95 protein-coding genes, 1 pseudogene and 1 riboswitch (1 of these 97 running past the window's edge) are annotated in these 115,343 nt (G+C 45.8%); of the genes and pseudogenes, 69 read left to right on the top strand and 27 right to left on the bottom strand.

Translation table 11 applies throughout. The features are described 5' to 3' along the window. The 3 genes from dinB to mltF all read left to right on the top strand — a co-directional run. Positions 1-213, top strand: the final stretch of a protein-coding gene (dinB, locus tag AC4IE7_RS16050) for a DNA polymerase IV (RefSeq protein WP_490777872.1). 978 nt of this gene lie to the left of the window's left edge; 213 of the gene's 1,191 nt are visible here — the last part of the coding sequence; the start codon falls outside the window, past its left edge; the stop codon is at positions 211-213. A gap of 257 nt (positions 214-470) precedes the next feature. Continuing rightward, positions 471-1,259, top strand: a complete 789-nt coding sequence (locus AC4IE7_RS16045; RefSeq protein ID WP_490777871.1) for a DUF2189 domain-containing protein — start codon at positions 471-473, stop codon at positions 1,257-1,259. 531 nt (positions 1,260-1,790) lie between these two features. Then, complete coding sequence (mltF, locus tag AC4IE7_RS16040; RefSeq protein ID WP_490777870.1) at positions 1,791-3,224, top strand: membrane-bound lytic murein transglycosylase MltF; 1,434 nt, start codon at positions 1,791-1,793, stop codon at positions 3,222-3,224. A 25-nt stretch (positions 3,225-3,249) separates the two neighbouring features. On the opposite strand, the gene AC4IE7_RS16035 is transcribed toward mltF, so the two are convergent. The 3 genes from AC4IE7_RS16035 to tadA are packed head-to-tail and all read right to left on the bottom strand — an operon-like array spanning position 3,250 to position 5,605. After that, a complete protein-coding gene (locus tag AC4IE7_RS16035) occupies positions 3,250-4,038 on the bottom strand; it encodes an inositol monophosphatase family protein (protein WP_490777869.1) in 789 nt (262 codons plus the stop codon). Positions 4,039-4,082: 44 nt separating this feature from the next. After that, the gene (locus AC4IE7_RS16030; protein WP_490777868.1) at positions 4,083-5,123 is read right to left on the bottom strand and encodes a phospholipase A; all 1,041 of its coding nucleotides are present in this window, start codon (positions 5,121-5,123) and stop codon (positions 4,083-4,085) included. Positions 5,124-5,128: 5 nt separating this feature from the next. Then, positions 5,129-5,605, bottom strand: coding sequence for a tRNA adenosine(34) deaminase TadA (tadA, locus tag AC4IE7_RS16025; protein ID WP_490777867.1), 477 nt, complete (start codon positions 5,603-5,605; stop codon positions 5,129-5,131). Between the two features lie 619 nt (positions 5,606-6,224). Here tadA and AC4IE7_RS16020 point away from each other — a divergent pair. The 24 genes from AC4IE7_RS16020 (at position 6,225) to AC4IE7_RS15905 (ending at position 36,093) form a co-directional block, all read left to right on the top strand. Further along, entirely contained in the window at positions 6,225-6,461 is a 237-nt protein-coding gene (locus AC4IE7_RS16020; RefSeq protein WP_490777866.1) for a dodecin family protein, read from the top strand. A 101-nt stretch (positions 6,462-6,562) separates the two neighbouring features. Then, positions 6,563-6,994, top strand: a complete 432-nt coding sequence (gene lysM, locus AC4IE7_RS16015; RefSeq protein ID WP_490777865.1) for a peptidoglycan-binding protein LysM — start codon at positions 6,563-6,565, stop codon at positions 6,992-6,994. A 368-nt stretch (positions 6,995-7,362) separates the two neighbouring features. After that, positions 7,363-8,160 carry a substrate-binding domain-containing protein gene (locus AC4IE7_RS16010; protein WP_490777864.1) on the top strand — a complete coding sequence of 266 codons (798 nt, stop codon included), beginning with the start codon at positions 7,363-7,365 and terminating at the stop codon, positions 8,158-8,160. A 10-nt stretch (positions 8,161-8,170) separates the two neighbouring features. Continuing rightward, positions 8,171-11,023: a putative bifunctional diguanylate cyclase/phosphodiesterase gene (locus AC4IE7_RS16005; protein ID WP_490777863.1), complete on the top strand. Its 2,853-nt coding sequence runs from the start codon at positions 8,171-8,173 to the stop codon at positions 11,021-11,023. Positions 11,024-11,678: 655 nt separating this feature from the next. Next, positions 11,679-13,709 (top strand): PAS domain S-box protein, encoded by a 2,031-nt coding sequence (locus tag AC4IE7_RS16000; RefSeq protein WP_490777862.1) that lies wholly within the window; start codon positions 11,679-11,681, stop codon positions 13,707-13,709. Continuing rightward, a complete protein-coding gene (locus tag AC4IE7_RS15995; protein WP_490777861.1) occupies positions 13,706-16,315 on the top strand; it encodes a bifunctional diguanylate cyclase/phosphodiesterase in 2,610 nt (869 codons plus the stop codon). The genes AC4IE7_RS16000 and AC4IE7_RS15995 overlap by 4 nt, the downstream gene beginning before the upstream one ends. Beyond that, entirely contained in the window at positions 16,303-16,743 is a 441-nt protein-coding gene (locus AC4IE7_RS15990) for a bacteriohemerythrin (protein WP_490777860.1), read from the top strand. Before AC4IE7_RS15995 ends, AC4IE7_RS15990 begins: the two co-directional genes overlap by 13 nt. A 1,635-nt stretch (positions 16,744-18,378) precedes the next feature. After that, a complete protein-coding gene (locus AC4IE7_RS15985; RefSeq protein WP_490777859.1) occupies positions 18,379-19,080 on the top strand; it encodes a hypothetical protein in 702 nt (233 codons plus the stop codon). Positions 19,081-19,218: 138 nt separating this feature from the next. Further along, the gene (locus AC4IE7_RS15980; RefSeq protein WP_490777858.1) at positions 19,219-19,506 is read left to right on the top strand and encodes a pilus assembly protein; all 288 of its coding nucleotides are present in this window, start codon (positions 19,219-19,221) and stop codon (positions 19,504-19,506) included. A gap of 107 nt (positions 19,507-19,613) precedes the next feature. Continuing rightward, the gene (locus AC4IE7_RS15975) at positions 19,614-21,515 is read left to right on the top strand and encodes a pilus assembly protein TadG-related protein (RefSeq protein WP_490777857.1); all 1,902 of its coding nucleotides are present in this window, start codon (positions 19,614-19,616) and stop codon (positions 21,513-21,515) included. 79 nt (positions 21,516-21,594) lie between these two features. After that, a complete protein-coding gene (locus AC4IE7_RS15970) occupies positions 21,595-22,431 on the top strand; it encodes a hypothetical protein (protein ID WP_490777856.1) in 837 nt (278 codons plus the stop codon). Between the two features lie 4 nt (positions 22,432-22,435). Beyond that, positions 22,436-23,149, top strand: a complete 714-nt coding sequence (locus AC4IE7_RS15965) for a hypothetical protein (RefSeq protein WP_490777855.1) — start codon at positions 22,436-22,438, stop codon at positions 23,147-23,149. 212 nt (positions 23,150-23,361) lie between these two features. Next, positions 23,362-24,207 (top strand): Flp pilus assembly protein CpaB, encoded by an 846-nt coding sequence (cpaB, locus tag AC4IE7_RS15960; protein WP_490777854.1) that lies wholly within the window; start codon positions 23,362-23,364, stop codon positions 24,205-24,207. Between the two features lie 27 nt (positions 24,208-24,234). Beyond that, positions 24,235-25,353, top strand: a complete 1,119-nt coding sequence (locus AC4IE7_RS15955; protein WP_490777853.1) for a type II and III secretion system protein family protein — start codon at positions 24,235-24,237, stop codon at positions 25,351-25,353. Positions 25,354-25,356: 3 nt separating this feature from the next. After that, on the top strand, positions 25,357-27,045 hold the full coding sequence (locus AC4IE7_RS15950) for a TadA family conjugal transfer-associated ATPase (protein ID WP_490777852.1): 1,689 nt from the start codon (positions 25,357-25,359) through the stop codon (positions 27,043-27,045). Beyond that, complete coding sequence (locus tag AC4IE7_RS15945; RefSeq protein ID WP_490777851.1) at positions 27,045-27,893, top strand: type II secretion system F family protein; 849 nt, start codon at positions 27,045-27,047, stop codon at positions 27,891-27,893. The genes AC4IE7_RS15950 and AC4IE7_RS15945 overlap by 1 nt, the downstream gene beginning before the upstream one ends. Before the next feature lie 27 nt (positions 27,894-27,920). Then, positions 27,921-28,841, top strand: a complete 921-nt coding sequence (locus AC4IE7_RS15940) for a type II secretion system F family protein (RefSeq protein ID WP_490777850.1) — start codon at positions 27,921-27,923, stop codon at positions 28,839-28,841. A 32-nt stretch (positions 28,842-28,873) separates the two neighbouring features. Beyond that, the gene (locus AC4IE7_RS15935) at positions 28,874-29,419 is read left to right on the top strand and encodes a hypothetical protein (protein ID WP_490777849.1); all 546 of its coding nucleotides are present in this window, start codon (positions 28,874-28,876) and stop codon (positions 29,417-29,419) included. 38 nt (positions 29,420-29,457) lie between these two features. Beyond that, positions 29,458-29,829 carry a DUF192 domain-containing protein gene (locus AC4IE7_RS15930; protein ID WP_490777848.1) on the top strand — a complete coding sequence of 124 codons (372 nt, stop codon included), beginning with the start codon at positions 29,458-29,460 and terminating at the stop codon, positions 29,827-29,829. A 2-nt stretch (positions 29,830-29,831) separates the two neighbouring features. Continuing rightward, entirely contained in the window at positions 29,832-30,305 is a 474-nt protein-coding gene (locus AC4IE7_RS15925) for a tetratricopeptide repeat protein (protein WP_490777847.1), read from the top strand. A 40-nt stretch (positions 30,306-30,345) separates the two neighbouring features. Next, the gene (locus AC4IE7_RS15920; protein WP_490777846.1) at positions 30,346-32,544 is read left to right on the top strand and encodes an AHH domain-containing protein; all 2,199 of its coding nucleotides are present in this window, start codon (positions 30,346-30,348) and stop codon (positions 32,542-32,544) included. 7 nt (positions 32,545-32,551) lie between these two features. Next, complete coding sequence (locus tag AC4IE7_RS15915) at positions 32,552-33,211, top strand: imm11 family protein (RefSeq protein ID WP_490777845.1); 660 nt, start codon at positions 32,552-32,554, stop codon at positions 33,209-33,211. A 202-nt stretch (positions 33,212-33,413) separates the two neighbouring features. Next, the gene (locus AC4IE7_RS15910; RefSeq protein ID WP_490777844.1) at positions 33,414-33,992 is read left to right on the top strand and encodes a hypothetical protein; all 579 of its coding nucleotides are present in this window, start codon (positions 33,414-33,416) and stop codon (positions 33,990-33,992) included. Between the two features lie 376 nt (positions 33,993-34,368). Continuing rightward, entirely contained in the window at positions 34,369-36,093 is a 1,725-nt protein-coding gene (locus AC4IE7_RS15905) for an OmpA family protein (RefSeq protein ID WP_490777843.1), read from the top strand. Between the two features lie 55 nt (positions 36,094-36,148). Here the strand turns inward: AC4IE7_RS15905 and AC4IE7_RS15900 are convergent, their stop codons facing one another. Beyond that, positions 36,149-36,871, bottom strand: a complete 723-nt coding sequence (locus AC4IE7_RS15900) for a hypothetical protein (protein ID WP_490777842.1) — start codon at positions 36,869-36,871, stop codon at positions 36,149-36,151. A gap of 322 nt (positions 36,872-37,193) precedes the next feature. Here AC4IE7_RS15900 and AC4IE7_RS15895 point away from each other — a divergent pair, with 322 nt between their 5' ends. From AC4IE7_RS15895 to AC4IE7_RS15860, 8 genes are all read left to right on the top strand, one after another. Then, positions 37,194-38,288, top strand: a complete 1,095-nt coding sequence (locus AC4IE7_RS15895) for a 6-bladed beta-propeller (protein WP_490777841.1) — start codon at positions 37,194-37,196, stop codon at positions 38,286-38,288. A gap of 504 nt (positions 38,289-38,792) precedes the next feature. Beyond that, positions 38,793-39,419, top strand: coding sequence for a cytochrome c3 family protein (locus AC4IE7_RS15890; protein ID WP_490777840.1), 627 nt, complete (start codon positions 38,793-38,795; stop codon positions 39,417-39,419). Positions 39,420-39,481: 62 nt separating this feature from the next. Beyond that, positions 39,482-40,129 (top strand): c(7)-type cytochrome triheme domain-containing protein, encoded by a 648-nt coding sequence (locus AC4IE7_RS15885; RefSeq protein ID WP_490777839.1) that lies wholly within the window; start codon positions 39,482-39,484, stop codon positions 40,127-40,129. Between the two features lie 50 nt (positions 40,130-40,179). After that, positions 40,180-40,848, top strand: a complete 669-nt coding sequence (locus tag AC4IE7_RS15880) for a c(7)-type cytochrome triheme domain-containing protein (RefSeq protein WP_490777838.1) — start codon at positions 40,180-40,182, stop codon at positions 40,846-40,848. A 232-nt stretch (positions 40,849-41,080) separates the two neighbouring features. Further along, positions 41,081-42,868, top strand: coding sequence for a hypothetical protein (locus tag AC4IE7_RS15875; RefSeq protein ID WP_490777837.1), 1,788 nt, complete (start codon positions 41,081-41,083; stop codon positions 42,866-42,868). Then, entirely contained in the window at positions 42,865-43,872 is a 1,008-nt protein-coding gene (locus AC4IE7_RS15870) for a 6-bladed beta-propeller (RefSeq protein WP_490777836.1), read from the top strand. The genes AC4IE7_RS15875 and AC4IE7_RS15870 overlap by 4 nt, the downstream gene beginning before the upstream one ends. A 1-nt stretch (position 43,873) precedes the next feature. Further along, complete coding sequence (locus AC4IE7_RS15865) at positions 43,874-45,667, top strand: cytochrome c3 family protein (RefSeq protein WP_490777835.1); 1,794 nt, start codon at positions 43,874-43,876, stop codon at positions 45,665-45,667. 73 nt (positions 45,668-45,740) lie between these two features. Continuing rightward, positions 45,741-46,895, top strand: a complete 1,155-nt coding sequence (locus tag AC4IE7_RS15860) for a c-type cytochrome (RefSeq protein WP_490777834.1) — start codon at positions 45,741-45,743, stop codon at positions 46,893-46,895. Between the two features lie 72 nt (positions 46,896-46,967). On the opposite strand, the gene AC4IE7_RS15855 is transcribed toward AC4IE7_RS15860, so the two are convergent. Both AC4IE7_RS15855 and AC4IE7_RS15850 read right to left on the bottom strand, forming a co-directional pair. After that, positions 46,968-47,354, bottom strand: a complete 387-nt coding sequence (locus tag AC4IE7_RS15855) for a hypothetical protein (RefSeq protein ID WP_490777833.1) — start codon at positions 47,352-47,354, stop codon at positions 46,968-46,970. A 107-nt stretch (positions 47,355-47,461) separates the two neighbouring features. Beyond that, a riboswitch (cyclic di-GMP riboswitch) is annotated at positions 47,462-47,550 on the bottom strand. Positions 47,551-47,856: 306 nt separating this feature from the next. Continuing rightward, positions 47,857-48,222, bottom strand: a complete 366-nt coding sequence (locus tag AC4IE7_RS15850; protein ID WP_490777832.1) for a tautomerase family protein — start codon at positions 48,220-48,222, stop codon at positions 47,857-47,859. Positions 48,223-48,584: 362 nt separating this feature from the next. On the opposite strand from AC4IE7_RS15850, the gene AC4IE7_RS15845 reads away from it, so the two are divergent. The 3 genes from AC4IE7_RS15845 to AC4IE7_RS15835 all read left to right on the top strand — a co-directional run bounded on the left by AC4IE7_RS15845 (position 48,585) and on the right by AC4IE7_RS15835 (position 51,709). Next, the gene (locus AC4IE7_RS15845; RefSeq protein WP_490777831.1) at positions 48,585-49,589 is read left to right on the top strand and encodes a C4-dicarboxylate TRAP transporter substrate-binding protein; all 1,005 of its coding nucleotides are present in this window, start codon (positions 48,585-48,587) and stop codon (positions 49,587-49,589) included. An 84-nt stretch (positions 49,590-49,673) separates the two neighbouring features. Next, positions 49,674-50,306, top strand: a complete 633-nt coding sequence (locus AC4IE7_RS15840) for a TRAP transporter small permease subunit (RefSeq protein WP_490777830.1) — start codon at positions 49,674-49,676, stop codon at positions 50,304-50,306. After that, entirely contained in the window at positions 50,303-51,709 is a 1,407-nt protein-coding gene (locus AC4IE7_RS15835; protein ID WP_490777829.1) for a TRAP transporter large permease, read from the top strand. The genes AC4IE7_RS15840 and AC4IE7_RS15835 overlap by 4 nt, the downstream gene beginning before the upstream one ends. A 947-nt stretch (positions 51,710-52,656) precedes the next feature. Here the strand turns inward: AC4IE7_RS15835 and AC4IE7_RS15830 are convergent. Continuing rightward, positions 52,657-52,947, bottom strand: a complete 291-nt coding sequence (locus AC4IE7_RS15830; RefSeq protein WP_490777828.1) for a hypothetical protein — start codon at positions 52,945-52,947, stop codon at positions 52,657-52,659. A gap of 90 nt (positions 52,948-53,037) precedes the next feature. Further along, entirely contained in the window at positions 53,038-53,934 is an 897-nt protein-coding gene (locus AC4IE7_RS15825) for an AraC family transcriptional regulator (protein WP_490777827.1), read from the bottom strand. A 160-nt stretch (positions 53,935-54,094) separates the two neighbouring features. On the opposite strand from AC4IE7_RS15825, the gene AC4IE7_RS15820 reads away from it, so the two are divergent. Both AC4IE7_RS15820 and AC4IE7_RS15815 read left to right on the top strand, forming a co-directional pair. Further along, positions 54,095-54,868: a hypothetical protein gene (locus AC4IE7_RS15820; protein WP_490777826.1), complete on the top strand. Its 774-nt coding sequence runs from the start codon at positions 54,095-54,097 to the stop codon at positions 54,866-54,868. A gap of 188 nt (positions 54,869-55,056) precedes the next feature. Continuing rightward, positions 55,057-55,836 carry a C13 family peptidase gene (locus tag AC4IE7_RS15815; protein WP_490777825.1) on the top strand — a complete coding sequence of 260 codons (780 nt, stop codon included), beginning with the start codon at positions 55,057-55,059 and terminating at the stop codon, positions 55,834-55,836. 181 nt (positions 55,837-56,017) lie between these two features. On the opposite strand, the gene AC4IE7_RS15810 is transcribed toward AC4IE7_RS15815, so the two are convergent. From AC4IE7_RS15810 to AC4IE7_RS15795, 4 genes are all read right to left on the bottom strand, one after another. Then, complete coding sequence (locus AC4IE7_RS15810; protein WP_490777824.1) at positions 56,018-56,971, bottom strand: ketopantoate reductase family protein; 954 nt, start codon at positions 56,969-56,971, stop codon at positions 56,018-56,020. Between the two features lie 12 nt (positions 56,972-56,983). Beyond that, positions 56,984-57,181 (bottom strand): tautomerase family protein, encoded by a 198-nt coding sequence (locus AC4IE7_RS15805; protein ID WP_490777823.1) that lies wholly within the window; start codon positions 57,179-57,181, stop codon positions 56,984-56,986. Positions 57,182-57,344: 163 nt separating this feature from the next. Next, positions 57,345-58,271 carry a catechol 2,3-dioxygenase gene (locus AC4IE7_RS15800; protein WP_490777822.1) on the bottom strand — a complete coding sequence of 309 codons (927 nt, stop codon included), beginning with the start codon at positions 58,269-58,271 and terminating at the stop codon, positions 57,345-57,347. Between the two features lie 59 nt (positions 58,272-58,330). Then, positions 58,331-58,681 (bottom strand): 2Fe-2S iron-sulfur cluster-binding protein, encoded by a 351-nt coding sequence (locus AC4IE7_RS15795; RefSeq protein ID WP_490777821.1) that lies wholly within the window; start codon positions 58,679-58,681, stop codon positions 58,331-58,333. 422 nt (positions 58,682-59,103) lie between these two features. Between AC4IE7_RS15795 and AC4IE7_RS15790 the strand changes: the two genes are divergently transcribed. Continuing rightward, a complete protein-coding gene (locus AC4IE7_RS15790) occupies positions 59,104-60,792 on the top strand; it encodes a sigma 54-interacting transcriptional regulator (protein ID WP_490777820.1) in 1,689 nt (562 codons plus the stop codon). 79 nt (positions 60,793-60,871) lie between these two features. Here the strand turns inward: AC4IE7_RS15790 and AC4IE7_RS15785 are convergent, their stop codons facing one another. Continuing rightward, positions 60,872-61,561, bottom strand: coding sequence for a hypothetical protein (locus AC4IE7_RS15785; RefSeq protein WP_490777819.1), 690 nt, complete (start codon positions 61,559-61,561; stop codon positions 60,872-60,874). Positions 61,562-61,983: 422 nt separating this feature from the next. Continuing rightward, positions 61,984-63,507: an AAA family ATPase gene (locus AC4IE7_RS15780; RefSeq protein ID WP_490777818.1), complete on the bottom strand. Its 1,524-nt coding sequence runs from the start codon at positions 63,505-63,507 to the stop codon at positions 61,984-61,986. Between the two features lie 89 nt (positions 63,508-63,596). Here AC4IE7_RS15780 and AC4IE7_RS15775 point away from each other — a divergent pair, with 89 nt between their 5' ends. From AC4IE7_RS15775 to AC4IE7_RS15735, 9 genes are all read left to right on the top strand, one after another. Continuing rightward, positions 63,597-65,309: an ABC transporter substrate-binding protein gene (locus AC4IE7_RS15775; protein ID WP_490777817.1), complete on the top strand. Its 1,713-nt coding sequence runs from the start codon at positions 63,597-63,599 to the stop codon at positions 65,307-65,309. Positions 65,310-65,333: 24 nt separating this feature from the next. Then, positions 65,334-66,140 (top strand): vWA domain-containing protein, encoded by an 807-nt coding sequence (locus AC4IE7_RS15770; RefSeq protein WP_490777816.1) that lies wholly within the window; start codon positions 65,334-65,336, stop codon positions 66,138-66,140. 38 nt (positions 66,141-66,178) lie between these two features. Continuing rightward, positions 66,179-67,729 carry an OmpA family protein gene (locus AC4IE7_RS15765; RefSeq protein ID WP_490777815.1) on the top strand — a complete coding sequence of 517 codons (1,551 nt, stop codon included), beginning with the start codon at positions 66,179-66,181 and terminating at the stop codon, positions 67,727-67,729. Continuing rightward, positions 67,729-68,562: a hypothetical protein gene (locus AC4IE7_RS15760; protein ID WP_490777814.1), complete on the top strand. Its 834-nt coding sequence runs from the start codon at positions 67,729-67,731 to the stop codon at positions 68,560-68,562. Before AC4IE7_RS15765 ends, AC4IE7_RS15760 begins: the two co-directional genes overlap by 1 nt. 95 nt (positions 68,563-68,657) lie before the next feature. Further along, complete coding sequence (locus tag AC4IE7_RS15755) at positions 68,658-69,860, top strand: toxic anion resistance protein (protein ID WP_490777813.1); 1,203 nt, start codon at positions 68,658-68,660, stop codon at positions 69,858-69,860. A 9-nt stretch (positions 69,861-69,869) separates the two neighbouring features. Continuing rightward, positions 69,870-70,901 carry a putative urea ABC transporter substrate-binding protein gene (locus AC4IE7_RS15750; RefSeq protein WP_490777812.1) on the top strand — a complete coding sequence of 344 codons (1,032 nt, stop codon included), beginning with the start codon at positions 69,870-69,872 and terminating at the stop codon, positions 70,899-70,901. A gap of 28 nt (positions 70,902-70,929) precedes the next feature. Beyond that, a complete protein-coding gene (locus AC4IE7_RS15745; RefSeq protein ID WP_490777811.1) occupies positions 70,930-71,754 on the top strand; it encodes an ABC transporter permease in 825 nt (274 codons plus the stop codon). Positions 71,755-71,764: 10 nt separating this feature from the next. Continuing rightward, positions 71,765-72,679 carry an ABC transporter ATP-binding protein gene (locus AC4IE7_RS15740; protein ID WP_490777810.1) on the top strand — a complete coding sequence of 305 codons (915 nt, stop codon included), beginning with the start codon at positions 71,765-71,767 and terminating at the stop codon, positions 72,677-72,679. After that, positions 72,657-73,247, top strand: coding sequence for a hypothetical protein (locus AC4IE7_RS15735; RefSeq protein WP_490777809.1), 591 nt, complete (start codon positions 72,657-72,659; stop codon positions 73,245-73,247). The genes AC4IE7_RS15740 and AC4IE7_RS15735 overlap by 23 nt, the downstream gene beginning before the upstream one ends. A 67-nt stretch (positions 73,248-73,314) precedes the next feature. On the opposite strand, the gene AC4IE7_RS15730 is transcribed toward AC4IE7_RS15735, so the two are convergent. The 3 genes from AC4IE7_RS15730 to AC4IE7_RS15720 all read right to left on the bottom strand — a co-directional run bounded on the left by AC4IE7_RS15730 (position 73,315) and on the right by AC4IE7_RS15720 (position 75,748). Next, positions 73,315-73,773: a CBS domain-containing protein gene (locus AC4IE7_RS15730; protein ID WP_490777808.1), complete on the bottom strand. Its 459-nt coding sequence runs from the start codon at positions 73,771-73,773 to the stop codon at positions 73,315-73,317. A gap of 76 nt (positions 73,774-73,849) precedes the next feature. Then, a complete protein-coding gene (locus AC4IE7_RS15725; RefSeq protein ID WP_490777807.1) occupies positions 73,850-75,190 on the bottom strand; it encodes an ArsB/NhaD family transporter in 1,341 nt (446 codons plus the stop codon). A 6-nt stretch (positions 75,191-75,196) separates the two neighbouring features. Beyond that, positions 75,197-75,748, bottom strand: a complete 552-nt coding sequence (locus AC4IE7_RS15720; RefSeq protein WP_490777806.1) for a CBS domain-containing protein — start codon at positions 75,746-75,748, stop codon at positions 75,197-75,199. A gap of 390 nt (positions 75,749-76,138) precedes the next feature. Between AC4IE7_RS15720 and AC4IE7_RS15715 the strand changes: the two genes are divergently transcribed. Further along, entirely contained in the window at positions 76,139-77,179 is a 1,041-nt protein-coding gene (locus AC4IE7_RS15715; RefSeq protein ID WP_490777805.1) for a hypothetical protein, read from the top strand. A gap of 124 nt (positions 77,180-77,303) precedes the next feature. On the opposite strand, the gene AC4IE7_RS15710 is transcribed toward AC4IE7_RS15715, so the two are convergent. From AC4IE7_RS15710 to AC4IE7_RS15690, 5 genes are all read right to left on the bottom strand, one after another. Beyond that, positions 77,304-77,603, bottom strand: a complete 300-nt coding sequence (locus AC4IE7_RS15710) for a DUF1488 family protein (protein ID WP_490777804.1) — start codon at positions 77,601-77,603, stop codon at positions 77,304-77,306. A 698-nt stretch (positions 77,604-78,301) separates the two neighbouring features. Then, positions 78,302-78,583, bottom strand: coding sequence for a circadian clock KaiB family protein (locus AC4IE7_RS15705; RefSeq protein WP_490777803.1), 282 nt, complete (start codon positions 78,581-78,583; stop codon positions 78,302-78,304). Positions 78,584-78,585: 2 nt separating this feature from the next. Beyond that, positions 78,586-80,235, bottom strand: a complete 1,650-nt coding sequence (gene kaiC, locus AC4IE7_RS15700) for a circadian clock protein KaiC (protein WP_490777802.1) — start codon at positions 80,233-80,235, stop codon at positions 78,586-78,588. Positions 80,236-80,270: 35 nt separating this feature from the next. Continuing rightward, the gene (locus AC4IE7_RS15695; protein ID WP_490777801.1) at positions 80,271-80,633 is read right to left on the bottom strand and encodes a circadian clock KaiB family protein; all 363 of its coding nucleotides are present in this window, start codon (positions 80,631-80,633) and stop codon (positions 80,271-80,273) included. A gap of 604 nt (positions 80,634-81,237) precedes the next feature. Then, a complete protein-coding gene (locus AC4IE7_RS15690; RefSeq protein ID WP_490777800.1) occupies positions 81,238-81,717 on the bottom strand; it encodes a phospholipase A2 family protein in 480 nt (159 codons plus the stop codon). 280 nt (positions 81,718-81,997) lie between these two features. Here AC4IE7_RS15690 and AC4IE7_RS15685 point away from each other — a divergent pair, with 280 nt between their 5' ends. The 7 genes from AC4IE7_RS15685 to AC4IE7_RS15655 all read left to right on the top strand — a co-directional run bounded on the left by AC4IE7_RS15685 (position 81,998) and on the right by AC4IE7_RS15655 (position 95,602). Beyond that, a complete protein-coding gene (locus AC4IE7_RS15685; protein WP_490777799.1) occupies positions 81,998-82,216 on the top strand; it encodes a hypothetical protein in 219 nt (72 codons plus the stop codon). A gap of 208 nt (positions 82,217-82,424) precedes the next feature. Further along, positions 82,425-83,843: a response regulator gene (locus AC4IE7_RS15680; protein WP_490777798.1), complete on the top strand. Its 1,419-nt coding sequence runs from the start codon at positions 82,425-82,427 to the stop codon at positions 83,841-83,843. Between the two features lie 186 nt (positions 83,844-84,029). After that, positions 84,030-88,079 carry a hybrid sensor histidine kinase/response regulator gene (locus AC4IE7_RS15675; RefSeq protein WP_490777797.1) on the top strand — a complete coding sequence of 1,350 codons (4,050 nt, stop codon included), beginning with the start codon at positions 84,030-84,032 and terminating at the stop codon, positions 88,077-88,079. Next, on the top strand, positions 88,076-89,338 hold the full coding sequence (locus AC4IE7_RS15670; RefSeq protein ID WP_490777796.1) for an urea ABC transporter substrate-binding protein: 1,263 nt from the start codon (positions 88,076-88,078) through the stop codon (positions 89,336-89,338). Before AC4IE7_RS15675 ends, AC4IE7_RS15670 begins: the two co-directional genes overlap by 4 nt. A 15-nt stretch (positions 89,339-89,353) precedes the next feature. Continuing rightward, positions 89,354-91,708 carry a response regulator gene (locus AC4IE7_RS15665; RefSeq protein WP_490777795.1) on the top strand — a complete coding sequence of 785 codons (2,355 nt, stop codon included), beginning with the start codon at positions 89,354-89,356 and terminating at the stop codon, positions 91,706-91,708. Positions 91,709-91,983: 275 nt separating this feature from the next. Further along, entirely contained in the window at positions 91,984-94,005 is a 2,022-nt protein-coding gene (locus tag AC4IE7_RS15660; RefSeq protein ID WP_490777794.1) for a TonB-dependent receptor plug domain-containing protein, read from the top strand. A 427-nt stretch (positions 94,006-94,432) separates the two neighbouring features. Continuing rightward, entirely contained in the window at positions 94,433-95,602 is a 1,170-nt protein-coding gene (locus tag AC4IE7_RS15655) for a KamA family radical SAM protein (RefSeq protein ID WP_490777793.1), read from the top strand. Between the two features lie 372 nt (positions 95,603-95,974). On the opposite strand, the gene AC4IE7_RS15650 is transcribed toward AC4IE7_RS15655, so the two are convergent. The 4 genes from AC4IE7_RS15650 to AC4IE7_RS15635 all read right to left on the bottom strand — a co-directional run bounded on the left by AC4IE7_RS15650 (position 95,975) and on the right by AC4IE7_RS15635 (position 102,896). Beyond that, the gene (locus AC4IE7_RS15650) at positions 95,975-96,097 is read right to left on the bottom strand and encodes a hypothetical protein (RefSeq protein WP_490777792.1); all 123 of its coding nucleotides are present in this window, start codon (positions 96,095-96,097) and stop codon (positions 95,975-95,977) included. A gap of 587 nt (positions 96,098-96,684) precedes the next feature. Next, complete coding sequence (locus AC4IE7_RS15645) at positions 96,685-98,391, bottom strand: hypothetical protein (RefSeq protein WP_490777791.1); 1,707 nt, start codon at positions 98,389-98,391, stop codon at positions 96,685-96,687. 803 nt (positions 98,392-99,194) lie between these two features. Then, positions 99,195-101,822: a DUF5011 domain-containing protein gene (locus AC4IE7_RS15640; RefSeq protein ID WP_490777790.1), complete on the bottom strand. Its 2,628-nt coding sequence runs from the start codon at positions 101,820-101,822 to the stop codon at positions 99,195-99,197. A gap of 504 nt (positions 101,823-102,326) precedes the next feature. Then, the gene (locus AC4IE7_RS15635) at positions 102,327-102,896 is read right to left on the bottom strand and encodes a carboxymuconolactone decarboxylase family protein (RefSeq protein WP_490777789.1); all 570 of its coding nucleotides are present in this window, start codon (positions 102,894-102,896) and stop codon (positions 102,327-102,329) included. Positions 102,897-103,021: 125 nt separating this feature from the next. On the opposite strand from AC4IE7_RS15635, the gene AC4IE7_RS15630 reads away from it, so the two are divergent. The 4 genes from AC4IE7_RS15630 to AC4IE7_RS15615 all read left to right on the top strand — a co-directional run bounded on the left by AC4IE7_RS15630 (position 103,022) and on the right by AC4IE7_RS15615 (position 108,011). Next, a complete protein-coding gene (locus AC4IE7_RS15630; RefSeq protein WP_490777788.1) occupies positions 103,022-103,837 on the top strand; it encodes an AraC family transcriptional regulator in 816 nt (271 codons plus the stop codon). Positions 103,838-103,891: 54 nt separating this feature from the next. Further along, positions 103,892-104,179, top strand: a complete 288-nt coding sequence (locus AC4IE7_RS15625) for a hypothetical protein (protein ID WP_490777787.1) — start codon at positions 103,892-103,894, stop codon at positions 104,177-104,179. Between the two features lie 227 nt (positions 104,180-104,406). Then, positions 104,407-105,585, top strand: a complete 1,179-nt coding sequence (gene opgC, locus AC4IE7_RS15620) for an OpgC domain-containing protein (protein ID WP_490777786.1) — start codon at positions 104,407-104,409, stop codon at positions 105,583-105,585. 461 nt (positions 105,586-106,046) lie between these two features. Then, entirely contained in the window at positions 106,047-108,011 is a 1,965-nt protein-coding gene (locus AC4IE7_RS15615; RefSeq protein WP_490777785.1) for a diguanylate cyclase, read from the top strand. A 492-nt stretch (positions 108,012-108,503) separates the two neighbouring features. Here AC4IE7_RS15615 and AC4IE7_RS15610 read toward each other — a convergent pair whose 3' ends face one another. Continuing rightward, the gene (locus tag AC4IE7_RS15610; RefSeq protein ID WP_490777784.1) at positions 108,504-109,418 is read right to left on the bottom strand and encodes a hypothetical protein; all 915 of its coding nucleotides are present in this window, start codon (positions 109,416-109,418) and stop codon (positions 108,504-108,506) included. Positions 109,419-110,011: 593 nt separating this feature from the next. Between AC4IE7_RS15610 and AC4IE7_RS15605 the strand changes: the two are divergent. The 7 genes and pseudogenes from AC4IE7_RS15605 to AC4IE7_RS15575 form a co-directional block, all read left to right on the top strand. Continuing rightward, positions 110,012-110,194, top strand: a pseudogene (locus AC4IE7_RS15605) (diguanylate cyclase domain-containing protein); the annotation flags it as partial. Between the two features lie 147 nt (positions 110,195-110,341). Next, on the top strand, positions 110,342-110,929 hold the full coding sequence (locus AC4IE7_RS15600) for a HupE/UreJ family protein (protein ID WP_490777783.1): 588 nt from the start codon (positions 110,342-110,344) through the stop codon (positions 110,927-110,929). After that, positions 110,926-111,531, top strand: a complete 606-nt coding sequence (locus AC4IE7_RS15595) for a HupE/UreJ family protein (RefSeq protein WP_490777782.1) — start codon at positions 110,926-110,928, stop codon at positions 111,529-111,531. Before AC4IE7_RS15600 ends, AC4IE7_RS15595 begins: the two co-directional genes overlap by 4 nt. A gap of 33 nt (positions 111,532-111,564) precedes the next feature. Continuing rightward, positions 111,565-112,506, top strand: coding sequence for an HlyD family secretion protein (locus AC4IE7_RS15590; RefSeq protein ID WP_490777781.1), 942 nt, complete (start codon positions 111,565-111,567; stop codon positions 112,504-112,506). Next, on the top strand, positions 112,503-113,435 hold the full coding sequence (locus tag AC4IE7_RS15585) for an ABC transporter ATP-binding protein (protein ID WP_490777780.1): 933 nt from the start codon (positions 112,503-112,505) through the stop codon (positions 113,433-113,435). The genes AC4IE7_RS15590 and AC4IE7_RS15585 overlap by 4 nt, the downstream gene beginning before the upstream one ends. Further along, positions 113,432-114,577: an ABC transporter permease gene (locus AC4IE7_RS15580; protein WP_490777779.1), complete on the top strand. Its 1,146-nt coding sequence runs from the start codon at positions 113,432-113,434 to the stop codon at positions 114,575-114,577. Before AC4IE7_RS15585 ends, AC4IE7_RS15580 begins: the two co-directional genes overlap by 4 nt. A gap of 116 nt (positions 114,578-114,693) precedes the next feature. Further along, positions 114,694-115,343: transglutaminase family protein (locus tag AC4IE7_RS15575; RefSeq protein ID WP_490777778.1), on the top strand; the 650-nt coding region annotated here is incomplete at its 3' end.

Below are 115,343 nucleotides of genomic sequence, written 5' to 3'. Positions count from 1 at the left end.
GAACACCGAACCGGACAAGCGGTACGTCTGATAGGACTCGGCATTACTGGGTGGGATAGTGAAACGAACCCACTCGATCAGGGTGACCTGTTCCACGAACAGGTATCTGAACCTGACCCTAAGCAAGGTCGCCTCTACGAAACAATTGATGAAGTCAGCAACAAGTTTGGAAAGAGATTGATTCGTTTGGGTACTCAGCGACATAAGACTTGAGCTTTTACTCTAACGGGCACACCTTTAACCTTACATATTTTGTTGATTAATTAACAACAACAAAAAGTGGACGTTCTCCATTCAGCAGCTAAACTTGAGAAAAATAATAAAAACAACTTATTAAAATAGAGTTCAATGAGTTGCAATTGAACTGGCAAATTACACTACTAAAAACAACAATCTGGCGTTAGCACACCAATAATTATAGTGGTCTCTTACAGAGATCTATATTAGCGCCTGCTTCTGGAGGATTCAAAATGGAAACCACCGCCTATACAGGTAGTACTAAATGGGATGAACTGGCTGTCAATAAGATCGAGTTTACTGAACCATTCACATGGCTAGCCAAAGGCTGGAAGGATATGCGCGATGCTGGACGTTATAGCCTCACCTACGGTTTAGGAATCGTCTTGATCAGTGGGCTACTGACTTATGCGCTGCTTGCGACAGGCAACCATTTTCTCTTACCTTTCCTTGTTGCAGGATTCTTTCTCATTGCACCATTTTTAGGCATTGGCCTATATCAAATGAGCGCTCATCTGGAAAAGGGAGAACCGCTCAAATCCTGTAACGCAATCGAAGCCTGGAAGAGCAATCATACCCAGATCAGCATGATCACAGCAGGTTTTCTGATCATCACTCAACTCTGGATTGCCTCTAATTTCATACTATTTGCCCTGTTATATGAGGGTATTTCACCCCCCATAGGCAACTTCATCAACAATGTATTCCTTTCAGAAAAAGGGATGATCTTCTCTTTAGCAAGCATCACTGTCGGTTTTTTCTTCGCCTGGTGCGCATTTGTAATCAGCGCCATTACTGTACCTATGCTGATAGATCGCAAGGTTGATGGATTCACAGCAATCCGTTTCAGCATAAAGTCGGTACTGAAGAATATGCCAGCCATGATGCTGTGGGCTTTTCTGATCGTCCTGATCGTGGGCACTGGTCTGATTACATATTATATTGGGTTAATCCTTGCCCTACCCATAATTGGACACGCAAGCTGGCATGCTTATCGCTCTCTGGTTCCAACAACATATTAACCCGGCGACTAAGTATGTTGTCTTCAGCCGATGTTGATTCAAGCGAGCATAAACCACCAATGGCGCTTGTAGTCTGGGCCCTAGGGGAGCCCCGCTACTGGGCCAGGGTGTCTGTTGATAGTCGAGATTGATTCGCTACGCTACGGTGTCAGCGTCACTTCGCACCTTTAGAAACCCCGGGTTCCAAAGGCATCATCTTATTCGAGTCAGCCCCGTTTGGCCGTTCCTGCACCTCTCCTTGTAGCCAGCCATATAGCTGTCAAGAACAGCACCACATCACACTGGAGCACCCCAGATTGATATTTGCTGACTATAAATCCAATTAATTGCCTAAAATCAATGCCAGTGCAATCAAATTAGGCTACCAAGAGAGGCCAGCCCCAACAGAAGTGGGCACATCTTAGATAAAGTGGCTAAACTTAAGCAAAATATGGACGCTTTGCTTTAATGCCACAAATAAGTTCTACTTCAAGGGAGCCTGACTCCAATTTCATTGTCATAACAAAAAGTAATAGACGACTACTGATTTAGATGCATTTCACTACATTTTCCAAACCTGCCACTTACTGCCTATTGGCCGTGGCCATGCTGATAAGCAGTTGCAGCATCCCTCCCCCATTGGTAGAGCGTATCAAAGACTCAGGTGAACTGAGAGTGGTTACTCGCAACAGCGGCACAACGCTCTATGAAGGCTCTGAGGGGCTGACAGGTCTTGAGTATGATCTGGTGCAACTGTTTGCAGAAGAGTTAGGTGTCAAACCCCATTTCATAATTCCCGAACGCTTTGATGACCTCCTGCCAACGGTGTCAAATGGTGATGCCCACCTTGCAGCTGCAGGATTGACAGTTACCCCGAAAAGACAATCCAGAATCCGTTTTGGCCCCTCATATCAGGAGATTACCCAGCAAGTTATCTATCGAGCAGGCACTCACCGCCCACGTAAAATCGAAGATCTATTGGATAAGAAGTTACATATACTGGCAGGCAGCAGTCATGAAGAGGAGCTGCTACGCCTGAAGAAGACCTATCCAGTGCTGAAGTGGGTCAGCCATGATGATCTGGAAAGTGCTGAGTTGATGCAGATGGTGGAGGATAAAGAAATTGATTTCACCATTGCAGACTCTAATGAGTTCGCTGTAACACGACGCTTCATGCCTCATATCAAGGTGGGGTTCGATCTCACCAAGCCGCAACAACTCGCCTGGGCAATGGCCCATGCCGAAGATGCCAGCCTGTACCAAGCCATGGAGACATTTTTCGACCGTATCCGCGAAGATGGCACACTCTCCCAGTTGATTGAACGTCACTACGGTCACATTGGTCGTCTAAACTTTGTCGAGCTGCGAACTTTTGTCCGACATCTTGATAATCGACTACCAAAATATCAGACATTCTTCGAAGAAGCCGCTGCAATCACCGACATGGACTGGCGACTATTGGCAGCAATTGGCTATCAGGAATCCCACTGGAACCCAAAGGCCAAGTCCCCTACTGGTGTGAGGGGCATCATGATGCTGACTCTGGCTACTGCCAAGCAGATGAAAATCGAGAGCCGCCTCGATCCCAAGCAAAGCATAATTGGTGGTGCGAAGTATCTTCAATTTATCAAAAAAAGACTGCCAGAACGCATTCCAGACCCTGACCGCCTATGGCTTACTCTGGCTGGTTATAACGTTGGTTTTGGTCATATCGAGGATGCTCGCATTCTCACCGAGCAACTTGATGGCGATCCAGACAAATGGGTGGAAGTAAAAAAACACCTACCCAAACTGAGCCTGAAGAAGTGGTATAAACATTTGAAACGAGGCTATGCCCGTGGCAAAGAACCCGTTAATTATGTTGATAACATTCGGGCCTATTACGAGCTGTTGAAGTGGCAATTACGGCAAAGAGAAGCTGCCAAAAAATCCAACAACGAAGATGATTCTAATCACGTTTTATCCATCACCCCAGATGCGTTGTAACAATAAACGTGAGCCAGTTACAGATTCACGAATGATCCCTTAACCATTCACTCCATAGCAGTAATAATTCTTCAGAAACAGCGGCCAATGCTGGTTGCTTAAGCAGTGTAATCGCTGATTCAGGCATCAGGCACCTGCCTCCAGCCTCACTGAAAATCAATCGACCCGCAGCATAGTCCCAGAGTGACTGCCCACCATGATGATAGATCTGCGCTCGACCAGCTGCAAGCCAACACCAATCGAGGGCAACAGAGCCAATACTTCTTTGAGAACGGAATGGTGGCTTTGACACCAAAGCCATAGCAAGTTCAGGCTGCAATCTCTTAAAATCGACCAATGCAATAGAATCATTTAACGACTGCTGCCGGTTGCTCAATTGCAGAGGTGTACCGTTTAGCCAGGCTCCTCTCCCTGCTTCAGCAGAAAAACACTCCTCGCGTACAGGATCGTAGACGACACCCAGTACAACTCGTCCCGATTTGACCAGTCCCAGGGAGATACTGAACAGCGGGAATCCAGCAGCAAAGTTAGCTGTACCATCCAGTGGATCGAGGATCCACAGACCGGTGTCACTGTTGGAGAGAAGAGACTCCTGCCGCTCAGGCGTCATCTCCTCACCCAGTAGCGGAATATCAGGCCAATATTGCTGTAGCGACTGACTGAGCGATTGCTGACAACCAAGATCAGCCGCAGTGAGTAGACTGCCGTCAGTCTTCTCTTCTGCACTGACATTTAGAAATCTCGGCAAGATCTCTTCAACAGCGGCTTGTTTAACCAACGAGGTAACGTTACTAAGTTGAGGTAGTTCAATCATTGACTTCGCACCCAGATTGATAGCCTGCGTAATTGTAAAACAGTCTAAAGCCAATCTGTCAATTGCAGTCCAAATCCCAAACGATGACTTTTGGCGTTATAATCGATCAGACTCTCACCATAACCGTGGAAATACTGCAGATAGCCCCGCCAACGACCATACAACGGAAAACTCCAGTCGAGCTGGACGGTATCTCTGTTCTCTCCATCGAACAGGTTCCTTAGCAGAAGACTGAAGGTTTGATTCTGTTTTTTGTAGAGCCCTTGAATCTCATACCGACCTAGGAAGTCATCAATATCGGGATTATCGTCATTATCCTCAGGGATTCGATACCAGGGCTTGAAACCAACGAGGAGATTATTTTTCTCAATGAGAAAGTTTGCATAGATACGATTCCAGCTTCGCGAAAGAAAGCCACCCTGACCGTTAGACTGGTGAACAACTCCAAATTGGGTCAGGGCGTTACGCCAACCATGTATCTCCCACTCCCTGGGCCAAATATCAGGCACAACCACAAACAGTTCCGGTTCATGGTTGGTCTCCCTGAAAGGTGATGAAATATCCTGGTTATAGGCCTGCCAGTATGAGAGATTGGTATAAGCGGCATAGAGATCGACATCGGTGCCGAACAGACCTTCAATTACCGGCATTTTGTAACTAAGCTGAAATTTTATCTCCCAACGGTCGAAATCCGACTCAGGTATATTATATATATCGGCATTCGGTTCAGCATTGTATGAAGCCAGCAGTACATAGTTCTGTTTATGCGGCGACAGAACAAATGGATTACCCCGCGTTGCCCGTTCTGCGTCCAATCTGTTAGCAACCAGAGACTCAGATGTCATCTCTTGCTGCAACTCAGTAGGCGGAGTTAACTGCTCATCGGTAGATTGCACCACCGGATCTGTATCACATTCAGCCCTCAAGTCAGCAACTGACAGAGTTGGCGCTGCCGACTCCAGCTGTTTTAAAAGACAACGTTGGTAATCATTCAATGATTCGGCAGCCAGAGGTAGATGAACAAATAGAGTGCCGCAAACAAAAAAACGCAGCAGAGGTTTGAATACAACAGATACAGCTGGCATGAAAACTAATCTCTCACTTTGGATTTAGCACGTTTACGTCTGAAAAAGTCCTGCAATAGCTTTGCACTGCGCTCCTTTAACAAACCACCATCAACCTCGACACGGTGATTAAATCTATCATCTGTGGGTAATAAGTCGAATACACTGCCTGCTGCCCCACCTTTAGGGTCTGGTGCTGCGTAGACCACCCTCTTTACACGAGCATGGACAATTGCACCAGCGCACATCGGACAAGGCTCGAGGGTAACATACAAAGTAGTGCCTGGTAGACGGTAGTTGCACTCATGAACGGCAGCATCACGCAGAGCAACTATTTCAGCATGCGCTGTTGGATCGTGACTACTGATCGGTTGATTCCACCCTTCACCAAGTACACGACCCTGCCTGACCAGCAGCGCACCTACAGGGACCTCACCCTGCTGCTCAGCCCTTTCAGCCAATATCAGGGCATGTTGCATGAAATTTTCGTCTTGTGTTGACATTAAAAATGATCTTTAACTGAATCCACTTGATTAATTTCGGCAAGATATCCAGCTCTGACACAGGACTGCACAAGCCAATAGCTCTCGATAGAACAAATCATACCATTATTAATATTAATCATATAGTTAAGGAGCACTAATTTGGTATATGCCGGCCAGATTATCGATCAAAACAGGCCGATTCAAGACGCAGATCACATGTAACAGCACGTTAATGCGAAGAGCAGTTGTCCATTTTGGCGACAAGATGTCAGCTACTGAGTTTTCAGCGGCTCTCCATTTCTGTTTTTAAAGATCATTACAGAGATTTGCAATACCACTCTAAATAATCCTGTAGTGATAGGGTTTCCTATGCGATCGATGAATGAAAATTTTTGTGACTTTTACTGAATTACTCTATTTGGAATCATCCAATTGACCTATGCTACTGACGGATCAGAACAATAAATAGTGATCAGAATACGATTTCGCAGCTTGCGTAGAGTTACAAATCCTCTGATCTCACAGATCCAATAGAGCTGTCATACTGTTTGTGACTCATTGCATTATGCGGATAAGACGGATATTGACCTGCTCAGATGGGCCAACCCCTCATCCTCATGCGACGAGCAATATCACTATGGCACTAAATATTCCAACAGGAGATAGAGATATGTCAGTCGCAAAAGTCACAGAAATTACTGCTACATCCAATAAGAGTTTTGATGATGCTGTAACCAAAGGTATCAAGCGTGCAAATAAAACCCTAAAGGGGATAAAAGGGGCCTGGGTCAAGGACCAAAAGCTATCCGTTAGTGACGGTAAAATCACTGAATACCGTGTCACCATGAAGGTAACGTTTGTGTTAAAAGATTAGCAGAGACAACCCACCAGAATAGTTACAACTATGACTATACCTTAGAGCAGTGCTTTTCAACTGCATCAATATGTTTATAAATAAATGATAGGAGAGCAAGAATGGGGCTATTTGATTTTGCATCAAATTTCGGAAAAAAACTGTTTGGCAAAGATGATGATCCTGCTGAAAAGATCAAACAGCAGATCGAAGCGGATAATCCAGGAATCAAGGATCTAGATGTCCGCTATGAGGACGGCAAGGTAGTATTATCAGGAGACGCAGAGAGTGCCGAAGCGCTGGAAAAGAGTGTCTTGATCGCAGGCAATGTCAAAGGCGTCAGCGAAGTAACTGCCGATGCAGTCAACGCACCAGAGCAACTGGCCAAGGTGGAGTACTACACCATTGAAAGTGGCGATACGCTATCAGCAATAGCAAAGCGATTCCTTGGTAAGGGGTCCGACTACCCGAAAATCTTTGAGGCAAATCGTGAAGTCATCAAAGATCCCAATCTCATCTACCCCGGCCAGAAGATCCGCATCCCACTCGACTGATCTGAATTTATCTAAATAATATTTTTTCCGGAAGCGCTTAAGTAAACAAAACCTGATTACTCTCCTTCCTGTATCCAATACCCCCTCTCCATAGCAGAGAGGGGTTAAGTATTTACCCTGGAAGTATCTGCCAAATAAACAAAAACATATTAAGAATTAAATGACTAATCATGTGCAATATGAGGCCCATCTCGACTATACTATTTGAATTCCCTTCTTGAAGGGAGTACCTCGCTTATCGCGTCGATGTACGCCGCTTTAGTATTTATCTAACCACGACAAAGCAAGGTGAAATAGGGTTCAATACCTATGGATAACTTAATTCACACAAGGATAGAGTAACGCTAAAGAGACAGGTTTAGCAGCAAATGATAAAAAAGGTCACAACTACCATTTCCTTACTAGGAATATTGAGTTTTGCAGCTTATTTTATCAACTCACTTCTATTTACCCCTCCCCAACCGCCCTACAAAAAGGAACTCCTTGTATACTGTGGTACCACTCTGATCAAGCCCATGTCTGAGATAGCTTCGATCTTAGAGGAGCGTGAAGGAATCAAGATATCGATCATCAAAGGCGGCTCAGGCAATCTACTTAAATCTATCAGATTCAACCGCATCGGTGACCTCTACCTACCCGGCTCAGAGTCATATATAAAACAGGCCAATGATGAGGGTCTTATCAGTGAATCGATCCATGTAGGATACAATAAAGCTGCATTGATGGTGCGCAAGGGTAATCCAAAAAAGGTAAAACCTGATTTGAGTGAACTACTACGTCCTGACCTCTATGTCGTTTTAGGGAATGCTGATAGTGGCAGCATCGGGAAAGAGACTAAAAAAATCCTCTCTTCGGCCGGTTTATTAGAGAATGTCATGCTCAACGTGAGAGAGTTGACCACTGACTCAAAACGACTTACCGATGTCATTAATAATAGCGAGGCTGACCTGGTCATAAATTGGTTCGCACCGTCCACTTGGCCTGAAAACTCGAATTTTATTGATACACTCCCCATTGACGAACAGTATGCAAACAAAAAAAGATTAGTATTAGGTTTACTAAGTACCGCAAAATATCCAAAGATAGCACGACTATTTTTGGATTACGCCTCCTCCAAAGATGGAATAGACATATTTAACCGTTATGGACTCTATAGCGTTGATTAAAAGCAGTACCATGCAGCAACTAACTGAACACCCAATCCAACGACAAATCATTGGTCTTGCGTTATCGATACTGATAATCGTTATCACCTTAGTGACTGTACATACAGGTTTAGAACTAAAAACAAGCAAATTAGAACAACAACGAGACAATCAGAAAGCAAGACAGGATATTGGTCTATCAATATACCAAAGACTTTTTTCAGCTAAGGCACATATCTTCAAGCTGAGTATGTTACGAAACAAGCTGGATCTGGAAATAGTAAGAAAACATTTTGATGCTAATCTGCTTACTATAAACAAAGGACTGGCAATATTACACAATGGAGGTGTTTTTAAAGATGAGATTGCAACCAACATACCTGGTAGCAACAATATGAATCTTGTAGCCATCTACAAAAAACCGGAGAGAGGCGGTTATGTTCTTGAAGTCCTTGAGCTTAGTCCTGCCCTACATGAATTAGATAAACAGGCACAACTTTTGTTTCAATTGATCGAGCAGAGAATAGCTCAAGAAGAAGCTCTATCTGTAAACCTGCAAACTCGGATTGATAATCTGATGAAGACTATCAATACCGTTCTTCAGCGAACACACGAAAACGCTGCACGGATACTCTTTGAAAGTCAAAACAGACTCTTAACATTAACACAACAACTGCATGATGCTAAAAGCATTCATGATAGCTTGCGTATCCCAGTAGTACTTATTGCATTGAGTTTAGCTGCCTACCTGCTCCTCATCACTCTGACGAGAGTCGGTAAAGTTATAGAGAATCGCAAGCGTGCAGAAGACCAGCTGCAACTACTGCTTGATACCACTGTTGAGGGAATTTTCGGAATAGACATCAAAGGATTGACCACTTTTGTCAATCCTTCAGCTTCTCGCATGTTAGGGTATCTACCTCAAGAGTTAATCGGACAGAACAATCATAAGTTGATTCATCACACTCAACATGATGGAACACCACACGATCAATCTGAATGTAAAATTCTTAAGGTACTTAATGGTAATGCATCGAATACGATCGATGATGAGGTTTTCTGGCGCAAGGATGGTACATCGTTTCCTGTTGAATATTCCAGTATTCCAATTTATAGAGATGGCCATCCTATTGGTGCAGTTGTTAACTTCAGTGATATTAGTGAACGCAAACATGCTGAGAAACGTATTCGCACACTCCTGCAAGCTGTCGAACAAAGTCCTGTGTCGGTGGTAATGACTGATACTGCTGGCAACATTGAATATGTAAACAGCGCCTTTGAATCAGTAACCGGCTATAGTGCGGAGGAGGTCATAGGTCAGAATCCTAGAATATTAAAGTCGGACAGCAGCCCTGATTCTCTGTTCAAAGAACTCTGGGAATCGATAATATCCGGTCATGCCTGGAAGGGTGAACTACAAAACCGCAAAAAGAGTGGCCAGTTATACTGGGAACGCGCCTACATAGCACCAGTGGTTGATGAGACCGGATTGACCAGCCACTATCTTGCTGTAAAAGAGGATATTACCCTGCAGAAGCAGCAAGAAGAAAAAATCATTCACCAGGCAAATTATGACAGTCTTACACAACTACCAAACCGTTTCCTTACTCTAGACAGACTTTCACAAATTATCAAAGAGGCTCAACGTAACCAACTGCATGCTGCTGTACTGTTTCTTGATCTTGATGATTTCAAAAAAATTAATGATTCAATGAGTCATGAGATAGGCGATAAGCTACTTATCAATGCTGCTAAACGACTTCAGGAGTTAGTTCGCATCGACGATACCGTAAGTAGACTGGGTGGAGATGAGTTCATCATTTTATTGGGTAACTTACATAATGAGAGCGAGGTGATTCCAGTTGCGGAAAAGCTACTCAATTGCTTCAGAAAACCATTTCTTCTGGATGGACGAGAATTGATTCTTACAGCAAGTATCGGCATTGCCATCTATCCAAACGATGGTGATCACCCTGCAGAACTTCTGCGCAATGCAGATATTGCCATGTATGAATCCAAAGATCAGGGACGCAACGCCTTCAACTTCTTTAATCACAATATGAATCTTGGTGTTTCAAGACGCCTGCAACTCGAAGAGCAACTACACGGGGCACTTGAACGAGGAGAATTCCAGCTCTATTACCAACCCATTCTCGATATCTCCAGCTGTGAAGTAGTTGCAGCTGAAACATTACTGCGCTGGAACAGCACTGTTTTAGGCAACATCACGCCTGATGAATTTATCCCTATAACAGAACAGACTGGACAGATAGTCTCAATTGGCATGTATGTAATGCAGGAAGCGCTGAAGATGGCATCGCACTGGCAGAGACTTCTCAATAGACCATTTAAAATTGCCATCAATATATCACCGCGCCAGTTTAGAGATCCAAATTTGTTACATCAGATAAAAGATATCTTAACCACAACCAAGATACCCAGTGAATCCGTCGAACTGGAATTAACAGAAGGCGTACTGATGAGTGGTCATACTTACATCGATGACACCCTGGAAGGGTTAAATGAATTAGGCGTCACCCTAACCATGGATGATTTCGGTACCGGCTACTCATCCCTAAGTTATCTACGCAGCTATCCATTCGATACCTTAAAAATCGATCGCAGTTTCATCAACGACATAACAACGGACCCAGCTGACAGAGAACTGGTAAATGCCACGATCGCTATGGCCCATGGCCTGGGATTATCCGTGGTCGCTGAAGGGGTAGAAACTAAAGCGCAATTGGATCATTTAAGAGAGCAAGGGTGCGAAATGGCTCAAGGTTTTCTTTTCAGCAAACCCATACCAGCAGACAAGATGACCAATTTACTTAAAAATAATCAGGAGAAAATCTACAACCCGGACAAACCTTATCTAGCTTAAAATAAACAACGATTAGAATATCTCACTCAAACATACCACCCACTACTGCAACTCTCTGCAATAGATAAATGGTGCGTTTATTGCAGTGTATATCCTCGAATAGCCCAGTGAACACTCACTCATATTTTCTGGTCAGGCAACCACAACAAAATTAAGTTGTCCCAATCACTCCTAAGCGTCTATATTAAAGCTACGAGCTATAATAATCTTATCACTGCATCAATAACTGACAGCTCTAATTGGCACAAAATAATATAGTGACGACTACGCTATCATCAGGTTGAGAAGGCTAGATGAATGCAAGTATACATCCTAAGCTATATCAACTCGCAAACCTGGGATACACGGAAATACCTCTTTTTGGCGAGGGGGAATCCTATCTCTTGTATTTAGTACTTACACTTCATTACCATACTGATTCAGTCAACTATCAAACCACCTCTACATACCTGCAACAGCTGTATCACAAGCTGGCTCGCGAACTTCAGCCACCCTATCCTGCAAAGCTTCAGAATAGAACTCTCTGTTATCAAGTGCCTACTCAGACAAGACCCTCACAGACTGATCATAGCACCATTACAACTCACTCTATGATCCTGATTAATTACATTATTGCAGCCATCTATTTCAATCAAGGAGAGGGGTCTTTGATAGAATGAAGGAGTATGGTAAACCGAAACTGATACTTCTATCGGGATACATCGAAGTCGACATACCTGCTCTGGTAAGTCAACTGCTCAAGCCATTGCTAGCACCCGATACAGATTTCGTTGAGTCTAAGTTTGACCTGTCCAATGTCGATACCCCCTACGCAGCTCTCACTCAGATAGTTCAATCTGTTATTCGTAAAATCTTAGGCAAAAGAAAGCAGGAACTTAATTCCTGGAGAGGTGCGATACTAAAAGCAGTTGGGCCGAATGGACACCTCATCAACGACCTTGCCCCAGATCTCGAGAGACTCATCGGAGAGCAGCCACCACTTCAGGAGCTAAAACCTCGGGATACTCTCAAACGCTTTACATCAACAATACACAATTTCCTCAAGGTTACTTTCACTCCTGACCATCCGTTTGTACTGTTACTGGTGGATTTACAATGGATCGACACCCCTACCCTAGATCTACTCGAGCATCTGCTTACCGACCCAGATATCAACCACATCCTCATTATCGGTACCATTAGTGAGAATGAGGTCACTCCCAGCCACCCGCTGATGAAATCATTAGATTCAATGCGAAATAGTGGCACTACAATTCAGACCATAGTGAACTCTCCATCGGGAGAAGATCACAGGTTTGAATTAAATAAAGAGTCCCCACGCAGAGAAGAGAAGCCATTGCAACAGTTTGATGCAGCAAAACTTGTGAAAACGATACAAAAAGTTTCACAACAATTAGAGCTTCCAAAACTGATGCAAGCACTAACGACTTATGCGTTGGAAACTTCGACTGCAGACAGGGGCCTTTTGATTGTTTCGCATGATAAAATCAATACTGTAGAAGTGGAGGCTAGTGCAGACGGAAACAACATTAACGTTAAAGCAGTCCAGGCACCGATCGATAGTAATAGCTGTTCTGAAACCATTGTCACGTACGCCATACAGGCCAGACAACAGGTCATTCTCAACGATACATCTCTCCCTGGCGTGTTCAGTAATGATCTCTATTTGCAACAAAAGAGCAAGCGATCTCTGCTTTGTCTCCCCCTCCTCAGCCCAAACAATCCAGCAGGTGTGTTGTACCTGGAAAACACCCAGTCTATTGGCGCTTTCACCCCGGATAGAGTTGCACTGCTGGAGCTACTGGCAGCACAGGCAGCAATCTCATTGGAAAATGCCTCTTTATACAATGACCTCAAGGAGAGCGAAGCTAGATATCGTCAAATCATCGATACCGCAAATGAAGGCGTATGGATTCAGGATGATAACTATGTCACTACATATGCCAATGAACATATGGCACAAATGTTGGGTTATACCGCAGACGATTTGATTGGACAGAAAGCCACCGATTTCATGTTTGAAGAGGACAAAATCGAACACGCTCTTAAAATGAGCGAACGACGAAATAATAAATCTGATGTATATGAACGACGCTTGATTCACAAAGATGGAAGGTCGGTATGGATGCTGATTTCCGCTACACCTATCTTCAAAGATGGCCAGTTCAATGGTTCAGTTGCGATGCTGACTGACATAACCGAACGTATCGAAGTTGAACAGCATCTGGCTACGAGTGAGCAACTCTTCCGTACCCTGATTGAAAACTCTCCTGATCAAATCTCACGATACGATTTGAATCTACGTCGCCTGTATATCAATCCAGCACTTCAAAAGCTGTTTAAGGTACCGCTTGATCAAGCGCTCAACAAGACCTCCATGGTCTCTTCACCACTGCTCGACCCAGAAGCCTATATGGCCGTTATCCATAAAGTCATCGAAACCGAACAGGAGTGTTCCGATGAGATCGCCTTTCACAACCAGCAAGGCGAGATCGAATGGGCAAGCGCACGCTTTGTACCCGAGTTTGATCTAAACGGCAAAGTCGCAACTGTACTGGTCATATCCAATGTCATCACAGAAAAAAACATGCCGAGCAGCAACGACAAGAACACCTTAACTTTCTCCAGAGCCTGGACCGGGTCAACCGGGTACTGCAAACAGAGGGAGATTTCGATCAAGTTATGAACATGGCTCTGGATGAGATTCTCGATATCTTCGAATGTGATCGCGTCCACCTGGTTTATCCCTGTAACCCGGACGCACCAAGTTGGTTTGTGCCGATTGAACGTACCAGGCCCGACTATCCAGCAACCTACCAGCTCGGCCAGAAACAGCCCATGAGTGAGCATGTTGCAAGCACCATGACTCAACTACTTGACTCGAATCAACCAATCAAACTAGGAGCAGATTCACAATACCCGATAACGGATATCATGCGGAAGAGACTCCATATTCGCTCTATCATGACCATGGCCCTCTACCCCATAATTGACCAGCCTTGGCAATTAGTAATGCAACAATGTTCTCATGATCGGAATTGGAACGATCAAGAGCTACGTTTGTTTGAAGAGATAGGCCACCGTCTTTCAGATGCCCTGAACTCTCGACTATCAATCCGTAACTTACGTGAGAGCGAAGAACGCTTTCGCCTAGTCTATGAAAACTCACCGGTACCGATATGGGAAGAGGACTTTTCTGCCGTCAAATCACGCCTTGATGAGCTGAAAGAGATCTGCGGTGACGACCTGGAAAGCTACCTTATTGAGCATCCTCAAGTCATTGCTGAGTGTGCAGCAATGGTACATATTATCAATATCAATAGTGCTGTCATTGAACTCCATGAGGCCAATAGCAAAGAGGAACTATTAGAAGGCTTGCCGAAGACCTTCCTTGCCGAATCCTATAACGCTTTCCGCAGAGAGCTCATCGCCCTTGCAAATGGCCAGACAGAACTGGTTTTTGACAGCGCAGTACAGACCCTGACAGGGAGACGCATTGATATCAGCCTCTCATTTTCGGTCTGTCCCGGTTATGAAAAGAGCCTGACCAAAGTATTTATCTCAACTATTGACATCACTCAGCGCAAGCAGAGCGAGGATCACATGAGGCTGGCCGCCAGTGTTTTCTCAACCAGTCAGGAGGGAATCCTGATCAGTGATGCCAATAACCGTATTATCGATGTCAATCCTGCCTTCAGTCATCTAACAGGTTACAGCCGAGATGAAGCTTTGGGCAAAAACCCCAACTTTCTCAGTGCAAATCAAAATGACTCAGCACTCTATGAAGAGATGTGGCAATCGATCAACAGCAATGGCGAGTGGCAGGGTGAACTCTACAACAAACGTAAATCCGGTGAAATCTTTCCAGAGCAGCTTTCCATCGTCGCGGTGCGTGATAAACATGGAGAACTACAGCACTATGTGGGCGCTTTTTCAGATATCAGCATGATCAAACGACACGAGGCAGATCTCGACCGCATTGCACACTATGACATGCTTACCTCTGTCGCCAACCGGCGCCTGCTCGGGGATCGCCTGGAACAGGCTATTGCCCATGCCAAACGACACACAAAAAATCTTGCCGTCTGCTATCTCGACCTCGACGGCTTCAAACCGATCAACGACCAGTTCGGTCACGAGGCTGGAGATCGTATGCTTATTGAAATCGCACGTCGACTGGAGACGATATCACGTGCCGAGGATACCGTCGCCCGCTTGGGCGGAGATGAATTCGTGCTGTTGTGGAACAATATAGGCAGTCAATCCAATTGCGCTATGGCTCTGAACCGCGTACTGATGAAAGTATCCAGTCCAATGCAGTTAGAGAATCAACCTGTATCAGTCACAGCCAGTATCGGTGTAACCCTCTACCCGGATGATAATGTGGATGCGGATAGCCTGCTACGCCATGCGGACCATGCTATGTATACAGCAAAACAGCTAGGCAAGAACCGCTACCAGATCTTTGACGCACGTCTGGAACGGCACATATCTGCACGGATTGAATTGATGGAAAAAATAGACCACGGATTGGACTGCGGCCAGTTTGAGCTCTATTACCAACCCAAAGTGGACTATACAACCTGTCAGGTGGTCGGTGTTGAAGCACTTCTACGTTGGAACGATCCGGTGCTCGGCTTGGTAGGTCCCAAGGAGTTTCTCTCGCTGATCGAAAACGATGTTCTGGCGTTCCGCATGGGATGCTGGGTGATGAAACAGGCAGTTCGTCAAGCAAAAATCTGGCACGAGCGGGGGATTACCCTGCCGATCAGCATCAATGTCTTCCCTTGCCACCTCAAGCACCACTCCTTTGTCGATGATCTGCGCAGTGCTATTGCATCGAACTGGCCGCAGATGCCGAGAAGTCAACTGATGATAGAGATTGTAGAAACTGACGACTTAGAGGAGCTTGAACCTATCGAACAGGTTATCAGAGAGTGCGTGGCGATGGGAATCAGCTTCTCCCTGGACGACTTTGGCACTGGTTACTCTTCACTTGTCTACCTGCGTCGATTAAGTATCCAAGAGCTGAAGATCGACCAATCTTTTGTGCGCGACATGCTTGAAGACCCTGATGATGAGGCAATCGTCGTCGGTGTAATCAGCCTAGGCCGGGCTTTTGGGCTACGAGTAGTCGCTGAAGGTGTTGAAACCTTAGAGCAGGCCCAGTACCTGACAAATCTCGACTGCCCCATCGTCCAGGGTAATGGGCTGGGAAAACCCATGCCTGCACACACATTAGAGCAATGGTATACAGCATTCACTAAGGAGTTGACAGAATGCCACAAATAGCGGGATTGCAGGCAATTGAGTGGAAGGAGGCGATTACCACTGGCATCGATGTCATCGACAATGAACACCACTACCTTCTAGAAATCCTGCAAGAGATAAATGAAAAACTGTTGGTAGATGACAGCGACCTTTTATTGGAGCAAGCGATCAAAAATCTACTCTGTTACGCTCTAATGCATTTTGAAACCGAAGAAGCGCTGATGCAGCGCTATAGCTATGCGGCAGCCTATCCCGATGAAGCACAGGATCATATTATCCAGCATCGGAAATTTTCTCATCGGATTGTCACTGTGCACGATCAACTGCGAGAGGGACAAAAGATTTCACGTATTGAGATAGTGGGCTTTCTTAATAACTGGCTGCAGGATCACGTCTTCGACAGAGACAAATCGTTATGCATTTTTTTGGTACAAAAAATGGGTAAATGATTATCAAACAACACTCAATATCGATTGGCAAACAAAGATATTCATAACCAAACACAAAATCGTATAGCAAAAACCACCACTGACGGATGCCCTATGGTGATTTTTCGAATTAGAGCTTGTGAATTAAATATTAAATATTAGAATATCGATAGGTAACCCTATTAATATATATCATCTATTCTACTCAGGTGCGCATACCGATTAAGCGGCTTGTGCCGTCGTGCGCTATCGCATCAATTCCTCTGTTGCTTCATTGCCCAGTGTCTATCGTGGTAGCTGCAGAATTGCATCACAACCAGCGTCGTTCTTTTTTCATTACTTTCCAAAAAAGCTGTACTCTGTGGCAAGTATTGATGCAATAAGCCGTTGCAGCTTTAATTTAATAGGCTCTGTCATGAATGATATGGCCGCGCAAAGAAAAACGTAGCGCCCACAACTCCTTTTGTGTTTTCTGGCATGTTTATTGCGTATTTTATGATGGCGTCTCATACCGCCTTTTATGGTTGAAAGTTCTATTGCTGCTTCGGTCACCGCATCTGCGCTTTTTACCGGAGTAAAACGGTTAGCCTACTTGTAACCACCAACAGCTTGCATGATTCAAGTTATATATATTTAATTTTTATATATTTCAACAACATGTGATAGTTTTTTTATTTTGTCAATGCAAGACCCAATCAGGCTAAACCAGCAGATGTTTTTTACTCCAAACAAAGTCCCAGAAAGAAGTAATCACAACCAGACTGGCAAGCCAGACCATTTGCAGGCTGAGCCAACAGATACAAGGAATCAGTTATTTGCCTAACAGAAAAACAAGCTAGAACAAAGAGTATTTAATATAATTTATTACTGTTTATTTTCAGCAGGGAGAGAGTAGATTAGATAGCCTGATTACACGTCATATACCAAAAAACAGATGCATGAATTAGAAGTACCCGTATCTTAAATACTAATAGAAGCAGGGACATATGTATAATTTTGATGCCAAGTACTTAATCAACGCCTTAGCTATTCTCGTGTAATCTTTTTATATATTATTTCATAGTTGATATAAAAATTACTCATTCTGGCGAAGAAAGCATAGCCTCGGCCAGATGAGATAATTCTTTATATATGAAGAATAATTTACATCACTGATTTATGTGATTGAGTTCTCACTCCTAAGATAGTTTTCCTAATCTTCCTCTAAATGTTCAATTTAGCCCAAATTTACAATTGTAAATTACAAACCATTAAAGTTAGTATTCGGGTTAATGACATAGTTCAATTTAAAGATTGTATTTTTTAGGATATGAAGTGAAAAACTAGACGCTAAATATTCAGGTATGTTCATAGCGACTGCTGATACCTTCTGAATAATATATCTATCATGGGTAGTTGCAGGTGATAAAGCGATTCTAGACCATTACTGTGTAGTAAATCTCAACAACACAGTAAATATTAGGATGCAATTTCAAGTAACAGCAGTATCCGTTAAGACTCAAAAGTATCTGTCAGGATCGGAATATACTGAGCATCTTTTGAGCAGACAATACAGACCACCTGAATCAAGTTGTTATTTGATTAGGTATTTACAAAGGATTGAACAACCAAGAAGGATCTTACTGGAAGTCACTGGACTGGATGACAATTGGATAGATGACGCTTTCAAGAAAGATTTTTCATTGGTGCCTTGTTTCACTTACTGTATTTGTTTATACAACCATATGCCAAGCAACTGAAATCAATGTTGCCTTGGAACAGCACGACAGCTATTTAAGACCCGCGAGGTCTTTTTCAGCTGTTCTGGTTGAATACAACAAGCACAACGAACAAACCAAGCACAAAACCAAGCTAACACTTAGCGAATATGGTATGCGATCTGAAGCCCTGAATGCTGAAGATAGTGTACAGCATATGGTTTTCATACAAGATTACGCCTCATCACGTAGGTGGCTGGTAAACACAACTAGAGCTTGTTATAGCGAACTACCTGAAGATAAGGGTACCGATGAAAAAGCCAGTAGTGTTAAACACACCACTTCAACGCCAAGTATTTTATCTATTAGGCCCTGCAATAACAGTAAGGCAAAAAAATTATCTGCAAGAGAAATAAATAATACTGAATTAAGCGTTTGGAAGTGCACAGATCAACAAGGTCTTACTTACATTCAACATTTCAGTACATTGCTAGGCCTTGTTGTTCGTCAAGAAAGCCAAGAAGGGCAAATAGGTGAGCTAGTAAATATTTCCCTGAACAGCCCAGAGCCTCAATACTTCAAGCCATCGGATAAGTGGCGAGAAGTTACTTTGGAAGAATTCATCACTGGAAGAGCTGTGTTGCCTAGCTATGAAGATTAGCCTGTCAATATAGTTTAGAGGGTGAGAATACTAAGGATCAGAGATGATCTAATTACATTATAACGTTTTTAAGAAGAGCCATATCAGTGCATAAGCACAAGATGGGAAAAGTAATCTGTACACTAAGGAGCTATATAAATGTTAGTTAAATCTGGAAAGCAAGTATCTCGTCGTTCTCATTTTGGTCAAGGTATGACTGAGTACATCATTATTGTAGCTGTTATTGCTGTCGCAGCTATTGGAGCCTTCGGCTATTTCGGTCAGATTGTTGAAAATCAAATCTCAGGTTTAGGATCTGAGCTTGGCGGAGGTAGTGGTGCGGATGCTCGTGCTAACTCAACAACACTCGGTGAAACCGCGAAAACACAAGCTGCAGGTTCTGCAAACAGCATGGGTAACTATGATGCTAATGATGCTACAAACTAAAGAGTAGCTTTTACAACAGGTTATTTACCTGTTTGTGCTTATGATAAGGAGGCCTGACTTTACCAATGGATAAGAGGTAAAGTCAGGCCACAAAATGGAAAGTAATTATGCCCAGATTGACACGTAGAAAACAAAAAGGACAGGCACTCCCATTGGGAATTGCGTTACTTGTATCATCTGTCCTCTTTACGATTGTCTTATACAACACAGGACAAACTGCATCTGAAAAATCTCGTCTAACGAATACAGCAGATGCAGCAACATACAGTGGGTTAATCTGGCAAGCTCGCGCATTAAATTTCCAAGCCTATACAAATCGCGCAATGGTCGCGAATCATGTATCTATTGGGCAGATGGTAAGTTTAACTTCCTGGACAAAGTACGCATATATTCTTGCAAGAAATATTGATTATATAGGTCGCTGGTTTCCAATTGTTGCCGGTATTACAGGTGCTGCTAAAGAGTTCACTGAAGGTTTAGATGATGTAATGGTAACAATTGCAGAAGTTTTTATTCCTGTAGTTGATAATGTTAATGCCGTATTGACTCAATCACAAAGAGCAGTCTACCTGGCAAGCTTTGCTGCAACACCTGGCATCGTCAGTGAAGTTGTACAGAAGAATGACAATCGCTACAACGCAACCTCAGCTTATGCATTAGTAGGCATGGGTGAAAATGCAGTTGATTGGAATAACTTTTCGAATAGATATGATGACGACGAAAGTCTGTTAAGAAAAGCAGATGTTGTTAATCGCTCTAAAGACGAATTCACACGCAATCGAAATTTTAGTGGAGGCCGAATCAATCTGGGAGTCGTGAAAGTCTGGTTAAAAAAAGAAGGTGAATCAAGGCTTGTTTCTGAAGATTCCTCTACTTCCACAAACAATTGGCTAAACAATAACAATAGCAGTGAAAGCAATCTTGAATGGGAGTGGAAAGGTAAGGATTCATACTCATTCCATATTAAAGTATTACATTGGGATGGATGGGATCACGATGAAGTTCCGCTAGGCTGGGGTTCGAGATATGTCAATGGAGACTTCGAATGTGACGAAACTGCCAATCAAAGCAGATGGTGGTGGTTCGGCTCAGGTTGTACAAGATATTTGAATGAAAACAGAAGAGGTGAAATGCTTGCGGATACGGAAAACGAAGAACTTGATGTGGATTACGAGGGTATACGTGCATATTATGACCTCTCTGATTTAAGTCAAGAAAACAAAGATCCACGCCTCGCATTACGCATTCAAGTTGAGCTTCCAGAAAATGAAGTCAGAACTGCATCAAAAATTGATGGTATAGGTTCATCCTCTACGCCAAATAGCACATCAGGAAATGGACTCGGTCAAGGTGTGTTTGGAACCGAAGACAGAATGGCTAGCGGTGGTATGGCAGCAATATCAAGTGGTGAGTTATTTTTTCATCCACCAGATGACTATTTGCCATCAAATAGAAGAGGTCGATATGAGATAGCCAGTCTTTTTAGTCCATATTGGGAAGTTCGTTTGACTAAAACCCCTGTACAACGCCGTTTCATGGCATGGGCTTTACGTGATACAGCACTGCTCACTCAGGGCGCATCAGGCATTGTTGATGGTGTAGACAGGTTTATCAGTGATAAAACAGAAGAATTAGAGCGACTATATCAGTTAGTTGCAGAACTGGAAGATCAGATAGATAACACAACTGATAACGCACTTCGCACCCAATTAGAGAACAGACTGAATTCAACTAACTCAGAAATCGTTCAACTTGAATCTATTAACGTAGATACATCTCAAGTAGCAACTGGTCTAAATCAAGGCATGGCTCAAGGTATGACTAGCATATCTAACACGAATATTAGTAGCTACCAACAAATGCTAAATAATTATGCTGGTCAACAAAGTCAATCGATAGCTGATGATTTTCAAAATCAAATCGTTGATCAAGTAACTGATCAAATGCAAGAGTCTTTAGAAAATGCTATGGAAAATGCAGTTGAAAACGCTCTATCTTCAATGCTATGAGCAAATTAAAGTAATTTTAATTTAATCAGATAGCGATTATTTAAAAGCAAATCATTTTGATGTTTCAAAGGGATTAGTTATGAATCATTCACATACTAGTAATATATTCAAACAAAATGGTAATGCTAGCGTTGAAACCATTCTATTCGCAACCGTAATGGTTCCGTTACTCGGCGGTCTACCTTTACTGGGTAAAATATCGGACATAAACAATACTACGACACAAACAAGTCGTTATCTGGCATGGGAACAGACCATAGCTGGCCCGATATACAAAACACCAGATCAATTACAGACAGAAATTAATAATCGCTTTTTTGCCAAGCCTGACTTACTTATTAAAACGAATAGAGAAGCTTTGACTGGTGATGAGTATCAGAATCCAATGTGGACTAGCTATGGTTATGACGAGAACAATGATGTTAATCGTATGGTTGGACAAGGTGGTGTAACACGCCCTCAGATTACAAATCAAAATCCAGACAGTATTGCTGGAACTCTTTCTTCCGGTATAAAAACCATTGGAAGAACCATGTCTTCATTTAGTGGAGGCGATTGGGATATTGAAGGTAAAGGCCTATACACAGCTTCCGTATCCGTAGATATCGCTAGTAATAAATATTTAAATTCTGGTGTTGATTGTAACAATCAAGAAAGTGAAAACATATCGTCATGTATTATTAAATCTAATACTATTTTTGTTGACAGTTGGAATGCTAGAAATGCATCTCAAGCAGCAGATAGAGCACGGACATTTGTACCTGCAGGATCACTTGAAGAAGTAGGTAATGCAATAGCTTATGTGGGTTATATCCCATTTTTCCAAGATATTAGGGGATTACGATCTGATAGTAATGGAGGATTTGGCTATGTAAACGCTAATGTCTTGCCAATGGATCGATACAGTGAAGATTAGTTAGATGATATATTCACTTAATATTTCTAAATATTTATCTATTCCTATAGTCTACATAAGTCTTGTATCTACATGTACTGCATTTGATATCTCAGATGTAGCAGATCCTCCTAACGCTAAAGTTACATATGTTGGTGATGTGATCCAAAACGGGTTACCGCTTCAAATGAAACAATTTTCCGTTGAACAACCAATTTCCGAAGTATTTAACTTTTACAAACAACGTTGGTCTGACATAGGTGCTCGCCAGGATAACGTTCCTGATTTCATAGAAAAGGTTGTGGGTGAATGGCGTATTTTAAGCAAAATTGAAGGCCACTCTAGCGTTGTTGTTCAGGCTAGAATTAGAAAGATTGGTGTAACAGAAGGCTTTATTTCTGTAAGTGATATGTCTGAAAAAAAAGAGGTTAATGAAATCACAACCTCATTTCCCCGACTAACTGATAGTGAGATATTGTCGAGTACAGAATCACAAGATAGTGGCCGAATAGCAACTACTCTTATGATAACAAATAAATATTCTATCGATGAGAATAACAACTACTATCGTTCAAACATGAGTGAAAAGGGTTGGTACTACACAAATGGAGAAATACGTAACAATGTCGCCATGCTTCATTTCACTAAAGAAAATCAGCAATGTGAAATTGCTATTTCTGAAAGAAATGGAAAAACATTAATTTTTTCTAATGTTGTACAATTAAATGAAGACAGTTAACAAATACTTTTTCTCTAAAAATCAGTCTGGACATGTAACAGTTGAGTGGGTTTTGGTTACATTAATCCTAATCCTTATACTATTTGCTCCAATATCTAATGATAATCAATCTGTGATGAGTATGTTAATGGAATCAATTAGAGATTTTGACCGTAACAGGTCTTTGCTTTATTCCTTGCCATAATTGATATATCAAACTACTGAGTAATTTAATGAACACCAATGTAAGTAAAGTTGGCACGCAACAAAAGCGTGTTGGTAGTAAGTTCATCAACAAAAATATTGTCATGTTGATATTATCACTGATAGTAGGTGTTTTCGGTGTCTATCTAGCGAAAGGTTTTATTGAAAACAAAGTAAATTACTACAAAAGCCAACTAGAGAAGACTGAAGAAATGGTATCTGTTGTTGTACCAAATAGAAATATACCCAGGGGTACAATAGTATCAATAAGTGACTTCTCTATACGTGAAATACCAAAAAAATATGCGCATCATAATGTTGTTACAGAATCAACCTTTAACACAGCTGCTGGTCAAAGAGTTAGTTTTGATGTAACCAAAGGTAAATCATTGTTATGGGCACACCTTGAAGGTGGATTAATGCCTACATTTTCTGGAAAACTTGAAGAAGGTAAGCGTGCCCTTGCGTTTACTGTAGACAAAATCAATTCTATTTCTGGTTTTTTGCAACCTAAGGACAAGATTGATTTACTTCTAGAATATAACAACGAGGTATTACCAATTATTCAAAATCTCCTTGTTCTTGCTACTGGCGTAAGAACTCATATAGATAAAACTGGAAGATTATCTGAAGATGCATTCCGTACGATTACTGTCGAGGTAACTCCTGAAATTGCTGAAAAAATTACTTTAGCAAAAAGCGTCGGCAAAATAACAGCAATTTTAAAATCACCACAGGACGAACAATCTTTCAAAGATACGCCTATGACTATCGCTCAATTACTTAACAAACCAAAACCAAAAGTAAGAAAACGAAAGCGTCAGATAGTAAAAAAAGAAGGCATTGAGTTTATAATCGGCGGAACAAGAAATTAAACGATCCTGTATAGAAGGTAATACCAAGTGTTAAAAAGAATTTATGCATTCAATTTTGCAATGCTGTTAATACTATTTTCAAATGTTGTCATAGCTGAAAATATTGATATGTTTGTCGGTGAAATTAAGATCATTGGTAGAGTCAACGTTGATAGAGTAGCTCTTGGACGTGGTGATATATTAAAAGTCGAAATACTAAAAACAAAAGAACTTTTAATTATCGCGGAAAGCGCTGGTAGTACATTTTTAAGATTATGGAATAAGGATGGTAGTTATTTTGAATACAATATAAGAGTAACTAAAGACGATCCTGAGAAAAGAGTGCGCATGGACAGTATGATTCGAATTAAGGTAAAAATGGTTGAATTCAGAAAGAGCGCTCTATCAAAGTTAGGTATTGATTGGTCACAAGCATTTGGTGGACCAACCTTTTCAACTGTCGGTGACTTTGTCACAAACTCATTATACAGACCCGCACAAGCAACAATTGATGGAGCAACATTACCATTAGCTGTTAAACCCTTTTCGTCCTATTTTGGTATTGCATCTACACTGACCTCAACAATCAACTTACTCGCTTCAGATGGCGATGCAGTAGTTTTGTCTGAACCTGTTTTAACATGTGTCAATGGTGGTTCAGCTAAGTTTATATCCGGAGGCGAATACCCGATACCTGTTACAGGAACTAATGGTAGTACCAGTGTTGAATTCAAACAATACGGTATAAAAATGGATATATCACCAAAAGCAAACACAAAAGATCAAATATATACAACAATTAAGGCCGAAGTAAGTGAGATTGATAAATCAACTACAGTACTCGGTGTTCCTGGAATATTAAAAAATGAAACTGAAACTATAGTTAATGTCCAATCAGGTCAAACTATTGTAATTTCAGGCTTACTAAAAGCAAAACAAGGAAGAGGAACCAGTAAAGTTCCTGGGTTGGGAGATATACCTTTAGTTGGTGGATTATTTGGCACAGATGATTTACAGAATGAAATGTCTGAAATGGTCGTATTTTTAACACCTGAAATAGTTGATGTAGAAGATACATATGATGCTCAGGCAAAACGAATGGCTACTATCAGAGAACGTTCAGTTAAAGAGATTACAGAACATCTCGAATTTAGTATTTTGGATTGATTGATGTTTGATATTATATACCAACAGGGAAGAAAACGAAGAGCACGTCATTCAATTAAAGGTGATCGTTGTGTTATTGGTAGTGCACGTCATAGTGATCTTGTGTTGAAACATCGTCACATTACCAAAAAGCATGCAGCAATTTATTCAGAAAATAACCAAGTACATATAGAAGACCTGGGAAGTATGACAGGCACATGGGTTAACCGTGAGCGCATAATCAATTATGGACCACTCAGTGAACATGACGAAATAACAATAGGTGATGTAAGTATAAAAGTAGAGATACAGCAGTTACGTGAGTCAAATATACAGAGTGTAACTTCATCTACGATTAAAACACCTGACTCACAAAAAGAAGTCGATATCATATCTGATATAGATATTAGAGAGCACACCCAAAAGAATGAAGCAATTATTTATTGGACTAAGAACATACATGACCAATTAATTTCTGAAATGGATTTAAGACGTAAAGATGTGCACAGCATGTCTGATGGTCAATTAAGAATAGAAGCTGAAGCACTACTTGATCAAATTCTAAACAGAATAAAAAGTGATCTTCCGTCTGACATTAATATCTCTAAATTACGTGTAGATGTACTCAATGAGGCTGTAGGTTTAGGTCCATTAGAAACATTTCTAGATGATGACACTATCACAGAAATAATGGTTAACAATCATCAAGAAATTTTTGTCGAACGATCTGGAAAATTAGTAAATAGTGGTGAATCTTTTAGTGGTGACCAAGCTGTTCTCTCCGTAATAGAGAGAATTATTACCCCTCTTGGTCGAAGAATTGACGAAAGTAGTCCGATGGTTGACGCTCGCCTCAAAGATGGTTCACGAGTTAATGCAATAATTCCACCACTTGCCATAAAAGGGCCGAGCCTGACAATCAGGAAATTCGCAAAAGAACGACTAACATTTGATGATATTGTTAATTACGGATCTGTTAGTCAAGATATGGTTGACTTTTTAAAAGTATGTGTCGAACAGAGAAAGAATATAATCGTTTCAGGTGGCACAGGTTCAGGTAAAACTACCTTATTAAATGTACTTTCTAACTTTATCCCAAAAAATGAACGCATTATAACTGTTGAAGACGCCGCAGAATTAAAACTTAACCAACCTAACTTGGTCTCTTTAGAGGCAAGGCCTGCTAATTTAGAAGGACGCGGTTCTATTACTATACGTGAATTAGTTAAAAACACTTTACGAATGAGGCCTGATAGAATTGTAGTCGGTGAGTGTCGTGGAGGTGAAGCTCTAGATATGCTTCAAGCTATGAATACAGGCCATGATGGCTCACTAACTACAGCTCACGCTAATACACCAAGAGATGCTCTCTCACGACTTGAGGTTATGGTTTTAATGGCAGGTATGGATCTACCTGTTACAGCAATCCGAGAACAAGTTGCATCAGCAGTACACATTATCGTTCAGCAAACCCGCTACTCATGTGGTTCTAGAAAAATATCAAAAATCACTGAAGTTACTGGTATTGAAGGTAGCACAATACAATTACAGGATATTTTTGAATATAAACAACACGGAGTTGACGAAAACGGAAAAATAAGAGGTGAATTTCAATCAACCGGTTTTATCCCTTCATTCTATGAAGAATTGAAAACTATAGGAATAGAAGTAGATCTTTCTATTTTTGGCAATAGTCTGGATGAATTCAGCTGATGGATATTTATCTGATACTCGCTATTGTATTTGTAAGTGTAAGCCTCGCAATCTGGCAGTTTATGTCTTTTAGTATGCGTGGTTTTGAACGTTATCAATCTACCTTTACAGAAAGGACTGAGAGTAAATTAGAAAATTTATTCTTATTTGTAGATACCAAAAAAGTTTTTTTATTCAATATACTTCTTCTACTTGCACTGCCAGTTGTCACTTATCTTCTTACAGATTCTGTTTTCTACTTATTAATTGCAATTGCAAGTCTACTATTTTTACCAAAATTTCTACTATATCGCCTTGAATCAAAGAGAAAAAACCAGTTTATACAATCTTTACCTGATGCTTTAACACAAATTGCAAGTGGTATGAGTGCAGGACAGACTTTCTCATCCGCCTTGGAAACGATGGTACAAGAAACAAGAGGCCCAATCAGTCAAGAATTTTCTCTGGTAATACGTGAACAAAGGTTAGGCATGTCATTAGCAGAAGCTATGGAGAATTTAGGCGAGAGAGTACAAGCTGAAGAGCTTGATCTGGTTGTCACTGCCACGCAAATATCTAATGAAGTTGGTGGTAATTTATCTGAAATATTCAAGCGACTGTCATCTGCTTTAAGACGAAAACTAGAAATGGAAGGTAAAATTAAAGCACTAACTTCGCAAGGTATTCTTCAAGGTTGGGTTGTCGGTATGTTACCTGTTTTAATCATAATAGCACTCTATTTTGTTGATCGAGATAATATCGCACCAATTTTTTCTAATCTCCTTGGCTGGATATTTTTAGGTATTATCTTTATCAATGAGATTATTGGCGGACTGATGATAAGAAAAATCGTCAGTATTGATATTTAAACTACCAAATTAGAAAGCAGCAACATAATGGATCTACTCATAATTAGCATCATTTTTGGTATTCTCCTAGCGACTCTATTCTGGAATGTCTATAGGTTTTTTGCTGCTGTACCAGATGAAGATCGTTCATACCTCGATCGCCCCCCAGTAGGCTTTAGGTTAACTTGGCCTGTTATAAATGCTTTTGTACACTATTTTGGTCATTTCATCACACAAAACTATCGTATTGTTACATTGCTTAGACTAAGAAAGGCAGGACTTGAGTATATGTTAAGTCCCGACCAGTTCTTTGGTGGAAAAATAGTAGCTGCAATTACTGGCATTATGTTTGTCTACCTCATACTTTTCATGTTAGATACTAATAGCTGGACTTTTTTATTTCTTGGGTTAATTGGCGGCTTTTATTATCCTGAATTATGGTTACGTGAGGCAACAATGCTGCGTAACAAAAGAGTCTTTAGAGACCTCCCCTTCTATCTTGATATTATTATCCTCTCTGTTGAAGCAGGTACAAATTTTACTGGAGGACTCCAGCAAGCAATCACTAAAGCAGCAGATGGACCACTGAGACAGGAATTCAGTCGCGTAATCAGAGATATTCGGTCTGGTAAACCTCGTGCAGAAGCTTTACGTGACATGTCAGATAGAATCGATAATGAGAGTATACGAAGTGTTGTTAGCAGCATCATACAAGCAGAGAAAACAGGTTCAAGTCTAGGCCCAGTTCTTAAAGCACAAGCTGATCAACTAAGAACTGCAAGATTTCAAAAAGCTGAAAAGATGGCGATGGAGGCACCAGTAAAATTACTTGGTCCACTGGTAATGTTTATTTTTCCTAACACGTTTTTAATAATTATTTTCGTAATCATCAGCAGCGCCATTCAAAAAGGCGTACTAACCTGGCCTGTTTTTAAGCCTCTTGTATGGGCATTTAATTGGCCTGGATAATTTTTAATTCACATTGGAGAAGTCGCCTTTCAATGAATATAAAACAACTCATGACCATTTTTGTTATCACAGTAGCAATATCAGCTTGTAATAGCAGTAATGATCAAATTCCACCAAATAGTCAGATTACTGTTTCACCCTCTTCATATACATGGACGGTTACAGAATATCTCGATGATATTGGTCAGTGTATTTACTTTACAGACGTCTATCAGGACACAGTTGTGCAAATCTCTGTTCTCGACAGTAATGAACGCCCAATAGGTGAAGTTGATATATCAATGTATTTGTCACCATCAAATAGCACATCACCAGTTGAATTTGATAATGAATATGTCTTTTACCTTTATGATGATTTTAACGGCAATGGCGTTGTAGATCATCCTCAGGAACTTGTAAGCAGTACTGGTGATTCGATTTTATATGATACACAAACTGAAAAGTATCACGGCACTAAATCGATGATTATTCGTACAAATACATCTTGTGGTGGATATAGGGCGACACTTAACGTATATGCTGGTACTGCTTATGGCTCGATGGAAATCAGCACAGAAGCGTCTGATGAAAATGAATAGTTAAAGTTTTAACATATCTAGAAAAATCTAAATAGAACATGAAAATAGTAAACATACAATTAAATCAACCAACTTCAAATAAGGAAAGTAGTCCATATTTCAAAGTTAAGTTGGCAAAAAGCTTCATTGCACGCCTAAGAGGATTATTAGCCAGTAAACGTTTAGGTAGCATGGAAGGCCTTTTACTATTCAACTGTTCTTCAATTCATACTTTTGGCATGCACTATCCTCTCGATATTGTTTTTTTAGATAGGAGCGGCAAAGTATTAAAATGTAAGGAGTGCGTTAAACCATTCCGCACTGCTTCATCACGAAACGCATACTACACACTCGAGTTGAATAACGGCACTATTAAATCACAGGGTATTGCAGTAAATGATCATTTTAATTGGCAAGGTATGAGTTTTTAATCATGTATAAGAATGCATTAATCATAATTATTATAACTATGTCTTTGGGTGCATGTAGCACTACTGCCAAAACAAAATCCATTACACTTTTAGAAATGGCAGACAAGGCATATGAACAAGGTAGATGGGCTGAAGCCGAACAACATTATCTAGCCATAACAAAAGCAGTCCCTACAGATTTTTATGCCTGGTTTAGACTAGGTAATACACGCTTACAACAAGGCAACTTAGAGTCTGCGATTCATGCTTATCAGTTATCGATACAACGAGACCAAAACCAAGCAAAGACTCATCATAATCTCGCTGAATCATATTTAATATTAGCTTATTTATCATTACAGCGCGCTTACGACCTTTCTGCTGACAATAGCTATGATCGAAAGGTTATTGTGCAAAAGCGGAAAAAACTCCATCCAATTATTTATAAACGGATAAAGGATCTGCCATCACCGGCACAGCGATTTATACGTTATTAGTAATAAAAAAAGGCACGACAAGGAAATATAGGAGAATTCAATGATTAATGTATGGAGCTTAGCGAAGCGGTTTAGTCGTGTCAAAAGGATCCGGCAACATGGCGCAGCCATGACAGAATTACTGGTTTCATTACCTGCCCTACTCCTATTAGGTTTAGGCGGATTGCAAACCGCACTTATCTATGATGCAAAAACAACCATCAACTATGCTACATTTGAAGCTGCTCGCGCAGGGGCAGTAGGACATGCACAAAGTAGTGCTATCAAATCAGAACTTGGCCTCAGACTTGCCCCTCTCTATGGTGGTGATGGCACCCCTAGAAAAGCTATTGCAGCAATTACCCGCTCAAGTCTTGAGGTTCAAGATCCTAGATTCACAAAAATTGAGATTATAAACCCTACCGTAGAAGCGTTTGACGATTATGGTAGAGATATCGTAGACCCACGTACAAACCAAACGCATTTTGGTATACCAAATAGCCACTTACGTTGGCGTGACCAATCAGTAAATTCAAATAGCGGTGTTAATGTTCAAGACGCTAACCTATTGAAGATAAAAACCACTTTTGGATATGAGCTAAAGGTGCCACTGATGGACCGCGTAATTCCTGCGATTATGCGTCAATTCGATCCAGATAATAGTCAATTTTACAATTCACGCCGCATTCCTATTACCTCTGTTGCAACTGTACGTATGCAATCCGATGCGTGGAGAGATAACAACAATATTCATTCAACCGAAGAACCAGGTGGTGGCACTCCTGCAACAGGTAATACTGGTGAAGGTTCATCTACTGACAGCAATGATACAGGATCTGACAATTCAGATAGTAATAATGAGAACAGTTCTGGAACGGACAATACTGGAGACACAAATTCAGGAGATGCTGGTAATAACTTCAACGACGATCAGAATACAAATAGCGACAATCCAATGGATTCTGTCGAATGTGAATCCAATAGCCCTGAAGATGATAATCAGGGAGCTAGTGATGAAGATCAAGGCTTTTGGGGTGACCTATGGGATGGTGTAAAAGATGGATTGGTAGAAGGTTATGAGTTCGTCAAAGGTTTCTGGGCTGGAATAAAAGACCAAATTGGAGATCTCGTAAACATTGTACTACATCCTATCGACACAGCTGCTGGTTTGATTGAGCTTGGTAAGGCTTTCTACAATGATCCAGTAGGCACTGCTCAAATGATTGGTGAAGCCCTTGGCGAGGACTGGAGCAAACTTGTAAATTGTGGCGCTTACGATAGAGGTAGGATCATTGGCAACTATGTAAGTCCTGCATTTATGATGAAGCTAGCTACAAAACTTAGTAGGTTTGGTGATCTAGCACAAGCTTTAAGACGTGTTAAAGAAGATATGCCATGCGCCAGCTTTTCATCTGGCACTCAAATACAGACATCACTTGGTCTTAAACCAATCGAAAGTGTATTAAAGGGTAATCTAGTTGCTTCACGGGATGAATACTCATACCTTGATACTGACCAATCCGTGACAAATACCTTTAGTAGGTTCGTTGATCATTATCGTCTACTTGTAACTGACCAAGAAACAATAAAAATAACTGATACCCACCCACTATGGGTACAGGGAGTTGGTTGGGTAGAAACTAAAGATATTGAACGAGGGAGTGTAATTGCTACTGGCACTAGTGATGCAAGGGTGCTCAGCAACACAAGGATTAATAGCACTCTAAAAGTACATAATTTTAGCGTAGCTAATACTGAAAGTTATTTCGTTGGAAATAGTTTAATCTGGGCACATAATGCAACAATTAGGTGCATTTCTGGAAATTTAAATCATTCATCTACAAGATTAAGAAATCAAATGAATGATATGGGTATTAATATTCCTGATGGCTACTCAGCTCATCACGCAATATCAGGTTCAGTTGCCCAGCAATCTGATGCTCTTCAATATGCCGCAAAAAATTTAGGATATGACATTGATAACCCTCTAAATGGTATAGCATTACCACGGACACAAGCAGCAATCGATGATATGTTAGCGAACGGACCACCGTACCTACCTGTTCACACTGGTGGCCACACTGATGAGTATTATAGCTATGTCAAAGCAAAACTTGATGATCTAGACGCTGAATGGGCCAGTGGTGAAATGACTGAACAGGAATTATTCGATAGGGTTTATTCAATCCAATCTGAAATCACAGATGATTTAACAAACTGTCGTATATATTGTCAGGCGGCAGATCCAAACAGAGGCTAACTGATCTATGTACTACCAGCTTCATGTAAATCCAGTCAGTTGTGGGGATTTCTGTAATGCTTTTTCTGTTCACCGAACTGATTATGATGTGGACAACTATAGAGCCATATCACAATTACTTGTAAAGGATCAACCTCTAACAGATTCAGCTGTTGAATATATCAAACAATTCTTTTCTATATATTGTGATCCTAAGTGCCAGTCACTACCTATGGCAGATTACTACGAAATAGGTACTGCCAAAATAATCTCAGAAAAATTAAAAAATATGCTGCTGGCTATAGGAGTTAATTGTCAATACGTACCAATAACAACGCTGGATGATTCCAACAATAATTATGGGACATTCTATTTAGCGCATTTTCGCCCTATTTTAGATTGCTTTGATTATGATAAATCACAATATACATTGGTTGAACGTAAATCAGGAAAAAGACCAACAAGCCTTAAACTTCTCGAAATCAATAACTCTATAATAAAAAAAGATTCATCACTTTTCCGAATCAAATACTTTGAAAATAGAATTATTGTAAATGATAGTATATATGATTTGATCAATGATTCTGATATCCGTGGCATTCTTTTTCTTCCATTACCAGTTCATGAATTTGATTCAGCTAAATTAATACATCAATTAGAAATTGATTGCTCAAAGAAGGATAAGTAGAAAATATGAATACCTATTTAATCGGAAATCTTCTCGGTCGCCTTGTTATCAGTTACTTCATAACTTGGCTAATTATATTCTTCTTCAGTAGCTTTAAATGGCGCGAAACATTTTCTAATAGTCTCAAGTGGTATGGATTAGTTCTTTTGATCTTTATATTTCTTTTAGGATTAGGTGCAGGAATGATCCAGAGATAGCAACTATGAATCGTTATATAAGAGTCACCAAATCAAGATTCTTTTTTACTTTAGTTTCTCTTTTGTTTTTTATTGGTGTTGCTGTTGCGGAACAATCAAAACGCCCAATGAAAAAAAACCTACTTCATGAGCTAGGTCTCGAAGTATGGACGGAATTTGATCCACTCTGGATAACAGACATAAAATATCGTGGAAAAAAGCCAATTTTTACAGCCCAATCGCCACCCAAGGTATACCCTCCTGCTGCAATGTCAATCGTATCATTTCCTGGCATGGCATTAAATCCTAATGAGCTATATGAAGTAGCAACAACTGCAATTAAAACTGGCGCTAAGAACTATCAAGTTTCTGATCAAGATATATCGAAAATGGAGCCAACATTATCTAGCTATGGCGAACTTAAAGGCTATGAACTGAATTACCGGGGAACTGCAAATGGTGTTGCGATTGATGTAAAGGTCTTTGTTGGTCATAAATCGGGAAACGGGCCTATCATGATGCAGATATACACACTTAGGGATAAACTCCCTCACCTCAAAGAACAAATTCGTAGAAGCTGGAGTAATATCAGTTATCTAAAATAGCTATCTTTGGAAGATTCAACTTTAAAGTGCATCACGACTTATCCAAAAGCTCATCAAGCCGGCAGACAGGCATCTCGTTCCTAATCTAGTGAATTCAATTTGTTAGTGCAACTCATATAGGGCTGGTCTGAGGAGTACAATGAGATATAAAAAGTAACTACTCAGACTTTTTTTCACTGTCGTTAAGTAAATCTGATCTTCCCCACCAAACGCCTTCAATATTTCATAGTTTAGATGTCAACATTTGTAGCATTTTAAAACCAGGTGATTTTTCCTTTAGAAATAATGTAGAATATAAGAAAATTTTAAAATACCAAAGAAATAGACCCGGTCCACGAGCTGTTCAGTGGCCAGTCCACTGACAGGAGTGAACGTCATGTTTACCAAAAGCCCGCTCGTTACAATTATGTTCAGCATTGCGGTCTCAGCCGCCCCAGCAACCCTCCTTGCCGAAACTACCTCTGAATCAGAATACCAGCCGACTTCAACTTCCAACCGCTTTCAAACCCCCGAGTGGATCAAGTTGCGTCGAACCGAGATGGATGCGTTGCGTGAAAAGTTTGCCTCAGAACGAGACCCCAGGATGTTTCGTCAAATGCCCAACATGAAGCCATATCAGGCTCCTCAAGTTCCAGATTGGATCGCTGATCGTCGCTCTCAAATGCCGACTACACCCCAGATACCTGCTTTTAAGACACCCGACTGGGTAGTTAAGCGTCAAGCACAACAACAATCCATGCCGCAAATGCCTGTTTTTGAGACACCCGAGTGGGTAGTTAAGCGTCGAGCACAACATCAATCCATGCCGCAAATGCCTGCTTTTGAGACACCCGAGTGGGTAGTTAAGCGTCAAGCACAACAACAATCCATGCCGCAGATGCCTGCTTTTGAGACACCCGAGTGGCTAGTTGAGCGTCGAGCACAACATCAATCCATGCAGCAGATGCCTGCTTTTGAGACACCTGAGTGGGTAGTTAAACGTCGAGCACAACATCAATCCATGCAGCAGATGCCTGCTTTTGAGACTCCCGAGTGGGTAGTTAAACGTCGAGCGCAACATCAATCCATGCAGCAGATGCCTGCTTTTGAGACTCCCGAGTGGGTAGTTAAGCGTCAAGCGCAACATCAATCCATGCAGCAGATGCCTGCTTTTGAGACACCCGAATGGGTAGTTAAGCGTAGAGCGCAACATCAATCCATGCAGCAGATGCCTGCCTTTGAACGCCACCAACTACCTGAGTGGGTCAAAGAGAGGCGCGCCAAAATGGCAACGGCCCCCCGTACACAACCCGACTTTTGGCAACCAGACACTGCGCCCTATGCGGCTCCTGCTTCATCTCAGGCCGGCATACCCGTACATGGCTCACCAGTCTGGGGTGCACCCGCCCCATACTATGGCCGTCCATACTATAACAACGGTTGGGGAGGTTCAAATTGGGGACCTTTCGACGCCATGGGAGACATGTTTGGCGACATGGACATGGATTTCAGTATCAGCATGAAAGGCTCAGGGCGTGGCCATGGTTACGGAGATGGACGTGGCTATAACGGTTATGGTCATGGCCCTTACGCATGGCCAGCACCGCTCACCACTGATACCGCCACTCAGGTTGCTACTGCAGCCAATGCTGAACCAGCACCGATCGCTGACGAATCCCCAGTCAAAACCGATAGTGATGCAGATGGCGTGCTGGATGTTGCAGACATTTGTCCTGATTCTGCAGCCGGTGTCGTCGTTGATGGTTTAGGTTGTGAAGAGTCAGCATCCATCGTCTTGCGTGGTGTCAACTTCAAGACCGATTCCGATGAGTTGACCGATAGCTCTATTGAAATTCTTGATCGGGTAGCCAACACCCTGATTGCAAACCCAACTGTTGTGGTTGAGATTGCCGGTCATACCGACAGCGACGCTGATGAGGTATACAACAAGGATCTATCACAACGCCGAGCTGAGACGGTAATGGCCTATCTTACAGACAAAGGCGTTGTTGCCGACAATATGAGCGCCATGGGGTATGGTGAAGAGCAGCCAATTGCCTCAAATGAGACATCTGAAGGCAAAGCACAGAACCGACGTGTCGAACTTATCCGCAGTAAGTAAATAGTCTCGCAGGGGGCGTATTTCGCGCCTCCTGATCTAGACCCTAGCCAACAAGTTAAGGTGCTTCAGTACTTTGTGTGAACTTGGCTTGCTCGAGTAAAACTTTATACTTATAGCCAGAGCCTATATCAATATTATTCCGAACCACACCGCTAGCAGTTACCAGCTCTCCTGGTGAGACCATTTCATCTGAGGTAGCAATCAGCTTATCATTTGGCTTGGTACCCGTACCGTCCTGCAATGTAATCCAGTTCTTGCCCATGATATTTGGATTAACCTTAACAACCTTTGCTCGCAATTCCACGATTGTGTCCTTTAGTCTGGTTGCATTCTCCTGAATCCCAGCTATCGTCATACCGCCTGAGAGTGGATCAATATCACCAGGCTCTGGGGCTTTGACTGAAGCTGACTGAGGAGCCACCATAGCCCCTTCTGCCTCTCCTTTTCCAGCCACTGAGCTGTGAAGGCTATCCATATCCATGTCACCTACCCGGTTCGCCTTCTGTACAAAAATGATGGACTCAAAAGTTCTATCCAGGGTTTTACTGTAAAAGTCCTTCATCTCCATGCCACCTGAAAACTCAATCTCATCCCCGGCGACTATTGCCAGATGAGTGGTTGCAATCCAAATATTCTCTTGTTGGAGCTGCACATAGGTATAACTGCCTACATCGATGACATTTTTAACCGTACCCGTTCCTGTACCAACCTCATCAGCTGATGTCGCCAGGCTAGTAAACAGAAGAACTGCTGTCACGAATGATCTGAAGTTATACATAATTATCCCTTCAATAAGATTGAGCAAGGCTTATCCCGGAAACCTCTTGATAGGTCTTGGCCAAAAGATCTCAACGGTAGACTAATATTTGCTATGTTTTTATTCTGGTTGAGTGCAAATACCAAAGCAACGAGATATAGGCACACTGATAGTTCTGTAGCTATTCTATTATTATCTATTGTCACCGAATCCTCTGACATTGATTCGATACCATGCTGGGTTCCTGAGACGCAGGAGTTAAGCTACCATACACTTAAGCGTACTCGATCAGCACCTCTATTACAAAACAATAGCTGACATTTGAACCACCGGGAGGATAAAAGTGAGCCTTAAACCAAAAACTGGTTTTCCCAATCTTAGATATCAGCCAGAATTTTGTCTGACACCGATAATTATAATATTAGCATTGATTACATTAGTTTCTGGCTGCGCCTCTCGCGTTCCCTCTTCCAGCGAACAAGCTCAAGCAGAGAATTTCGTTTGGCCTGCACCACCAGCAAAACCGAGAATTCGCTACATTGGCTCACTTAAATCTTCTGAATCACTAACTGCTGAGAGTAAACAGAGTTTGCGTGACTGGTTCCTTGGAAAAAAAGAGGAGAAGCCCCTGGAATTAATCAAACCCTATGGTGTTCACAGTGACTCGCAAGGGCGAGTATATGTAGCCGATACAGGTATAGCAGGACTTGTGGTATTTGACCGCAAAAAACAAAATTTAACCTATTGGGGTACTACTGGTCCTGGCGCATTAAAAAAGCCAACAGGTATTACATCTGATGCTCAAGGCAATGTTTACGTGAGCGATGTTATAGATCATCGCGTGGTCATTTATGATAAAAATGGAAGTTTTATAAATGCATATGGCGGCAAGGATATCTTAACTTCACCTGTCGGCCTTGCCTTCAACGATGAAACTCAGCAACTTTATGTCGTCGACTCAAAGAAGCACCAAGTAATTGTTTTTAATAAGGATGGTGGAATTGATTTCACCATTGGCGAACGCGGTGGCGACTCTGGTAAATTTAACTTTCCTACCAATATTGCCATGGATAAAAATGGAGTAATCTACATCTCTGACACGATGAACTTTCGTGTTCAGATATTTGACCAAGCAGGTACATACCTAAGAAGTTTTGGGAAACTCGGAGACAGACGAGGCCAATTTAGTCGACTCAAAGGTATTGGAATCGATAGTGATGGCCACATCTATACCGTGGATGCTGCATTCAATAATGTGCAGATTTTTAATCCGGATGGCAAACTGATGTTGACTCTGGGCCAGTCCGGCACTGGGCCAGGGGGGTTTTATCTACCTGCCGGCGCTCACGTAGACCAAAACAATCACATCTTTATTGCTGACCAGTTGAACCAGCGAATCGAAATGTTTGAGTATCTGAAAAATGGTCAAGAACCCTAGTGGGTAGGACCACTATTTCGGTAATATTCATCCGAACCATTAGTTGATATACCATATGCTGGAGTTCAGCCTATTGTTGTCAGCGTTAATTAGATTGCAGAACATACTTAACTTCCATTAGTGGCAATAGTGAAGATTTATTTCTATTTATCTTTAACTAGTAGATTCATCGTTGAGACATTTAGATCAATAAATACCAAGTAATTTACTTAATATTTATTTCCCTCCTACTTTGCAAATCAATTACCTGCTGATCGTTGGCAACATGTCATTTAGTTCCCCAAAAACATTGACGTTCTTTGAATACTGACATAGGATTGTTATTAATGTGGGAATATTATCCCATTTCTTAAGCAAACCTTAAGAAACCCTCAGAACTGCTGATCTACAAAGCAGCCCAGGCGAAAAAGCAGTAGAAGCACCCTAAGCAGTAAAAATTAGAACTAAATATTCAGCACTAAAAAGGAGCTGGTGCATCATCCATTACCTTTCGGGAGGATTGGAATGAGGAACACAGCAACCAAGGCATTACTACTGGCCTTCTTCACCCTATTCGTCACATCATCATTTGCAGATATTGCCGGCACATCTCACGACCTGACGAGTCAGACAACTCTGTTGACCAATGCAGGTAACACTCAAATCTGTGCTTACTGTCATACTCCACATAACGCCAGTACAACTAACAACACAACACCTTTGTGGAATCATGAGGACACCACAGCAACCTACACTATGTACAGCAGTCCATCTCTTGATATGACAATTGCAGGCTCACCATCAGGTGTCTCGCTTGCGTGTCTTAGCTGTCATGATGGATCTGTTGCAGCAGATCAATTAATTAACTTTCCGAGCGGTGTAACCGCTGCGCAAGGTGTATTCACTTTGGGTGACAGTCTTGGTACTGACCTGAGTAATGATCATCCGATCTCCCTCACCTACAACTCCACACAGGATACTGATTTCGTTGCCTCGGTAAATTCCCAGGTCAACGGCTTGCAACTGTTTGGTACAGGCGGTGATCAGGTCGAATGCGGTACTTGCCACTCTGTTCATGACAATACCAATCAGCCTTTTCTACGCTTAAGCAATGCCGGTAGTGCGTTATGCCTGGCATGTCACATTAAGTAGTATTACTGCGAAATTGGCGCATGATCTGCCTAGCAGACAAGCTGAGCAGGATAGCCAGGGTTATGCTTATAACCCTGGTTACATCCTGTATTCTATTGATTGCTGCTTGCAGTACTGAGACCAAGAAGCTTTTCTTCGATATACAGCCTCCTACAGCCAAAGATCTGGCTGAAGAAGAATTAAAAAGACAGGCTGCTTTGATTGAATCGCAAACAATTGAACTAAAACAGAGCCATTCTGGAAATATGAGTGGCACACTCTTTTTACTGCCAGAAGACAATGCACCCAGACCTGACATTGAGTCAATCAAAGAGTGGGACAAGGTAAAGAAAATATTACCTAAAGATGATGAGAAGAATATTGACTGGTCAGATGCTTTAGAGAATGGTTTGATTCGACCTCGTCCAGGTAAGGACCCAAAAACATTGTGGGCCACTGCCTTCCAATGGGATTTTATAATTAAAGCCGAAGAGCGTGAGGACGATGCATTCTTTCCCCACTCTGCACACACTGTTTGGCTTGGTTGTAAGAATTGTCATAACCCAACGCTATATCCCTACAAAAGAAACCCTGCAACCATGAAAGAGATGAAGCGAGGGGCATCTTGTGGGGCATGTCACGGTAAGAAGAAAGTATCTTTCTCTCTCAAAGCATGTGATCGCTGCCATATAAACGATGATGACGAGGAAGAAGAAGAAGAAGACGACTGACTTATAACAATATATTAATTTCGTTTTATGGGTAAATAATTGGTGAGCTTATGTGTACTAATCAGACCATAAGTATTACGACACTCAGCCGTCGTGTGTTGACTCATGGCAAGGCATCAAAATGCCAAAGCAGCACTCCTACAACAAGTTTTGATAACGCAGTCCGTGAGCCAACACACGACGGACTGCCGCTAAAATTCAATAGGTTAGGGGCTACAAGAATGACTCATCTCAGTGTTGCGGCTCTTGACAAGGGAGGGGCCATTCCATCCTTAGGTCCGTTAACGGCACATCCCTGTGCCACTCCTACCAGCGACCCGCGCCTTGATCTGAACCATTCTTGTAGCCCTGAGTGTAGTAACACTTATGGTCTGATTAGTAAGTACAGTTGTATTCTACTATCGTCATTGATAATTCTTTTTGCGTGCTGCTCAGCGCTTAGTGCTGCTCCGGGAGATATTCAGTACACCCGTGAAGGTGGTGATCCAGAAAAACTTAAATCATTTCCACCATCAATTTTCCCTCATTGGATACATCGTATCAACTACCGTTGTGATGCCTGCCACAATACTTTATTTGAAATGAAGACAGGCACCACAACGATCAACAAAGATCTGATGAAAGAAGGCAAAGTCTGCGCCACTTGTCATAATGGTACCGAGGCCTTTGACGACGATTTTGCGAATTGTAATCGCTGTCATTTGATAAAAGAGAAGTAGTAGTATGCTTCCGTGGGAGATCATGCAAAAGAACATGATATCTCCTATATGTGGGCGTTTACTGATTACTCTCATCTGCATATGGAGCACTAACCTTTCAGCAGAGCTTGGTGATAATCTTGGGCTTTATCCAACAGAGTTAGATGCTATTGTAAAATTTGATGGCACTAAGAGGCGCAATGGCAGTAATTCTCGTGAAACAGAGTGGGAAGCCGGGCTGAGGATTGGGCAGATGGGCTACCTGCTGGACCAAAAAATTGCCTGGTTCCTTTTTGACATCGAGCCTGTATATACCTGGTCCGAGTTCGACTCAGATCAGTCACGACAGGAGAACGATGGTGAATTTCTGAACTATCTGTTGCAGACGAGTCTGCTAAGTGGCACTCCTGGCCCATTTAGTTTAGATATGTCAGCTCAAAAAAGCTCTAATCTCAACACCGGTTCCCTGGGTAGCCGTTTTGATACAGTAATTGATACTAAAAGTGGCACATTACATTGGAAAAATCCTGCTTTCCCTTCAAGCCTTACCTATCAAGAGAGAACCTTTGATGAAGAGTTTCAATCAAGTTTAAACAGCTCTATTACAGAACGTGATGAGTTAATGAAGAGCTGGATTTTAAAAGGACGTAGCAGCAAACTAAATATCCATCTGGAGCGTAGTGAACTTGATGATAGAATCGCCACCCGTGACCAGGACCATGAACTCGACAGAGGAAATGTTTCGCATAATCTGTTTTGGGGTAAAAACAGCCAACTGCACTCCATTGTAACCTATTATGATCGAACAGGATTTAATGAAAACAAGCGATTGAGTATCGATGAGACAGCCAGAATTCAGCACCTGAACAACCTTTATAGTCGCACATCCTATCACTATCAGTCGATCACACAGAGTATTGATAGTATAGAACATGGTGGTGACTTTGAACTGCACCACAGGCTTTATAAAAATATAGATACGATTGCCCATATCAATATCAATAGTCGTGAATCTGATAATTTGGACGAAGATCGATGGCGTCTCGGTATGGAGACACAGTACACGAAAAATAAACTTTTAGGCGCAAATGTTAGAGCTGGTCTGCGCGCCTCCTATCAGGAAACTGATCGTATTTCCAAACTGAGCACTATTGATATCTTCGATGAGAGTAAAGCAGTACCGCTGACAGGCGCAGTGATTCTTGATCAGCGCTTTATCATAGCCAGCACAATTATAGTAACCGATAGCAATGGAGTGGTTGTATATAACGAGAATACTGATTACACAACGATTCAACTATCTGGTGATCTTACACAGTTGCAAACTATTCCTGGAGGACGAATTAATTCTGGCGATACAATACTTGTAAGCTACCAGGCACAGCAACTTCCTTCTCAGGAGTTCTCTACTACTTTTACCAATTACCACTTCTCAATAGACTACGACTGGATAAGATTGTCCCATTCCGACAGTCAGTCAGATGACAAACTAATTTCGGGTGCTAGTGAAAGTTTTCTGCAGAATACACGTAACACTTTCACTGACCTGGAGTTTCGATTCAAACCTTTAGGTATAGATACGGTACTAGGTGCAGAACGCCGTTATACTCTGTCAGGCGGATTCGAATCAACAGCATATACATTGAGCCAATTTTTTAATTGGACATCGTCATGGAACAACAGAAAAAAGGGCGTAATTTGGAATCTCAATGCCACCCAATCATTCATCGAACAGGAATCACTGGACACGGATCTCTACCGTATTGATCTCACTGCTAATTGGCAAGTGAGTCGTAACTTCAATATCCGTCCAACAATAAGTGCGTGGAAAAGAGAGGATAGAGGAAGCGCAATAACAGGCGGATTCAGAGAGGACCAATTCATCACCGCAGGCCTTTGGGCTCAATGGCGATATCGTAAACTTGAACTGGATTTCAACTATCATCATAACAGACGTGAAATTACCAGCACACAGAATAATGGAAAAACCGAAACTATCGATGACAGATTGATGTTTACACTGAGGCGGAGAATCCTGTGAACAGATTTCTTATCGCAACACTTTTACTGCTCTTATATGCCTGTTCTTCAACAGGCCCAACACCACTGGTCAAGACTGATCAAACTCCCCGTCTGGTATGGCCGGCTGCTCCTGAGATATCAAGAGTAGAGTTCATTACCACTTTTCATAACCCAAATGACCTGGGTATCGAAAAATCGTTCATTCGAAAAGTAGTCGAGTTTTTCACAGGTAGTGAAGAACAGAATTTGTCCCGCCCCTACGCTGTAGCCGTTCACAAAAACAGAGTAGCCATTGCTGATCCAGATGCAACGACTATACATATTTATGATTTAGATTCTCAGTCATATATAAGCTTCAATTCGGCCGGAGAATACCCCTTTGAATCTCCAATCGGGGTTGCAATTGATACTAATCGACTATTCGTAGCAGATTCTAAATTGAATAAAGTATTTGTTTTGAATAGCAAAAACGAAATTGTAAAGGTTATAAATAACTTTTCCCGTCCAACGAGCCTAACCATTAACTCGACATTAAGACATCTATATATTTCAGACACTCTAGCGCATACGATACATGTCTATGATTATGATGGTAATTTTCTATACAAGATTGGTAAGCGTGGAGACCAGGATAGTATGTTTAACTATCCTACACATTTGGCATTTTCCAATAATAGACTGATTGTCAATGACACCATGAATTTTCGCATTCAGTCCTTTGATGACAGTGGCCGACATATACACAGTTTCGGTAAGCAGGGAGATGCTTCAGGTTTTTTCACCCAATCAAAAGGCATCACAGTAGACTCTGACGGCCATATCTACGTAGCAGATGCCCTCGCAAATCGCATTCAGATATTTGATCAAAATGGTAATTTTTTACTTGAGTTCGGCAAATCAGGTGACAAACCCGGCGAGTTTTATATGCCTTCCGGGATAACAGTCTGGGATGACAAAATCTTTGTTGCCGACTCTTATAATCAACGCATCCAGGTTTTTCAATACCTGAAGGTGGATGAGTGACATGCATAAGATCTATCTTCTCTTTATATTGCTGATGATAGCTTCCAATACCACCCAAGGTGGTGTGGCTGATACACTACACAACCTATCGACATCAGGACCTGGCTTGGTAAAGAGTCAAACAGAGGATCGTATCTGTATATTTTGTCATACGCCTCACGCATCAGCCCCAGACTCACCTCTATGGAACAGATCATCGGGAGGAGGATATATAGACTACCAGAGTAGTACCAAAGATGCAGAAGCGGGCGTTATGAGTTCATCCTCTGTGTTATGCCTCTCATGCCATGATGGCACTATCGCCTTGGGTAATATGATTAATCCTGGCGTCACCAATGACCTCGGTAATACATTCATCACTGGCCGATCATTGGTCGGCACAAACCTCTCAGATGATCACCCGGTATCTATTTTTTATACTCCAGGTCTTCTATCAACAGACCCTGACTTGGCCCACCCCAATAACGTTGACCTGCCACTCAGTAATAATGAACTGCACTGCTCCACTTGTCATGATGCACATGAAAACATCCATCCACCATTTCTCCACAAATCCACGTTAAACGGTGAATTGTGTACCACATGCCATCTACACTCCGGTACTGGCTGGGACTGGGTCAGCAGTTCCCATGCAACCTCAAACGCCACAGCTCAGGGAGCAAATCCCTGGTCTGAGCGTAAACCAGAGTGGAGAGGCCTGACTGTACAGGAGAACGCCTGTATGAATTGTCATGCACCTCATAATGCAACAACACCAGAACGACTACTAAAAAACAGCGAAGAGAATACCTGTTACCTATGCCACAACGGAACAGTCGCACAGACTGACATAATGAGTGAACAGCAAAAGTTCTATCACCACCCGGTAGAACAGACGCCGAGCATTGATCACGACTCCTTACGTATAGAGAACCCTCTGACTATGTCTCTTCACGTAGAGTGTGAAGATTGCCACAACCCCCATGCAAGCTTTAATTCACCACCCTTGATCTCTTTCAACCCGACCAACCCACTCGGTGGTAATCACTCAACTGCACCACTAATCAACGGCAGCATGGCAGGTGTATCAGGTATTGACATCAATGGCAGCTTAAAACCAGAAGCGGACTACGAATATGAAGTCTGCTTCAAGTGCCACGGCGTACCAGGTAAAAGCGCTTGCGATACCCAGCGCTGCTCCACAGCAAACAGCTACAATATGGTACGTGCAGATGGCATATATAATATTCGAGATAAAGTTAATTCAGGTAATCCCTCTCTGGTCTCCTATCACCCAATAGAGTTAAACAACCCCACAAACAATAGCGAGGTGCCCAGCCTGCGCAATGATATTCCCCTGACTACCACCAGTGGGCAGATCTATTGCAGTGATTGCCACAGCAGTAATGCATCTCCTGCTGCAGGCGGAGTGGACCCAGCCGGACCACACGGATCTACCCATGAAGGTATATTGGCGCAAAGTTATGATTGGGATCCGGTCAATGCTACATCACTCTCAAACGAACTCTGTTTTAAATGCCACGATTCCGGCAATCTCTATACCGACCAAACCTTTCCTCATACCAAACACGTTCTTGACGAAAATTTTGGCTGTATCAACTGTCATGACCCACACGGTTCTGCATCTAGCCCTCACTTAATTAACTTTCTAACATCATCCAATGTAGCGGGTCAGGTCAGGGAGATTACTGGTGCTGGTGTTTATAACGAACCAACCTGGTTAGACAATGGCGTACACAATGGTGTCTGCTGGCTCAATTGTCATGGGGTAGTACATACTGGTTATGATTATTAAGCATCCTATGCTCACACTACTTTTGAGAAATTTCGTGGCCGATTACTCACGTCATTTTACTTGGGGTTAAACTATGAAACTTGTCGCTCAGATATTGGCGCTTCTCACACCTCTCATAGCTGTTACTTCTATAGCAAATGCCAACCCATCCCCTGCTTTTGAAGGCAGAAAGCTCTATATATCTCACTGCATGATATGCCATGGTATGGATGGAAAAGGCGATGGTCCTCTAGCAGTTAGAATCGACATTGAAGCAGAGGATCTCATCAGTTATGTACCAACTAAAAGTGACTATCAACTTCAAAAAATAATTACAGGTGACAGGAAATCACCCAAATCCCTACGTTCAGGGCACGGTAAAATTAGTGAGGATATGCCAAAATGGAAAGATATTCTCAAGCCGAACCAGATCACCTCACTAATCGCCTATCTTCGTTTTCTCAGCACAGCAAAACACAATCTGAGTGGAGATCCTGAATTGGGCTATGAGGTATATCAGCGTTATTGCTCGATCTGTCATGGAGTTGATGGTGGAGGTAATGGCGCTTTAACAAAACTCATCGGTGTAAAACCCATTGATCTTACCAACCCTCAAAAAACTGACACTATCAGCAATCGATCCCTTGCTGATCAGATTCTTGAAGGGAAAGGGGATTATATGCCCGCATGGAGAGATATTCTTACAGAAAAGGAGGTCGATGGTGTTGTCAGTTATATCAGGCTGCTTTACCAGGTATGGGCTCATCTGGAGAATGGAGGTCTAGTGGTGGTTATGAGTTACCCAGTCACAGATAATAATAGTCCATCTCAATCTTTATTGAGCGATGGCACATGCTCAAGCAAAGTTAACCTTTCCGAAAAGGGCAAATCCGAAGCATTAAAAATCGGTAGACTATTTCGCTCCAGGGATATTGCAATTGATAGTGTGCTAACCAGTCCCCACTGCCTGGCAAAAGAGAGTGCACTCTCTGCATTCGGGCGTGCTGAATCATTTGATTATCTGGCATCGCGTGAGAAACTTCCTGATGAGCAATCAGTTTCTTATACTTCCCAGCTTGAAAGCCGTATCGGCAACTATAGAGGAAAGGGCAATCTTATTATTTTTACCCACCAATCAATTATCAAAGAGATATCATTTAAAAAACTAAAGGAAGGGTACTTTCTAGTTTTAAAACCGATGGGTAACGACGAGTATGAGGAGTTTGGAATCTATAAGCTAAATCAATAAGATGTAGGGTGCGCCCCTGGCGCACCACTAGATCACGAGGTCAGTGAAATCTACCAACTATCTCATTAGCATTCAGCGATATACAATTCGTCTTGCATCAAACAGGGATTTCATCTCAACACTGCATTGAGACTTCTGATCACAGATCACTGCTTTAACCAGCCTCTCAGCACCCACACGACTACTTGGTTTACGCCAGATAGGGATCAGCTTTGTTGAACTATCCTGATAATCCCCTTCCATGATCAGGGGGTCATTATAGATACTAGTCAGGTTTTCGCAGCGAATATAGAGAACATCGTTGTGGCCACTGGCATAATCGCATACCCACCGCTGCTGGTCAGCATCGTTGAATATTGGGTTATGATACTGATCACTTGCCATACCATTGAACGACATAGTAGAGAGCAACAGTGCCAAACTAAGGAAAAGTGATTGTGCTTTGAACCTTGTGTACATCTTTCAACCCCTATCATGCTATAGGAGTTCGAAACGACAAGACGCACAACACATGGTTATTGGTCTGAATACGCCACCAGTTCTTTTCAACTGGCTCATATCACGGTTTCGGTAATCCATCGGTCATAGGCAGTCAAACCGCCCTTAGACTGTGATTTTGCGTCCCTACCTTTCAGCAGGTTTGCCTTTTCGAACACGCTTAGAAGCAGATCATAATTGCTTCTGTAGCCTATAACGACCTGAAACCTCAAAACTTTAACGTTTGCTATAGGACTTTAACCAGTCAGAAATCATATCAATGAGCAGCTATTTACCGACCTGGCACAGCGCGCAAGCACAATACTTTTACTTAAATTACAATATGTTGCGCAGCATAGCTTAGACAATTATTTTTTAACTTAACACGGTATATCAGCAGCCATCTGACCACTGGGCAGAATCAAGATAAGCATTGTAATCGACAAGCCAGACACTTAGGGTCTGCAAACACTAGTGTGGTGCGTCATACTACAAATTGCGCGATGCCATCGCGAAAAGACCAATCAATGTCATGGTTTTCTGCGATTGTAATCAATACGTTCCCCGGATCTATTCCAGGGTCGTTGGCAAGATTTTCAACACATTTTTTATAAAAAGCCTGTTTTGCCTTGTTTGATCGTCCTGCACGCATTATGAGATACATCATCACCCTATCACCATCGCGTTCCTGATATTGCAGACAATGGGGCTCAACCTCATGAACAATCTGGTAGCGATCATCATCAGGAAAGTCCATGGTTTCAATGACCGCAGAGTTTATGCCATCAGTGACCGCTTTAATATATTCTGCTGACTTACCCTTAAGTATAGAAATATTGACTAACGGCATAGGAGAACCCCTTTAGTTAATAGGCCAGACTAAAGAATAGCAGACTTATCTCTCAACTCTTTTTTTCATCTGATAACCCCAGTTAACATGATGATAATTTGCACATTCAAGCAGAGATGTCACGCCTAAAACATTACCAACTTCAAATTCATGTGCTGAATATACAAAATGCCCATCAAAGCCAAAACGGTGGTTATGATTGGCCTCATCTATAACCCTCTGATCAATTTTGGACTTCTTTTAATCCAGCAGCTAACCTTGCATATACTAAGCAGACGATAAGTATCAAGGGGGGTAATCTCAACCCACAGAGTTGCTCACCCCTTTCCTGGCATCATCTCGCGATATCGAGGAGTATCACAATGAAAATAACAGGTCGTGCCATTTTGGCTGCCATAATCATAGGCGCTTTTGCAATTGGTGAACTACAAGCAGCCACCGAATGGAATGTTTCCCTCTGGGGCAAACGCCGTGCATTTACTGAGAATGTTGAACAATTAGCTGAACTGGTTGAAGCCAAGACCAAGGGTGAGTTTAAACTGAATATCTCCTATGGCGGTCTCTCCAAGTCCCGTGAAAATCTGGATGGTATCTCATTTGGCGCTTTTGAAATGGCTCAATTCTGCTCCTTCTACCATACTGCCAAGAACCCCACGATTACAGTTACTGAACTGCCCTTTTCCCGCAACATCTCATTAGCCCGGGTAACCGAAATCTACACAGAAGTCTTTAAACACCCCATTGTTAAAAAGGATTTGGCACGCTGGAATGCCACCCTGCTGATGCCCACTCCGCTACCTCAATACAACATCGTCAGTAAGAGCGATGCCATTCAGGAACTGGCTGACTTCAAGGGCCTTCGGGTACGTGGCCCTGGGGGCATCATGGGTGTTCTGGGCAAACTGGGAGCAGTCAAAACAGGCGTTCCATTCTCCGAAGTTCGTCAGTCCATGGATTCAGGTGTAATCGATGCTGCCTCCTTCGCCCCCCATGCCCATCTGGCAACAAAATCCTACAAGGTAGGCAAATGGTATACCACAAACCTGAACCTGGGATCAGCCAATTGCCCTGTTGTAGTCAATACTGATGCCCTTAACAGCCTGAAACCGGCACATCGGGAAGCACTGCTTGGTTCAGTCGATGAAGCTCTGGCCTATTACGTCAAGAACTACAATGAAAACACCACGGGTAAGTATCAGGCGGCTGTGACAGATGAGGGTCTCACAAAAGTGACCTTCACTGCAGAGCAGACTGCCGAATTGAATAAGCTCTCCGAGTCGGTGAGAGCAGAGTGGATCAAGAACAATGCGGCGCAATTCGATTCCCAGAAACTGTTCGATTTTACCGCTGCCCTGTTTGCGAAATAGACCAAAGGGAGACGGCGACCTCCAATCGACTGACCAGAAAATAGCTGACTGACAATAATTGCAGCTATAACAGCAAAGGCACTCATGTCCAATTCTGCAACAATACTGAATGACGATTCGCGATTAAGCCTCGCGGATCGCCTCTTCTTTAAACTCGAGTCGCTGCTTAATTTAATTGGTGGCATAGCCATATTACTGCTGGTTTTCCTCGCCACCACTAACGTGCTTGGACGCTGGCTTTTCTCTCTGCCGATCGACGGCTATGTCGACTGGGTTGAGCAGGCCATGGCTTTCATCGCTTTTCTCGGTATCGCCTATACCAAACGTCTTGGTGGCCATATCAGAATGGACATACTGATCAGCCGCCTTCATGGGCGGATTCTTTGGTTTGCCGAGGTACTATCTGTATGCCTGATGCTGATGGTCACTCTTGTGCTCATTTACGGCTCCTATCTCCATTTCTGGCGTGCATATGATATCGGCGACTCATCGCTGGACATCAATTTACCCACCTGGCCGGCAAAACTGGTCGTACCTCTGGCATTGACAGTTTTGGCCTTAAGATTGATTTTACAAATTTGGGGATATGCACGAGCTATCAAAGATGACGGCGATCATCCTGTGGCAGTGCCGTTGATTGAAAATGCCGCCACAGTTGCTGCCAAAGAGGCAGAGGCTCTGATGGGCGATATTAAAGAGAGTGGGAATCGCTCATGAGCTTGTTTGAAACCATGGCGAACATGGATTCAATCAGTATCGGATTATGGGTTACAGGCGCAATGCTGCTGTTCGTCATAATCGGCGTAAGAGTTGCCTTCGCCGCTGCTCTGGCTGGCTTTCTCGGCCTGTTGTGGATCTTCTCTGCGAAGATGGGATTTGAAAAAGGCTTCGGTGTCGCTGTCAAAATGGCTGGCACCATTCCTCACTCAAAAGTCTCTACTCTGGCACTCTCATTGATTCCCACCTTCATTTTAATTGGCTTCCTCGCTTATCACGCCGGTCTGACAAGAGCACTATTTGAAGCAGCAAAACGCTGGCTCGGCTGGCTACCAGGCGGGATGGGGGTAGCCACGGTATTTTCCACCGCTGGGTTTGCCGCCGTCTCCGGTGCCTCTGTCGCCACCTCGGCAGTATTCGCACGCATTGCAGTACCCGAGATGCTGAAACTTGGCTATGACAAACGTTTCGCTGCAGGGGTAGTGGCTGCCGGTGGCACATTGGCCTCCTTGATCCCACCTTCGGCGATTCTTGTGATTTACGCGATCATCGTTGAGCAGGATGTAGGGGCGCTGCTGATGGCCGGATTTCTTCCCGGTGCCGTCTCCGCGCTCATTTATGGCGGATTGGTGATTCTACTCGCCAAGACGCGCAAGAATTTTGGCCCACCCATCACCGGTTTTTCATGGAAGCAGCGATTTCAATCCCTCCCCGGTGCACTACCCATCTTCTTTGTGATCAGCATAATCGTGGTGTGTATCTATGGTGGTGTGGGCACCCCCACTGAAGCCGGTGCACTTGGAGCATTCATCATACTCTGCATAGCAATCTATCGAGGTGCACGCTGGACAGAGATAAAAAATTCGTTAATGGAAACCGCCAAATTGACGGTGATGATTTTCACCATCATCTGGGGTGTATTGCTCTATGTAAGATTTCTCGGCTTTGCCGACCTCCCCAGCGCATTCTCAGACTGGATCACCAGTCTGGATCAAAGCCCGATGCTAACCCTGCTACTCATCCTTTGTGCCTATGCACTACTCGGCATGTTCATGGATGCCATCGGTATGCTGCTGTTAACGCTGCCGGTGGTCTACCCCGCAGTGATTGCCTTGAATGGGGGAGAGGCCGTCACTGCAGCTGAATCCGCATTCGGTGTCTCCGGTGTCGGCTGTTCCATATGGTTTGGCATTATCGTCGTAAAAATGGCAGAACTATGTCTGATCACCCCGCCTATCGGATTGAACTGCTTTGTGGTGGCAGGAGTACGCCCGGAGTGCACGGTTCAGGATGTGTTTCGAGGTTGCATCCCATTCTTCATTGCCGACGTAATCACTATCGGAACCTTGATCGCCTTGCCAAATATCGTGCTCTGGTTACCAGGACAAATTGGCTACACTTAACCTCACGTCCTTATAAGGGTCTCGGGAAGGCGCTTCGCGCGCACCCTCTCCCCAACCCCTCTCCCGTAAAGGGAGAGGGGCTTTCAGAGTAGCCGTAGGGTGGGGCCATGCCCCACCATTAAGTGCTGAAACGCACAGACCCTTCCTTTCTCGTGTACCAAAATCTAATTTCGAATTTTCCCAGCTTTCATTTACAACACCCTCTGCTAGGAGGGGGAGAGGGCTTTTAGAGTAACCGTAGGGTGGGGCCATGCCCCACCATAAGTGCTGAAACGTGCAGCCCCTCGCTTTCTCATGCGCCAAAATCTATTTTCCAATTTTCCCAGCTTGCATTTGCAACACCCTCTTGCGAGAAGGAAGAGAGGGAGTTCAACAACACCATCATCCAGACCATTACTCAGCACAACAAGAATTGATCAGATCGTACCGCATAGGATTCAGTGTCATAAGCGCTTCGCGCGCACCCTCTCCCCAACCCCTCTCCCGTAAAGGGAGAGGGGCTTTAGAGTAGCCGTAGGGTGGGGCCATGCCCCACCAAGAAGTGCTGAAACGGACTGACCCTTGCTTTCTCATGTACCAAAATCTATTTTCAAGTTTACCCTGCCTGCATTTACAACGCCCTCTTGCGAGAAAGAAGAGAGGGAGTTCAACAACACCATCATCCAGACCATTACTCAGCACAACAAGAATTGATCAGATCGTACCGCATAGGATTCAGTGTCATAAGCGCTTCGCGCGCACCCTCTCTCCAACCCCTCTCCCGTAAAGGGAGAGGGGCTTTTAGAGTAGGTTTAGGTACAAACTGGTAACAGAGGGTCATGTAGATATAAAGATACCTGATCGAACTTGTTAGTGATTGCCAGCTGTAAATAATGATCTATTCCTCTCTATTCACACCAGAGGATTAGCTGATTCAAAACAAGATCCACACTCTCTTGCAAGATGGATCAGATAGTCAGGTGATCGAAATATTTAATCTTTGGAGGAGACTCAAGATGGGCAATCAACTTGTCCATGACACCACTTTCCGCAATGAATTTTATATATTTCTGATGCTGATCAACTGACAACCACTCTTCATCAAAAATCATCTCTCCGGACTCTTTATCCAAGAAAACCCTAACCCCAAAACAACCTTCGAACCCCCTGACTGTTGACAAATTGCTCTGCAGAAACGACAGCAAACCATCATAAGCGCTCTTCTTTACAACTGATTCAATAATTACTTTTTTATTCATATCCATCTCCTGTCAGTTAAATCAGGAGATACTTTATTTGTCTAACATCAACATCACTACCAGGAAACGGTCATAAATACGGTTTTCTGTTCATCTTATGTCTTTCATCTGTTGTGGTGTCATGCCATACATTTTTTTGAATGCAGAAATAAAATGTGAAACATTTGAATAACCGACCTCTATAGCTGTTGCAGTTACAGACCACTGTTTTGCTAGTAATGCATGGGCATGGGAGATACGCTGCTCAATCAACCACTGTTTTGGGGTCGTACCATAAAGCGCCTTAAACTCACGATTAAAGGTGGAGATACTACGCCCAGATAGCGCCGCCAGCTCTGAAGCACTCTGACCTGATAAGGCATATTGATCCATCAAACGCTTTATGTTTCGCTTAGCCCTGCCTCTTTGAACAGCTATTAAACTTTTTTTCAGGTTTCCGTCATCATGAATATCAAGTAGATACAACAACTCTAAAAGTTTAATCTCCCCTATATGAGGTAAATTATTTAATGAACCATAAATCGAATGTAGTGAGACAAAATACTCCGCCACAACATTATCAATCTCTACTTTTAAAATGGCATCTTGATTTGATATTGACAATGAATTCATAGGACCATGGGACAAGAACCTGGATAACACTTCCGATCCAAAGAAAACCAGATACGCCTTTAGACCATCCTCTTCATGTATATAGTCTGAGTATAAGTTCAATCCTTTAGGTAAAAAAACAGCTTCACCCGGACCAATGTTGTACGATTCATTATCACTTGTAGTAATAGTCTCCTTACCTGACTTGATATATACCAAACAGGGAACACTGGTATGGAACTCAATATTGATCAGATCCCTATCTAGATCTTTGTAGAACACCGAAGACTCATCGCAATGTAGTATCGGCTTGACATCCCGCATATCAAAGAGCGCTTTAGGGATCTCAAGAATACTATTTTCGCAATATTGAGCTAGACAATTCTTATTCTGCATTCTTCTTCTCGTCCTTGTCAGTTACTCCGTATAATATGCAGTGAATTACCCTTTACCAGGGTCTGTTAACACTAATTGTATCAGCCCTAATAAAGAACTCAGGATTTTCATCCTGCTGCCGATGCCTGTTGTGATACTAAAGGGAATACAGAGAGCAACCATGGATGTAAATTCTATTCTAAAACAACTTATCGCAGTAACCATCAATCTCAAAGCAGGATTGCGCCTTGCCACTGGGCAGAAAGTAGCACGGAATAATTTCGTCTACTCCATCGACCAGGGGTTTTGGCTCTTGGCCCTACTGCTCTGCCTCGAAATCATAATCCCTTACCTGGCAGCGGAAAAACCGGCGCTATTCTCCACATATGGCCTGAACTACCTGGGCGCCACCTATCTGTTTGATCTGTTGATCCTGATGTTAATGGCCAGACTGGCAAGAGCTGACTCCACCGACACAGGCAGGCTGCTGTTGGCCTTCCTGGCTTCAATGCCGCTCATTACAGTTGTCTTCCATCTCTTCACACTACCCGAACAACTCTATTATAACCATCCAGTAGGAGGCGGCAGCCTGCTGTTACTACTGCTCATCTGGCACCTCTTCATTGTTTTTCGCCTGTTGCGAATCATCCTGATGGAGGCCTTTAGCAAGGCGGCCTATCTGGCTGTCTTGAGTCTGTTACTCTCCATTTCAAGCTCTTGGATTCTGCCATATAGCCTACTCTGGTATAGCGATGAGCCCACACAGAGTGAGAACATCTATTCAAAGCTAAATGATCTTATTAACCCGGCGACTAAGTATGTTGTCTTCAGCCGAAGTGTGCCTGCCTGCGGCAAGGCATCAAAACGCCGCTGTAGCACTTCTACAGCAAGTTTTGATAACGCAGTCTGCAGGCAGGCACACTTCGGCCTGTCTTTTAAAAAATCATATTGTTAGGGGTTTCAAGCCTGCCCTTGCTCTGTGTTGCGGCTCTTGACAAGGGAACAACCATTGCCTGCGAGCCGCGCCTTGATCAAGGGCAGGCTTGAAACCCTGAAGACAACATACTTAGTCGCCGGGTTAATAGTGTTGAGGATCTTTTCTATAATCAATACTCACTGGTTGATAGCGCATTGAATGATTTGATGCCCCAACGGCCAGGAATACCCGATCTCTACTTAATGGTAGTGGGAGGATATGGCCTGGAGAAGGTCTTTCTCAATGAGGTAGAGTATGTACGTGATCTTTTCGATCGACGCTTTGACACCTCCGGACGATCGATGGTGCTGGTAAACAATATAGACACCCTGGATCGCTACCCCCTGGCAAACCGTCACAATCTGGCCGACAGCTTAAATGTGGTAGGCAAGATCATTGACCCTGACGAGGATGTGCTGTTTCTTTTCATGACCTCACACGGCAGTAAGCAGCATAAATTTTCAGTCAGTTTTGGCCCTGTTCCACTGGACGACTTGACCCCCACGCAGGTACGTCAGGCTCTGGATGATGCAGGCATTCGTTGGCGTGTAATAGTGGTATCAAGCTGCTACTCCGGGGGATTCATCGAACCCTTGCGCACACCTCAGACACTGATCATTACAGCCGCAGCCAAGGACAGAAAATCATTCGGTTGCGGTGCCAAGAGTGAGTTTACCGATTTTGGCACAGCCTATTTCAAACATGCCCTGGATAGACAACCTGATTTTGTCGAGGCATTCGATATTGCCGCAAAATGGATAGATGAAAAAGAGCACAGAGAGCATCGTACGCCCTCTATACCTCAACGCTTCGTTGGTGATGAGATCCGTGCCAAACTTGCCCAGCTGGGAGGTGTGGCCGAATACGAAGCAGGTATTCCCCAACAGACCTATCCTTCAGGGAGTTGTGAATCCTGGTCAAACCCTTCATCGTGCATGAGCGACTGATAGACGCTGATGAAATTAGGCTGAAAAAGGGAGCAAGAGATGATTTTACAGCATCGTTTGGCGTGGGAACCATTGATAGCGGTAGAGATATGCAATCAGTGGCAATCTCTTTGCTCACTCAACAACAAGCAGACCGACCTGAGATGATTGTGATTCACCGATGCAAGGGTCACTGCACCCTTCAACTTTCCCTATCGGCTGTCAACTGATTCTCCAACAGTGTGTAGATCAATGCGGTCATCGGCGCCTCTCTCCCCAGCTTTAGGCAACGAGCCACGACCACCCCGCTGATGGCATCCAACTCTAACGGCCTTCCCTTCTCCCGGTCTACCAGCATGGAGGTCTTGATGGCATCAAACTGACAGATCAGCTGATACATCTCGTCGATATCAGACTTCGTCAGATAAACACCATCAGCGGATGCGGCAGTTGCCACCTCCTCCATCAACTGATAGACGGTACGGGTCAGTACAGGATGGGCTGTCAGACTTCGTGTGTCGAGGCCTGTCAGGGCACTCAGTGGATTGACCCCGTTGTTGATCAATAGCTTCTGCCACAACGCCTTCTGTATCGATTCGCTCAGAGTGGTGGGGATATCGGCCTGGTTAAAACAATCGGCCACTTTTTCCAAATCCTTTTGCAAGCGCGGATGATCCTCCGCTTGCTTCCACGCCCCCATCACCACTTGCGCCACTCCGGTGGCTTCGACGACACCAGGCGTGACGATATGGCCGCCAATGCGTACTGCGAGTCCACCCACTGTCCGCTCACTGCCAATATGGGAGGCTATGATGATCTCGTTATCTACGCCGTTCTGTAGTGACAACACCGCTGTGTCGGCACTGGCGAGCCAGGGCTCGAGCTCAGCCATCACTGCTTCTGTTGCGCCCGCTTTAACAGTCAGTATGAGCAGATCAAAATCGTTGGCCTGACAATCTTCGAGCAGGGCACGCTGGTCGATTGCATCCACCGCCCCGTCGAAGTTGAACTCCGGGTGGCTCACCGACAGGCCATTACCACGAAGCGCCGTCAGATGATCTCCTCTGGCAACGAACACCACTTCGTGACCGGCAGTCAGAAGACGTGCGCCATAGTAGGCGCCGATGCCGCCGGCACCAAGGATTAAAAAGCGCATAGGATAAGGAGTCTAGGGCTTAGCATCTCGCTCAGCCACTGAAATTCCAGCGATGGCCCAGTGGGTTTTCGGCACCTCCTGGATTATGACCCGGACCTGCTCCGGTTTGACCTTGAGCGTATCCACCACGACCTGGGTGATACCCTGATAGAAGGCCTCCTTTTGCTCCTGTGTTCGACCTTCCATGATAGTTGCCTGAATCAATGGCATGGGTTGACCTCTTTAAATGATTATTGAATAAGGATCACTGTTTACGTTTACGGTTGAGACTCTACCGTCTCATACTAGGGCCTGTTAACACTGACAAAAAGCAGGCGGCTACCATTTTGACAGCCGCCGGCCATTTGATCTGCAGCCCAATGACTGTAGCGCTTTAGGTTAGAACTGTAAGGAAGCGGTCATTGAGAGTGCGCTCATAATAGAAGATACCCTTGCCGACTTGATCAAAGTCCCAGGTTCGCACCGGATGATCAGGATAGGCAGTGTAGCCACCACAATAGACCTCATTACGATTGCCAGAGGGATCGAAGAAGTAGATGGTCTGACCGCGGGTGATACCGTGACGGGTCGGCCCAATATCGAGGGAGACGTCGTTGATGGAGATGATATCAGCAGCAGCGCCCACTTCATTCCAATCCTGTAGCAGAAAGGCAACATGGTGCAGCTTGCCAGCCTCCTCGTGCTCTACAAATGCAATGTCGTGTGCCTTGTTGCTGGCAGTGAGCCAGATAGCCAGAGAGTCATCGCCCTCAGGCATATCGACCTTCTCAGGCTGATAGAAGTCGAGCACGTCACAGAAGAACTCCCGCGCTTTGCCGATGTTGGGGCCGTAACAGAGTAGATGATCGAAACGGCTGGCACCCATACCCTCAGGACGACGGGGATAGATGTCCGGGTTATTGATACCGGGATGATCATCAGACAATTCAACCTGATGATAGAGCTCGATGCGATGTCCAGTCGGTAACGTGAAGCCGATACGTGGTCCGAATCCCGGCTGTTCGCCTGCAGGTACATGATCCACCTCGAGACCCCAGGCAACAATTTTGGGTTCAATCTGCTTCAGATAATCATCACTGTCGACTTTGAAAGCAACATAGTCCAGTCCGGCGCTCTCAGCCTGACGCAGCACCACGCTATGGTGATCAAATTCGTCCCAGCCTTTGAGACAGATCCGGCCATCAGCCTCTTTGCTGACGATGTTGAGTCCCAAAATATTCTGGTAATGATTGATCGCTTCGTCCATATCCAGTACGCGAATCTGTATCAGTCCAGGACGGAGTACGCCTTTAAATGCCATATTGAAATCCTCTCTGCTTTTGTGAAAATCGTATAGTTATTGAGCCTGTCTCAAGGCCATCAGCCGACACTGCTAATACACACTTCATCTTCGGGATCGATTGCTAAATCCGGTCTCAGGGACTTCTCCATTTTTCCCACCACAGTGATCGACAGATTACTGGTGGGAATGCAGCGGCAAGCCAGCACAATCTGATTCGATTCGTCAGCCTCGCTGATTACACTGCGACTCATCTTTCGCTTTAGAAATGTTCCTGAGTTCACCTGGACTCTGCAGACACCGCATCCACCACCCCGACAACCGGCGGGTATGCCTCGTCGGCCCAGTTTCTCCATCCCCTGCAACAGGGTCTGGCACTCTGAGCAGGGATAGGTTTCGGTAGAATTTTCGATGATGATCCGGTGTTGCATCGCACCCCCTTTCGTTGAATGTTGTATACATAGTCGGTATTTCCAGCCACTTACCACCCGTTCGGTGAGTGAGCAGACCTTGAATGGCTTAGAGCAGAATCTGTGCCAGACGGGATAGAGAGGATGGCTGAGCGTGCAGGACTGAAAGGGTGACCAGCAACAAAGGTCAATGAAAAAGTGGTGTTTTGAACGCTATATGTTATCAAATGATAACTATTTTAAGGGATAACCCTTATATAATGTTGTTATTGCAATTAATATCGATATTTATATTTTCAATCGTTATTTTATACTGTTATTTTATGACTACACTGAAACAAAAGAAGATATTGTGATCATATGATAACTTTCTAACGATATCGTGATATCTTTATCTCACCAAATAATCAGTTTGGAAAATCTCCTAGGCCCGAGGCGACCCTATGACCATCAAAATCGACCTGAGCTCCCAATTCGATCTCCCCTCTGAACTGAACCTCTCCCTGGAGGAGGGTCGCATACTACTGAGTGACCAACGCATGATCATGCTCCACGTTGGCGCCATGGGCTCCCTGCGTAAAGAGTTAATTGAGACTCTGGGCATCGAACGGGCACGGGGACTACTCACACGGTTGGGTTATGCTTCCGGGGTTCGCGATGCCAAACTCGCGCGCAAAATGATGCCAAACGCCTCCGACGAAGAGCTGATGCTGATGGGCCCCAAGCTCCATATGCTGGAGGGTATCGTCAAAGTCTCTCCCATCAAAATCGACATCGACATCACCAATGGTAAATATTTCGGCGACCTGATCTGGGAGAACTCCTACGAGGCGGATGTACACATCGAACAGTTTGGCGTACATACCGAATCGGTCTGCTGGACCCAGGTCGGCTACGCCACTGGCTACACCAGTGAGATTGTCGGTCGCTTCATCCTCTACCGCGAACCTGAGTGCTGCGGCATGGGAGATCGTCATTGCCGCAACGTGGGCAAACCGATCGACGACTGGGATGGCGACGTGGAAGGAGATCTCAAATACTTCAATCCCGACCATATTGCAGATCAACTACTGAAGCTGCAGGAGGAGGTGGCACATCTCCGCTACTCGCTGGATGAGGAGACAGCCCCCGGAGACATGGTAGGCAGTGCTCCAGCCTTTCTGAAGACCTGCGAAATGCTGAAGAAGGCCGGGGAGAGCAATGTTACGGTATTGCTGCTTGGTGAGACTGGTGTCGGCAAGGAGATGTTCGCCCGCGCACTACACGGCATCAGCTCCCGCGCAGAACGCAACTTCATCGCCATCAACTGCGCAGCAATTCCAGAGTCGCTGATCGAGTCTGAGCTCTTCGGTGTCGAAAAGGGAGCCTATACCGGCGCTCAACACTCAAGACCAGGACGCTTCGAGCGAGCCCACGGCGGCACACTTTTTCTCGACGAGGTGGGAGAACTCTCCCCCGCCGCCCAGGTCAAATTGCTGCGGGTACTGCAAGAGGGGGAGTTTGAGCGCATCGGCGACAGCCGAACCCGAAAAGTGAATGTGAGACTGATAGCGGCCACCAATGTCGAACTCCAACAGGCCGTGGACGAAGGTAAGTTCCGCGCAGACCTCTACTATCGCCTTAACATCTTCCCTATTCTGATCCCCGCTTTACGGGAGCGCGATGAGGATATACCAGCCCTGGTCAACCGTTTCCTAGAGAAGTACACGGCGCTGCATGGTAAGCGCATCCCTGGCATTACCGAGCGGGCACTACACTCCCTCAGGAACTATAACTGGCCAGGTAATATCCGTGAGCTGGAGAACATCATAGAGCGTGGCGTGATCATTGCCACCAACGACACTCATATCGATCTTCCAAACCTATTTCCAGGCATCAACATCGACTCCTCTTCAGCAATCACAGCAGAAAGCAGACAGACCACAGACTCCCCTACCCCACAGACAGCTGGCCTGCCCCTTGATCAAATGCTGGATCAACTGTTAGACCAGAACATACCTCTGGCATTGCTGGAAAACAGTTTACTCGACAGGGCAGTTGATCGGGCGAGGGGTAATCTTGCTTCCGCTGGTCGCATGCTCGGCCTTACCCGACCGCAGATAGCCTATCGTCTTAAGAAGTATGGTGCATGATGTAAAGGGCACCCGATAAAAAACCGACATATGGGCACCTCTATTAACTGCTTGTGCCCATATAAATAACCGGGGCCACTTAAAGATTAAACATTCCATCCAGGCGCACAACCCCGCCTTTATAGTTATTTAAACAATCGCAGCCTTTGTTACATGCTCTCCTTTCAACTGGAACATCAAAGCCACCTTCTCTCATGGAAAGCTTTATCGCACCGTAAGCCATACTGAAATAATCTACCTGGTGTTGATCTGTTTGCAGCTTCGGATCATCGATTACAACCCTGTTCAGATAGCTAAGAAGTGGTAATTTTCCAGCGCAATGGCGAAAAACCACCATATGATCAAAGCTCCCGTATGAAAAATTACTCTCCAAGTCATTGGCAGAGACAAACCATCTATTCTCATGGTGAGTACTATTGTCCCATTCCATAGGATTGCTTTTTGTAACCCAGACCTTTCCTGTAAATGTGTTTTTGATGATTTCTATATCAAGCTCGAATAACACAGGACCGTGACTATGTGCTTTGTTAGCACTTTTGTGTATATCCAAGGAATCAGCAAATATATCATTCCTATCGCTATAACTATTACTGCTATGACTTGGCTTCAGCATCGTCCTTTGTGAATCAAGTTTTTCAATATAGTCACGTGACATCAAGCAGCGATGCTTAAGGAAAAGGCATGTATTCTCAACACTATCTGCATGCCATATTGATGAAACGCCTTTATCTTTTAGAGTCTCATAGATCCTCTTAGGTAGAATTTCCATTGCAATGTTCCAGCCTGATAATAGTAGTTACCAAGGAAATCTATAAATGATCATGTACGAACAAATATGTTAAAGAGTTCCCTAAACCGCAAATCTATTTGCAGTTGCTATTCATTAGCATCCAATATGATATCTTGTCATTGTCCAACATGGTTAGACACTAATCACAAGTTAAGGGAACCTCTGCGTGACCTGAAACAGAATGTTTGTTCCATTCTCAAGCATCACAACGCAGCAGATGCGTGCTACAGGGCTTTAACATTCAGTGAGTCACAACAGGAAGAGAGCATTGATTAGAGATTCTGTTTTCCCTGAACCATCCCCATGATCAGGTAGTTTTAAGCGACAGACCACCATACATATTCATATCTGAATTCATGCAAATCTTGAACCTAAAAAAATCAGTTGAACGTTTCAGGTCTCTAGGCTGGCACGGTGCGGTTTGCCGCCCAGCTTCTCAGATAGGCGATCTTCTCCGCCATCAATATCGAGAGAGGCTTGGTCTGTTTGATCTCTTGCAGAATAAGATCTGTATCTAGCGGCTCCTTGGTGGCGTGTGAGGCGTAGAGGGCGGCCACCACCGCCTGTTCAATCTCAGCCCCGGCGAACCCCTCGCTGGCAGCCTGTAGCAGAGTAAGATCAAAGGCGGCAGGGTCCTGTCCACGTATATCCAGATGGATGCGAAAGATCTCCTCGCGCACCGCTGCGTCCGGCAGATCGACAAAGAAGATCTCATCGAAACGTCCTTTGCGCAGCAGCTCCGGCGGCAGCATCTCGATATCGTTGGCCGTGGCGACCAGGAAGACCCGGGATTTTCGCTCTGCCATCCAGGTGAGCAGGGTGCCGAGCACGCGCTTGGAGGGGCCGCTGTCACCGTCACCCGAGATACCTTTTTCGATCTCGTCGATCCACATCACACAGGGTGACATCGACTCGGCTGTCCGCAGGGAGTCGCGTAGATTGCGCTCGGTCTCACCATAGTACTTGTTGTAAAGGGTGCCGAAATCGAGACGCAGCAGGGGTACGCCCCAGCTGCCGGCGACCGACTTGGCTGCCAGGCTCTTGCCACCTCCCTGCACCCCCAGTAGCAGCACTCCCTTGGGGGGGTCGAGTCCCACCGGAGGCTGCTCCGCGAGGAAAACACCCCGCCGCTGCTCGAGCCAGCGTTTCATGTTATGCAGACCGGCCACATGGTTGAATTTGGCGGTGTCGAGCTCCAGGGAGAGCACCCCTTCGCCATCGAGTAGCCGGTATTTTGTCTTCGCCAGTGTGTCCAGATCCTGCTCGGTGAGCATGCCATCGTCGTAGATAGCGTTGCGAATCAGCTGCCTCGCATCATTGAGGGTGAGCCCGGTGAGGTTGCCCAGTAGGGTGTCGACCACTTCCTGCCGCGCCTTGACGCTGCGCTTGTTTTGTCGGCCCCAGGCCTGGCTCTCTTCCTGCAGAAGCTCTTCCAGGGCTTCCCGGCCAGGCAGAGAGAGCTGGAATTTGGCGGCAAGGGAACGTAACTCGTCGGGTATCTCGGCGGCATGACTGACCAGAACAAGGGCTTGGTTGGGGTTGCCGAGAGCGATCTCTTTGAGCTGTCGCAGAGTCAGAGGATCGTCGAGCCAGTGATGAATATCCATCAACAGGTAGATAGCGCTCACTGTGCGGCCTGCCACCTCTCCAAGAACCTTGGAAGGTTCCCGTATGGCGAGATGGCTGGTCTGATTGTTATGCAAGTTCTTCAGGCCGCTCGCGACGGACCAACGCCAAAGCTGTCGTCCCAGCCGGGTGGCGAGACGTTCGAACAGGGCTTCAACCTGCTTTTCGTCGTCGGTTTCAATGAAGAGTAGAGATGTTCCGGAACTGATAATCAGTTCTATGTCCTGTAAGTCGCTCATTTGGGTCGAGGTTTGTCTGCGTTGGTTTAGATCATTACAATGCCAGTTCAGTCCGGCCAATCTATCCGCTCCTCTGCGTTGGTTCAACCTTGAACCGAAATAGAGACGGATTGCAGGCCATCTTGTTGCGTCACTTCAGGGATTCGATAATGAAGAAAATGCTTGCGCTAATGACCTGTCTCTCGCTCATGCTGAGCCTGCCGCTGCTCGCTGCACCGCAAACGGTCAGATTCGAGGCGATGAAAAAGCAACTTGCAGGGACTCCTGTAGGTGACATCCGGGCAGGATCGACCATCAAACTGCCTTTAATCACTTGGGGGGGCGATATTGCCACCATTCTGGCAAACGGCGATGCTCGCAAGACTCGCCAAGGCAGTATCTTTGCCAAGGCCGGGCTTAGTTTCGAACTGGTTCGAGAGGATGTCTTCGCCAACCAGGTCAAGTCCTATATGCGAGGTGAGTCGCCCTATCTGCGCGGCACCTTGGGCATGATCAATATGGCCAGTGAACTGCTTGCAGCCGATCCCCGCACCAAGCCAGTAGTGGTCTATCAGCTAACCTGGTCCGCTGGCGGCGATGCTCTGGCGGTCAACAGTAAGATCCGCACCGCCGCTGACCTCAAGGGTAAGACCATCGGTGTGCAGGCCTACGGCCCCCATGTCTACTACATGAGCCGGCTGTTGGCTGATGCTGGATTGAGCCTGAAGGATGTCAAACTGAAGTGGTATCCCGACCTGACCGGCACCGACAACACCCCGATGGCAGCGATGCAGACAGGAGAAGTGGACGCAGCCTTCGCCATCACGCCGGATGCCATGCTGCTGACCTCGGGAGGTACCGTCGGTACCGGTGCGGAAGGATCTGTACGTGGCGCCCGGATTCTGCTCTCCACACGAACCGCTAACCGGGTGATCTCTGACGTCTATGTGGTACGTAGTGACTATTTCAAACAGCACCGTAAACAGGTGGAGGCCTTTGTCGGCGGACTGATGCAGGGGGCCGAAGAGCTGCGTGAATTGGCTGCCAGTAAAGGCAGTAGCGGCTACAAGAAGACCTTCACCACATCCGCCGAGTTACTGCTCGACAGCTCGCTGGCTCTGGCCGATGCAGAGGGTCTCTATGGTGACTGTCAGTTTGTGGAGTGGAAGGGTAATACGGATTTCTTCGCCAACCCCAACTATCCTCGTTCCCTGGAGCAGCTCTCCTCTGAGATTCAGACCAGCCTGATAGGCTTGGGCCTGTTGAACGGGCGTGTGAATCTTGCTCAGGCGGGATGGGACTACAACCTTTTTAAACAGAAACTGCGGTTTACTGATCGCAGTGAGTCGCCCCGTTTCGATAGCTCCCAGGTGACCTCGGTGATTGCCCGCAAGCAGCAGCAGGGAACACTGCAGGAGGGTGAGCTCTTCTCCTTCGAGATTTTCTTTGAGCCGAATCAGAATACCTTCGCAGTCGACCTCTATCAGAGTGCCTTCGATAAGGTGATTCAGTTTTCCTCCACCTATGGCGGCGCCCTGATCACAGTGGAGGGCAACAGCGATCCCCTGGGTTATCTGCGCAAGAAAAAGTCTGGTGAGTCCTCCATCGTACTCGGCAGGGTCAAGCAGGCGGCGAAGAACCTCAGCCTCTCACGCGCCATGGCGGTACGCGACAATATCACTCACTATGCGGGGCAGAAGGGTATCACCCTCGACCCAAGTCAGTTTGCGGTGGTGGGTCACGGCATCTCCAAACCCAGGAATGGCGTCTGTGGTCAGGATCCCTGCCCACCGAAGACAGAGAAGGAGTGGCGCGACAACATGCGTGTTGAGTTTCGCATCCTCCAGGTCGAGGCGGAATCCTCGGTCTTCAATCCACTCTAATCCGCTAGCCAAGGGACAATATCAATGGCAACAAAGAAAAAGGGAAACTGGGGCGGCACTCTGATTGTTGCCGCTGCCGTACTGGCTTACATCTATTTTTCTGAAGAGAACAGCCCAACAAATACCGTGGCAAATCAGGCGCCAGTCCCTAGCGGTCTCGACAAAGTCGAACTGAACTCCTACGGACTCAACGCAGTGCGAGATGACTGGCCCAAACTGGCCGACACCAGCGTACAGGATCAGCAGGACAAGCTTGCAAAAAATTACTATGTCATCCTTGATGACTCAGGCAGTATGAAGAGTGATGTCTGCGCCACCGGCCATGCCTCCCGATTGAGTGCGGCCATAGACGCCTTGTCGGCTTTTGCCGAGGGACTGCCGCAGCAGGCGAATCTGGGTGTAATGTCCTTTGACGGTGGGCGCTTCACTGAGTTGCTACCCATCGGCAGACAGAATCCCATGGCAATCGGTGGCCTTTCTCGGCGTATGGTGGTTGGTGGCAACACGCCTCTGGCGACGGCGATCACCCGCGGATATGAGGCCCTAAACCGACAGGCTTCGATACAGCTTGGCTACGGAGAGTATCACCTGGTGGTGATTACCGACGGCGAGGCCAGCGAAGGGGAGTATCCAGACAAGATCATTAAGAGGATCCTCACCGAATCACCTGTCGATGTGCACACCATCGGCTTTTGCATCGGCAGGCAGCATGTGCTCAACCAGCCCCGCTATCTCTCCTATCAGGCAGCAGACAACGTGCAGGCCCTGCGACAGGGTCTGCAGGACGTGTTGGCGGAGTCCCCAGCTTTCACTGTCTCCAGTTTTGAATGAGCGGCCTGTCGGCTGGGTAACGGAGGCATAGAGCGGGCATGAACAAACACCTCAAGATCTTTCTTGGCCTACTGGTTGTGGGCGTAGTGGTCATTGGGGCACTGCGGCTGTTGCTGCCCTACTGGACCGCCTTGCAACAGCGCTCCACCTCAGATGCCGCCGCCACCCGTGGGGTATTGCGTATCGGTGTCGACAACTGGATCGGCTACTTTCCCCTCTGTTCACCAGAGATGAGGCGCAATCTACGCAGCCACGGCTATACCCTGCAGTGTATCGATGATGCGGCGAACTACGCTGAACGATTTGACAAGTTGGCGGATGGCAAACTTGATTTTGCTGTCGCCACAGTCGACTCCTGGCTGTTGAACGGCTCCAACAGAGGTTACCCGGGGGTCATCGTCGCCGTCATTGACGAGTCCAAGGGGGGTGATGCCATCATCGCCCGCAGCGAGCGGATCGCCGACCTCAACGCCCTCACCCAAAGCAAAGGTTTGAAGATTGCTTTCACTCCGGCTTCTCCGAGTGAGCATCTGCTGAAGTCCGTGAACGCCCATTTCGATCTCGGTCTTTACAACCGTGGCAATGACAAGTGGCAGTCCCCAAGCGACGGTTCCGCCGCCGCCCTGGATCAGCTACTCAATAATAAGGTTGATGCAGCCGTACTCTGGGAGCCTGATGTCTCCAGAGCACTGGCCAAGAGGGGCATGGTTAAGTTGGTCGGTACAGAGGATACCGATAAACTGATCGTCGACATCCTGATCGCCGGTCGGCGTCAGGTCTCTCAGGACGCGGACGCGGTTCAGGCCCTGCTGGATGCCTGGTTCAAAACACTTGAGAGCTATAGTGCCAGCCGGGGCACATTGATTCAGGATATCCTTGACGAGACGGATCTGAAGAGGAATCAGGTCGATCCCATGTTGGAGGGGGTGGCCTGGGCCGGGTTGGCTGAGAATGGCACCCTCTGGTTTGATGTGCTGCAACGTCAGACATTCGGTAATGACGGTCTTATCGAGGCGATTCAGGCAGCTGCCCAGGTATTGGTGGAGAATGGGGATTTTGACCATTCGCCGGTGCCAGGAGACGATCCCTACCGGTTGACCAGCAAGCAGTTCATTCAGTATCTCTATCAGCAGACCTACCCCAACGGCGCCAGCGTTTCCCGGGAAAACTCCCTCAGCAGCGATTTCAAACCGCTCAGCGATGAGGCCTGGGCGGCGATGCGCCGGGTGGGTACCCTCAAGGTGGAGCCGATCAGCTTTCGGCGTGGCACCGGGCTGCTCGATCTGGAGGGGAAACGAACCATCGACCTGATCGTGGAGCGGTTACGCCGTTATCCCAGCTTTCGCATCCTGGTCGAGGGTCATACTGGCCTGGCTGGAGAGCCGCAACAGAATCTCAAGCTCTCACTCTCCAGGGCCGAGGCAGTCACCCGTTATCTAAAGGTAACCTATAGTATCGACGATGACCGCTTGCGAGCGATCGGCTATGGGGCATCTAAACCCCTGCCCAGGCAACCGGGAGAGTCGAACCGAGCCTATTCCTACCGTCTGCCACGGGTTGAGGTTTCGCTGTTGAGCGGAGGCCGCTGATGCCGGGAGAGTTTAAGAAAGCGCAAAAAAACAGCCGCTCCCTGCCCGACTTCTCCCGCCGCGCCATCACCCGCCAGGTAGTCACTACCACAGCGCAGAAGCCCTATGTGCTCTACCCACTGGCGGCAGGCTTATTGGGTGGTCTCTCGGCCCTGCTGCTGGGTACACCCTTATTACCTGCCCTGATTGGAGGCGGTATCGGACTCTTTGCCTGGATTCTAGACAATACCCTGCGCCGGGAACATCATGCCAACGATTATGTCAGCAAACTACATGAGATACTGGAGCGACGAACCCACGCCTCCCTTGCCTCCCTGGAGGCGGAACTGAAAGAGGTCGGTGAAACCGACGGGTATGAACAACTTAAGCGCCTCAAGCAAAAATACGAGACCTTTGACACTCTGCTACGACGCAAGCTGGAACCGTCTGAGCTAACCTTTGGACGCTACTTGGGCATGGCTGAACAGCTCTATTTGGGGGGGCTCGACAACTTGAACATTGTCGCCCATATCCGGCGGGGTCTGAACGCAATTAATCTTTCGCATATCCAGCGACGGGTCGATAAGATCGTTCGCGACGGAGAGGTCGATGCCGCCGAGAAGCAGGAGATGGAGGCACTCTCCCAGCGTCAGGCGCTGATGTTGCAACAGAACGAGCAGATTGCTTCCCTGTTGGCGCAGAATGAGACGGCGATGACCAAGCTGGATGAAGTGATGGCAGCAATCGCTCCCCTCAATCTGGGTGACCGGCGGGCCACTATGGATATAGAAGAGGCGATGTTGGAACTTGAAGAGCTGGCGCTCCGCAGTGGCGATTACGAAACCGATAGCTGAATGATCTGTCGGGCATATCCAGCACAGACATTTAAATTGCCCGCAATGGGGGCGTGTTACAATCAGCGCGACTATGCTGAGGAGGAAGTTAATCCATGAGCGGACAGGACAACGAATTGGTCTTCGCAGATAAGGAACGACTAAAGACGGAGCTGGATCTCAAGGATCCATTTGCCGTACCGCAGGATACAGGCAGCGACGTGGACAGCAAACTCGAGGCCCAGGCGGAGGATGTGGTGGCACGCATCATCTCCACCGATCTCAACGACAATGCTGGTCAGGAGCAAGTGAAGGCGGCAGTTGAAACTATCGGCATGAATCTGCAGAGAGAGGCCGCTCGACGCAGCGCCATGCTTAAGCAGCCCTTGTCAAAAATGATGAAGGACAGCGAAGAGGGCAGTACGGTTGCCAGTTCGCTGATCGATCTGAAAATGCAGGTCGAGGATCTCGACCCAGCCCAGATCAACCTCGAGGCAGGCTGGGTGACCCGCGTGTTGGGTTACATCCCAGGTGTGGGTACCCCAGTCAAACGCTACTTTTCCCGCTTCGAGAGTGCTACTACCACCATTGATGCCATTATTAACTCACTGGAAGCAGGACGGGAGCAGCTCAAACGGGACAATGTGACGCTGACTGCCGATCAGCAGGCCATGCGCGAGCTGACCCACAAGCTGGATCGCACCATCCAACTGGCTCAGCTGATCGACCGACAACTGCAGAACAGACTTGATACCGAAATCCTGCAGGACGATCCACGACATAGGTTTTTCTCCGAAGAGGTGCTCTTCCCCCTGCGTCAGCGTACCCAGGACCTGCAACAGCAGTTGTTGGTAAATCAGCAGGGTTTCCTAACTACCGAGATGATCATCCGCAACAACAAGGAGCTGATGCGGGGTGTGAATCGGGCGCTCAATACCACGGTCAGCGCGCTGCAGGTCGGGGCGACCCTGGCCATGGCATTGGCCAATCAGCGTATCGTGCTGGAGAAGGTGGAGGCGATCAACACCACCACCGAGAATCTTATAGCCTCAACGGCGGAACGCTTGAAGACACAAGGGGCACAAATTCAAAAGCAGGCCTCCAGTTCTCAAATCAAGGTGGAAGTCCTGAAACAGGCCTTCGCCGATATCAAAACCGCCCTGGATGATATCAGTAGCTACCGGCAGAAAGCACTGCCTGAGATGGCCGCCAATATTCTCGAAATGGATAAGCTGTCGAAAGAGTCCGAGGAGCAGATCCGGAAGATCGAAAATGCGGAAGAGACCATGGGTGACTTCCCACTGGAAATCATTGAATAGGAGATGAAGATGATTAAACGAGTACTGCCCCTGTTGCTGGCCCTGATGGTGCTGGCGCCCTACTCGCTGCAAGCCAAGGAGAGTTTTCGAGTCGCCTGGTCCCACTACACCGGTTGGGAACCATGGGGTTATGCCAATCATGCCGGCATTCTGAAAAAGTGGGCTGATAAATATGACATCGATATCGAGCTGACGCTGGTGAATGACTATATCGAGTCGATCAATCTCTATACTGCCGGTAAATTTGACGCCTGCGCCATGACCAATATGGATGCGCTGACCATCCCGGCAGTAGGTGGTATCGACAGCGAAGCGGTGGTGGTCGGTGACTTCTCCAACGGCAACGACGGGATTGTGATAAAGGGTGGCAATACAGTGGCTGATCTCAAGGGTCGTACCGTCAATCTGGTCGAGCTGTCTGTCTCTCACTATTTACTGGCCAGAGCACTCGACATGAACGGCCTCTCCGAGCGTGATGTCAAGCTGGTCAATACCAGTGATGCCGACATCGCCGCACTGTTTGTCTCCGATAAGAACGGTGCTGCTGTAACTTGGAATCCACCACTGATGCAGGCGCGCAACGCTGAGGGGGCGAAACTGGTATTCGACTCTTCCAATATTCCAGGTGAGATCATCGACCTGATGGTAGTGCGCAGCAATGCACCAGATAGTCTTAAGTTGGCACTGAGTGGTGCTTGGTACGAGACCCTGGCTGTGATTACCGGGAAGGATGCTGCCGCTGAACAGGCCATGGAATATATGGCCACAGCCTCAGGTGCCACTTTGGCCGAATTCAAAGCCCAGCTGGCAACTACTGCCATGTTCTACAAGCCCGCCGATGCAGTCGCCTTTGTCGCTTCCAGCAAACCCATGGAGACCATGGAACATGTCCGCCAATTCTCCTTCGCCAAGGGGCTTTATGGCGACACTGCCGAATCGCCCGATTTTGTCGGCATCCAGTTCGATGATGGTAAACTGCTGGGTGATGACGGCAATATCAAACTGCGCTTTAGCAGCAAGTGGATGAAGGTTCAGCAGTAGCGGAGATAATAATGGGCTTGGAAACAACATGAGCAACCTTTTCGGGATCCATGCAAAGCCTACAGGTTGGCTGAAGTGGCTGCTTGCGATTTTACCTTTTGCTCTGATGCTCGGGGTATACCTTACCGCATCTGAAATACGTCACCGGGAGAATCCCAGCGACAAGCTGTTACCGAGTATCAGTCAGATGACCAACGCAGTAGAGCGCATGGCCTTCCAGGAGAATAAGCGAAACGGTAAATACCTGATGGTTGCGGATACTCTAGCCAGTTTGAAAAGGCTGCTTATCGGCCTCTCTATGTCGGCGGTGACCGGTTTGCTACTTGGCCTCAATATGGGGCTTTTCCCTGGTTTGGACCGTGGTTTCAACCCTTTTCTCACATTCATCTCCATGATTCCGCCGCTGGCGATACTGCCTGTCCTCTTTATCAGTTTTGGTGTCGATGAGTTGGCCAAGGTGATGCTGATCTTTATCGGTACCTTTCCGCTCATCAGCCGGGATATTCGTTTGGCGGTGAGGCAGATTCCTCGGGAGCAGATCACCAAAGCGTTGACACTGGGTGCCTCCCAGCTGGAGATCGCCTATCGGATTATGCTGCCCCAGGTGATGCCCAGACTGCTGATCGCAGTGCGCCTCTCGCTCGGTGCGGCCTGGCTCTTTCTCATCGCCGCAGAAGCCATCGCCGCGGATGAGGGGCTGGGTTACCGGGTCTTTTTGGTGCGTCGCTATCTGGCGATGGACGTCATTCTGCCCTACGTGCTCTGGATTACCTTCCTCGGTTTCCTCTTTGATTGGTTGTTACGCATGGCCGAACGACGCTTCTTCCCTTGGCATGTAGGGGAGGAGAATTAATTCTAAGATCATGAACACCAGCAATCGCTATCTTATTATCGAGGATCTCTACAAGCGCTACGGCAACAAGTTGGTGCTAGACAATATTGACCTGTCGGTGGATCAGGGTGAGCTTTGTACCCTCGTCGGTCCCAGCGGCTGCGGTAAATCGACTCTACTGCGCATTCTGGTGGGTGAGGAGCAACAGAGCGAGGGCCGGGTTCTGCTTGACGGAGAATCGATCAGCACCCCCGATGAGAAGCGTGGCATCGTCTTCCAACGATACTCTCTCTTTCCCCATCTAAGTGTGCTCGACAACGTCACGCTGGGCTTGCGTCTGGGCGGACGGGCCGGCTCCGACAAGTTGAGTAACAAACAGATTGAGGAGGAAGCCCGCAGCTACCTGAAGCGGGTACGACTGGAAGCCCACGGTCATAAGTATCCCCATGAACTCTCTGGTGGTATGCAACAGCGGGTCGCCATAGCACAATCATTGATTATGAAGCCCAAACTGTTACTGATGGATGAACCCTTCGGTGCGCTCGACCCCGATACACGTGAGGATCTGCAGCTGTTTCTAATCGAGCTCTGGGAAGAACAACAGATGACCATCTTTTTCATCACCCATGATCTGGAAGAGGCAGCCTTTCTAGGTACCCGTCTACTGGTACTGTCCCAATACTATCGAGACGATCGTGGTGATGGCCAGGAGATCAATCGCGGTTCCAAGGTGGTTGCCGATCATGCACTACCCCGCTACATGAGCAGTACTGCGGTTAAACATAGCACTGAGTTTGGTGATCTGATACAACAAGTGAGAGAAGAGGGGTTCAACCCGGAATATCTTCAACATGCCAAGGCATTCAATTTGACCCATCCCAACGCCTACCAGACACTGACCGAAGAGGAGTTGAGAGAGAGTAATGAACGAAGTAAAAAACAGTGAAGTAAGCTGGCGCGATTGGATAGTACCGCTCAGTGAAGAGAGTAAGACATTACGCCAGATATTGAAGGAATCATCCCATCTCAAGGCGGGTCAGGACGATATTCCTTTGATTATCCAATTGGTAGAGAATCCTAAATTCGATATTCCGGGTATCGATCTTTTCAATGGCGCTGTTGATCTTGAAACCCATGATTGCATCCATGTGTTACTTGGTCGGGGAATGCTACCCAAGGATGAGGCTTTCGTGATTGGTTTTACCATGGGCAGTACCAATCGAGTCAGCTCCACAGAGGAGCGACTCTTTTCCCTCGCAGCAAAGTATCTCTACCCTGGGCCGTATAAATTCAACGAGGAAGAGATTGAGGTCTTCAAGGACGCCACCAGACTTGGCTTTATTTCGGATTGCCAACCGCTTTCTGCGGTAAATTATGATCAGTACATGGATATGCCAGTCGCACAGATCCGCGAGCGAATCGGATTGGAGCCGGATCTGCTCAAAGCCTACTATAGAATCGAGAAGAGTAGATATCCGACGGACAAAGCGAGTAACCGGCTTATAAGTTTTTAACCCAGCACCTTAATAGCCATGTTCAGCCGAAGTATGTGACTGCCAAAAGTTCGTCAGCAATAAAAAACTACTCAGACTTTGCGCCAGGCAGTGGACACTCCGCCATCTCCGACATCCGTGCTGCGATACCTTGTATGGTGACAATACCCATATATTGGCCTGCATCCACAACGAAGAGATAACTGGTATCGTTCTTCTCCATAAATGCCAGTGCCTTGATAGCAGGGGCTTCGGAATTGATAAACCGGCCGGCATCACGAACATACTTATCCACTGAAGAACAAAGCACCTCCTTAACCTTCTCCTCCGCATTATTCACACAGGAGAGAAAACTACCCAGAAGTGGCGCCATATCCACCATATGTTCCGGCAGACATGAAAATTCCATAATATTCTTCAACGTCACCCGACCGCTGATCGCTCCTTTACTATCAATGAACGGCAATGCCTGAACATGTGCACGGCCACACTCCGCAAATACATCACGCACGAGCATTCCGCTTTTGACAACCTTGGTTTGAATCATGACATCACTTACCAGCATATTACTAATCAGACCATAAGTGTTATGACACTCAGCCGTAGAGTATTGGCTGACAGCATCAAAGATATCGAATATAGAGATAGATACTTGCTATTGCAACGCTCAGCAACATCAATGGGAAAGCCATCGCCATGAAAGGCAAAAAGCGGATTCTATGACCTGCCCGTTCAGCAAAACCAGCCACAATCAGATTCGCACTGGCACCAATCAAAGAGCCATTGCCACCCAGGCATGCCCCAAGGGCCAGTGACCACCACAACGGCATAAGATTCTCAGCACCACCAAAGGTTGACGCCATCGATTCGATCATCGGGATCATGGTCGCCACAAAGGGGATATTATCGACCACGGCTGAGGCGACGGCAGACACCCAGATAATCGAGATCGCTGTCACTGCCATGTCGCCACCAGTCAGACTAATAACATAATTTGCCAGCATACCCAGCAAACCAGCATGCTCAATTCCGCTGACTACGATAAATAGACCGATAAAGAAGAATATGGTCACCCATTCCACTTCGCCAAATGAGTGGTGCACATCTTCAGTCTGCTCCTCTGCCTTTTTACCAATATTCACCAAAAACATCAGCATACCAGCACCAAACATAGCTATGGTCGCAGGTTCAAGCTGTAGTGGATGCGCAAATACAAAACCGGTAACGACCAGGGATAATACGACCAGTGACTGTTTCAGCAGGCGACTATCTGTAATGGCATCGCGTTCTCTGAACTGCATTATCCGATGACGCGCCTCATCCGTTGCCTGCAGATCCTTCCCCCATAGAAAGTAAAATAGAACCAGCATCACAACCAGAATCAACAATGAAATCGGACCAAGGTTCAGTAGAAAATCATTGAAGCTAAGGCCGACAGCAGAACCGATCATGATGTTCGGTGGGTCACCAATCAGTGTTGCCGTTCCACCAATATTGGAAGCGAAGATTTCGGCAAACAAATAGGGATAGGGATTAACATCCAACTCTTCGGTGATCAGCAGGGTAACCGGCGCAATCAACAGGACGGTGGTCACATTGTCGAGGATTGCTGAAAAAAATGCCGTTACCACGGACAACATCAGCATGATACCCCAGGGACTCGCCTCCACTTTCTTCGCCGACCAGACCGCGACAAACTGAAAAACCCCACAACGCCGGGTAATCGCCACAATCACCATCATGCCGGTTAACAGCCCCAGGGTATTAAAGTCCACACCAGCAATCGCCTGCTGTTGATTCAATACACCAAGGCTAATCATCAGTCCTGCACCAAGCCCTGCAACAATCGCACGATTGATCTGCTCGGTCACAATGACGGCATAGGTGACGACAAAGATTATGGTTGAGACCCACAACGGGTCCCATCCAAAAACAACCTGGGAAACGTTTTCTAAATCATGCATCAGCGACTATGTCTCACTCTCGGAACTTTTATCGACGTTCTCTTCTGCTTCTGCTTTCTCAGAATCTCCACATATATGTTGCAGTTCTCCATCCTGACTCCCTGAAACCATATTCATGACCAATTTATCCAGTACATCCCAAGAAGATATCATTCCAACCAACTTTCTATTTTTACCTTTCACAATAATCACTGGCAAGCTGGTATCCATATTTTGATCCAACAATTCCAGTACCTCGGGAAAGGTCGCAGATGGTTTACAAAACACCAACTTTTTCTTTTTCTCAAGATAATCAGTAACTGGTTTTTGCCCGATATCACCCAGCCGCTTGTATAACTCTTCCACCTCATCAGGCATAAAACTCAAGTCTTTCAGGCCGTGGTCAATCTGAGCCGCTTTCGGTAGCAACAGTGAGATGATCCGGCGGATGCCGAACAGACCGATAAACTGGCCTTCGTCATCCACCACAGGGAGATTACGTATCTGATGGGTATGCATTATCTGCAGAGCATCGCACACCTTATCATTCGGACTGAGCTTTCTCAGCCGAAAGCTCATTATATTTTCTGCTGTCACGAATCTGAGTCCTCATAAAGTATGCGGTAGAAGGGGACCTCTGATAAAGCCTGAACTGAAGGGATTAGTGATCAGAACCTGTCAATCCGAGGTTCAATTACACCTATCCGCCGACTATTGCGACGAAATTGAACAGTAAAAGGCAGACGGCGCCCCAAGATGCGAGTTCGTGATTCGTTCAGAGGATCCCTAGGCACAGTATAGACTGCGATTGTAATACTGAACATCATATAGAAAGTACCCGCTAAGGAAACGAATAAAATACTAGGGTTATTGCTTATATCCCTTTTCGAAATTCGACTATATGATACCGCGACGGAAGAAACCTATTATCAACTCTTAAATTGTTAAAGTAATTTTATAGGGATATTTATGAACAAAGGGACACTGCTTCGCTTATCATTTCTACTGCCACTTGCACTTATATTCGCTCTTCAAGGTTGTGGAGGAGGTGGCGGTGGTGGCGGTGATGATGATAATGACAACTCAAACAATACTGATGTCGAGGATACCACTGATGTCGACGATTCCACTGATGACAACAGTGTTAGTGATCTCAGTTCAAAAATTTGGATGTCTTCAAATTGTATCCAGGATAGTGCTGGCGTCTATTTTAAAACATTGTATAAATTTACGGCTAATGGTGAGGTTCTAGAGGGCTACCAAGACTTTCAAGACACCAGCTGCACAACACGTAAAGATGAAACTTTCTTACCGTCCAGCCTCATGACAACCTACACAAAAGGGGCGAGTGAAACGCTACAAGATGGCGCAAATGGCTACTTGATTACAATCGCTTTCAATAACGTCACTGTTGATGGTTACTACACGATTACCAGTCAAGACAACCTCTGTTTTACAAGTAATTTTTCAATCAACACGGCAGATTTTTCGTATGAGATCATTCCCTCTGCTCCGATAGACTACAATAACTGCCTGACCATCCACAGCGATGCAAATGGTCAAGACCCTAATCCAAACCCCAACCCAAATCCCAATCCTCAAAACAGTGATTTGCTTGGCATGTGGTGGTTACAGACATTATGTTATGCCTTTGACACCGGTGGTACTTATAACATTATCTTAAAATTTACCGAGGACAATAAAGTACTCTATGCAACCCTTCCCTATGAGAGTAATGATTGTTCTGGAAATCCTTCCACCTCATCAACCTTTATGGAATTTAATTCGCCAACAACTTACTCAGATCTCGGAGAAACGACACTTGCTAATGGAACGCTTGGTCATAATCTAAGGTTCAGTTACGCTTCTGCGGGCACTGATGATGGATATTATATATTCAATGCCCAAAACTACCTTTGTTTATCCTATAATTTATCGGGATTCAGTAATAATTACACTACCGATATCGATTATGATAACTGCATGAAAAAGCTAAACACAGATAACTAGTTTTAGTGGACTGATATCTATGGCATGAGGCAGCCACAATAACCATTCAATCGATGGTCATTTGGTTGCCTCAATCTTACCAACACAGACCAGGTGTTTATTGTAAACGGGAATTAGAAGCACACTATGGATCTACCCGGTTGATCCCGTTTACTTGCAACGCTACCGGAAAGTCACATGCACGAATAAGAATGGAACCATCCTCTTCATAAACCCCGTTTTCTATCAGTGTTCTAGCCGCATTTTGAATATCGACTCGATGCTGAGCTACAAACTGCATAGGTTTCAAATCTGAGGGGCCGAATTGTTCTTTTAAAATCTCCAACGAGATCCGGCAAAGCACGCGTGTTTTGTCAACATCTGCTGCAATAGTTGCCACTTTGGAAGTGGTATTCCAACATTCTAGCCTCGGGAATAAAATCACTTTGTCTCCTTAAACAGGGCCGATTCGATTAGTGTTAACAGGCCCTAGCGCATCACAATTCAAATGCAGTTACGGCAAGATACTAAACAGTCTGTTTCAAAGTCATGCATACGACCTATCAGCCCAAAAAATAATCGACTTGCCCGATCCTTCCCAATGGTGATTGGGTTTGGCTTTTCAACTTCTCTACATCCTTGGGGGGCGCATTTTGCAGCGGTTAGTCGATCCAGGTAGAACCATAGTACTCCTTACCCGACTGATTGAGAACATAGTGACGAGAACCAACTTTATCACTGGCAGCTCCACATGCAGCCAACGCGTCACTGAAGGGATGGAACTGAGATAGCTGGATACGACGACTATTTTCTAGTGTACCTCGTCATAGATTCTGTACCATTCAGAGCCGCCCCAATACGTCAGATCAAGGCGTGGCTCGCAGGGAATGGCAGGCCCTTTACAAGAGCCACAACGCAGAGCTGGCGTATTGGGGCGACTCCCTACGGGCGAGCCAGGAAGGGGTTATCCGCGATGTTATGTCTCTTGGCAAGGGAGGGGCCATTCCCTGCGAGGCATGCCTTGCACCCCAAGGGCACTTCCTTCGGGGCGCGGCTAACCCCTTCCAGACTCGCTGAATGGTACAGAATCTATGACGAGGTACACTAGCACACTGTATCAGCTATTGTTTGAGGTAGCAGGAGTCACTGGTTAGAACATATATCCAATCCAACCAGAATCTTCTCCTTATCTGAAAGGTCACCGATAATCCGTCTCATCGGTTGCGGTAGCTTCTTGATCAATACTGGTGTTGCTAGAATCTTCTCCTCCTCAGCCAAGGATGGATTATCGAGCAGATTGATCACCTCAGTATCGTAGGCATTACTGAACTCAGGCTGTTGACATAGCAGTTTGAGATTTTCTATAGCACGCTGTGCGATGGGGGTAAATCCGACGATATAGAGCCTAACGATCTGCTTTGTCATATTCAGTCCCTTAATCCTCTCATGGTTTTCCGCTGATCAACCACCTGGCTGGCCTGGCGCTGTAACTCATCTAACTGATGCATCAAATCGCGTTTCTGCGAATCGAATTCAGCTTCCAATGCCTTCTGTTTTGAGTCATAGGCTGCTTGCATTGTAGATAATGCCCGTTCAACCTGCTCGAGTTCGTGCCGCTTTCGTTCTACCTCCTGCTGATCCTGTTTGATACGCGATATCTTTGCGCTACCGATAACCAGTTCACCTTCACCGATATAGGGATCTTCCAGCACAATACCGCTCTCTCCAATAGTGAACTCCTTTACTTGATTGGAAGTTTTGCAGCCCCGTGATTTAACTACGTTGATCAGGCGGTTAAGCTCGCCATTACTCTCTACCTGACGCAATCTGAACCAGGTATCAACCAGGCTGGATATGGCCAGTTCACTGTAATCGTCAGATGCATCGGGTAGAAGTTCGGTAAGTACCAGTGTCGTGCCCAGTTCCTTAATATAGGAGATAAAGCGGATCATCAGCATCTTTACCATGCGTGACGATCCCATATCGATCAACGCGGAGACCGGGTCAAGCACCAGCAACTCCGGTGACTCCTTTTCAACCAGATTGATAATGGTAATCAGATGATCCTCTAATCCCATCTCGATGGCTCGGCCAGTGTGGATTATCAACTTTCCCGCATCGCTGTGGGTAGAGAAATCGATCCCCACTGATTGCAGATTACGCTTTAGATCGCTCTCCGATTCTTCGAAGGAGACATATATCGCCTTCTCACCATTTTTTAAGACTTGATTCAGGAATGTGCTGGCCAAAATGGTCTTACCACTGCCAGAACGTCCGCTGATCATCAGGCCAGCCCCTTTGAAATAGCCTTCACCTCCCAACATGTTATCAATTCGCTGATTACCGGTACTGACCCGATCCAATTTCATAGCGTTTTTTAGGTGAGTTGCCGTGATCGGCAGCAGAGAAACACCACTCTGTGTAAGGCTGAAAGGGTAGTTGTTGGAACCGTGTGCCGAGCCCCGCATTTTCACTACCCGCAGGTATCGAGTCATCAGCTGGTTGTCGAGTGTCTGGTTCAAATGGATTACACAATCCACCGCATACTCTTCTAACAGGCTTTGTTTGATCTCCTGGGAGGCTGACATGGTGACCAGAGTAGAGACCCCTTTCTCGCGAATCCAATCGAAAAGCTCCAATATCTCTTTCCGTGGCTCATTTACCCCAAGTCCCAATAACAGGTTTTGCAGTGAATCGATAACCAGTATCTCTGAATCACTGCGTTCAATGGCATGGCTTATGCGCAATAGAATCGGTGAAAGGTCATACTCACCTACCACCGTTTCGCTCAGGTTGGGGCGAAAATCGAGGATTATCAGCTTGCCTGAGGCATGATGATCTGTACCTGCCATGCCGAACTCGTCCATATAGCCGACCAAGCGTTCGGGGGATTCTTCACAGGTTACGATTATCGCCGGGTTGCCCTTTTGCAGCTGGGCATTTGCAAAGCTCAAACTGAATACTGTTTTTCCTGTACCTGGCCCACCTTTCAGCAGGGTCGGACTGGCCGCCGGATAGCCTCCCTTTAATATGGCATCGAAGCCTTTAAGCCCGGTGGTTACCTTGTTGTTATTCATCCGTCCTCCCGTTTTTTCTACTATTGCCACCAAGCTTAGCGTAGTGGTTCTATCTTATTGCGCATATCTGACGCCTGTTTGCTCATTTTACTTGCTTCCTGAGCAAAACCTATGGCGATGATGAATATTTCAGATTGGGAAAGGTCACCAACAAATCGGTGCCGAGAGTGCTCCGGTGTCTCAATCACCAATGTTGGTACCGCAATGATATTTTGTTGCTCGAATTGTACCGGGTTATCCTGAAGATCGACGAGTTCCAAGGTATAGGCTTCAATTAGATTATCGCAGCAGATTTTGGCTAGTCTGTCAGCAGTAGAGTTAGATTTTGGCTTCGATGAATCTATATAGAGTAGAAAATGGTATTTCTCGACACTACTATTAGATTTCTTAGATGACATGTCGATATTCTACTTCAGCACACTCGTTTAACCTAGAGAAAGAAGTTGGTAGCGTCTCATCACAACCAGTAATTTACTATCAGAATAGAGCGACAACTACTTTTCCAGGTTTGAGGGCACCTCTATTAATTGCTAATGCCCTTAAGTGTAGATTACTATTCAGCCACTGTCGTCGACAAATGAACGCACCTCATCTCCCAGTGCTTAACCCTGAAATTCCTCGGGCAGGCATAAAGTTAACTTCACCACACTAACCAGACTTTGAATCTGTTTTGAGAAATAACCTTATATAGATGGCTCTCAAAATATATTGTAAAACTTTAGAATATATCCTTCGAATATTTCTTGCAGTTAATCTGTATTGGATTATCAGTGGTGAGAAGAGTTGAATGCGAGTTGATCTTTCTTGGTTTCTGAGTTCTGAAAACCATTACCTGGCACAGTATGAGAGACTGAGAAAAAAGCAAAAATCATCAGCGTGTCAAATATGATCAGTGCATATAGTGCAGCCGATTCATCGTTTACTCCCCTCCTCCCTTCGTGGTGGAGGGGAATTTACTCACGTTTCAGGAGTAGGTGAGTAGAGTAACAGCAGCCATTTAACTTAACGACTTAAGGTTTCCAACTCTCTTATTATTTCTTTGGTTCTAATGTCTGCCTTCTTAGCGATACTGGAAAGTACTCTAGTCGGCGCTATCTTATCCTTTTGATTGCCATAACAAGGAGACCCCCTGAAGTAGATCCTGAATGTATGAGCCAGAATTTTCTCAGGCCCTGTAAACCTGCTTAGGTTTGTGACGACGTCTCTATTGAATTCACCGTCGCATTCACAGGACATATGGCCTTTATCCAGATAACATAAATCGTGTCTTTTACATATTGCATCTAACGTATCGATAGGCTCTTCAGCCTTTTCAGGATTTGAAGGGTGATTCAAGCCACACCAATTGCCATATTTTGGCATGACTGATGAGCTTTCCTCTGCTTCTTCTGCTTCAGCCAAATCAAATTCTTGATTTAATCCTTCAGCCTTCAGAGAGAAAATTGAAAATATCATTAAAAAGAAGATACAGTTTTTTTTCATTCCGATTCCTTTCGAACCTGCCGATTTCTGCTTTCTGCCACTTTTGGCGCGTTGAGCGCTGTAGGATACAATAAGATCCAACTATAAATAAAATCTATGGTTAACAGAAAATAACATTCTGCGAATAATAAGTTGTTCCAATTTTTGCAAACAGGTCTATAAGTTTAGTAAGAGACTCTATTAACACCTAAATACATAGCAGTATAGTTGGGTATTGGTTGGCTACTTACGCCCAGCAAAATCACAAAGTCACCTCAGAAGCCAGGTTGAGAAGGGCTAGATGCAAGGTATTCCACATCTAAGATCCGATGTTCTCGCAACCCTGGGATATAAGGATCTATCTCTTATCAGCGAGACAGAGATTTTTTTAATCTACCGCGTTCGCTCGCCTGATATTCGTCCTGTTCTGGTAAAAACAGCCCCGATTCTCAGACTGCCGGTGGCAGTGAGAAAGCAGCTCGATCATGATCGGGATGTTATCGACTTACCTGGAGGATGAGGCCGGTGAGATCGAGGAGGCTTACCAGTTCTGTACGACCGCTTAGCTTGCGTGATCTTCTCAATATGCCAGAAATGAAGGGTATGGTGCTGAACATGATCAACCGGTACAGCAGGCATGGAATCTTGAATTTTCAAGCAACAAGCATAGCGGGTACCAGGCAAAACATGACAACAAACTCATTCGAAAATGATCCTGTAAAAAAACCATGAACCCTTCAGATTACAACAAGATATTGGTAGTTGATGATAACGCAGGCAATCTTCAGCTGCTGATCGAGCTATTGACCGAGAAGGGTTATACCGTCTATCCCGCCATCAACGGTGAACTGGCAATGGAATTTGTCAATTCGAGACTGCCCGATCTCATCCTGCTGGACATCAAGATGCCAGGATTGGACGGCTATGAGGTTTGCCGACGACTAAAAGCTGATGACAATACGCGACAGATCCCGATTATTTTCCTCAGCGCCCTGGAAGATGAAAGTGATAAAGTGAAGGGCTTTCTGGCAGGCGGCGTGGACTACATCACCAAACCGTTCCAGCCTGAAGAGCTGCTTGCCCGAGTTGGTGTCCATCTACGTCTGCAAGAACTCACCAAAGGATTGGAGCAGGAGGTCAGCGCTCGCACTTTAAAACTGCGGATTGCCAACAAACACCTTGAGGAGGAGATCAATCGGCGCCAAGAGGTAGAAGAGGCGTTGCGCGAAAGCCGACTGCGATTGGGAAACATCGTCTTCAACAGCCCGGGCGCCATCTACCGCTGTGCCAATGACGAACACTGGACCATGGAATTCGTCAGCGCAGCTATCTCACAGATCAGCGGGTATCCAAGCGAAGAGTTTCAGCACAACCAGATACGCTCGTTTGCCAGCATCATTCATGCAGACGACCAAAAAAGCGTTACCGATGCAGTAACAACTGCGCTAACAAACAAAGATCGTTACCAGGTGGACTTCCGCCTGATGGCGGCAGATGGCACTCAGCGTTGGGTGCATAACCAGGGCCTGGGCGTCTTCGGCTCCGATGGAAAGCTACTCTACCTGGATGGCATCATAGTCGACATTACTGCCCAGCGAAAAGCGGAAGAGATGCTCAAGCTCAGCGCAGAACGGATGGAGACCCTGCTGCAGCTCTACCAGATGAGTGATGCCAGTCAGGATGAACTTATGCATTTCACCTACGAGGCGGCGATCCGATTGACCCACAGCAAGCTGGGCTATCTTGGATTGATGAATGATGACGAAACCACCCTTAACGTCAAATACTGGTCCCCGGAGGCCATGGCAGGGTGCGATGTTGAAGGCACGCCGAAGATATTTCCTTTAGCAGGATCGGGGCTGTGGGGCGAAGCCATACGCCAACGCCGCCCGATTATCACCAACGACTACATCGCACCAAACCCTTGGAAGAAAGGCACACCGGAAGGACATGTGAAGCTGATTCGCCACATGAATCTACCCGTGATCGTTGACCATAAAATCGTCATGGTGGCCGGTGTTGGAAACAAAGAGGAGGACTATAATGAAGGTGACGTACAACAGCTTAGATTGCTGATGGAAGGTATGTGGCGTCTGATCGAGCCTATGTGCACAGAGCAGGGAGATAGCGTGATACACCATAGCTAGTGTAGTGTCCTATACAAATCATACATTTAGACGAGACCTATCTCAGTTTGCGTTTAAATCACCTGCCTCGCCCTGCGGGAAGTTCTGATGTGTTTAGAGATGGATTCAGATGCCATCAGATGCATGTGACAACCACCCACGTTAATATTCCGCCAGCAAAGTCAGCATGACGGGATTGAGGCTGATGTGAAACGTATTGCCCCAAGATACCAACCAATCCCGCTAATTGTTATAGGTTTGTTTAGCCTGTTCACCCTTCTAGCCACTAGCAACGCTCAGGGTGGTAATGAACTGTCGCCTCAGAGCCACCCGTTAACTCAGCCGCAACAGAACGAGATCGTGTTCCGCCATCTGACCATCGATGACGGCCTCTCAGACAATTCTGTCTATCATCTGCTGCAGGACCGTCAAGGCTTTATCTGGGCCACCACCGTCAATGGCATCAATAGGTACGACGGGATCTCATTCAGCAAATTCACGCCCATGGCGCCAGGCAGTGGCCAAAGCACGCCACAGTTCTACCAGACCGTGATCGAAGACCGCGATGGCATTCTCTGGTTTTGCAACTATGGCGCCGGTTTGGTTCGCCATGACCCGGTGCTCAATAGCTGGAAGTTCTATCAGCACGATGAAAGCAATCCCAACAGTCTGGCACATAACACCACCTGGTTCGTGTTTGAGGACCGTGACGGCATCCTCTGGGTCTCAACCTTTGGCGGTCTGAGCCGTTTCGATCCGGCCACGGAACAGTTCACCAACTACCGTCACGAGCCGAACAACCCATACAGTCTGGGCTACGATATCCTCTCGCAGATCAGGCAGGATGCCGACGGCATGCTCTGGATCGGCACCTATGGCGGCGGCCTGGAAAAGTTTGATCCCGGCAGCGGCCTCTTCACCCACTACCGCCATGACCCAGCCGATCCCGAGAGCCTGAGTGACGACACTATCGAGACCATCTGGATCGACCCCGATGGCAGCATCTGGGTCGGCACCGACAACGGCCTCAACCACTTCGACCCGATCAGCGGGCGTGCTGTGCGCTATTTCCACGATGAGAAAGATGCAACCAGCCTGAGCCACAACGCTGTCTTGCATGTGATGCGCGACAGTCGTGGCCAACTCTGGGTATCAACCTCTGGTGGCGGCATCAGCCGTTTTGAAGAGCGGCAGCAGCAGTTCATCCACTACCGCCATGACCCCTACGATCATCAGAGCCTGAGCACCGACATCAGTCCAAACTTTATCGAAGACCGCAGCGGAGCACTCTGGTTCGCAACCTATGGCGGTATCGACATCTACGACCCAGGCAACCACTACTTCAATCGTTACCGACATCTGCCTGGGAATCCCGACTCGTTACCGGCAGGCCAGGTGCGTGCGATCACCCAGGATGGGGACGGCATCTTCTGGATTGCGATGTGGGATCAGGGTCTGGTGCGTTTCGACCGGGACAACAACAGCTACACCCGCTATCGGGCAGAACCGAACAATCCCAACAGCCTGAGCAGCGACAGCATCTTCGATCTGCGTTACGACCCGCGCGGCTGGCTATGGGTCGCCACCATTGCTGGGCTGAACAGGCTCGACCTGAGCAGCGAAACCTGGACCCAGTACCATGGCGATTCAGACAATCCCAACGCCCTGGCCGATGATTGGATCTCAAGCCTGACCCTGGATAGTCGCGGCGAACTCTGGTTGGCAGTTTATGGCGCGGGCCTGCACCGTTTCGACCCGCTCAGCGAAACCTTCACACGCTACCCACACGACTCGAATAACCCCGACACCCTGGCCAATAATAATATCAACTATGTCATGTCCGCTGTCGACGGCACGCTCTGGATAGGCGGCGACTCATTGATCAGCCGTTTCGATCCGGCGACTGGAAAAGCAATTAACTATACACCCGAGGAGCATGGACTCAGTGGCAACACCAGTGATCATATCCACCAGGATCGCCTCGGCAGGATCTGGGTGGCGACCTACAGTGGATTGAACAGTTTTGATCCAGACAAGCGTCTGTTTACCTCCTATCCGGAGATCCGCGCAGTGCTGGCGGATGACAGCCAGGGTAACCTATGGGTGATTGCCGCTAAAAACCTGGCTCGATTCAACCCAAAGAGTGGCAGCCTGAGTCGTTACGATGAGGATAACGGACTGCTCAGCAGCGCTTTGGAACCGACGGCCGCACACACCACGCCCGACGGCGAGATTTTCGTTGGTGGAGACAGGGGCTTTAACAGCTTCTTACCCGAGCAGATGGTCGAAAACCCGACGCTGCCACCAATCGTGTTGACGGCGTTTAAACTACGCAACAAAGTCGTTGAGATCGGCGCTGACTCACCGCTGCAAAAGCAGATCAACTTCACCAACAGAATTGTACTCCCCTACGACTACACCGAACTTAGCCTTGAATTTGTCGCCCTCAACTACCGTTCACCGCATAAGAACCAATACGCCTACATGCTTGAAGGCTTCGATCAGCAGTGGCGATATACCGACAGTGCGAAGCGAATCGCCAGCTATACCAACCTGCTTCCCGGTGAATATAAGTTTCGCGTCAAGGCCTCCAATAATGACGGCGTGTGGAACGAGGAAGGCGTAACCCTGACCCTTATCATCACCCCGCTGTGGTGGAAAACCTGGTGGTTCATAAGCCTGGTCGCTCTAGGCCTGGTCAGTCTGGTTACGGCCGTGTTCAGCTATCGCTTGAGAGCGCAACGCCAGAGAAACCAGGAACTTCAGCTGCTCGTGGCTGAGCGAACCCAGGAGCTGGTCGAGTCGAACCAACTATTACAGCTCGCCAAGGAGAAGGCCGAGCGAGCCAACCAGGCCAAGAGTGTCTTCCTGGCGAACATGAGTCATGAATTGCGCACACCGCTGAATGCGGTGCTCGGCTTCTCCCAGGTGATGAGGAATTCCGCAGATGCCACCCGCAACCAGATAGAGAATCTGAACATCATTACCCGCAGCGGAGAGCACCTGCTGAACCTGATCAATAATGTGTTAGATATTTCCAAGATCGAATCGGGTCGGGTGGAGCTGGAGGAGTCATTTATCGACCTGGTTCGTTTACTGGAGGAGATAAAATCGCTGATGGACGTGCGAGCCCATGAGAAAGGATTGAACTTCGTTGTTGACCACTCCCCTGACCTTCCCCGACATCTCAATGCCGACGGCGGCAAACTGCAGCAGGTGCTGCTCAACCTTATAGAAAACGCCATCAAGTACACATCAAGCGGCAGCGTCACACTGCGCGCCATGGTTGCTGAAACGAGTGACTCTGAGCCAATACGCTTACGCTTCGAGGTTGAGGATACCGGTTCCGGCATCCGCGAGGAGGATAGGGAGCGGATATTTTCTCCCTTTGAACAGCTGGAGGATCGAGCACCCTCCGAGGCTGGAACCGGCCTGGGACTCGCCATTGGCAAACAGTATGTCGAACTGATGGGCGGCACAATCGGTATCAGCAGTAAATGGGGAACAGGTTCGATCTTCTACTTTGATATTCCAGTGACAATAGTTGCCCCCGAGGCCGGAACCCTGGAGCCCAAACACGGCCGGGTCATTGGTATCGAAGATGGACAGCCCCGCCAGCGTCTGCTGATCGTCGAAGACCAGCGGGAGAACCGTCTGCTGCTGCACAAACTGCTCGGACCTCTCGGTTTCGATCTGCAGGAAGCAGTCAACGGTGAGGAGGCGGTGGAGCACTTCACCAAGTGGCACCCCGACCTGATCTTCATGGATATACGCATGCCGATCATGGACGGGCTGGAGGCGACCCGCCGGATCAAGGCGACCGAGCAAGGTGCGAAGACCAGGATAGTTGCCCTCACCGCCCATGCGCTGGAAGAAGAGCGGCGTAAAATCCTCACGGCGGGCTGCGATGATTTTCTTCGCAAACCTTATAAAGATACCGATATATTCGATGCCTTGACGAAACACCTCGGTACCCGCTTTATCTACGAGCAAAATACCCATCCCACAGAGGACGTTGCACCACCGCTGACCGCAGCATCCCTGGCCGGGATATCTGCCGGGTTACGCAACGACCTGGAGGAGGCACTTGTCAGCCTTGATGCCGTAGCACTAAAACGTTCGATAACGGCCATACGAGAACATGACCCAAGCCTTGCGGATGCATTGGCTGTTGTTGCCAAAGAGCTGCAATATGGTCGTATTCTCGAGTTAATCGAGGCTGTTGATGACAAAAAAAGAGAGCGAGATGCCATATGAAGACGGGTGACATGGGAGCCTGTATAACGACTGACTGGCACTTCGGAGTCGTCTTGCTCTATCGAAATATTTGTCTGGCTATGCTGCTATCAATCAGCCAGATAACTCATGCCGCGCCTGAAATAAAAGTGGGCGCTGTTTTCGACCAGACAGGTGGCATCAGTATCTACGGTATCCAGCAGAGCAAAGCCATCCATCTGGCGGTAGACAATATCAACAGGAAAGGAGGATTGCTGGGACGCAAGTTAAAATTAATCGAGTACGATTCGCAATCGAACCTTGATAAATATGCCCAATACACCAAAACGCTGATTCTGCGTGACCGCATTTCTGTATTGTTTGCGGGGCTGACCAGCTCTTCCCGTGAAGTCATCAGGCCAATCATAAGAAAATATAAGACCCTCTATTTTTATGGCTGCCACTATGAGGGCGGCGCATGTGATAAATATACCTTTGTAACCGGTGTAAGCGCCTCTCAGCAGATGCGGGTACTCATCCCCTGGGCGATAAGAAAGTTTGGCCCTAAACTTTACATCATGGGTCCGGATTACAATTTCGGCACCATATCGGGCGTCTGGGTAAACTATTATGCCAAACGATATGGTGGTCAGGTCCTGGGTGAAGAGTATCTACCTCTGACCATGACAGACTACTCGCCGACAATCGAACGGATCAAGGCAGCCAAGCCGGATTTTGTATTTACACTCCCGGTCGGACCCAAACAAAATCAGTTTCTTGAACAATTTTCCGCATCTGGACTGAAACAAAAAATCGGCATGGTTTCCACCAACTATGGTTCAGGTAACCAACAGATCGCTGTGTCCCCTGGTGCAGGCGAGAATATTGTCTCATCGCTGGAGTATTTCCACTGGGCCGAGGAGACCGGCAACGATGAACTGAAAAAATTGTGGCGAGAACATTTTGGTCTGGATGAGCCCATCATTGCCCCGGCGGTTAACGTTTGGAATGCGGTTCACCTTTGGGCTGAGGCGGTGCGCAAGACAGGCAGCATCGACACTGATGAGGTGATCGCAACGCTTGAGAGAGGACTCTCCTATAATGCCCCGAACGGCCAGGTAACCTTACGGCCCCGCTCACACCATCTCAGGCAAAATATGTATATTGCACGGGGCAATCGCCGAAGTGGTTTTGACATTATCGAAGTGCACAAAGGAGTGGATCCATTCTTCGAGGATGCGGCGTGTGACTTGATCGAACGTCCAGAGACGGCTGAACACTTTACTCCTGAAGGTTATTGATTCAATCAAACAGCTATGAATAAAAAGACTAACTTTTCTCAGTCAGGCACAATCCTTGTTGTGGATGACAGCACGGCCAATCTTCAACTGTTGATGGGCATTCTCAAAGATCGAGGCTATGTTGTGCACCCAGCCTCAGATGGCAAGCTCGCTTTACGATTTCTAAGAACCACCTTACCCGATCTTATCCTACTGGACATCAAGATGCCCGGGATGGATGGTTTTGAGGTATGCCGACTGCTCAAACAGGATGATAGGACATGCAACATTCCGATCATTTTTATCAGCGTTCTGGAAGGGGAGAGCGATAAGGTCAAGGCGTTTCAAGTAGGGGGGGCTGACTACATAGCCAAGCCCTTTCATCGGGAGGAAGTGCTTGCTCGAGTGGAAAACCAGTTGCAACTGCGGGAGCTCACCGAACAACTGGAGTGTAAAATCAGCGAGCGTACAGAAGAGTTGGTGAATACAAATCAACGCCTGCAGGCAGAGATTACAGAACGTATGCGGGTGGATGAGGCGCTGCGAAAGAGTGAAGCACTGCTGAATGCCACTCAGCGCCTGAGCAAGGTCGGTGGTTGGGAGTACGACGTCAAAACTAAGGTATTTTTCTGGACCGATGAACTCTACTCTATCCATGAATTACCCAATGATCCCAGTACAGATCATTTGAAGTTGGGTCTTGACTGCTATGACCCGAAAGACAGGCCAGTCATACTGAAGGCGTTTCAAAACGCCTATGAGAAAGGTGAACCCTACGACCTTGAATTTCCATTCACCACCATAAAGGGGAGGCGTTTATGGATTCGCACAACAGCTCAACCTATCTATGAAGAAGAGAGGGTTGTAAGTGTTGTCGGGAATCTGATGGATATCACCGACCTGAAGCAAGCTGAAGAGGCGTTGCGCCGCTATAAAGATAAGCTGGAAGACGAGGTCGAGCAACGTACTGTTGAACTGGTCATGGCAAAACAAAATGCCGAAAAGGCCAATCAAGCGAAAAGTATTTTTCTCGCCAACATGAGCCACGAACTGCGTACTCCATTGAACGCCATCCTCGGATTCTCCAGCCTCATGCAGAAGGACCCGCAACTTGCAGAGAGCCAAATACATTACCTCGACATTATCAACCGCAGCAGCGAACACCTGCTGCACCTGATAAACGATATCCTTGATGTGGCGAAGATCGAAGCAGGAGAGGCAAAACCCGATAATCTACCATTCGACCTGGAATCAATGGTACGCGATATTACCGACCTGATGCATATACGTGCCCAAGAGAAACAATTGGAACTGCACATTGACCAGTCATCGGAATTCCCGCACTACATCGTCGGTGATGAAGCCCGACTACGACAGATATTGATTAACCTGCTGAGTAACGCCATCAAATACACCCAACACGGAGAAGTGACCCTGCGCCTGGCGACAGAGAATGACAACACCGCCAAACTGTTGATAGAGGTTGAGGATACCGGTGCAGGCATAACACCTGAAGAGCAGCAGCGCATTTTCGAACCATTCGTCCAACTCCGTCCGCATAATGGCAATAGTGGCACCGGTCTCGGTCTCACCATCACTCACCAGTTTGTACAGATGATGGGGGGTAGCATTACGCTTGAAAGCACGCCAGGAGAAGGCTCACTATTCAGGGTTGATTTACCCCTTATCGAAGCAAAGCAGAGCGATATCGTCAAAATGACATCTACAGAGATGGGCAACGCGGAACGGTTGGCACCAGGTCAACTCGAATACCGCATCCTGATTGTGGAAGACCAGCTTGAAAATCAGTCACTGCTTGTCAGGCTAATGGAGTCTGTGGGTTTCCAGGTCAGGACAGCCGACAACGGCGCACAAGGGGTGGAGCTGTTTCTTAGCTGGCATCCTCATTTCATCTGGATGGATCAACGGATGCCGGTAATGGACGGTACTCAAGCGACGCGGCGTATTCGTCAGCTACCCAATGGCAGGGAGGTAAAGATCGTCGCGGTGACCGCCTCCGCTTTTGCTGATCAGCGCAGGGAGATAGTTGCTGCCGGTATGGACGATTATGTGAGCAAACCCTATCGAGCGATCGAAATATACGATTGTCTATCAAGACACTTGGGCGTGAAGTATCTCTATGCAGACAAGCCAGAACCACAACAGCAGAGCTTGACACTAACACCGGAGATGATGAAAGTCTTGCCCGAGGCATTGCTTAAAGAACTCAGGGAGGCACTGCTCAACCTTGAACCTGGGCGTATTTACGCAGCCATCCAACAGGTTGAGTCGTATGACAAAACACTGCAACAAACGCTGAGCCGTCTCGCTGTACAATTTAACTATCCAGCCATCCTGCAGGCATTAAATAAACAGCATCATTTAAGCTAAAAAAGTTGACTGCTCCGTTCCAATAGCATTGTACTGACCTGAACATGCAGTGCTTAACATTACTCTTTTTTAATCAGCCTACCCCTAAATACAATTTGTTACACAAGTCGTATTGAGTAATACGTCTTTACACAGATACTATTCACACATAGGGTTAGAGCGTTACTGCAAGTATGGAATTTCAGATGGAGCAGGAAACTGACGAAGGCGAATACTCTATTTGTCATTGGCAGTTAATAGAGGCACCCTTATTATTACTTCTTCATGGAGGAAAAATGGTTAGTAGAATCATCAATGGATTTATCTCGCCAGGTTGCCTGCTACTCATCCTGACTGGCTTGGTCAGGGTTGCTAGCGCTGAGGAGACGGAACACCTGGAACAAATGACCGTAACACCAGACCAGGAACCATCAAGTCTCGAGTCAGCACCTCCCCTCGGTTACCACATTGATAGCAAAACCCTGGAAAAGATACCTGGTGCTGGCAGCGATCCAATGCGCGCCATGCAGGCACTGCCGGGAGTGATCGTCAATGACGACACCAGCGCCGACCCAGCGATCCGTGGTTCCCGCCCCGAGGATAATAGCTATTTTGTTGATTTCCTTCCCTCAGGTTATCTGTTCCACGCCGGCGGCACTGTAAGTGTATTCAACCCACAACTGGTAGAGAGCTTTGATTACTACCCGGCTGCCTACGGTGCCGAATATGTCGGCGGAACTGGTGCAGTGATCGATACCCGCCTGCGTGATCCGAACAACGATAGCTTTACCTCTACCTTTGACGTCAGCATGCTCCAGGCCGGTGTGTTGCTTGAAGGTCCAATCAGTGAAGGTCACTCATTCTATCTGGCGGGACGTATGAGCTATATGGATCTGCTACTAGAAGATGTGGTGGAAGATAACGAGGATGGTATCGAATTCGTACAATTTCCCCGCTACACAGACTATCAGGGAAAATATCTCTGGCAGCTGCAAAATGGCAGTCGCATCAGACTCCAGGCTACTGGAGCAAGTGATGAAATGGAGGTGAAACTTGCTTCCGATAGCAAAGCAGCTCAAAACGAACCAGTACTGGTTGGCACTCACAGCAATGACATCGCCTACCACAGCCAGGGGTTGGTTTGGGAGGGCACTCCCGGAAGCAACACTCCAACACTTGCTATCGGCCACATGAATAGTGAGATCACTGCTCAAGCTGCATCAGTAGGCGATTGGGATCTGGAAACAGATACAATATACGCCAAAGGGCGATGGACCCAACCCTTAGGCACCGACCACCTTCTCGCCCTTGGCGGACAGGTGACCCGATTACGCGCAGATTACGACATAAAGTTCCGTGATACAGGGTGCACTGAGTTCGATGTCGATTGCAGTTACACCGAGTCTGACCAACTCAGTAGCGAAGCTCAGATAGAGGTTACCTCTGAACAACTCTACATCGAAGAGAATTGGTATCCCACTCAACAACTCGCACTTACAGCAGGCCTTTCAGGACAACATGAAGACTATCTCGATGAGAGTTTTCTCGAACCACGTTTACATATCGAATACTCCCTGCCATCAGACTGGACTTACAGTGTTGGTTACGGGCGCTATCATCAAATGCCAGCTCTTAACCAAGTGGAAAAGGTCTTTGGTAATCCTCAACTGACTCATTTTGACGCCACACACTACGTGGCAGGTATCGAACATATTGGCATGAATGGCTGGGAGTGGAAATCAGAAGTCTACTACAAGGTGATGGAGAATCTGGTCAGCAGTGATCCAATCACTCGATATAATAACTCTGGAGAGGGTAAAGCTGCCGGTGTCGAGTTATTCCTACGCAAGATGCGCACAGATCGTTGGTCAGGCTGGCTTTCATTGGCCCTATCCAAAGCAGAGCGTACCAATACCGCAACAGATGAAAGCTTTCCCTTCGAGTACGATCAGCCCGTAGCAGTTACCCTGGTCGGTAATTACCATATCAACGATAAGTGGGAAGTCGGCGCAAAGTGGTGGTATCACTCTGGTGCACCCTACACCCCGATCACTGGTGCAACCGAAGATCCTGATAGAGATGGTCGCTATATTGCAGTCTATGGCGATATCAATTCGGAGCGCATGCCGAACTATCACCGATTAGACCTGAGATTGAGCCGCAGCTTCAGCGAGAAAACAACTGCCTATGTTGAGTTAATCAACGCCTATGGTCAGAAGAATGTCAGTGGTTATGAATACAGTGCTGACTACACTGACAAAGATCCAATCTACCAGTTGCCGATGTTAATCTCGTTTGGCATCACCACAAGCTACTGAAGGAGTCGCCTGGCAAGGGTCGGAGTCGAGAGCTTCCATAGCCTGAGTCACCTCAAAACAACACAAGTGCATTTCTCTAGCAAGTCACTCCACTCTAGATTCGACTCCGACCCCGGAGGTATTAAATAATATCTTATAAAACATTGTATTTTAGTTTGCCTTTTAAATTTATTACAGACTAACAAAGTACACGTTTTGCTTGATAAGCTAAAATTTAGTACACTGATTAACAATCCAACCAAATTTTGTCTGTATCTGCAGGAATATTTTACAGATAAATCCCTTCCATAAGCCTTCGACAGCTAATCCAATTAGTCGCCATCAGACTCAACACTACGTTTTCTTTGGTGAGAATCAAGATTGCAAGTGTAACCCAATCCGGGTTGTGTATTGATGTCACAGGCCCTCTAGGTTACAGCTGAACTCAATGAGCAAACTCAACGAACTGAAGAACATAGACTGGACTGCAATCGATTGGCAGAAAGAGCTAAAGAACAACATAAATTCTATCGACTCCCTGAAACAGTATATTGAATTATCTGATGAAGAGGAGAAGACGTTAAAAGAGGTGGTTGATAATCACCCTATGAACATCCCGCGATACTACTTAAGCCTCATTGATGAAACTGATAAAGGGGATGCGATCAGAAAGATGGCACTTCCCAGTGAAGAGGAGCTGGTGGTTGCCGGATCGATGGGAGAAACAACCCAGGATCCGTATGGTGATGAAAAACACAACAAGGGTAACGGTATCCTACACAAGTATCCCTACTCTGCACTTGTTGTAGCCACTGACTACTGCTCGATGTATTGCCGACACTGCTTTAGAAAAGCGATTGTTGGACTGCCCAATGACAAAACAGTAGAGAATTTTCAACGTGCCGCAGAATACATCAGGGAGCACAAGGAGATAACAAACGTCGTAATCTCGGGTGGGGATCCTCTGTTGATCAACACCAGCAGAATCAAGAAAATTCTTGAGAGTCTAGTGGATATAGATCATCTCAATTACGTTCGGATCGGCACCAGAACACCCGTGGTCTACCCGATGCGGTTCTTCGACGACGAGTTACTTGATACTTTCAGGGAATTCAACAGGCAGAAGTCCCTCTATTTGCCTACTCACTTTAATCATGTAAGTGAAATTACAGATATAGCGAAAGAAGCCGTGCTCAGAATACGTGAAACAGGCGTTACAGTTAATAATCAAGCGGTATTTCTGGAAGGGGTCAACGATAGTGTCGACGATATCGAATCCCTGATGAACGGTCTGGTTAAGATTGGTGTTAATCCATACTACCTCTACCAATGTATGCCGGTTTCCCGTGTCAGGCACCATTTCCAAGTACCATTGAGAAGGGGCGTGGATATTGTCGACAAGGCCAGAGAGCGACTGGATGGTTACGCAAAGCGATTCAAGTTCATCATGGGCCATGACATCGGAAAAATCGAGATATGCGGTAGAGTCGACGACAAGTTGGTTTTAAAACACATCCACTCCAGACCAGAAAAGCCCCATGAAGGGAGCCAAATAAAAATCATGCAGTTGGATGAAAAGGCCGGATGGCTTGACGATATGCAAGAGATCAGCCTGTAACCTGAAGGGGTCGGAGTCGAGAGCTCCTATAGCGTAAGTCACCTCGAAACAACACAAGCGCATCTCTCTAGCAGATCAATCCGCTCTCGAGTCGACTCCGACCCCGAGGATACGGTGAAATAGTGGAAGGGAAAATTACTGTGACATCCATCATTTACTTGGTTGCCTACCTTCGCTGGGCTGGCGTCACTTAGCTGTGTTATCTGCTGTTAGGTGCAATTACCCCATGTCAAATTCATCTGGAATGAATTTAGACAGCTTCAGTTAGCCTGATGCCAGAATCAAATTGTGAGTATTCCGATTTGCTCTGATAAATTTATCAGAACAAAGGATAATTATCATGCCAAAAAAATCAAGTATCAGTCTGTAAGACTACCTGTCATTATTGAACAATCCATGAGACTCTTTTTTTACTTTCTTTGCCGCCTTCTTCTCTTTTGGCGTCATAGCGGGTTTCTTCTTACCCTCTTTTTTGCTGTTTCTTCCTTTGCTCATGGCGTTCAACCCTAATAACTCTAATGGAATATTTTCAGGACAGACAGCGCAACGCCATTCAACTGAAAGTAGCTCGAATAGGCCTGTTCAATGATGTCCTGACAACGTTTTATAAAACACTGAATATCGAGAGAGCTGTCCGTCCCGGGGACCACGGGATATCCTGTTATCTGGCAAAAAGGAATACCAGTATTGTATAGATATGATTGAGCATCTACATACTGATAATAGCATAAATAGTTATTATAGGCTTGATATTCTTATTCCAAAACCCCACCCAAAAGCGATTCAAATAGAGTTGGACATGATTGGGTCGGAGTCGAGAGCGTCCATTGCGTGAGTCACCTCGAAACAACATCAGTACACATCTCTAACAGATCAATACGTTCTAGATTCGACTCCGACCCGGAGATATGTACAAGACCAAGCAGATGTTCATGTTGATGTAGCACAGAACTTGGAAGCGACTAATAATTAACTATAATGACATCAGGGTAACTAGGGGTCTCTAACCCCCAGTTACGCATTGAGCGACTTCCAAAGATAACTGAAGTTATTTAGCGTGAAGTATATGTTATGTAAGGTTACTAGTTTCGAATCACAGATTCTGATACATCCTCCGTATCAGTCACTCTCACCAAAGATTCACTCACTTCAGCATTAAGATATAAAATATCATTTTGAAATCGCAGCTCTGATGTAACAGCATCTTGCATAGCCTCAATCGCTACCTCACATAACATTTGATCACCGTCAGAATAACGACAATTAATACCAATCAGACCGTCCAAATCATGTAGACTGCCGAGATTAAGAAGCTCATCACCCGTTGAAGCATCAAAAGAACTAAGCCCGATTCCAGATACCTCCTGGCTTATAGCCTCACCAAGGATAAACTTATCTTGCAATCGAGCTAGAGAATCACTCGCTCCTTTATTCAGCGTCTGTGAATTCACCCAGCCAATCAAATATGCATCGGCCAAAGTATATAAATCAATACCGTCCTCATCCATTATACCAGCCAACATAGGCAGTAACGTGTAATTACCTTCAGCATCTAATACTACCTCCTCAAATGAATAGAAAATCTTTTCGCCATTGGTCACTAAAGTTACTGAGCTTGAACTATCAGAAGAAGCCAAGGTCACTGATGCACCACCGGGCTTATTAATTGCTTTTATCTCAGGTCTGGAATAGACATCTCCTGGCACTTTGATATAAACAACATGATTGTCGGTTAGATGAAGATCATGAACCATAGCTTGATAAGGTGAATCCCATGACTCTTCACTAAAAACAACAGCAACCGAGCCACCATCAATAGGCGCCTTATAGATTGCAGCTCCAATTGAAAAAAATATATCACTCTCGTCTGCTGCGTAGCTTGTGATTAGTTCATCCGCAGACAGTCTAAATACTGAATTTGATAATTTACTCTCTACATCATCATAGACATAGAGATTGTCGTCAATTAGTAGAAGATGGTTGTTCATACCTAAACCAAATACATGCTGCAAATTTCCAACATTTTCAATGAGACTATCTTCACAGTTTTCAAATTGATCATCACACTTTTTCAGTACGCCTGAGTCAATCACCAGCCAACCCTGAATTGACGCATCAACTTCCAGGTTCCAAAGCGCAGTTACAGGCGGTAAAGCTTCAACAGGTGAGTCATCTGAATCCATACCCAAGCTAATCATTTTCCATTCATTATCTGCCGCAGCATCACAGTCATTATCCTCACCTGACAAACTGTAAATAAGTTGAGATTTATCTAAATCACTATAGTCCTCTGCCTTACTTTTACTATCAAATACAGGCACACCTCCCACTTGCATGCATAGATGATCAGCAGACGATTCATTAGAAACCCGAATTGGATTAAGGCCTATACTCTTATCATTACTTACTTTGTAAAACCTGCCATCTGTCTTAGCATAAACATGTGTATTTAAAGAATAATTTAAAATACTGTGGCGACTGTTATCATAAAGACCTGTCGAATAACTCTGAATTGCCAGATCATAGCCATTTCTTGACTTGATTAAACTATTCCCTGACTCAATTTGAACTGGGATCTCTGGATTGTCTGCATCTACTGCCGACAAACTTCCAGTAAAATATAGAAAGCGGCCTTCCTCTTCATCCGGCATGCAATCCGAACTTCCGCAGTCAGACTCATCATGACTACTTCCACCACACGCTACAATTAGAAGGGTGATAAAAAGTATAGATGTACTTTTTAAAAATAGAGCTTTATTACCAAATGTGGGACTATTTACACAATTCATTACTGTCTCCTTACAGTTTCACTTATTCCCTAAACAATGGAATTTGCATCTGGCCTAAATATGAAAAAATAAATGCAATACCCATACATTGCATGGCTGAACAACAAATACAACAAATCGTCGACATTACCCATCTATCCGACCTTCATCCATTCAAAACTCTGATTTTTGCTTGAATCGCCTGTAAATGGCTGAGAATCTTGTAGATAGCCTGAAAATACTCTATAGAGGCAATCACCTTAGCCTCTCCACCGCACTTCTTACAGATCGAGACATGTGGTGAAGGAATTCAAAAATACAGCGAGTGTATAGATACATACGCCGTGGATTCTGCTCAGGCTTACTCTCGGCTTGGACACCGATGCCTCCAGCTTGGCGATAAAATCGAGTGATTCGAGGATAAAGAGCATGAGTCCATCGCTGTAACTCTATCAACTTGCTTGAACTTCTCCATTATCCTGTCTCTACGGTGTTCGTAGCTACAACCTGCAAATCCTCCTCACCGCATAGAAATGCTCGGTGAACACAGCAGGATAAATAGTGGTAATAGTGGGTCTCTACAAGGCAGATCTGTTGCATCTGCGATATCGTCATTGCCGGCTCCTTGGCTTGCATACATTCCATGCATGTTGAAAACTTTAACTCAATAGAATGTTCTTTTCAAAGGATACCTGTCCTGATTTATTGAACGTTATTACGACAACTGCAAGGATAATGGCCTCCGCAATTATTTAGCGACTATTATTCTCTATTCCGAGGGTTATTTGAGAATCCTGAAACGTCCCTACTAACGCTGCACCTGATCAGCGGCAACTACTGTTACCAACAATACAAAACCCGTTACGGAAAAAGTTATTGATAGCAGTAGCAGTCAGGTTTTCATCCCAATTTCCCTTACGCTGCTGTTTGAGTCGTTCAACCAGAGCTGGAATTTCAGTCTCATCATTCAATCCACTAGCATAGCCAAGAGCATTGAGATAAGTCGTAATACTGCGCTCTGGTGCGACATACTCGCGCAGTTCGGCAACTGAGTTCGTATCCTCACTCAGACTCATAAAATCGGTCAAGCTGATCCGGCCACTTGAGCTGTTAAACCATTGCGACTGATCCTTTGCAAAATAGTAGTAGTTATCGCTGAACTCCTGCTGCGTCGGTGCAATCGTGTAATCAATAATCCGCCCCTTGGTTTCATAAAGCGCTGCAATTTCGTTATTACTGACAACAATCCGGTTTTGAGCTCCACTTACCCCTGCATCCGTGAACGACAATACGCCAAAAGTGCTATACAGGTTATATATGATGTTGCTGTCAATGATTGTATCTGTCACATGGCCGGTACTCTTAATCCCCCAGGTATTGGTGTACACACCAGACTCTCCCCAGTTAGACATGAGATTGTCACTAACCAAACCACTATTCCAGTCGCTGATCTCGATCCCCCAGCCCAGCCCCCGGTTGGTCGGAAAACTGCGGCCGATACCGGTCAAAACATTGTTGGTGACCAGGATGTTATCCCATCGAGGCCCGTTATTCTGATCCTTGTTCCCCCCCAAACTTATACCGACCTCCCCTTCGGCATAGAAGTTATTGTCAAGCAGGAGATTCCTGACGAAAATCCGGTTGGTTCCCGAGGTAGTGTTGGAGGTGAATTTTGTACTGATACTTGAGGCACGCAGGAAGATGTTATTGCGGAAGATGGTATCATGCACATGACCGAAGTAGGTGTTGTGGTTAAAAATGGTCGCCTGCCCTTCACTGGTGCTCGCGCCACTCCTCTGCTGATACCAGCCATTGTGATCAAAGATGTTTTCTTCAAGCAACATTGAGGTCATGAACGAATAGAGCCCCTGGGAGTGTGAAGAGACCGAATAGTTATTGTTGAAGATATTACGACGGACAATGATATCGGGGATCGACAACTTATTACCGTCGCTATCGAAAGCCCAGGACTGAATAACATTACCACTGAACCATTCGAACCAGCAGTCCTCAAACAACAGCCCACCAGCAGCGCTATAGACAGTCGCACCAATTCCGTTTCCCCCTCCGACAGCATCAAAGCCAACAAACTCTGCAGAATCAGGGTTGCGTTTTGTATCGCGAAAGTGAATCCCGACCACGGCGAGATAGCTACTTGTATTGAGAAAGAGCCCGGCATTTTCTACCAACGGTCGATCATCGGTCAGAGCACCGTAAGCTGATAACACCGCCCGCTCTGTCACAGAACGACCGGCACCGGGATTTAAAAACGACCCACGCCTCCAGCTATCACCTCTTTTCAGCAGAACATAGTCGGGATAGCCTTTACGCATCTGTGAAAGGGCCGCGTCGATTGTTGCGTAGGCGGCAACGGAACCGACTGGAGCTAACGGATCGCTGCCGATTTCACTGTCATCGACCTCGTAGAACTGTGCCGTATCATCATCACCTTCCGAACTGGAGATATAAATCAACCGCGAATCCGCAGAAGGGGTAAGGATTGACCATCCGTTGGCATCCTGCGGTGGTATTGAAAAATTGCTCTCCCAGCTAACCGGATAACTACCCCTATTTGTGCCGATAAGAACCTCTACCGTACGAACGGCTTGTGCACTGCTGCCATCAGAATCCACAACCGTATAACTGACTTGATAGGTGCCAGCGATGGCGGTGTTAACCTCTGAGGTGGTTACGATCTGATCTGTCAGGTCGCCATCTTCTGCATCTTCGGCAACAGCACCCTGATCGTTGTAGGCCGCACCCAGCTCGATGCTGACAAGGGGATTTCCATTGATTGAAATGGTTGGAACTGTGTTCTCCGGTTCCGATGTGACTGTTTCGTATACCAGCACACTTCGAGTGGCTTGAGCGCTAGCGCCATCTGAATCCGAGACTGCATAGTAGACCCAGTAGGTTCCCACGATAGACGTGTTCACATTGGAAGTAGTCCGGATCTCTCCTGTCAGGTCGCCATCTTCAGCATCACTCGCTTTGGCACCTGGGTCGTTATAGGTCACACCCTGTTCGATATCAACAGTGGTATCACCAGTGATTTCGATAGTTGGAGCGCTATTGACTCCAATATCTATTTCGGGTTCTGGGGCCGCCGTTTCGTTTACCTGAACACTGCGAGAGACCTGATCACTAAGGCCATCTGAGTCAGTAACCGTATAGCTGACCTGGTAGGATCCAGCGACAGAGGTATCAACATTGGAGGTTGTTTGTATACTATCTGTTAGATCACCATCTTCAGCATCACTCGCTGTGGCACCTGCGTCGTTGTAGGTTTCACCAATTTCCATACTGACGTGGGCATCGCCGGTAATTTCGATGGTTGGCGCTTGATTTGTATGTTCGCTGGTTTCAGCATCTTCTTCTGTGGTGAGCGCTTCACAGCCCGTTAAGATGAGTAAAATAATGATAGTTAGGGGGAGGGAAATAATAGTTCGCATTTTCTGATCCAATTGGACAACTATCCTGGAACCCGACTGCATCCTTCGGGTGCAATACACAACATCGTCACCTATTCAGTTTGATGATATCCATCCAATCCAAATAGTTCGATTTTCCCTCTGTCCCGGAGCGAATTTGGCGATGTAACTACCCTATTCACAGCATCAGGATCTATGCCAGCGTAGAGGAGGCATTAAGAAGTCCATTAAATGCTTACTTTTAATATCCATCCATGATGATCAATTACCTTTATACCAGTAATGTTTTAAAGTCGACATATAGAAATTTCGTAACTCTCATTTCCTTGATAGAGCGCACATTTTTTAATTTACATCAGTTTTATATGCCATAAAGTCCTATTGCAGGCTAGATTTTTCAAAAAACAGACTGGCGATACCAAGAAAATCATTATTTGTTTTTTGTCTTCGGCTAACCATGTCCCTCACCCTTTAACAGTGATTGGCCCAAATCTTTAGGTATGCATGTGTCACTTCTGTAAACAGCTACTTGACTCTGTAGGCGGAAAATACTTCGTCAACAGGCGTGTCAAAGTAGTGGTTACTGTAATTACTTAATATTTTTACCGAGACAGCTAAAGTAATGGCCAGAATTTCTTTCTCACTATAACCCGCCTCGAAAAATGCCTTCACTGTTGCAGGTGAAGGGTGTCCCCGGGTGTTTGTGATTTCAACCGTCATGGCATAAAGCGCAGCCATTTTGCCATCTTGTATAGGACTGTCTGATCTAATGGACTCTAAAACATCCATCGGCACTCCTGAGTAGTTTGCTGCTAGAGTGCTATGTGCAGCAGTACAGTAGTTACAACCATTCTGTTTGCTGACGGCAAGAAAAACTACCTCTTGCTCAGCGGGAGAAAACCCTCCTTGTTCACGAAAAAGTCTATATCCATGGAGATAAGTGTCGAGATAACCCGGTAGGTTTACCATGCCACGGTACATATTTGGGATGAAACCAACTGCTGCCTTAGCTTGAGCCAGTAGTTTGGCTTGAGCAGGTGTTGCACTATCACTTTGAACGGGTAGTAGTTCTTTAAATAAATAGCCTTCAGTCATCTCTGTTTCCTTCCCCATTTGTGGGATAAATATTAGCAGTGACTGCTATTTTAGAGGTAATACTTGAATTATATGTCACATTAAGTGCATTATACTTGTCATTTCGTACCAAATTATGGAGCTGCATGGAAGATCGACTCTCCGGGCTACTGGCCCAGTTTAGCCTCAAGGCGAGTACCTTTTATTCTGGAAGTCTGTGTGGCAATCATCACTTTCCGAAAGAGGGTGTCGGCCACCTGCACCTTTGCAGGGGAGGAGAGCTGCAGGTCTCTCATGCAGATATATCAGAAGTTCTGGCCTCACCTAGTGTCGCCTTTTACCCAAAGGCTATTGATCATACAATTTGCACTGACCCCAACAGTTCGGTGGAAGTGATTTGTGCCACAGTGAAGTTTTCCAGCGCAGAGTACAACCCTATAGTCCTCAGTCTTCCCGATATGGTGCTACACACGGGAGAAGGTTCTCAACTACTCACATCGACTATTAATTTACTGTTTTATGAGGCCCTGCAGCCAGGTTGCGGACAAAGTGCCATAGTGGATCGCTTGTGTGAAATCCTCATAATTCAATTGATTCGGTTGCAGATTGAAGAGAGCTCTATTACCGATGGTGCCTTGGCTGGATTGGCCCATCAAAAACTCTGCTTAGCGCTTATGGCAATGCATGATGATCCATCTAAGACTTGGAATTTGGATATGTTGTCCAAGATTGCCTTAATGTCCAGGACCCAGTTTGCTAAAACCTTTCATTTGGTGGTTGGACAGACTCCGCTTGCATATCTGAATCAGTGGCGTATGAGTCTGGCGACTCAATCACTGACAAATGGTCAATCCATAGGGAGAGTTGCACTGGATTTAGGATTCAATAGTCAATCTTCATTCAGCCGCTCATTTACACACCATTTTGGAAAGAGTCCACGCACTTGGTTAAGTGAACAATAAAATTGATAAGAATGATAAATTTGCATTCGAAAATGAATAAATTGGAGCGCTATTTTGAAGTATTATGATCCAAAATTTCCGAGAAAGCGTTTTATAGCTGGCTTGCTTCTTTTCTTATTGGGTTTGTCTGGCTTTGTCGGTATGTTGGTCAAACGAATTATTGCCGGTCAAGGAGACCGATTTTATTTCGAGGCTTTAGGTTATCAGTTCAGCTATCTCGGTACATTGAGCTTAGTGGGGGTTGGAGTAGTGGTCGTTGTGTTGGTAGTTTATCTTCAAATACGCCCAGACCATGAGGAGCGTTCATTTATTCACTACATGGAGCAAAAACAAAAAAAATAGAAATCAGCATGCCGCTTGATTGTTTCTTTGAACCCAGGATCAGTTCCTTTCAAGCTCAGTAAACTCATGTATTGTTAAGAGTGTATTCTTTCCGCTTATCTGGTCGGATCACAGAGCGGGATGATAAAGTAGGTGGCAATCTGCATGCTGGCATATGCGATGCGTTACAGCATTCACTTGACCAAGGATTATCTGAGAAAGACATCTCTCATAAAAATAATATCAATATGGAAAGAAACAACCGCTGGGCATATCCAGCTCTCAACAAAAGAGATCTTCGTCTGGACTTCATGCGTGGCCTGATCATGATTTATGTGGTGATAGTGCACTTGGAGTACTACTCGCTGTTTTCTTTAATGGCTTGGGAGCGCCTTGGCATCATCTCTAGCGCAGAAGGCTTTGTGCTACTCTCAGGCATTGTTGTGGGAATAGTCTATGGAAATCGTGCAAAGACCGAGGGACTGCTTCCAACATCCAAACATCTTTGGCGACGTGCGTTCAAACTATACCGTGTAAATATTTTCGTTATCCTGAGCATCCCCCTCTTAGGTCTGCTGCCTTTTATAGATGTGCACGATGTAAGTCATTGGTGGGTGCCAGCAGTACGAACCGAGGCTTATGATCTCTATCCAGTATTACCGACCCCGTGGTGGACATGGTTATGGAAAACATTGATGCTGAAAATTGGCCCCCATCAGTTCCAGATCATCGGACTCTATGTTGTGTTGTTAAGTCTGGCGCCATTGGCAATCCTGGCCTTGATTAAAGGCTATGTCGTTAGACTCCTATTGATATCCTGGGGTCTATATATAGCCAATTTATTCATATTCCTTCACCTCACTCCCGCACGATTCGAATTGGGATTTCCACTCTTAACATGGCAGTTACTGTTCTTCAATGGAGTGATTGTCGGCTTTTATCGTGAACAGGTACTGGGTTGGCTGGTAGCGGAAAAATCTAGCTGGATGGGACGACTGGCAGCAATAGTTTGCCTGGGATTTATCCTCTTGGCCTTCAATGCGCCAGATCCTCTTTTCTGGCCCTGGCCGACCTTGTCACTGATTCCCTCCGATACTTACCTCTATCTGCACGGCTTTTGGTTCGACAAAACTCTCCTTGGACCGGGGCGCCTGTTGAACAATGCCGCACTGTTTATCACCATGTATATCCTATTATCCCGTTACTGGTCGATCTTTGACAAAGCTCTGGGCTGGCTACTGATCCCTTTGGGCCAAGCCTCTCTGTATGTGTTTACGATACATATATATGTAATTCTGCTGGTAAGCAATCTACCGATTCCTCTTGAGGGTAACTTTTTATTGGGTACCATGGTGCATGCTTCAGCAATTGCGCTGATCTGGCTGATGGTTAAACATCGTATTCTATTCAATTGGATACCACGTTGAGGTGGATGTCACTTATTTTCAGCAATCTCAGTGCATGCAACAGCATCGCTTAGTGTGCAGGCTAGGACTGGTAGAAAATGACTCTCTACCAACGACGCTCACTTAAGAAAAATAACCGTAGCTATTTGCAAATGACCTAAACACGGAAATCCATATTTCGAGTTTTTTTGCGGAAAATCTTCCTGGGTTAGTTTATGAGGCACTACTTATGACTGAACATATCAGGAAACTAAATCCCCCCCCTGTGTATTTGCTTACCATTAGGGCTTCACACACTGAATGCCTGCATATGATATCACTGAAAACATACTATATTTCAATAACATAACAAAACCATTTGAATGAAATTAGCGTTAACCTGAAAAGGTGAATGATAGCTGAGTTTCACTGAATCCTGGCGTATAAATATCCTTCTATCTGTTACACTCAAGTTATAGAAACTCATTTCATTGGTAGCTACTGTGCATTCTGTAACTACAGAGAATAGTGTCACTTACCGTTTTCGCGATCTCGTTGATATGCCGGCATTCACACGCATGCTGGAAAGTTTCTTTCAGGCAACTGGCATACCTAATGGTGTAGTAGAAGCAAATGGCGAATTGATATCCATGTCGAGCAGGAAAAATGCCTGTTCGCAATTTCATCGATGCCAACCCGAAACCGAAAAGCGCTGTCGAGAAAGCAATCTACTTATAATGAACGGCCTCAGTGAAGGACACGTAGTCGGTGGGTTATGTAAAAATGGCTTGATGGACTACGCCACTCCAGTGATTATCGAGGGCCAGCAACTGGCGACCTTATTTCTCGGACAGGTACTTCACGATCCACCGGATATGAACTTTTTTAAAAGCCAAGCCGAACATTTCGACTTTGATGAGAAAACCTATCTGGAATCCATAGAGGCTATCCCCATAGTAAGCAAGGAACGTATTGAATCCTATATGGGGGTTATGGTCGAAATGGCAAAAATGCTTGCAGCCAGTGGACTAGCAAGAATCCGCCAGAGCTCACTGGAACAGGATCTCAACGCGCATGCCGAAAGACGCGTGCAGCTCGAGGACATTTTGAATTTCTCCCCGGTTGCCATCGGATGGTCAAATGATGAAAAACGCGTCGAGTATATCAACCATAAGTTCACTGAGTTATTTGGCTACACACTTGATGATTTGCCGGATCTTGAGTCCTGGTTTCGACGAGCCTATCCCGATGTACTCTATCGAGACACAGTGGTCCGTGAATGGAGTAAACAGGCAGACCTGGCTCGTGATACTGGCTCTCGCCCTCCCGAACTAGAGACCGATGTTACCTGTAAAAATGGAGATATCCGACGCACCATCATACGCCCTTCGTGGGTTGGCCGACATAGATTAGTCAGTTTCTCAGACATTACCGAACACTGGCAGTTGGAGCAGCGCAAACAGGCACGGGATGCAATACTTGAAATGGTAGCCCGAGGAATCGGCTTAAGCGAAATTCTGAATGCCATTGTTCTACAGATAGAGCATGAGAATAAGGCCTTGAGGTGCAGCATTCTATTGCTCGATGAAGACGGTAAACACCTGTACAATGGCGCGGCCCCCAACCTCCCAGACTTTTATAACCAAGCCATAGATGGACTTGAAATCGGCTTGGGCATTGGATCCTGTGGTACCGCAGCCTATTTGGGTGAGCGTGTAATCGTTGAAGACATTCGAACTCATGAATACTGGCAACTCTATGTCAAACTGGCAGATCAGGCCAATCTGGGAGCCTGCTGGTCGGAACCCATCATCTCCTCACAGGGTAAGGTTCTAGGCACTTTTGCTGCCTACCATACTGAACCTCAAAGTCCGCTTGCTGATGACACTGAACGTCTAAGCTTTGCTGCAAATCTCGCTGGAATCGCTATTGAAAATCGATATGCCTATGATGAGTTGGAGCGCCGTGCTTATACGGACTATCTGACCAATTTGGCTAATCGGCGCTATTTTCTGGAACAGGCAGAAAAAGAACTTAAACGACTGCATCGTCATGGTGGAAAGCTGTCAATTCTTATGCTGGACATTGATCATTTCAAACAAATCAATGACTGCTATGGACACAAGGTAGGTGACACAGTTCTGAAACAGCTAGCACAAGTCTGTCTCACCTGTTTGCGTGATTTAGACATTGTAGGTCGCATTGGCGGTGAAGAGTTTGCCATACTGATGCCTGATACCGATATCGATCACTCTATACAGGCTGCCGAACGTCTTCGTGCCACAATAGCCTCAACACAAGTATCACCCAACGGAGTAGAACCATTTCACATCACCGTCTCCTTAGGGGTAGCAACACTGATCGACAAGGACGCTAGCATCGACACATTACTCAATCAGGCTGATCAGGCCCTTTACCAGGCTAAAAATGAGGGACGTAACAGGGTCATTAGTTACCGGCCGAAGTAGCTGAACAACTCTGCCCCTCGAGGTTGATAACCCATGAAGGATATTCAAAGTCTAAAGAGATAAGGAGCAGCCTGAATTCAAACTGTGTCGAGGTCTGAATCGGACTGACTGTCAATTTACTCGTTATTATAAACTGTAAAGTTGACTGTGATTCCTATATATCCCCCTATCCTATTTTCTACACACTTGCAGCTTATGTTGTTAGCTATTTAATGGATAAGATTACTCCATCTCCAGTGTAAATAGTGCGAAATACCTTTGAATTTATAGATCACTCATTGTAAAAGCTTAGATGCAAACCTTAAACACATCATAATAGTCTGAATATCCTTATCTATCCCCAGTTACCTGTGAATCCAGGAGCACTAAGCTTTATACAATGAGTGGCCTTATCAAAACAACATCCTTAATCTATTAACTGATCGCCAAACGTCAGGGTAGAAGTATAGAAACTTAAATAGTTAGTTCAAATACAAATAAAACTACCACTGATCATTGCTGGATACAGACATTTTCACCCACTGGAAATTCGTCAACAACCATTTGCAACTGATTACCGTTTGTTACGATATGTGCATTCAATTCATTGAAATCACTGAATTCACTATAGACACCAGCGGATCGCAGGACCGGGTTAACAGTAAAATCTAGCTGTATGTCGTTGCCGGTACGAAAATAGATACCAACCTCGTTACGCTCAATGATGGCGCTGCTAGACCCGTGAGGATAGAAATTCCGTTGGCGAAATGCCTGACCCGGTACCAAAGAGTTAAAATCGAATCTATTTTCATAGACACCTGCTTCAGTGACTTGATCGGGACAGACGAAGCGAAGACTGTTACTTGTGGCATTATATCGGTGGCCGGCCGCCTGACAGAACATTTCAATTGGATTGGATGAACCATTCTCGATTACTTCCCCAGAGGCATCGAAATACCGAATCATACCTAGCGTGTTGGTCTGTTGGATATTACTCAAGTTAAACTGTGCCTGAAAGGTTCCAACCCCCGGAATAACATATGTTGCATGGGCATCAAAGTATGTCAGCCCACCCCATGGCCGCGCAGTATAATGGCCATTACCGGTAACCGTCTGATAATTATTCAATCCGAAATTGAGTGTAAGCGTCCCATCGTCTCTAAAATCGAAAATATATGTACTACTACTAACTTGATTCGTATTGCTATAGTAGAGAGCGCAGGTAAAAATCTGATCTACCGGTATTGTTGGCAACTCGAATTGTGAATTATTGCGATACCGCTCTTTCAATAAGTCATTGAATCGCTTAAGTTGCAACTCCTTTAGAACTTCATATATATCTGCTTGTGCCGTATGAGATAATGAGAAAATGCAGATTGCGATACAAGCAACAATCCATTTGGACCTATTCGAATCACGTAGTTTCATTTGACGCTACCTTGGTTAGTAATCACATCGTGGATGACATTACTTCGGTTTTTTTCCTTTGTCTGTGACATTTTCACGTTTACAACGAACACTCGTTCCTCTGTAAATTTTGAAATATGCAAACATTTCGCCGCGGGAGAGCTTGCACTGATATCCAGAAACAGTGACAAACTGGGGCGTTTGGGGGGAGAGGAGCTCTGCCTGTTACTACCCAGCACCAATGCTGAGCTGACTGCACGCATGGCTGATCCACTACCTGACAGAATAATAAACAGACCTAATAAATAGGGGCACTGCCCCACTACTGCCCCATAACTTACAATCTTCTCTGAATAGACTCTGAAAGCCCCTCTCCCTTTACGGGAGAGGGGTTGGGGAGAGGGTGTACGCGAAGCGTTTCATGTGGTTGGAAAATAAAACAGCAATGAATCAGTTACAACCGTAATAGCTAAAGTAAGTGGGACAGTGGACACTGCCCCCCTATTCTGCTTCGTACCGCTCAAGCCTGAGCGCTATGGAGGAGAAGAGTTTATAATCATTCCGTCCGATACCGACCGCCATGGTGAGACCCAGATGGTGAGAAGTTCCGCAGCGCGGTGGAAGTACTGGCAATTAGACATGAGCACTCCTCAGCAGGTATCGTGGTTACCATGAGTGCCGGCACTGCTTCCATGGCACCCGAGGCTGAGGGAGGCTCCGAACACCTACTTCGCGAAGCAGATATTGCTCTTTGCCAGGTAAAACGGATGGGGTGCAACCAGGTATATGGCCCCTAAGGTTGCAGTGGAACACTGCTAATTTTTTCGTCACAGATCGAAGTAGATGAACAATATAAGCCCTTTCCCCTGCCAATCAAGATTAAATTTTACTCTCGCAAATAACATCAGTCATAGATAGACATTTCATTCAAGGTAAGCAACGAAATGAGACAAATTCATAGATTCTCTTTAGCAATCTTACTGGTCATGTTTACAGGCATAGTGAGTGCACATACAGGTAGCGGAATATCTGGAGGCTTGCTCAGTGGTTTTACCCATCCCATTAACGGATGGGATCATGTTGTTGCCATGGTGGCAGTAGGTCTGTGGGGCGCATTTCTCGGTACGCCTGCAATATGGGTTCTTCCTGTCGTCTTTCCACTGGTTATGGCATTCGGTGGTGCACTTGGCGTGATGGGGATACCTATTCCTGCAGTTGAAACCGGCATTGCAGCTTCTGCGATTGTATTGGGTATGATGGTTGCCTTTGCAGTTCGTCCACCTATCTTGATTGCAGCTGTTATCGTTGCTGCATTTGCTATATTTCACGGCCATGCCCATGGCGCAGAGTTACCAAACGCCGCTGATCCACTTGCATACAGTGTCGGTTTCGTCGTAGCAACGGGGTTACTTCATCTGTCAGGCATCGCTTTTGGATTATTAGTTCGGTGGCCGGTTGGAAAAATTGCAGTCCAAGCGGGCGGAGGGATAATCGCTTTGGTTGGTGTGGGTTTCCTAACCGGAGTTGTATGATCAACGGATTGCGTACAACAGTGACATGGATATTGCTTGTCACACCCAATTTGGCATTTGCGCATAGCTCAGTTCATGGCCTTAACAGCTTTATCAATGGTCTGTTGCATCCTCTTTTCGTACCGTCTCATCTTCTGTTGTTGATTGCATTAGGACTCTATCTCGGCCAGCAAGAGTCAAATAATAATTTAAACACATTAAAGATATTCTTAACCTCATCAGTAGTCGGCGTTGCAGCTTCCGCTTACGCTACTGGTTGCGAAGTTGATATAATTCTACTAGGTGAGACATTGATTATCGGTTTACTGGTAGCAACTAAACCCTCGCTTACTCAGCATTGGCATCTGTTTTTCGGAGCTTCGGCCGGTTTTATACTAGGACTGGATTCAGTACACGACACAGTGGCAGGAGTGGACAAATTGATATCTCTACTTGGCAGCCTCGTGGGACTCTCTATGCTGTTACTACAACCGATGGCCTTTGCAGACTATTTCAAGAAATATTCTTGGCAAAAAGTAGGGATAAGAGTACTCGGCTCATGGGTAGCGGCGAGCGCACTATTGGTGTTTGCGCTAACTGTTTCCACTAGGGCCAGCACATAACCCTTCATTTTCCAAATCGTTAAATAGGTTTAAATGATGCGCAAGCTCCTCTATTTAATTTTACCTCTTCTGACTGCGTGTAATGGATCATCCCAGAACCTAGCCCTGGGAACGCTGGAACGTGATCGTATTGCGCATACAGCAACTGCCAGCGAAATAGTGGTTGAGTTGCCTGTCCCGGCAGGCACCCAGATAACAAAAGGAACGCTGCTGGTAAAGCTTGATGATACCCTTCAGCTGGCCGAAGTAGATAAAGCCAGCGCTGAACTCGCGCGGGCAGAGGCAAACCTTGAAAAACTCAGAAATGGCGCCAGGGAAGAAGAAGTTGCAGCGGCAACTGCCAATGTCGAAGGTGCCCGTGCATCTCTGACTGAGAACCAATCCAACTATGCCCGAATCCTTAATCTGAAAAAGCAAAAGCTGGTGAGCCAGTCAGAGCTGGATAGAGCACTCTCTGCAAGAGATGCCAGCCAGGCCAGCTTACAAAGTGCTCAGGAGGCCCTACTGATACTCACCAATGGTACTCGCGAAGAAGATCTGCGGGCAGCAGAGGCCTCTCTGAATGGTGCAAAAGCGACCTTGGCAATTGAGAACAAACGTCTGGCAGATTTAACCATTATCGCAACCCGCGACGGCATCCTGGACAATCTGCCTTGGAATCTTGGTGAGCGGGTTTCTGTCGGTAGTCCCCTGGCAATTGTCCTGGCGGGCAAAACACCCCATGCACGCATCTATGTCCCAGAGCCCTACAGAGTAAAGCTAAAAGTGGGGGATTCTCTTGTTGTCCATGTTGATGGTATTGAACATTCCATAACCGGCCATTTGCGCTGGATTGCATCGGAGCCAGCCTTTACACCCTACTATGCACTGAATCAGGAGGAGCGGTCCCGGCTAATGTATCTGGCAGAGGTTGAGTTACCCGACAGCCAGGCAGGACTACCGAATGGTATTCCGGCACAAGTCGAACTGCCATGAGCGACTTTGTCATCAGAGCGGAGAAACTCAGCCGCAACTTTGGTGATTTAAAAGCGGTGCAAAACCTCGATCTAGAAGTGGAGAAAGGGAAAATATATGGCTTTCTAGGCCCCAATGGTTGCGGTAAAACCACCTCCATCCGTATGTTGACCGGACTGTTAAAACCCAGCTCTGGAATGGTTCAGGTTCTAGGATATTCGCTCCCCGATGATGCCGAGAAACTGCGTCTGCATATCGGTTATATGACCCAAAAGTTTTCGCTTTACGATGACCTCACCGTACTGGAGAACCTAAAATTCATTGCCAGCATATACAGCCTATCAGTCCGCACCCAAAAATTGCGTATCGAAGAGCTATTGACTGTTTATGGCTTACAGAGCAAATCAAAGCAGTTAGCCAGCAGTATGAGCGGCGGCCAGCGTCAGCGACTCGCCTTAGCAGCTGCAACTCTGCATAAACCAGAACTACTGTTTCTCGATGAACCTACCTCGGCGGTAGATCCTGAAAACCGCCGTGAATTCTGGGAGCAACTGTTTGACCTGAGTGACCAGGGCACCAGCATTCTTGTATCTACCCACTACATGGATGAGGCAGAACGCTGTCATGCATTAGCGATTTTGGAAAATGGCATTAAACGAGCTGATGGCAGCCCTGATGAGCTGATGCGTGTGATGGGTGCAAAAGTTGTTGAGATCAGTTCATCAAACCTGCGCAAGTTAAAACAGACGCTCATTTCTCAACCCGAAATAATCTCTGCGGCACAACTGGGTGCACGTTTGAGAGTCCTGATTAACGACAACATTGCCGATCCCATCAGCTTTTTATCCCAACAGCCATTGGTTAAGCCGGAAGATCAGTTATCACTGGTTCGTCCCAGCTTGGAAGATGTGTTTGTGACCTGCACAGGAGAAGGGAGAACCAGACCATGAATCCCTTTGTACGGATAGGCGCCATTGCAGCAAAAGAGCTTCTACAGTTGAAGCGGGATAAAATGACCTTTGGCATGATCGTCATGATTCCGCTTATCCAACTACTCCTTTTTGGTTATGCGATCAATACCAATGTCCGCCACCTGCCAGTGGGGGTTGTCGACTACAGCCACAGCGGTTTGAGTCGGGTTTTAATTCAGACTATCAGTGCCACACAAGTGGTAACATTCACCAAACACTTTAGCGATATAGCTACAGCAGAAGAGGCAATCGCCACTACTGAAGTACGGGCAGTTCTGATCATTCCCCAGGATGTCAGTCAACGGCTTGTGCGTAACCCCAGTGTTGGCTTGGGTTCACCGGCATCCACTGATGCGGAAACCAGCCGGCCTGTTGCTCAATGGTTAGTCGACGGATCAGATACCATTGTTGCCTCGGCGATCAAAAGCCTCAGAGGGATGCCTTTAGTTGAGTTACTGGATAAACCAGCCAACCGATCGACTCCCACCTTTGAAGTCACACTACTCTATAATCCTGAGCAACGTACCGTGGTCAATATCGTGCCGGGGCTGGTCGCTATTATTCTTACTATGACCATGATCATGTTTACATCTGCCGCCATTGTCCGGGAGAGAGAGCGGGGAAATATGGAGATGCTGATCACCACTCCGGTTCGCCCGATCGAATTGATGATTGGTAAAATCGTCCCCTATATTATTATCGGGGCGGTCCAGGTCTGTATCATACTGGGATTAGGGCATCTTCTCTTTAATGTCCCGATCAATGGTACTCTATTGCAACTGGCAGGCGCGACCTTGTTATTTATCACAGCCAGTCTGACCCTGGGACTGATTATCTCGACCATTGCTTCGAACCAGCTGCAATCGATGCAGATGACTATATTTGTCTTGTTGCCATCTATACTGTTGTCCGGTTTTATGTTCCCATACGAAGGGATGCCTGTAGCTGCACAATATATCGCCGAAGCACTGCCTGCAACCCATTTCATGAGATTGATTCGAGGTGTGGTTTTAAAGGATGTTGAGATTATCAATATGGCACCGGACATCTACTGGTTAGCGTTATTCACACTCGTCGGACTGGCTATTGCGTCACTAAGATTCAAGAAACGATTGGATTGATAAGAGTGAAATAGTAGCGTAAACACGTATAAGGCTGTTTATGACTGAGCTATCATATCTCTATTCTCCTGCGTCTCATTACAGAGACAACATAAAACCCTGTTGAAGCCAATGCCATGCAACGTTACAGCATACTCCACCGCACCTACTACACCTTCTCAGAAGAAGTAATACTTGGCCCTCATCGGCTAAGACTGCGACCACGGGAGGGCCATGAACTGCGGATTGAATCCTCCACACTCGAAATATCCCCTTCTGCAGAACTACACTGGCAGCGGGATGCTGAGGATAACTCTGTAACGATTGCAACTTTTGACCAGCCTGCCAGCCAATTGGTCATAGAGAGCAAAGTCATAATTCAGCAATATAACGAGTCTCCCCTCGACTTCCTGGTCTCTGACTATGCCATCAATTTTCCATTTGACTATACGCATGGTGACAAGAAAGTACTCTCACCTTATCTGAAGGCACCACAGGGAACTTCGTGCCATGCGCTGAAGGCCTGGATCGATAACCTGTGGCAAGCAGATGAAAAGTTGCAGAGCTATGAACTGATATTGCGACTAACCCGCTACATAAACCAGACCATGCGTTATCAGATCCGTGAAGAGCCGGGTGTACAGACAGCAGAGAACACCTTGGCACTGGGCAGTGGGTCCTGTCGTGACTTTGCTGCACTGTTAATGGAAGCTGCGCGTGAGCTGGGCTTGGCTGCCCGCTTCGTTAGTGGATATCTCTGTACCCCACCTTCTCCCCAAGACTATGG

The organism is Candidatus Thiodiazotropha sp. AKAK3, from assembly GCF_058244645.1.
Note: the sequence above shows the minus strand (reverse complement) of the source record. Positions and strands in the feature narration are given on the sequence as shown.

Excerpts from the sequence above, each read along its gene's own strand:
- AC4IE7_RS15735 (WP_490777809.1), top strand. The coding sequence starts at position 72,657 with ATGAACGAAGTAAAAAACAGTGAAGTAAGCTGGCGCGATTGGATAGTA.
- AC4IE7_RS15655 (WP_490777793.1), top strand. The coding sequence starts at position 94,433 with ATGAGCAAACTCAACGAACTGAAGAACATAGACTGGACTGCAATCGAT.
- AC4IE7_RS15855 (WP_490777833.1), bottom strand. The coding sequence starts at position 47,354 with ATGTACACAAGGTTCAAAGCACAATCACTTTTCCTTAGTTTGGCACTG.
- AC4IE7_RS15660 (WP_490777794.1), top strand. The coding sequence starts at position 91,984 with ATGGTTAGTAGAATCATCAATGGATTTATCTCGCCAGGTTGCCTGCTA.
- AC4IE7_RS15925 (WP_490777847.1), top strand. The coding sequence starts at position 29,832 with ATGTATAAGAATGCATTAATCATAATTATTATAACTATGTCTTTGGGT.
- AC4IE7_RS15950 (WP_490777852.1), top strand. The coding sequence starts at position 25,357 with ATGTTTGATATTATATACCAACAGGGAAGAAAACGAAGAGCACGTCAT.
- AC4IE7_RS15915 (WP_490777845.1), top strand. The coding sequence starts at position 32,552 with ATGTACTACCAGCTTCATGTAAATCCAGTCAGTTGTGGGGATTTCTGT.
- AC4IE7_RS15980 (WP_490777858.1), top strand. The coding sequence starts at position 19,219 with ATGTTAGTTAAATCTGGAAAGCAAGTATCTCGTCGTTCTCATTTTGGT.
- AC4IE7_RS16030 (WP_490777868.1), bottom strand. The coding sequence starts at position 5,123 with ATGCCAGCTGTATCTGTTGTATTCAAACCTCTGCTGCGTTTTTTTGTT.
- AC4IE7_RS15760 (WP_490777814.1), top strand. The coding sequence starts at position 67,729 with ATGCCGGGAGAGTTTAAGAAAGCGCAAAAAAACAGCCGCTCCCTGCCC.
- AC4IE7_RS15640 (WP_490777790.1), bottom strand. The coding sequence starts at position 101,822 with ATGCGAACTATTATTTCCCTCCCCCTAACTATCATTATTTTACTCATC.
- AC4IE7_RS16005 (WP_490777863.1), top strand. The coding sequence starts at position 8,171 with ATGCAGCAACTAACTGAACACCCAATCCAACGACAAATCATTGGTCTT.
- opgC (WP_490777786.1), top strand. The coding sequence starts at position 104,407 with ATGGAAAGAAACAACCGCTGGGCATATCCAGCTCTCAACAAAAGAGAT.
- AC4IE7_RS15750 (WP_490777812.1), top strand. The coding sequence starts at position 69,870 with ATGATTAAACGAGTACTGCCCCTGTTGCTGGCCCTGATGGTGCTGGCG.
- AC4IE7_RS15670 (WP_490777796.1), top strand. The coding sequence starts at position 88,076 with ATGAAGACGGGTGACATGGGAGCCTGTATAACGACTGACTGGCACTTC.
- cpaB (WP_490777854.1), top strand. The coding sequence starts at position 23,362 with ATGAACACCAATGTAAGTAAAGTTGGCACGCAACAAAAGCGTGTTGGT.
- AC4IE7_RS15825 (WP_490777827.1), bottom strand. The coding sequence starts at position 53,934 with ATGCAGAATAAGAATTGTCTAGCTCAATATTGCGAAAATAGTATTCTT.
- AC4IE7_RS15610 (WP_490777784.1), bottom strand. The coding sequence starts at position 109,418 with ATGAAACTACGTGATTCGAATAGGTCCAAATGGATTGTTGCTTGTATC.
- AC4IE7_RS15720 (WP_490777806.1), bottom strand. The coding sequence starts at position 75,748 with ATGAGCTTTCGGCTGAGAAAGCTCAGTCCGAATGATAAGGTGTGCGAT.
- AC4IE7_RS15765 (WP_490777815.1), top strand. The coding sequence starts at position 66,179 with ATGAACAAACACCTCAAGATCTTTCTTGGCCTACTGGTTGTGGGCGTA.
- AC4IE7_RS15730 (WP_490777808.1), bottom strand. The coding sequence starts at position 73,773 with ATGATTCAAACCAAGGTTGTCAAAAGCGGAATGCTCGTGCGTGATGTA.
- AC4IE7_RS15965 (WP_490777855.1), top strand. The coding sequence starts at position 22,436 with ATGATATATTCACTTAATATTTCTAAATATTTATCTATTCCTATAGTC.
- AC4IE7_RS15630 (WP_490777788.1), top strand. The coding sequence starts at position 103,022 with ATGGAAGATCGACTCTCCGGGCTACTGGCCCAGTTTAGCCTCAAGGCG.
- AC4IE7_RS15595 (WP_490777782.1), top strand. The coding sequence starts at position 110,926 with ATGATCAACGGATTGCGTACAACAGTGACATGGATATTGCTTGTCACA.
- AC4IE7_RS15805 (WP_490777823.1), bottom strand. The coding sequence starts at position 57,181 with ATGCCATTGATTCAGGCAACTATCATGGAAGGTCGAACACAGGAGCAA.
- AC4IE7_RS15725 (WP_490777807.1), bottom strand. The coding sequence starts at position 75,190 with ATGCATGATTTAGAAAACGTTTCCCAGGTTGTTTTTGGATGGGACCCG.
- AC4IE7_RS15590 (WP_490777781.1), top strand. The coding sequence starts at position 111,565 with ATGATGCGCAAGCTCCTCTATTTAATTTTACCTCTTCTGACTGCGTGT.
- AC4IE7_RS15685 (WP_490777799.1), top strand. The coding sequence starts at position 81,998 with ATGCAAGGTATTCCACATCTAAGATCCGATGTTCTCGCAACCCTGGGA.
- AC4IE7_RS15810 (WP_490777824.1), bottom strand. The coding sequence starts at position 56,971 with ATGCGCTTTTTAATCCTTGGTGCCGGCGGCATCGGCGCCTACTATGGC.
- AC4IE7_RS15585 (WP_490777780.1), top strand. The coding sequence starts at position 112,503 with ATGAGCGACTTTGTCATCAGAGCGGAGAAACTCAGCCGCAACTTTGGT.
- AC4IE7_RS15890 (WP_490777840.1), top strand. The coding sequence starts at position 38,793 with ATGAGGAACACAGCAACCAAGGCATTACTACTGGCCTTCTTCACCCTA.
- AC4IE7_RS15845 (WP_490777831.1), top strand. The coding sequence starts at position 48,585 with ATGAAAATAACAGGTCGTGCCATTTTGGCTGCCATAATCATAGGCGCT.
- AC4IE7_RS15910 (WP_490777844.1), top strand. The coding sequence starts at position 33,414 with ATGAATCGTTATATAAGAGTCACCAAATCAAGATTCTTTTTTACTTTA.
- AC4IE7_RS15695 (WP_490777801.1), bottom strand. The coding sequence starts at position 80,633 with ATGTCATCTAAGAAATCTAATAGTAGTGTCGAGAAATACCATTTTCTA.
- AC4IE7_RS15600 (WP_490777783.1), top strand. The coding sequence starts at position 110,342 with ATGAGACAAATTCATAGATTCTCTTTAGCAATCTTACTGGTCATGTTT.
- AC4IE7_RS15785 (WP_490777819.1), bottom strand. The coding sequence starts at position 61,561 with ATGGAAATTCTACCTAAGAGGATCTATGAGACTCTAAAAGATAAAGGC.
- AC4IE7_RS15755 (WP_490777813.1), top strand. The coding sequence starts at position 68,658 with ATGAGCGGACAGGACAACGAATTGGTCTTCGCAGATAAGGAACGACTA.
- AC4IE7_RS15945 (WP_490777851.1), top strand. The coding sequence starts at position 27,045 with ATGGATATTTATCTGATACTCGCTATTGTATTTGTAAGTGTAAGCCTC.
- AC4IE7_RS15865 (WP_490777835.1), top strand. The coding sequence starts at position 43,874 with ATGCATAAGATCTATCTTCTCTTTATATTGCTGATGATAGCTTCCAAT.
- AC4IE7_RS16020 (WP_490777866.1), top strand. The coding sequence starts at position 6,225 with ATGGCACTAAATATTCCAACAGGAGATAGAGATATGTCAGTCGCAAAA.
- AC4IE7_RS15995 (WP_490777861.1), top strand. The coding sequence starts at position 13,706 with ATGAACATGGCTCTGGATGAGATTCTCGATATCTTCGAATGTGATCGC.
- AC4IE7_RS15970 (WP_490777856.1), top strand. The coding sequence starts at position 21,595 with ATGAATCATTCACATACTAGTAATATATTCAAACAAAATGGTAATGCT.
- AC4IE7_RS15875 (WP_490777837.1), top strand. The coding sequence starts at position 41,081 with ATGGGCTACCTGCTGGACCAAAAAATTGCCTGGTTCCTTTTTGACATC.
- AC4IE7_RS15795 (WP_490777821.1), bottom strand. The coding sequence starts at position 58,681 with ATGCAACACCGGATCATCATCGAAAATTCTACCGAAACCTATCCCTGC.
- lysM (WP_490777865.1), top strand. The coding sequence starts at position 6,563 with ATGGGGCTATTTGATTTTGCATCAAATTTCGGAAAAAAACTGTTTGGC.
- AC4IE7_RS15880 (WP_490777838.1), top strand. The coding sequence starts at position 40,180 with ATGTGTACTAATCAGACCATAAGTATTACGACACTCAGCCGTCGTGTG.
- AC4IE7_RS15745 (WP_490777811.1), top strand. The coding sequence starts at position 70,930 with ATGAGCAACCTTTTCGGGATCCATGCAAAGCCTACAGGTTGGCTGAAG.
- kaiC (WP_490777802.1), bottom strand. The coding sequence starts at position 80,235 with ATGAATAACAACAAGGTAACCACCGGGCTTAAAGGCTTCGATGCCATA.
- AC4IE7_RS15860 (WP_490777834.1), top strand. The coding sequence starts at position 45,741 with ATGAAACTTGTCGCTCAGATATTGGCGCTTCTCACACCTCTCATAGCT.
- tadA (WP_490777867.1), bottom strand. The coding sequence starts at position 5,605 with ATGTCAACACAAGACGAAAATTTCATGCAACATGCCCTGATATTGGCT.
- AC4IE7_RS15850 (WP_490777832.1), bottom strand. The coding sequence starts at position 48,222 with ATGCCGTTAGTCAATATTTCTATACTTAAGGGTAAGTCAGCAGAATAT.
- AC4IE7_RS15900 (WP_490777842.1), bottom strand. The coding sequence starts at position 36,871 with ATGTATAACTTCAGATCATTCGTGACAGCAGTTCTTCTGTTTACTAGC.
- AC4IE7_RS15580 (WP_490777779.1), top strand. The coding sequence starts at position 113,432 with ATGAATCCCTTTGTACGGATAGGCGCCATTGCAGCAAAAGAGCTTCTA.
- AC4IE7_RS15830 (WP_490777828.1), bottom strand. The coding sequence starts at position 52,947 with ATGAATAAAAAAGTAATTATTGAATCAGTTGTAAAGAAGAGCGCTTAT.
- AC4IE7_RS15940 (WP_490777850.1), top strand. The coding sequence starts at position 27,921 with ATGGATCTACTCATAATTAGCATCATTTTTGGTATTCTCCTAGCGACT.
- AC4IE7_RS15975 (WP_490777857.1), top strand. The coding sequence starts at position 19,614 with ATGCCCAGATTGACACGTAGAAAACAAAAAGGACAGGCACTCCCATTG.
- AC4IE7_RS15645 (WP_490777791.1), bottom strand. The coding sequence starts at position 98,391 with ATGAATTGTGTAAATAGTCCCACATTTGGTAATAAAGCTCTATTTTTA.
- AC4IE7_RS15790 (WP_490777820.1), top strand. The coding sequence starts at position 59,104 with ATGACCATCAAAATCGACCTGAGCTCCCAATTCGATCTCCCCTCTGAA.
- AC4IE7_RS15775 (WP_490777817.1), top strand. The coding sequence starts at position 63,597 with ATGAAGAAAATGCTTGCGCTAATGACCTGTCTCTCGCTCATGCTGAGC.
- AC4IE7_RS15920 (WP_490777846.1), top strand. The coding sequence starts at position 30,346 with ATGATTAATGTATGGAGCTTAGCGAAGCGGTTTAGTCGTGTCAAAAGG.
- AC4IE7_RS15815 (WP_490777825.1), top strand. The coding sequence starts at position 55,057 with ATGCCCCAACGGCCAGGAATACCCGATCTCTACTTAATGGTAGTGGGA.
- AC4IE7_RS15835 (WP_490777829.1), top strand. The coding sequence starts at position 50,303 with ATGAGCTTGTTTGAAACCATGGCGAACATGGATTCAATCAGTATCGGA.
- AC4IE7_RS15665 (WP_490777795.1), top strand. The coding sequence starts at position 89,354 with ATGAATAAAAAGACTAACTTTTCTCAGTCAGGCACAATCCTTGTTGTG.
- AC4IE7_RS15800 (WP_490777822.1), bottom strand. The coding sequence starts at position 58,271 with ATGGCATTTAAAGGCGTACTCCGTCCTGGACTGATACAGATTCGCGTA.
- AC4IE7_RS15690 (WP_490777800.1), bottom strand. The coding sequence starts at position 81,717 with ATGAAAAAAAACTGTATCTTCTTTTTAATGATATTTTCAATTTTCTCT.
- AC4IE7_RS15885 (WP_490777839.1), top strand. The coding sequence starts at position 39,482 with ATGCTTATAACCCTGGTTACATCCTGTATTCTATTGATTGCTGCTTGC.
- AC4IE7_RS15985 (WP_490777859.1), top strand. The coding sequence starts at position 18,379 with ATGACGCTTTCAAGAAAGATTTTTCATTGGTGCCTTGTTTCACTTACT.
- AC4IE7_RS15930 (WP_490777848.1), top strand. The coding sequence starts at position 29,458 with ATGAAAATAGTAAACATACAATTAAATCAACCAACTTCAAATAAGGAA.
- AC4IE7_RS15635 (WP_490777789.1), bottom strand. The coding sequence starts at position 102,896 with ATGACTGAAGGCTATTTATTTAAAGAACTACTACCCGTTCAAAGTGAT.
- AC4IE7_RS15680 (WP_490777798.1), top strand. The coding sequence starts at position 82,425 with ATGAACCCTTCAGATTACAACAAGATATTGGTAGTTGATGATAACGCA.
- AC4IE7_RS15650 (WP_490777792.1), bottom strand. The coding sequence starts at position 96,097 with ATGAGCAAAGGAAGAAACAGCAAAAAAGAGGGTAAGAAGAAACCCGCT.
- mltF (WP_490777870.1), top strand. The coding sequence starts at position 1,791 with ATGCATTTCACTACATTTTCCAAACCTGCCACTTACTGCCTATTGGCC.
- AC4IE7_RS15905 (WP_490777843.1), top strand. The coding sequence starts at position 34,369 with ATGTTTACCAAAAGCCCGCTCGTTACAATTATGTTCAGCATTGCGGTC.
- AC4IE7_RS15820 (WP_490777826.1), top strand. The coding sequence starts at position 54,095 with ATGGATGTAAATTCTATTCTAAAACAACTTATCGCAGTAACCATCAAT.
- AC4IE7_RS15990 (WP_490777860.1), top strand. The coding sequence starts at position 16,303 with ATGCCACAAATAGCGGGATTGCAGGCAATTGAGTGGAAGGAGGCGATT.
- AC4IE7_RS15770 (WP_490777816.1), top strand. The coding sequence starts at position 65,334 with ATGGCAACAAAGAAAAAGGGAAACTGGGGCGGCACTCTGATTGTTGCC.
- AC4IE7_RS16045 (WP_490777871.1), top strand. The coding sequence starts at position 471 with ATGGAAACCACCGCCTATACAGGTAGTACTAAATGGGATGAACTGGCT.
- AC4IE7_RS16035 (WP_490777869.1), bottom strand. The coding sequence starts at position 4,038 with ATGATTGAACTACCTCAACTTAGTAACGTTACCTCGTTGGTTAAACAA.
- AC4IE7_RS15740 (WP_490777810.1), top strand. The coding sequence starts at position 71,765 with ATGAACACCAGCAATCGCTATCTTATTATCGAGGATCTCTACAAGCGC.
- AC4IE7_RS15935 (WP_490777849.1), top strand. The coding sequence starts at position 28,874 with ATGAATATAAAACAACTCATGACCATTTTTGTTATCACAGTAGCAATA.
- AC4IE7_RS15715 (WP_490777805.1), top strand. The coding sequence starts at position 76,139 with ATGAACAAAGGGACACTGCTTCGCTTATCATTTCTACTGCCACTTGCA.
- AC4IE7_RS16000 (WP_490777862.1), top strand. The coding sequence starts at position 11,679 with ATGAAGGAGTATGGTAAACCGAAACTGATACTTCTATCGGGATACATC.
- AC4IE7_RS15705 (WP_490777803.1), bottom strand. The coding sequence starts at position 78,583 with ATGACAAAGCAGATCGTTAGGCTCTATATCGTCGGATTTACCCCCATC.
- AC4IE7_RS16010 (WP_490777864.1), top strand. The coding sequence starts at position 7,363 with ATGATAAAAAAGGTCACAACTACCATTTCCTTACTAGGAATATTGAGT.
- AC4IE7_RS15840 (WP_490777830.1), top strand. The coding sequence starts at position 49,674 with ATGTCCAATTCTGCAACAATACTGAATGACGATTCGCGATTAAGCCTC.